The organism is Paenibacillus sp. GQ49 (assembly GCF_059759055.1).
In genome coordinates, this window is the sequence record NZ_JCAXEL010000016.1 from 1 (window position 1) to 115,343 (window position 115,343).

Sequence of the window (115,343 nt, forward strand, 5' to 3'; positions counted from 1 at the left end):
CTCTGTAATCGGAACACCTTCCGAAGAGATCGGGAACACTTGGCCTTCCTTGGTCATTACAGTGATCTTACGTTGCTCTTTGCAATAAAACGCTCCAACAATACGGCTACCATTCGGTTTCACACGTTTGCCTTCTTTGAACTCGAATGTGGCAAGCCCCTTGCCTCCACGGCTCTGTATAGCATAATCCAGCAGTAATGATCGTTTACCATATCCCAGATCGGACAACACGGCAACTTCACCTTCATCTCCTTCTACCCATAGAGCCGATACAACTTCATCTGTATCTCTTAACTGAATACCACGAACACCACCGGATACACGTCCCATTGGATTGACCTCATCCTCTCGGAAACGAATCGCCATGGCTTCTTTTGTAATCAACATAATATCTTGACCACCTGTACTCAGATGTACAGATAACACTTCATCGTCCTTGCCCACTTTACAAGCCGCAACTGCACCGGAACGTTTGGTAACGTAATCCTTCAGTTCCGTTCGTTTCACCTGTCCTCTTCGTGTGACAAAGACCAGACTGTGATTCGGCTCTTCAAAGGATTTCACAGCAAGCACACTTGCAATACGGTCATCTTTCGCAAGGGGAATCACGTTCACAATGGCTGTGCCCGGGTCTTTCCACTTGAATTCAGGTACCTGATGAACAGGTAACAGGAAATACTGACCTTTCCTCGTAAAGACAAGCAGATTCTCAAGTGTATTTACTTCCAGAACCTGAGCGATATAATCGCCGTCTTTTACTCCACTTCCGCTTCGTTCACCACCAGAACGTGTAAAGGACTGCATGCCTGTACGTTTAACGTATCCCTCTTTGGATAACGTAACAAATACATCTTCCGCATTCACAAGTACTTCGAGATTTACCTTGAGTTCTTCCACTTCACCCTGGATCGTAGAACGACGGTCTATGCCGTACTTCTCACGAATCTCCATCAATTCTTTGCGGATGACTCCGATGAGCTTGCGGTCACTATCCAGAATGGATTGTAGTTGTGCAATCTTTTTCATCAAATCACCGAGTTCCTTCTCCAGAGAATTAATCTCCAGATTCGTCAAACGGTACAATTGCAAAGTAAGGATGGAATCTGCTTGGCGTTCCGTGAATCCAAACATCCACATCAGGTTATTTTGAGCATCTTGACGGTTCTTCGAAGCTTTGATCGCTGCAATGACCTCGTCAAGGATGTTAAGTGCTTTTACCAAGCCCTCGAGCACATGTGCACGGTCTTGCGCCTTCTCCAGCTCAAACCGGGTACGGAATGTTACAACTTCCCGCTGATGGGCAATGTAAGCCTCGAGGATCGACTTCAATCCTAATTGGTGAGGTGCTTTATTCACAATCGCCACCATATTGAAGTTATAGGTGACCTGCAAGTCGGTTTTCTTCAGCAAATAAGCCAAAATACCTTGTGCGTCCGCTTCTTTTTTCAGCTCAACCACGATTCGCAGACCTTCACGTCCACTCTCATCACGCACTTCAGCGATACCTTCAACCTTCTTCTCAAGTCGGATGTTCTCCATTGCTGTAACGAGACGAGACTTCACGACCTGATAAGGGATCTCGGTAATGACGATCTGCTGTTTGCCACCGCGCATGTTTTCAATCTCGGTTTTGGACCGGATATAGATCCGTCCCTTACCTGTGCGATAGGCATCCAGAATGCCGTCACCGCCCATAATCAATCCGCCTGTTGGAAAGTCAGGACCCTTCATAAACATCATGATCTCGTCCAGCTCAATCGACGGTTTCTCCATCACAGCGATCGAAGCATCAATGACTTCACGCAAATTGTGTGGAGGAATCTCCGTTGCAAATCCGGAGGAAATGCCGCTGACGCCATTAACCAGCAAGTTCGGATAACGGGATGGCAATACAACCGGTTCTTTGGCCGTATTATCAAAATTATCCTTAAACAGAACCGTCCGTTTCTCGATATCGCGAAGCATCTCCATCGCGATGGGCGACAAACGGGCCTCCGTATACCGCATTGCCGCTGCCGGGTCATCATCCTGTGATCCCCAGTTACCATGACCGTCCACGAGCATATGGCCCATTTTCCATGGCTGAGCCATCCGCACCATGCCCTCATAGATGGATGAGTCACCATGTGGATGATAATTACCCATTACGTCCCCAACGGTTTTGGCAGACTTGCGGTAAGTCTTGTCAGGCGTATTACCTGAATCGTACATGGCGTACAGAATACGCCGTTGTACTGGCTTCAACCCATCCCGGACATCCGGAATGGCTCGATCCTGAATAATATATTTGGAGTAGCGACCGAAACGGTCCCCAACGACCTCTTCGAGAAAGGCCGGCATAAATTGTTCTGATGGACTCATTCCAAGCACCTTCTATTCTTCGTACTCTGTAAAGTCGACGTTCTCTACAATCCAGCGTTTCCGCGGATCAACCTTATCACCCATGAGTGTAGATACACGACGTTCTGCTTTTGCTGCATCAACAATCTGTACCTTCAGCATCGCACGAGTTTCCGGATTCATTGTGGTCTCCCACAGTTGATCCGGGTTCATTTCACCTAGTCCTTTATAACGTTGAAGCTCAACATTATTACCGAATTCCTTCATATAATTAGCCAGCTCTTCATCCGTCCATGCATATCGAACTGTCGCAAGCTTACCAGACTTACGAGTAAGTTTGTATAATGGCGGCTGAGCAATATATACTTTGCCTGCATCAATTAATGGCTTCATATAACGATAAAAGAAGGTCAACAGCAGCACCTGAATATGTGCGCCGTCCGTATCTGCATCGGTCATAATGATAATTTTGGAATAATTGCTGTCTTCAACTGCAAATTCGGTTCCAATGCCCGCCCCGATCGCCGCTGTAATAGCGCGGTATTCTTCATTTTTGAGAATATCAGCCAGCTTCGATTTTTCCGGATTGAGCGGTTTTCCCTTGAGCGGCAGAATAGCCTGAATCTTCGAGTCACGTCCCTGTTTGGCAGAACCACCTGCGGAATCACCTTCAACAATAAACAACTCATTTCGGGTAAAATCCTTTGATTGCGCCGGCGTTAGTTTGCCGTTCAGGTTGGAACTCTCACTGCGCTTTTTCCCTGTGCGCATATCATCACGTGCTTTGCGAGCTGCTTCTCTGGCTCTGGAGGCTTGAACCGCTTTGCGAATTAACGTTTGAGCTACCTGCGGGTTTTCTTCCAGAAACCTTTGAATATTTTCGGACACGACCGAATCCACTGCACTTCGAGCGGAAGCGCTGCCGAGCTGATCCTTGGTCTGACCTACGAACTCAACATCTGACATTTTGACACTGATGACGGCCATCATACCTTCACGCAGGTCATTACCTTCGAGGTTTTTGTCTTTTTCCTTAATCATGCTGGTACGCCGTGCGTAATCATTCATTACACGGGTATACGCAGCCCTGAATCCGGTCTCATGAGTACCGCCGCCCCGAGTAGGGATCGAGTTCACGAACGAAGCCAGTGTTTCCGTATAACCCGCGTTATATTGGATTGCCACTTCGACTTCAATGTCATCCTTCTCCGCATAGAAGTGAATAACATCATGCAACACATCTTTATTTTCGTTAAGAAAAGCAACAAACTGGCTTGCTCCGCCTTCATACATGTATTCATCCTGATTGCCCGAACGTTCATCCTTGAGCACAATTCTCAGACCCGAATTCAGAAAAGCAATCTCCTGAAGACGCTCTGCCAATGTATCATAATTGAATTGAATGCCGCTCTGGAACACCCGAATATCCGGTTTAAATGTAACTTTTGTTCCTGTCCGATTGGTATTGCCCATCACTTCGAGACCGGAGACCGGTTCACCGACATGTTCAATCCCTTTTTTGTCCTTCCAATACTCGAATCGCTGACGATGAATCTTGCCATCACGGAAAATCTCGACTTCAAGCCACTCAGACAATGCGTTTGTAACTGACGCACCTACACCGTGCAAACCGCCTGATTTTTTGTATCCTGATCCACCGAACTTTCCGCCTGCGTGCAAAATCGTAAACACGACCTGGGGAGTAGGAATCCCTGTTTTATGTATACCTGTCGGAATTCCCCTTCCGTTATCCTGAACCGTAATAGAACCGTCCTTATGCAGCGTGATATCGATTTTGGAGCAGAATTTGGCGAGATGTTCGTCGACAGCGTTATCGACAATTTCCCATACCAAATGATGTAAACCTGAAGTGCTGGTGCTGCCGATGTACATCCCCGGCCGTTTCCGTACCGCTACCAACCCTTCAAGTACTTGAATGTCGTCCGCGTCGTAGCCTGAAGACCCCTGTCCTCCGCCTGTCGAACCTGCCGACATATCGATTTGCTCGACCATTCATGCTCCCCCTTCTTAACTTGCAACTAAAAAAATGCCTAAAATGCAAACAGATGTTTTCTTATCCTTGTCCATTTTAATTCAAGATATCCCGTTTCGTAAAGACAAGGAATGACACAATGAGTGAAGCAATGCCCCAAACACTAAGCACAATAAGGGAAAAACCTAAATTCATACCCTCGATTGGAGGTAATCCGCCAGACAAATAATTCGGAAGTTCGAGGTTAACCATGAACAGATACTTCGCTGTCTGCCAAGATGCTGCCATACTGGTCAAGATTGTTCCTGCAATCAGCGCGGCCATCATGATAACGATACTTGCAGCAGTACTGCGCACAAGCACGGATACCATAAATGCAAGCATAGCCACAATTACACTCACAAACCAGATCAGCCCTGCCTGCATAAGCATATACAGCCACTGGTCTACAGCATGCACTGCCGACATATCGACATCTGTTCCCACAACTTTGAATCCTGTGAAGATTGGCATGTTGAAGCCTTTATAACCAAAGACCGCACCCGATATGACATAACATATAATGTAGGCTGATACCACTATGATTGAAACAAACATAATCAGCGTAATTAATTTACTCAGAAGCACTTTCCAGCGTCTAACCGGACGCGTTAAAAGCATTTTAATCGTACCTGTCGTACGTTCACCGGAAACAAGATCTGAAGCAATAGCCATAATTAACAGTGGAATAAACAATCCAACTGCGTTGTTCATGAACTCCCGCGTAAAGGTAACACCGCCCGGTTCTTTGGGATTGATGTCATTCTCAAGATAATACTGCATCTGCTGGATATATACTGTTCTATATTTTTTGTATTCTTCAGGCACCCGATCGCTACCAAGCGAGTTTTGATTGTCTGTGATGGCCTGTTGCAGTTCAAGACGCCAATCGCCGCCAAACTTGTCACGATTATTCTCCGCAGATTTCATCTGGGCATACGTAAACATCGGTACGAGGACCGCAAGTACAATAAATATAATATAAAGCCGTTTTTTCTTCACCATCTTAATCGTTTCATTGCGAATCAGCGGCATGATATTATTCAATGGATTCACCTTCTGTCATTTTTAAGAATAGTTGTTCAAGCGTAGGCTGAATCCGCTGTACCCCTTCAACCTGTATACCAGCTTGAACCATCTGCTGCACCAGATCAGGAATTCGATCTTCATGCATCTCGGCAACCACAGCGTTGGGACCAAGGCCCGCAACAATGGTATCATCCATCACATCCGCAGGTCTACCTACCAGAGTAATGCCTGCATCCAGTAACATCTTTTTGCCTTGCTCCAGTGGTGAAACGTGCCATATGGCCAACTTGGAATGATCTTCAATCAGTTCGCTTACACCTCCAACGGCAAGCACACGCCCAGCACTGATAATGGCTACTCTGTCACAGAGAAGCTGGATCTCACTTAACAAGTGACTGCTGACAAATACAGCCATACCTTCGCTGGCAAGTTGCTTAATAAAGACACGAAGTTCCTTAATGCCTTTTGGATCAAGGCCATTCGTCGGTTCATCCAGAATGAGCAGACGCGGTCGCCCAAGCAGCGCTTGTGCAATACCGAGCCGTTGACGCATACCCAATGAGTATGTTCTGACTTTATCGTGAATCCGTTGATCCAGACGCACAATATCCACAACTTCCTGAATGCGCTCGTTGTCCACACCTGGTTGCATGCGGGCAAAATGCTCCAGGTTCTCCCACCCTGTCAGATATGTATATACCTCCGGATTTTCAACAATGGAGCCTACATACTTCAAAGCACGCTCAGGGTCCCGATTCACATCATAACCACAGACTTTAATTTTCCCTTCTGTCGGTTTGATCAGATCCACCAGCATCCGTATCGTTGTTGTTTTTCCGGCACCGTTGGGACCGAGAAATCCAAAAATTTCACCCGGTTTCACGTCAAATGTAACGTCCTTAATGATCCACTTGCGTCCAATCCGCTTCTTCAGATGCTGTACAGACAAGACGGAATCATACTGTTGCTCTTCCATTTAATTTCCGCTCCCTTCTGCCGATATATCTGCCTGGAATTCCTGTGCAATCCGAACTGCAATCTGCTCATAACCTTGTCCGTTGGGATGGAAATGATCTGACGAGAGATACTCCCCCAGATGATTTTCAAATAAATCGAATGTAGGGACCAGTGTCATCTTGTCCTCATTGTTCAAAATAGCCAGTGCAGCATCGTTCCATGCAGCAACCACTGCATTACCCGGCTTCTCGAGTTCCTTCACATCTCCAAATGGATTGTACAGCCCTATGTACGCAATCTGTGCATCGGGATTAATTTCTTTGACTTTCTTCAATATCTCTTGAAGGCGCTTTGACGTTTCCGGCAAAGCCGCTGCCAGCTGCTCTGCTGTTGGCGGATCTTCCCCCTGTAGAACTTGTCCTCCCTGGAACAAATCATTTGCACCGATCGAGAGCAAAATAAAATTGGACTGCTGCAGAACGTAACGTACACCTTGCTCATCGAGTTTTTCCAATAAAGCATCTGTTCTCAAACCGTTTACACCCAGATTATTAAGAACCTGAACGTCATATCCTTTATCTTTAAGCAGGTTGCCTGCACGTCTCACAAAACCGAGTCCTTCATCATCCCCCGTGCCTCTTGCCAGGGAATCACCGATGACGGCCATCCGAATCTTGCCATCGTCCACGACAGCCGTTTGCCCATCGTTATTCTTAGGTGGTACAGTTGTCTCCTGGCCTGTAGTCAATGCGGAATCTCCCTCGGGAAAAATCACGTCTTTTATGGCGTATCCAAATCCAAACAACAACAACAAAGTTGCCAAGATGGATACTGTACTGACAGTTCTCCAGATCCAGGGTGCTGAATCCAGGCTTTTTTTCTTTTTCATCATCACATCTCCGCTCATGTACACCAGTCCGGGTGCTTTATCATTTATAATGACTTTACATTAAGGCGTGTCTGGAAATCCGCTTACTTCGGAGTTTTCAGACACGCCCTAATGATGCTATTCCTAAATAACATAAATGTTCTGTCGTTAATTTGCAAACTTTGGCGCTGCATTCGCAGAATTCATTTTTTATATGTCATTTTACGGAAAAAAGGTTATACCATACACAGATTTGAACTGTGTACTGGCATAACCTTGTGGAAAAGAAAATCATACTTTCTTTATTATAAATCGATTACTTACCGATAAACTCTTGTGCCCAGTATCCGTTGTAGAAACCTACACCGATATGCGTAAAGTTTTTGCTCAAAATATTGGCACGGTGACCTTCACTATTCATCCAAGCTGTAACCACTTCCTGTGGTGTTTTTTGTCCTTTGGCAATGTTCTCACCTGCATAGCTGTAAGTTACTCCGAATTGTTTCATCATGTCAAACGGAGAACCATACGTAGGTGACTGGTGATCAAAATAGTTATTGTTACTCATATCTTTTACTTTGGCAACAGCTACTTTGTCCAGAAGTGCATCTGAAGTCAGAGCGTTCAGACCTGCTTTAGCACGCTCAGCGTTCACAAGTTTTACAACTTGAGTAGCAAAGTCAGATTGTGTGCTTTCGCTACCATTATTACTTGTATTGTTACCTGTGTTTGAAGGATCTTTTGCCGGTGTAGTTGCCGGTTTTTCTTCTTGAGCTGGTTGTGCTGGTTTAGTCGGTTGCTCCGGCTTAGTTGTAGGCTCAACAGGTTTTGTTGTTGGTTGAGTTGGTTTTGTTGTCGGCTCAGCAGGTTTCGTCGTTTGATCAGGCTGCGTAGCAGGCTTCTCTACAATTTGCCCCTCGGATACGGTGTATCCATTTTGTTTGAGCCATTTCTCAATATAAGCTTTCAAGCTGTCTGTGCTTGTAATTTTGTACGTTGTGATAGTCTTATATGTTGAATCTGCAGCAGACGCGGAAGCAGGAAGCATTACCCCTACGGCCAGTACGGCTGTCAGACTACTCGTTACGACAGTTTTCATCCATTTCTTTTTCAAATTCATTCATCTCCTTAAGATTAGTTATTACAACTTTGTAATTAATACTCTAGCAGTATATCAATTCAACAGGAGATTGTGAACCTATAAAATATGGAAAAGTAACTTTTTTGTCATTTTTTAGAATGTATCAGATTTAACAAAACCATAAAAAAAAGACATTCGGACTAAAAAAGCTAGTCGAATGTCGCTTCACCATCTATTTATCATTCACCACACCAGAATGTGCAGATCAGGATATCATGAGAATTTCCATGCAATAGAAGAAACTTTATTTATACTATAGAAGAACTTTACTGAACCGATAACCTCTCTTCTGAAAACCAATGTGCTCATAAAAAGAGTACGCTGTTGAAGTCACTTCACGGTTTGCACCCGTGACAAACAGTTGTTTACCACCTTGCTGTCTGCCCCAATCTTCGGCACGAGCCATCAGACGACGGGCAATCCCACCACCACGATGTTCTTGACCTACAATCAGGGAAGTAATTTGTGCGGCAGGTTCTGGATAGGCATGACTTTGCACACATTGCAAGCCAATCACACCAATAATTTGTTCATCCACTTCGGCAACAAGCATGCATGCGTTTGGATTGGTTTCCAAACATTCAATACGTTCTTTCATGACATTGGTTGTTGTCGGATAGCTGACCTCTCGCATCAGTCCCGTTACCGCTTCAGCATCTCGTAGCTCACACTCTCGGATCATCAGTACAGGGGCCTCAACATTATTGGACATGATTTACCTCCACTTTCAGCATATTAGCGGCTTGCACCGCTGTTTTACGAGCTTCTTCCACATCTTGGCCAGCACTTAAGGCTACAGCCATTCGGCGTCCTACTTTGGTCTCAGGTTTGCCAAATACAAGAATCTGAGTACGAGGAAGAGCCAGTGCTTCTTCAATCCCGCCTACAGTAAAGTCAGATGTTTCATCATTAGCCTTCAGCGTTGCTGAAGCTCCCGGTGTCAACAGATGTACACCTGTGACCGGAAAACCAAGAATTGCACGTACATGCAGCGCAAACTCGGAACTGTCTTGCGTCACCATTGTAACCATACCTGTGTCATGTGGACGAGGAGATACCTCGCTGAACACAACACCATCCGATGTGAGGAACAATTCCACTCCAAACAGTCCATACCCGCCAAGTTCATCCGTGACGGATTTGGCAATATGACAAGCTTGCTGCCATTGCTCAGGAGTCATTGCATGAGGCTGCCAGGATTCGACATAATCCCCATCCTTCTGAATATGACCAATCGGAGGACAAAATACGGTGCCTGATACAGACCTAACGGTGAGTAATGTAATCTCACTGTCAAATTGCACAAAGCTCTCCACGATAACACGAACGGATTTGCCACGAGCCCCCAAAAGAGCAATGTTCCAGCAATCCTCCACGTCGTCCGGTGTTCGGCATACACTCTGCCCTTTGCCGGAAGAACTCATCAATGGTTTAATGACACAAGGTGTGCCAAGCTTACGTACGGCTTCCTGAAGTTGTTCCAGGTTGTCCGCAAAAAGGTAATCAGCTGTCGGAAGTTTCAATTGTTCGGCTGCAAGGCGACGGATGCCTTCGCGATCCATCGTTAAACGTGCAGCTCGGGCAGTAGGTACTACACAAAATCCCTCTTCCTCAAGCTCCAGTAAAGCTTCTGTTGCAATAGCTTCAATCTCAGGTACGATGTAATGAGGTTTTTCTTTACGGATCAATTGTTTCAAAGCTTCGGCATCCAGCATGTCGATGCAGTAAGACCGGTGCGCAACCTGCATCGCAGGTGCGTTCTCATAACGATCAACAGCGATCGTTTCTACTCCCAGTCGTTGGGCCTCAATAACGACCTCTTTTCCCAATTCTCCACTGCCTAGTAGCAGCATTTTTTTGGCTTGAGCCGTAAAAGGAGCACCCCACATGTTCTTTCCAATCCTCCCAAAGAGAAATCTTCTATATCTGTCTCTCTATTTTCGGGGTTTTGGTTAAAGATTGCAAGAGTGCTCCCTATTTTTCTTGTGAATTTTACAAGATTTTTTGTGTTTTTTCGATCAAATTTTACAATTACTGCTCACAGATTCGATACTCCTTCCATTCCTCCCATAATTAAGGAAATGTTAAAAGAACAGATTTTAATACTCCAACGAATCGAAATACGCAAACAAATCCCAAGTTTAAAGACTTGGGATTTGTCGATTTTTTTCTCTGAAGATTTCATTATGGGAAGAAACATAAGCCATCTTTGGTGCGTTTGGCGTCATATATTGTTTCGCGCTATTTACAGCTAAAATCGCATCGTTGAAGGCTCCGGCAATAAGTCTGACTTTGCTATCGTGAGTTGCACAATCCCCTGCAGCAAAAACACCCGGCAGACTCGTCTGTGCATGGTGACTCATTAGAACCATTCCATCGTCCATTTCTAAGCCACAACTGGCAAGATCACTTAAATTGCTTTTATATCCATGACTAACTACGACTTCATCCACATCTAACAATACATTTTCCTGACTCTCCATATGCGTAATTACAACCTGATGGATACGTTCACCATGATTATGAAGCCGTGTGATGGTATATGGTGTTCTGACATCCGTTACATTGTTCATCTCGCTAACATTGCGTTCCATTGCACGAAACTCATTTTTTCGGTGGACGACCACTACGCTCCGTGCAAGTTGAGCAAGTTCAATTGCCCAATCTACTGCACTGTTGCCTCCTCCTGAAATGAGCACACGCTTCCCGGAAAAATGTTCTGGATTTTGCACGGTGTAATGAAGATTTTCATACTCACATTGAATCGGCTCCTGAAGCTCCAATTTCTGAATTTCTGCGATACCGCGGCCCACTGCAACAATGATTGTACGCGTATAGTGTATGTCGCCTTCAGCAGTATACAGAGCCAAAATCTCGTTGTCCAGTCGAGCGAACCGATCTACTTTGCAATTCAATTCAACCGTTGGATTAAAGGTATTCGCCTGCTGAACCAGATACTCAATCAACTTTGAACACTTCATTGGTGGCAGGCCACCCACATCCCAAATAGTCTTTTCGGAATAGGTATGCAGAAAACCACCAAGTTGGTCTTTGCCGTCAATGATCTTAACTCTCATATCACGCATCCCGGCATAAAAGGCCGCATATAATCCCGCCGGTCCGCCTCCGACGATGGTTACATCATAGATATCTTCTTCATTCATTTTAAAACACACCTTGTTAATTTAGTTATGAATTCGAGATACATGTAACTTTACCCGTTTGCTTTATTTGTTTTTTGCTTCAAAAGCAGCAACAATATCATCAATGACATATTCATCGGCAAGTGGAGACATTCCCAGATTGAACCATTCCTTGCCACCCACCATATAGACGTGGTCCTGCTTGACTGCTTTCAGATTTTTCCATAACGATGAAGATAACATATCTTCAAATTTCTTTTTAATTTCCGGATTAGTCTCATCATCCAGCTGAACGATCAGATGATCTGCGTCGTATTCAGGCAGTACTTCCAAGGATACGGACATGGCAGTTTGATCTTTCGGGAAATTAGGAAGTGGATTCATTCCCAATCGTTTGTGGACAAAGTTTCCTCGGTCAAGGTTCTCCCCATGAAGGACGATTTCTTTTTCCATCACTCTAATGTAGAGAACAGTCTCCTCACCAATCAGCTTATCCAATTTGGCAGCAGCTACCTTCTCCTTATCCACCAAATCCTGAATCACCTTTTCTGCCTGTTCTTCTTTGTCCAAAATTTTGGCCATATCCCGCAGTTCATCGCGCCAATCATCACGCTGTGGCAAAAGTACGGTAGGTGCAATCAGAGTAAGCTGATCATAGTCCTTTTTGGACCACCAGTCAGGAGCGATAATTAAATCCGGATCTGCCTCCATGAGGGCTTCAAAGTTAGGCGTTCTTCCTATTCCCATTTTCATCGTGTTTGCGAATGGCTCTTGCAAGTAAGAAGGAAAATCCTCATGGTAGTTCTGTACAGCAATGGGTACGATGCCAAGAGAATATAAAAATTCTGGATATACAACGGACAAACCAACTATTTTTTGTGGGTTCACCGGAATTTCAACTTCTCCCATTTCCGTGTTCACTTTTTTCACCTGACTGGCTTCTGTTGTTGAAGAATTGGCGGTACCCGCTTCTTGACCCTCGCTCGAGGATGCTTCGTTGCCTGCTGCACCGCAAGCCGAAATAATGAGCACCAACATCATGGTGCATAGTACCGTTAACCATCTGAATCTCATTCTTTATGTACCCCCTATATGGCATTTAGTTATGACAACGTCTAATTAATAATAATTATCATTATCATTACGATATAGGAGTAGTATAATAAAATATGTTCAGGCATGATATTGACTATTCAGACTTTTTGCTATGGACGATCTTGCCATAACTTTAATATTTCATCCAACATAAGCTCATGGGTAAACGCAGTGTAGTCCAGCAGGACGCTCGACAACAGGATATCCATTCTGCCATTCTGTACCGCTAACAACGCAAGCCATTCTTCAGACTTACGTACAGCAGACCATGTCTGCCTGGATGTCTCATCATCACCCACAATCAGTAATATTCTTTCAACGTTGAGAACAGACAACTCCCTAATGGTTACTGTGCCACGTTCCCAATAAGTCTCAACTCCTTCAGGACCCTCCATTTGCATATCAACGTAAAAAACGGAAGCAATGCTCCTTGGGCCTAACATCTGCAACGCTTCACCATGAACTTTGAGTACAACTAATCTGTCTTTTCGTATGAAATCCTCAAGCTGATTCTTTATGGTCGTTGCCTTCTCTTCATATCTTTGAAGCCATACCTCTGCAATATCCGACCTGTCCAAAAAGCTTGCAACATATCTCAAATGCTCTCTCCAATCTCCTTTTTCCCACGGGAGGTCACACACCGGAGCAATGGATTGAAGCTGTCTTTGCAAATCCTCAGACTCCGTCCCAACAGTAATAATATAATCAGGTTTAACTAATCGAAGCTGTTCCAGCCAGGTGGTCTCACTCTCTGCGAGTGGCATAACTTTGTCCGTTTCATATTTACGTCGGTAATAGTATGTCCACGGATGACTTGCCGGCGCGGCACAGGGAATGATCTGCAATGCAAGCAGTATACCAATGCTCACAGAATGAACTGCAGCAATTTTTTGTTTGCTATTACGTATAAACGCTGCTGGTGGAATGCCAGAGATTTGCTTGAATTTACGCCGGAAATACGTCTCATCCTGATAACCCACGTACGATGCCACATCCTTGAGTCGATAACTGTGATCATTTCTCATTAAGATCTGGGCTTGTTTAATTCGGTATAGAGTCAAATAGTCAACAGGACTGTACCCATACCTTTTCTTGAATAAACGCATGAAATGTCGAGGGCTCATTCGTGCCACATTTGCTAAATCCTCAATGGTTAATCTCTTCGAATAATTCTGCTCCATGTAACCTTTGACATGTTCAATTGGTGAAGCCGGATCCGTCTTTTCGGCACAGGCCACGTCGTAAAACATGGTATACAACAGTTCCTGAAAACGAATCTGACCATAGTACCTTTGCAAACCATCCTTCTTCAACGTGTGGTGGTAAATCATCTGACAGATCACGCCAACAGCAATGGGTGAAGATGAGCTGACCTCGCCATTCACTTCATTACGTAAAAGTTGCTTCATCATTTCAAGGGCTGTTCCACCCTCCTGCTCCAGTGCGTACATGACATCAAAACTCATGTGATACACGCCTCTTTCATCCAACGAATGCACATTTGCCTCAACCAGTTGCCCCGGGAAGCCTACATACAGTCCGCCCGCCTTCAATTCGATGAAACTGCCATCTATCTTTAACCACCCTTGCCCACTGGCTACAAATAATAACATGTATGTTTCAATGAAGTGTTTCCTCAGAAGCCACTCCGTCGCAGGATCACTCGTATAATTCACGTGAAGGAGCCTAAAATTCATATGATCCAGGTGATCCAAATGCTTTGAATTTATTTCGTTGTTGTCCATCTGCATTGATCTCCCTCCAGCCATGAACGATTGTATTGATTTCAGTCTTCAAAAATATAACATACCACACTAACGAATAAAAAAAACACTCCGGCTATCCTCTAACCTGTCTTCAATGAATAAGATGCACTTATTATTGAAGGATCAGGCTATAGAACACCAGAGTGTTATAAATTCATAGGTGTTCAGACGCTTCACAAGCATCCGAAGTTTTCATTTTCATCACAAAAATCTGTATTGAGCTTCTATTAATCCATTATAGACGCCTTGTTTTTGGATCAGCTGCTCATGGTTACCCTCTTCTTTAATTTCACCATGATCCAGGACGATAATGTTATCTGCATTCCGGATAGTTGAGAGACGGTGAGCGACCATAAAGGACGTTCTTCCCTGCAACAGCACCTTCAACGCTTCCTGGATTTTAAGCTCTGTCTCCGTATCAATACTGGCTGTAGCTTCATCCAGAATCAGTATGCGTGGATCAGCAAGCAGCGCACGGGCAAAGGATAACAGTTGTCGCTGTCCCATGGATAATACGTTCCCGCGTTCCTCGACTTCAGTATCATATCCGCCAGGCAGCTTCATGATGAACTCATGTGCATTGACTGCTTTGGCTGCGTCCTCCACCTCTTCATTCGTTGCATCCAGTCGTCCAAATCGAATATTGTCACGAATTGTACCCGAGAAGATGAAGGTATCCTGTAATACAATGCTGATCTGGCTGCGTAAACTCTCTACCGTTACATCCCGCACATCCTGTCCGTCAATGGTGAGACGTCCGCCGGATATATCATAGAAACGACTGATCAGATTGATGATTGTACTTTTACCCGAGCCCGTATGACCAACAAGTGCAATCGATTGTCCCGCAGCCGCCGAGAAGCTGATCCCTTTCAGCGCCTGTCTGCCCTTCTCGTATTCAAACACCACATTTTCGAATGCGATATCTCCTTTAATAGAAGGAAGTGGCTTGGCACCTGGTTTATCCGCAATACTTGGTTTTTCATCCATGAATTCGAAGATACGCTCCGATGATGCCATCGCAACCAGCAACTGATTGTACATCTGTCCCAGACGGTTGATTGGGTCCCAGAAGTTGCCGACATAGTTGGCAAAAGCAACAAGTAATCCCACAGTCAACTGACCTTCCTGAATCAGATAAGCACCAAACCAGAAAAGGATTAATGTACCGAATCCACCGGTAATCTCAATCAGCGGTCCAAAGCCCTGGTTCATCGCTGATGCTCTATCCCATGACTTTTTGCTGGACAGATTCATGTTGTCAAAATACTTCATGTTCTCTTTTTCCTGTGTGTAAGCCTGAGTCACTCGAATCCCCTGAATGGATTCATTCAAGTGGGAGTTAATCCGAGAGTTCTTCATACGCACATCCTGCCAAGCCCGACGGATCAGCACCCGCAGTTTGGTCGAGATGATGAACATGATTGGCACCGTAATGATCACGGCAAGACCCAGTTTCCAGTTAATCAACAGCAAGATCACAATGATCCCGAGCAACTGTACGCAGTCGATCATGACGTTAACTGCACCATTGGTGAACAGATCCTGAAGGGAGTTAATATCATTCGTAACACGAACCAGTACCGAACCTGCCGGTCTTTTGTCAAAAAAGTTAAAGGACAGCTTCTGGATATGCTTGAACAGATCCGAGCGAAGATCATAAATAACGCGCTGTCCGATAATGTTCGTCAGTTTGATCCGGTACGTATTGGCTGCCCATTGAATCAGATACAACACAAATATGGAGCCTGCGATAAGATAAAGCATAGTCATGCTTGGCAACCCCGTTGCCGGTGCGATGGCCCGGTCAATCGCCAGACTGATCAGAAAAGGTACGGACAATTTCGTAATGGTACCCAAGATCATCATTAGAATAACGAGTGGTAACAGTTGTTTTGCATAAGGTTTCATGTATGCAAATAAACGTCCGAACTCTTTCCAGTTAAACGGTTTTTCAATAATTTCATCATCCTGATACACAAATCGTTCATTCAGTTTCTTCTCAGAGGCCACTTTTGCCTCGCGCCTGTCTGCTATCGTTTCGGCACTCATGAATTCACCTGCTCCCCAGCCTCCCGCTTACCGCGGGCAATATAATCTGCATATTGAATTTTATAAACATCCTGGTATGGTCCAGGCACTTCAATGAGTTCGGTATGTTTGCCACGTTGTACCACGCGACCTTCATCGAGCACCAGAATCTCATCTGCATGTCGTAGTGAAGATATCCGGTGTGCAATAATAAATGTCGTTCTGCCGCGCATAACTTCCTGGAAACCGGACTGAATTTCGTGTTCTGTCTCCATGTCCACGGCGCTGGTTGCATCATCTAGTACCAGAATTTTCGGATTTTTCAGCAAAGCCCTTGCGATCGCAATCCGCTGTTTCTGTCCACCCGATAAACCCATACCGCGCTCACCAACCACCGTGTCATATCCATCCGGGAACTCCATAATGAAGTCATGAGCCTTGGCCAGCTTGGCTGCACGGATGATCTCATCCATGGTGACATTCTTAAGCCCGTAGGAAATGTTATTGCGAATGCTGGATGAGAACAGGAATGTTTCCTGGAAGACAGAAGCGATCTGACTCCGCAAACTGCGAATACCTATATCTTTAATGTTTTTGCCATCCAGCTTGATCGTTCCCGAGTTGACGTTATAGGCACGCATCAGAAGCTGAATGATGGTCGATTTACCTGACCCTGTACCCCCGAGGAAACCGATTACAGAACCGGGGGCAGCGTCAAAATTAATATCGGTTACCGCTGGCATTTTGTTGCCGTAGGCAAAGGTAACGGATTCAAATGTCACATGGCCGTTCACCTGGTCTGCCTCCACAATGACCGGATCTTCCGTTTCTTCCACATCCACTGGCGTATTAAGCAGTTCGAGCACCCGTTCACCTGAAGCTTTGGATTGCGTATAGTTGTTGATATGGAACCCAAGGTTCCACATTGGACCGATTATGTACCAGATCAAACTGAAAAAGGCAACGAGTTCACCGAGTGTCAGCGTCTTCTGTATAACCATTCTTCCACCGATTATCAGCAACAGCACGATACTCACCGAAGCAAGAATCTCCATGATCGGAAAATAACGACTCCACAATGTTGCGGCATGAATCTGATTTGTCTTGTAACGTTCATTACGTGTAGAGAATTTCTCTACTTCATAAGGCTCACGTGCAAAGGATTTTACCGTACGTACACCAGTGATATTCTCCTGTACCGCTGTCGTCAATGAGCTGAGCGCCAGCCGCATCTCCTGAAACGCAGGGTGAATTTTGGATTCGAATCTCAGCGCAACGAAGGCAAGTAATGGGATGCATATGAGCGTGAACAGCGTAAGCTGCCAACTCATGGTCATCATCATGATTGCGCCGAATACGACCATCAAAACCATGTTGAGAATCTGGGCGAAACCAAATCCGATAAAGTTACGGATGGCTTCCAAATCTCCCGTGAGGCGGGACATCAGATCACCTGTCTTGGCCGTATCATAATAACGGAAGGATAAAAATTGAAGCTTTTCGTAACATGCGTTACGAAGTCTGTACGCCAGGAAGTTACCCAAGCGTCCTCCAAAAAAGCCGTGTAAAAACTGCATTCCCGCTTTCAAAATAACTACACCTAACACAGTCAAAGCAATGATGGGAACGTCTTCAAAAGTTCGCGGAACAATAATATCATCAATCAGTATCCTCAGCATGTACGGATACACCAACCCAAGTGCGGTCGCTAAGGCGAGGAACAAGATTGATACAAATAAATACGTTCTCTTTTCCCAAAAAAAGGTTTGCAGTTGCCTAAGAACATCCATGTTTCTCCTCCTCTTATGTCGTTCAAAAATACTATGAACATTTATGAAGTTTATCACCGTACCCCATTCGCGGCAAAGCGAATAACAGACCATATTCTGCCTGCTTTCAGCTTATTGACGCATTAACGAAGGTAAATACCCACCTTTCAATCAAATGTTTGAATATTCTCTTTATTTCAGGTTGTTCGTACCAAAAAAAGGCTCCCTATATGCCTTTTCGGCAGGGGCCTTTTTGGGTTGATTTTCGCAACATTTTCAATGTGTTGCTGTATCATTCATTTTGTTTTACAAAGACTTCCAGAGAATACGCGTTATGCCGTGATTTTAACTGCGTTCAATCTGTTCCAGTTGGTTAGACAAGCTGGTCCATTGCTCCGCCGGAATTCCGCTCTCCAGTGTATCTTGAATTCCACTTACCGCCTCGTCCAGACGTTCTTCCAACTGACGAGATTGGTGTTGCAAAGATTGAAGAAGCTGGTTGTCATAAAACTGAATCAGCTTGTCTTGTGCAGCAGGGAGAACTTCAATGATCATCTGTTTGAGGACAGGATCAAGTGCCTCCTGTAACCGCTGACGTCCATCCCCTTCGAAGAACTGTTTCGGATTGCGGAAATAATTCAAATAGTTTTTCCATCCGGACGGTTCTTCCAGACGAACTTCTTCAAGCACAGGTGTACTCCAGCGTTCGTTCAGTGGCAGTGACACATCCACGCCTCCAGATAACTGTCTCACCTCGTCTATACAATCCGTAACTTGCTTCATCAGCCAGGTCTGACCTGCCTGTTCAAGTCTGAGGGTGGTAGCAAGCAGTTCCTGCTCCAGTTCAATGGCAATCATGCGTAACAGTTCACGTCCACAGGCTGCAAAAGCCATCTTCAGATTGCCTCGATCCTCCCTAAGTACGGATGGATGGAATGCTTCTGCCATGAATAGACCAAGGCGATAGGCAAGCCGCTGCCGCACATGGAAGAGTAATTCTGCTGTTTCCTGTGACAGTTCTTCCTTCATGGATCGCTCTGCAAGTCGCTGTATGCGCTGGCGTGACTGTCCCTGGATCGTCTCCAGTTCATCCCGCCGCTGCTGCAATACTTCCTCACCCTGAGCTGCATCCTCGGCACGCTTCTTCAACCGCTGAATGACACGTGCCATCTCTTCGGAAGCTCCACCTACAGCAAGATCGGCTAATTCTCTGCCTGCAAATTGGTTGAACTCTTCCTCAAAACGGATAAAACCGGATTGCTCAAGTAGCTTCGAATCCCCTGCCATCTTGCCTTCCATCGCCAGTATACTGGATACCGGGAAGAGTCGTGGTGCCCGAATTCCATTACTGCGCAGTTGGGTGCTCACATGATCGAGAACCTGCTCCAGTTCTTCCTCAGAGGAAGACAAGTCACTGGCATTCACAACAAAGAACATCTGATCCATGGCAGAACTATCTTTAACACGTCCCAACTGATTCAGGAACTGGCGATCTCCTTGGGAGAAAGCATGGTTGTAATACGTTACAAAAATGAGTGCATCCGCATTCTTCATATAATTGAAGGTTACACCCGTATGACGAGCATTCACGGAGTCTGCTCCTGGTGTGTCTACCAATACAATGCCTTGTTCAGTCACATCGCAACTGTAGTAGAGATCGATACTGTCTACAAAACAGGACTTTTTCTCGTTTGCGACAAAGTTACGATAACCGTCCAGATCCACCAGCACATCCTGACCTAACTGGTCCGCTGTTTCTTCCCAGCCGGCTGCTGCGGCCTGCAAAAAGCTGTAATGCGGGCGCCCAGCGGGGTGTACATCCTGTGGTGAGAGGGAGCGTACTCGCTTCTGCCACTCCGCTCCAGGCTCACCGAGTCCGAGCAATCGGAAGGAATAGGCGAGGTCTTCCTGGAAGGCGTCCCGGGTCTTCATGCGGACCCGGGCTGTTCCATGCTCCGCGCCACCGGCAGGAGCCATGATTCGGTTAATCGCCGCTGTCGTTGGATGCGGCGAGACCGGTAGTACAGCTTCGCCCAGCAACGCGTTGGCGAAGGAGGATTTGCCGGCGCTGAATGCTCCGAACAGCGCCAAAGTGAACGTGCCACCCGCAAGCGAAGCCGCGCGTGCACGCAGATCCCGTACCGCCGACCCCATGGCGGGGTACGGCTCCACCAGCGCAGCAGCGGCTTCGAGTCGTGCCGCTGCTGCGTCCAGGCGTCGGCGGCGTTCAGCGCCAGCCGCCGACGATGGCCCAGGCACCGCCGCTGCGGATGTGCGCTGCGCTGGCGGTGCCTCAGGCGTCTGTGGCTGCGCAGCCACAGACGTTGACGTGCCCGCATGCGAACCGGGAGCTTCGCCCGGTTCTGGCACCGCGGGCACGTGCGGGCCCTTCACCTCCGGCAATAGCCCGGAGGGGAGGTGGCCCGCATCGGGCAGCAGGCTGCGCAGCCCTGCTGCCTCTGCGGCGGCGCTGCGCTGGAGCGCTGTATAGCGCGCCGCCGCCGCGGATTGCGCCAGCAGCGCTGCGCGGCTGGCGTCCAGCGCCTGGAGCGCGGCTTCGCCTTGCGCTGCCAGCGCCTCCAGCATGCGGTCGGCCAGCATCATGGCCGACCTGCGATAGCGGGCCTCAATCTCGCCCCGCACATCTTTACTGAACTGAATCACATACTCTGGAGATACCTCTGCACTGGCACTGCGTTTCATCTCCAATAGTGCTTCATCTACAGCAGGCAGCTCCGTATTAAGCGCCTGCTCCCACTCTGCTCCCCATAGCTGATGGGATTCACCCAGCTGTCTAAGCATCGTACGAATATGTACCTCAACTTGCCCGGAAGCCTGATCCTGTAACAAACTTACCAGCTCAGAAGCACGGCGTTGTTTCTCCTGCTCGGTTTTGCCACCTGAGAACAATAAACCTACCCTGAAACCTGGTTTGCGGCTCTCCAAATAGGCAGCAGCAGACGCACGAATATCCGCAGGAGTAATATTTGCATTCGCCAGAAGAGGTTCAAGCTCCGCCCGGAACTTCTCACGCACTCGCGAAGGCCCGGTACGAATGTCTGCTGCTTGTTGATCAAGAAGCTCCAACTCTCGTTCCAAACGTTCAATTCCTTCCTTGCCACCAATCTCATCCAGCAGGGAATTCTCTTCGTCTTCACGTTTCTCCGCTTCTCTCGTCAGATGTTGCTCCGTTACATGACTGGCCGAACTTGCCAAACTGTGCGTAATTAACGCTTCCTTCTCTTGCATCATGTGTCCAATGAGTTCCGGAAGCACATCCCACTGGTTGTAGCGATGCTGCTTGTCGCGGAGGGAAGTAAACAACAGTCCGTCATATCTGACTTCCCAGGCCGCAAATATAGCTTCGACACCTTCGGTATATTGGTCAAAAGAGAGCTCACGCTCCCGATGCTTGTCGATCTGGTTCACGATCAAAAACAACGGTTTGCCCCAATCCGACAGACTCTTGGCAAATGAAAGGTTTGTCTCGGACTGGACATGATTATAGTCCATGACATAGAACACCACATCCGCCAGATGGAGCGCTGAATGGGTTGCGAGACTATGTCCGCGATCTGTTGAATCCACACCTGGTGTATCCAGCAGGACAGCATCATCTTTCAGCAGAGGAATATCATCCCATACCTCAATTGAGCTGTAAGCTCCACCATTTTTGCAATACGCCTCCAATTCCTCTGGAGAAACTTCAAGTGTTCCTGCTCCATTGTCAGCGCTTACGTTTGGCGTAGTATAAATAAGCGCTCTTGGCTTACCATTACGTATGGATACCACATTTGCACTTGTTGGCACGGGACTTGAAGGCAGGACCCGTTTACCGCATAAACTGTTGATGAGACTCGATTTGCCTGCAGAGAAATGACCACAGAACGCAATCGTCAGATGTTTCATTTCCGCCTTGCTGATTAAATCCGTTATAGCCTGTACAGCCGTATGGTCCCCTGTCTGCTCCATCGCTTCACGCAGCGGAAGCAGAGGTTTGGCCATTTCTTTTGGGTAATCTGTTCTGGACATGACTGGCCTTCCCCCTGGCTCCTCTAATTTGACATCCGTTTCGACGTCTATCTCTTTTACAACATTTATTTTAACATTATCAAGTTTGAATTTGAACGGTTGGAATTGAATATACATAAAAGAACGTATAAGTTCCACAATCTAAAAAAAATAAAACCGAACAAGTCGGTTTTATCTGTAATACGTTTTATACTCGGTATTTAGCAAATGCTTACGCCAAGTGTCTGTTGCATGAATGCGATGCGATCACCGTAACCACAACGATCCTCATGACATTAATACAACAGAAACAATAGTGTAATCACTTCTTATGAAACTGCGTTCTCCATGGAAGGCAGCAAGATTTCAAATACTTGTCCATGTTGCAGAATTGTAATGTCTCTGCCTTTGTCTCTCATAACAACAACTTCTGGTTTAACGGACATACGCTCCAGATAATGTTCAGGCACGTCGCCAGAGTGGCTTACTGTGATGCCTTCTACTTCTTTTTCTTCATTTTCAGCCATTTCCTGTTCAACGATTTGTTCAAAAATATCGGAGAAGGCCTCAAAATTGTCAGTGTACACGGAAATGCATTTCATGATTATTCATCCTTTTCTGCTCATTAATTTATTTTTCGTTTTCGGGTGGTGACACGTTCCTTATCTTTCCTGATTTGGGACGTTTTCATACGTTTTTTCCCTTCCCTGCATATGTCCAGCAATGGACAGATATGACACGCAGGGTTCTGTGCCTTGCAATGGTAGCGTCCAAAAAATATAAACCGGTGGTGAGTTAAAGTCCACTCGTCCCGGGGTACGCGCTTCATTAGTTTCTTTTCGACTTCAAGTACGGAGTCATCCCAACCTGCAAGCGCCAGCCGCTTGGATACACGTTCAACATGAGTATCTACCGCAATTGCCGGTACTCCAAACGCATTGGAAACAACTACATTCGCGGTTTTCCGCCCGACACCTGGTAGCGTCACAAGCTGATCATGTTCCTGCGGTACATCACCGCCATACTGCTCTATTAAAATTCGGCACATGTTCTGAATATGCTTGGCCTTGTTCCGGTACAAACCGATTCGCCGAATATCCTGTTCCAACTCTTCGAGAGGAACCGCCAGATAATCTGCTGGGCTTCTGTACTTCTGGAACAAATCTGCGGTTACCTTGTTCACCGTTTCATCCGTGCACTGGGCAGACAAAAGGACAGCTACCGTCAATTCAAATGCATTGCTGTGATTTAATTCGCAATGTGCATCAGGAAACATTGCTTCCATAGTTTCGAGTATATGTCTAACCGTCGCTGCATTCATGAAGAGCTACCTCCCACAAAATGACCCCACTCTGCGGAGCCTTACTTCGAAGCTTCATCCAAGTACTTTGCGGGGATCTCAAAAAGCTTGCAAAAAAAACGTCTTGATGCGGGAAAGATCCCGTATCAAGACGGTCATTCTTTTGATCCTCGAAAAGAAACGATTACTGTTTTTGAATCTCCAAAATAACATTGTTCAGGAGATACAATACAATATTATCATTATCTCTGAGAGATTGCACGCTTAAAGTATTGTCACCCTGGTGAACAAATACACTTGATCCGAGTGCAAAACGATAGTTCGTGTCTGTTGTTGTTTCCCGTTTAACCAAAATCTGGTTACCTACACCATCATAAGACCAGAATTGTTTACTCATGACAGTCAGCACTCTGAAGCGTGTTGAATTATCCGTATCTTTTGTCATTTCAACACGATCTCCGACCGTAAGACTCGTCAGTGAAGTTAATGTGGAGCCAGATTTTACGACTTTAACAGAACCGCTAACAGGCACGGTTTCAGTCTGGCCGTTAAACTGTTTGAGCGTTACAGATGAAGCATCCACCGCTGTAACTTCAGCCAGCGTACGCTTCACGACTTGAACCGCTTTTGGCGTAGCTCCTTCAAACGTTACATTAATCAGGTTGCCTGCTGTCAGTTGTGAAGGCGTGATCGTCTGACCACTCTCTCCTGTCAATACGGCTTGATCCACGTAGAACTGACTTGTCAACAGATCGGATTTTACTCGAATACGACTATTTGCTTCCAAGGCAACCACTTCGAATTGAGCCACAGTGTTCAGTGCAACCTTCTGCACAACATCCTGATTTGCTCCAAGCGTTACGGTCACTTTGTCACCAATCTTCAAATCTCCCAGACTTGCGCCCGATTTGTTATAGATCTCAACCGTAGGTGCGGTAGTATAAGGCACTGTAATCGTCTGATTACCAGACAAGACACTGATTTTCTTGCCAGAAGTATCAATGTTGCTGATTGTACCTTCATACTTGTAAATCACTTTAATGGACAATGCACGTGTTCCCACATAGGTCAGATCCAATTTGCGGCCATCATTTAAGAATGACTCCAGACCAGCCAGTGTAGGTTTGGTCGTATTGTAGTCCAGTTTGGTTTTTTCGTCCAATGTAAATACAAACGGTTTTTTGTTGTTGTCCAACACGGTAAGTACCTTTGTTTTGCTGTTGTAAGACACAACCGTTACTCCGTTCATAGGTTCCATTTGACGTCCAATCACCTGAATACGCGTTACCTGGTCGTCAGAGTTCAACGTCAACTCCACCTGATCCCCGTTCGTTGCATCTGTGATGAGATCATTCAGCGTTGCATCCTGAATACCATTGATAATGACTTCTGGCTTTTCAGTCAGCAGTTTCGCCTCAAGGGAACCCCCTTCACGTTTGAACGTTAACGTGGACTGGTTGCCACCGATCTCAACCAATGTTCCGCGCACAGATTGCTCCACACCTTGAGACAATGTGATAGTTTGCAGAACACTGTCCTTTACGGTGTATTTCACAGCACTGCCGGCTTTAAGATCAGCCACTGACATGATACGGTTTTGATATGTGATAAGCAGATTGTCATTGTAGGCAAACTGTTCTGTAGCACCCGCTGCATTGACAAGTTTGATCGTTTTGCCAGAAGTAGACACTTCAGCGATTACGCCATTGTCACTCTTGTTAACAATGCCGGATTTCACACGAATAGCAACTGTTTTTTTGTCAGCCGAGAACGTCTCACGCTGTACTTCGATGATGCTATCTGCCGTAATATCGGACAGTTTGATTGCATTACCATTCTGATCGATGAATGCAGTTGCCTCGTCATAACTGTACGTTTCGTAATTCTCGCCCACAAAGATACCAATCTTATTACCAGACAATGAACGTGCAAATGTACCTTCAACACTTTCCACCTGCGGTGTAGCATCCACAACTTCCACATAGGAAGCCCCAGCTGCCGAACCTACAACCATTACTTTCGTATATAGTTTCACATCTGTGGCAGAAGCACGAGTTTCACTGTCTTTCGTAAAGTAAGGTGTACTGCTGTTCACTGCGAAGTTAACGGCTTTGCCGTCCACAACCAGCGTGATCTGCCCATCTTTCAATCCTGTCACATAACCCGTGGATGTGTTCGGGTACGTTGTATCCGTTAACGATTCACCACGACTGAAGAAGGTAGCCAGTTGAGCACGGGTTACGGAACCGGTTGGATTGAATTTGTTGCCTTCCACACCTTTGGCCAGATCCAGGCTAACAGCCAGATTGACATAACCTTTACCACTTTCGGAGATACTTGCATTATCAGCAAATCCGGTAGATTGATTATTTTGTGCCTTCGCTTCAGCATCCTTGTCCAATGAACGGATTAACAATTTCGTAATCCATTCCCGTGAAGCCGGCTTTTGACCCCAGGAGGTCTTGGATACATCCACCGTTGATTCTTCCGTTTTGTCAATCAGTCCCAGTTGAAGTGCCAGCGCGACATATGGCTTGAAATAATTTCCCACTTCCATGTTTGTCGGTAATGCCGCAGCCGTGTCGGTATTCAACTGGCCCTCTTGATTCATAAAACGGATTGCCATCGTTACAGCTTCTTGCTGTGTTACCGCATCTCCTGGACGGAACAGGCCGTTGTTACCGAGAAGAATACCTTGATATGCCAGTTTGTAGACATGTTTTTCAGCCCAGTATCCGACCTTGATGTCACTGAACAAACCAGTTGGTGCAGCCGTATTTGTTATTGCAGCAGTCTGACCCTGCCCCATTTCTGTTGATTCTGCTGCCATGGCAGCTCCGCCGGCGCTAAGGGCCATCATGCCTGCAAGCACGGCTGATACTACTTTTTTAGAGTGTGATGGATTGTTATATTTAAAAGTCACCTATGATTCCCCTCTCTCATGTAAAACGACCCATATTCCGTGGATTCACGGTACAACAGTATGCTGTACAGCCTATTCGGATCTTGTCATTGGATGTTCAAGATCCACATGGCCCATCAGACTCTCCGTCTGCTGACCATCCACCAGTAAATCAAGTGATTTTACTTCATCAAACTGGAAGAACGTTTGTTTTAGAGCATCCAGCGCATAAGACTCTCCACCTGCTCCAAGACGTGCCGTATCTGGCATATGAATATCCAGCGTAAGAGCTCCATCCTTGAACTGAACAGACTTCAATTCAATTTCTTTAGACCACAGTGGAACAAGTTTAGCGTCTTTGCTCTGTTGCAGTGATTCAAAGGCAGCTTTATATTTGGCATCATCTGATGCGTATGAAATCTCAGCCGAAGCTTTGTGCAACTCCAGTTCTTCTTCATCCGTATAGAATACAGTGATCGTTTTCTTTTCATTACTTTCCGAAGTTGCTGGTGTTTCAGTAGACGTTCCGCTAGGCGGAGTGGTCACTTCCTCTGAGCTGCCTTCCTCCGTGGATTCTGTAGGCGTTGTATTCTCTTCAGGCTCAGCAGTTACCGGTTCGGTAATTGTTTCGCCTTCAACCTCGGTCACATTGGTTTCAGTTCCTGCGCCTTGCGTCTGATTCGGAGCAGCTGTTGGCTTGCTTCCACATCCAGCAGCAACTGCCATAACCGTTACCAGCAAGGCTGCAATCCATATTTTCTTGTTCATTCTAACTCCGCCTCCTCAACATAAGGGCTTGTCCCTTATTGAATTCCCAGATACTCCTTGATTCCTGCAACAATCCCTTTGGCAACACTGTTCTGGAAACTCTCCGTGAACAGGGCTGCTTCGTCGCTCTTATTGCTAAGGAATCCACCTTCCAGCAGAACTGCTGGCATTGTCGTTTCACGGGTCACATGGAGACTTGCCGTTTTCACTCCACGATCTTTCAGTCCGGAAGACTGTAAAAGATACTTGTGCATCACTGTAGCAAGTGCTTTGCTGTTGGAGCGTGTATAGAATGTCTCTACACCGTTCGCAGCAGCAGGGCCACTGTTAGCATGAATGGAGATGAAGATATCCGCTTTTATGTCTTGTGCAATCTTCACACGTTCTTTCAATGCCAAAAATGTATCATCGCTGCGCGTTAACACAACGTCAATTTTGGATTCTTTTTTCAACAAGGCTTCCACTTTCAGAGCCATTGCCAGATTGAAGTCTTTTTCACGTTTACCAGTTACACCGATTGCCCCAGGATCCTGATCTCCGTGACCTGCATCGATAACGACAACTTTTTTGCCATTATTACCAACTGGAGGAGCAGGTGTACCACTTTGATTGTCGAGGTTAATCATAACCAGTCCGGAATCATTTTGCACACTGTACCCTTTTGAACTGGACAGATCGATTACAAAACGAATTGTAGATGGACTGTTGCTGTATAACGAGTAACGAATCTTCGACACATCCGGATAGCCGCTAACGACGAGTTGTCCATTCTGGTTGCTGTCTAGAGCCTGTCCTTCACTGAACGAATCAGCAAATGCGGTATTCGGCAAGTCTATAACGATTCGATCTGGTCCTGTCATCGTGAAGACGTTCGGCTTCGTACTTCCGCTTGTTGCAATCATGAAGCGGTTGTCGCTGAAGCTGATGCCGTTCACCAGTACAAGACCTTCCTGATCCGATCCTCCGCCTTCATTGCCATAGTTTGGAGGTGTGGTTGTCCCGTTTCCGGAACCTGAATTCTGGGTAACTAATGTTACCGTCTTCGTGGTATTGTTCCAACCCACCTTAAGACCCATTTCCTCACCAATAAATCGGAGAGGTACGAGCGTAGTACCATTTTTCACGAGTGGCGGGGCATCCAGGTTTACGTTACTGCCGTTCACCGTTGCCGTCTTCTGTCCAACAATCATCTGCATGGCAGTGTTGTCTTTGCTAATAGTCACTGTTTGCGTTTGCTGCTTCCACTCCACGCTATACCCAAGATTTTCAGACACAACCCGGATCGGAACCATCACCTTGCTGTTGATAATTTCCGCTTTTGTATCCGATGGCTGTACGATTTCTTTTCCGTCTAGGATAATTTTCGTGTCTGTTGCTGCGTGACTATAGCCCGGGAATACGAGCCCAAAGACAAATAACAGTACCAAAAAACCGAACTTCTTCATCCTTCACCCCTACCATTCTCATATTTTTTTGCCGCATGTTGTCATTTTCCAACTCCGACTGACCGCTTGGGCATTACCAGACACCTATTAGACGCCCTTCGCTCTCAAAAGTTGCGAATATATTCCAACATAACAGAAAAAAAACGTTGTCAGATCAAGCTTTTTTTACATTTTAATGTCTTCTTTTTTCCTTATTTATCAAGTATACATCTCCAAACAACGTAATACCCTAACCTTCATATTTGCGCACAATTCAATTTACAGTCCCAAAAATTCAACAATTCCGTCCACAATCGCCTGTGCACATTTGTCCTGATATTCTTCCGTGAGCATAACTGCTTCATCGGTAGGGTTACTTAAAAAACCAAGTTCAAGTAACACAGCAGGCATGGTTGTTTCACGCGTCACATTCAGACTAGCCGTTTTAACCCCACGATCCTTAAGTCCTGTTACCGGCAACACATATTTGTGAAGAGTATCAGCCAATGTCTTGCTTTCTTTACGACTGTAGAGCGTTTCAATGCCGTTTGGTACCGGTGTAGTGAATTTGTTTCCATGAATGGATACAAAAACATCTGCCTGATTCAATTCTGCAATATCCACACGCTGTTTGAGCGAAAGTTCTGTATCATCCTGGCGTGTAATGACTGTTTGAATATTTGGGTATTGTTGAAGAATTGCCTGTACCTTCAGCCCTACAGCCAGATTGAAATCCTTCTCATAAGCTCCTGACAAACTCACTGCACCCGATTGACGACCACCATGTCCCGGATCAATGACCACAATCGTTTTGCCATCATTGGTAGGTACTGCCGGTTGGCTTGTCGGTTCTCCAATCGTGGCTGTCAGGTCAACGAGCAAGACATTGTTGTCTCCAACAGACCATTTGGCTGTAGCCGTCTGATTCAGATCCAGAACGACACGCACGGTAGAAGGCGATTTACTGAACATGGCATACCGGACTTTGGAGACTATGGATGAATCCGTAACGAGAATCTGTCCACTGCCATCCGGGTTAGAGGCTTGTCCCTGAATGAATTCCTCAGAAAATGTCGCTGAAGGCAGATCAACAATAATTCGGTCTGGCCCACCAATACTGGATACTTTGGGGCTAATATTACCGTTGGTTGCTACAACTAAGCGATCTCCGCTGAAGCTGATGCCTTGAAGTTCTGTCAAACCATCCGGGACTGGTGCCTCGACGGGGTCACTGTCACCTTCCGTTTCAACTACGGGAGGAATACTAAATAGGCTTACTGTCTTGGTTCCATTGTCCCAGCCAACACGCAGACCCATGCCTTCCCCAACAAAGCGTAACGGAACAAGCGTAGTTCCCTGTTTGATTAGTGGGGGCGAATCCAGGTTCACCACATTTCCATTCACTGTTGCTGCATCTTTGCCAGCCGTCATTTGAATCATGCTGTTTCCTTTTTGAACCAGGACTGACTGAGTTTCCTTCTCCCACTTCACCTTATAACCCAGGTTCTCGGATACAATTCGAATTGGAACCATGACCGTTTTCCCGATATTCTCTGCAGGTGCACCCGTCTGCTGGTTAATGATTACACCGTCAAGTACAATCGATGGAGTGGTGTCTGCATGGGCCATGATTGGGAATAAACATAGGAACAGAAGAAAAACGACTGCTGCCGACCATTTTTTCATACCTCATCCACCATTCTTTTTGTCTTTTGAACATCCGACCTGATTCTCTGCAGCGTAACATCAATGACAATATGTAACCTTCCATAATCTACTAATCAGTTTATCAGATATTGTCTGATCATCCGGTTACAACGTTGTCATATTTAGTCGGAAACTGAGTGGCAAAAAGGTTACTTTCTCCATTCGTCCAGTACCCGAAATCATATGGAAATTACATTTCTCATCCATTTTTGCTATGCTGAGTTCAAATACTTGAATACAGGAGACTGAGCCTTGATGCCTAAAATACTGATCGTGGACGATGAAGCAGATCTTCGAAAGCTACTGACTGATTATTTTGAAATTAACGGTTATTCCGTCATGACGGCCAAGGACAGCCGTGAAGCGCTGCGGAAAGTGGAAAAACAACCCGATCTCGTTTTGTTAGATATCAACATGCCTGAACAGAACGGCCTTCAATTATGTGAAAAAATTCGCGACTTTGTCTCTTGCCCGATCTTATTCTTAACGGCTCGAATCGAAGATGCTGATAAAATAGCAGGATTTCGTGCCGGAGGCGATGACTATATCCTGAAACCTTTCAGCATTCGCGAGTTGGGCGCCAGGGTCGAAGCACATATACGCAGGGAACAACGAATCCAAACTAAATCTTCGGTAAGGTTTAACAATGAATTGGTCATTGATTATACGGCCAGGGAGCTCTACTACCTGGATAAGCGAATTTCACTGCCCAAAAAAGAGTTTGATATTGTCGAATTGCTGTCCACGCATCCTGATATGGTGTTTGGAAAGGAACGCATATACGAAAAGATTTGGGGCATGGACGAGCAAGGTGACAGTAACGTCATCGCAGAGCATATCCGGCGAATTCGTTACAAATTAAAGGAATACGGCTGTGATAATCAAATCGAGACCGTTTGGGGAGTAGGCTACAAATGGCCAAGTTCATGACTAGACTCCTGTTTTTAAAGCGATTGTCCTTACTGCACTCTTTTATGCTGTTGTGTGTGGTCACACTCATTGCCGTGCTGGCCGTTATAACCATGGAGTTTGCTTGGGCGGAGAACCTGCGGCTGCGTTTCGGAGATACGGATTGGGTGATGCCCTCCCTCGTCACGGCGGTTCTGCTCACCGTAGCGACTGGTATTGTCACCATGGCCGTTCTATTTTACAGATGGAAGCTAAAACGTCCGCTGGAGCTATTAAAACGAGCATCCGAGAACATTTCAGCCAACGATCTAGACTTCCGCATTTCCTATGACAGCCAGGATGAGATGGGCGAGCTGATCACGCTATTTGAAAACATGCGCTCACAATTGGAAAAAAACCTTAAGACACTTTGGCGTTCGGTTGAAGAGCGCAAGCAGATCAATGCTATTTTTGCCCATGATCTGAGAACACCCCTGTCCGTGTTAAAAGGAAACGCCGAGCTTCTTGCCACCTATCTTCCCGAGAAGAAGTTGTCGGAAGAAAAGGTGCTGGACTTGATCCATACTATGAACCTTCACATCTTGCGTCTGGAGAGTTATGCAGAGGCCATGAACTCCATTCAGAGGCTGGAGGATGTGCCGTTGAACATCCAATCGATGGATACGATCTCATTGACGGCTTTGCTGGATGGCAGCGCTGAACAAATCGCGAAACAGTTCAGTATACGTTTCGTCTCATCCGTGGAATATGATAATGCCTCAGTACATGTAGATCCCTATCTCGTCATGCAGATTTTTGAGAATATAGTGGCTAATGGGGCGAGATACGCAGCCAGTCAAGTGAACGTCCACTATGACGTTCAGGGAGGCATTATGAAGATTACCGTCTCAGAGGACGGTCCTGGTTTCTCTGACGAAGCACTGAGTAAGGCTATACTCCCTTTTTACCGAGGCGAAGTATGGGATGCGAGCGAACATCGCGGGCTGGGCCTTTACGTTTGCAAGGTGTTTTGCGAAAAACATGAAGGTAGTCTTCGGATTGCAAACGGTCCTTACGGAGGTGGAAGCGTCACGGCAAGTATTGGGACCCAAGTTGATAAATAGTTGAAAATGATCTGATAACATCTCCTTATCTTGAATTCAAGGAGTGTTATCATGCTAAAACTGAAAAAAAGAATGTATATCACAATTAGCTGTTTGTTGTTATGTACCGCGTGGGCGTCCCCCTTATCCGCCAATGAAGCCAGAGACAGGACAGAAGTTCTGCAGGAGATCGACGAATATATGAATCGGAGCATGAAGACCAATCACATTAAGGCTGCTTCACTGGCGATTGCCAATAACGATGAGGTCTTTTACGCAAAAGGCTACGGGACATTTGCGGATGGCCAGAAGGTTACGGGCAACACCCCTTTTCCCATTGCTTCACTAAGCAAGTCCTTTACTGCATTGGCTGTTCTGCAGCTAGTGGACAAGAGTCGGATCAACTTGGATGCTACTTATGCTTCCTATTTTCCCGAGCTTTCTCCACAGGACCCCCGCGTTCTTGATATCACGGTTCGTCATTTACTGAATCAGACGAGTGGTCTCAATGACAAGATAAATCCCGATATGACAAAGACTCCGCAATTCCAATCGCTGGCTGAAGCGAACCAATTATTAAACACGGTTCAACTTGCTCATATCCCCGGAACAGCCTACAGCTATCATAATCCCAATTACGTGCTGCTGGCGAACCTCGTGGAAAGTGTTAGCGGAGAGCGCTTTTCGGATTATCTGAAAAAACATATTTTTGAACCACTAGGAATGAATCATACCTTCAGTGTCAGTACAACGCAGCAATTCTATGAGAATAATACTATCCCGCTAGGACATTACCTGAGTTTGGGACGCGCTATAAGTCAATCCGAACCGCTTTGGTTCATTGAGGGCCCCGCCGGCATCGTTTCAACCGCAGAGGATATGTCCCTTTGGATGCTTTCCCAATATAATGGCCGCCTCGTTTCCCCTGTGCTGATGAAACAATATCATGCCGCAGGAGCGATCGGTCCTTACGGCATGGGCTGGCTTGCAAACCAAGATGCGTCTAGCGGCCAAACGATCTCCCACAGCGGCATTTTCTGGACCTACAAATCAGAAGAACTGGTTTATTTGAACGAGCAAATGGGCATTGCCGTAATGTTTAATTCTGGTATAAACGCATATGTGAATTACTCGGCATTTATTGATGGAATAGCGGATATCATGAGGGGGCAGGAACCCCAAACCTCGTTTGTAAACGGTCGGAATATGGAAATGATCATGATTGCGCTGATCATCGCTACAGTTGCATGGGGCATCTACGGCTATTTTCGCATACTTCGGAAAAACCACCGCCTAACGATCAGCAAATTGATTATGATCACGGTGGGTAGACTGATCCCGGTTCTAATTCTCTTGTCTCTGTTCCCATTAGTTACATTTATCGGCGGAGGACGTGTGTTGCCTTGGTTTGGCATCTGGACTACCCTATCAACTCCAATCATATGGCTTATGGTATGGTCACTTGTGAACTTCGTGCATTTGGCTTGTTATATCTATTTCTATTTTCAGAATACAAAAAACGACCCTTTGGAGTTACCTCAGTAATCGATTTTTAGAGTCCTCTATTTAGGCAGCTGTTATTGTATCTGTTGAAGTATTCGGTTAAGAAAAATCAGGAGTTCTATGTATAGCTGACTTAAAAAGCTAATTTAGCTTCTAAAATTACAAAAAGCTTCTGTCTCACCAATGGGAACAGGTCCCTTTGGCGAGGCAGAAGCTTTCTGTTATACGATACTTTAACGATTAACCGAACAGTTTTGCCGCGTGGCGTTGTTCGTAAGCAGCGATTTCATCATCATGTTGAAGAGTCAGACCGATATCGTCCAATCCTTGCAACAGGAATTGACGACGGTGCTCATCCAGATCAAAATCGATATGCAGTCCATATGCATCAGTAATCGTTTTGTTTTCCAGATTTACATTCATCTCATAGCCTTCATGTGTCGCTGTACGTTGGAACAAGTCTTCAACTTGCTCTTCTGACAACTTGATTGGCAAGATTCCGTTCTTAAAGCAGTTATTATAGAAGATGTCTGCATAAGATGGAGCGATGACACAACGGAATCCATAGTCCAAAATCGCCCATGGCGCATGCTCACGGGAAGATCCACAGCCAAAGTTGGCACGTGAGATCAGGATGGATGCCCCTTCATAACGAGGTTTATTCATTTCGAAGGAAGCATTATTGTTGCCCTCTTCATCAAAACGCCATTCATAGAACAAAAATTGTCCAAATCCGGTACGTTCAATCCGTTTCAGAAACTGTTTTGGAATGATTGCGTCTGTATCTACATTGACCCGGTCTACCGGTGCAACGATGCCTTGTAATGTTTTGAATTCTTCCATATTAAACGTTCTCCCTTCTGTCTGTTATAAATTAGATCGCTGCTTCTGTTTTGAAATTCCAGTCCCGTACGTCCACAAAGTGACCTTTAACCGCTGCTGCTGCTGCCATTGCCGGAGATACCAGGTGCGTACGTCCTCCGCGTCCTTGGCGTCCTTCAAAGTTACGGTTGGACGTCGAAGCACAACGTTGACCTGGCTTCAATACATCCGGGTTCATCGCCAGACACATACTGCATCCCGCATCACGCCATTCAAATCCAGCTTCCGTAAAGATTTTATCCAAACCTTCTTGTTCAGCCTGAATTTTAACACGTCCTGAGCCTGGTACAACAATTGCTGTAACCTGACTGGATACCGTGTGACCTTTAGCCACTTGTGCTGCTGCACGCAGATCTTCGATCCGTCCGTTGGTGCAAGAACCGATAAATACATAATCAATTGGAATCTCGGCGATTGGTGTTCCCGGTTCAAGTCCCATATATTCAAGCGCTTTTTCAGCCGCTTTACGTTCGTTTTCAGTAGGCAGTTCAGCCGGAACAGGAACTTTCGACGAAATGTCGGTTCCCATACCTGGGCTTGTTCCCCAAGTTACTTGCGGAATCAATGTCTCCACATCGATTTCAACAACATGGTCGAACTCGGCACCTTCATCTGTTACAAGTTGTTTCCAACCTGCTACAGCTTCATCAAACTTCGCATCCGCTGGTACGTATTCACGTCCACGCAGATATTCAAATGTTGTTTCATCCGGAGCGATCAATCCTGCTCTTGCTCCACCTTCGATGGACATGTTGCAGACCGTCATACGCTCTTCCATGCTCAACTCACGAATGGATTCGCCTGTGTACTCAATAACATAACCTGTTGCAAAGTCTGTACCGTATTTGGCGATGACTGCGAGGATCATATCTTTCGCGGTTACACCCGGGTTACGTTTGCCGACAAAACGAACTTCCATCGTTTTGGCTTTTGCTTGTTGCAAACATTGAGTTGCCATAACGTGCTCAACTTCACTTGTTCCGATTCCGAATGCCAGTGCGCCAAACGCACCGTGTGTGGACGTATGACTGTCACCACATACAATCGTTTTACCCGGGTGAGTCAGACCCAGTTCAGGTCCCATAACGTGCACAACGCCTTGATCAATCGTGTCCAGATCATACAATTTCACGCCGAAATCACGGCAGTTTTGCGAAAGTGTATCAATTTGTTGTTTGGAGATAGGATCTGTAATGTTGAAACGGTCTTTCGTTGGAACGTTGTGGTCCATTGTTGCAAATGTCAGTTCAGGGCGACGAACTTTACGTCCGCTGAGACGAAGACCTTCAAATGCCTGTGGAGAAGTTACTTCGTGCACCAGATGCAGATCGATATACAGAATGCTTGGTTTGCCTTCTTCTTGATGAATTACGTGATTTTCCCAAATTTTCTCAAACATCGTTTTTTTACTCATCATTTTCACCTCATTATAAGTTCGGTCCTTGGAAGAGCCTCTGTTTTCTTTAAAAAGTGAAGCTCTTGAATGACATAAATATATCACCCTGTCCTTCATTGTTCCAAGATATAATATCTATAGATGTAATAGGTTTAACCTATAATGAGAGAAAGACAAATAAACCACTGCTCATCGCAGAGGTCTTAATTGATAACAATTATCATTATCAGATAAGTCTTATACTACGTTTCCGTTGCTTCGCTGTCAATGCTTTTTATCTAGAACATAAAAAAACAGCCCTGAATCCAGAGCTGCTTTGCTAGTTTCTGTTATGAAATGAAAATGATCATATCAACGCCTTCTATAGAGAATACTTGTCCGACAAATGTATTACAAACCGTTGTTCGCAATCACATCTTTGTACCAATAGAAACTCTTCTTGCGTTTTCTCTCCAGTGTTCCATTGCCGTCATTATCCTGATCTACATAAATAAAGCCATATCGTTTCTCCATCTCTGAAGAAGAATAACTAATCAGATCAATCACTCCCCAACTGGTATAGCCGAGCAGTTCAACACCGTCCAGAATCGCTTCATGCATCTGTTCCATGTGAGAACGGAAATAATCAATACGATAATCATCCTGAATGCTACCATCAGCTTCAATCGTGTCTACCGCTCCAATACCATTCTCAACGATAAACAAAGGTACCTCGTAACGGCTATACAGTTCATTCAGTGAGATGCGCAGACCTACCGGGTCAATCTGCCAGCCCCAATCATTCGTTTGTAGATACGGGTTCTTCACCCCTCCAGTTGTATTGCCACTCACCTGCTCCAATCGGTCGCCATCCACACTTGATACGAGGGACATATAATAACTGAATGAGATAAAGTCCACAGTGTGTACTTTCAGAATCTCTTCATCCCCCTCAAGCATATCCAGGTTAATCCCTTTTTCGGCAAAAAATCTCTTCGTAAAGTACGGATACGCTCCCCGCACCTGTACGTCCGTAAACATAAGATTGAATTGATTATCCCGGGAAGCAACAAGTACGTCTTCGGGATTACATGTGTGAGCATACGTCGTCAGTTTGGTAAGCATACATCCGATCTGGGAACCGGGAATGATCTCATGACAGTATTTCACTGCGAGCGCACTCGCTACAAATTGATGGTGTAACCCCTGATATACGGCCTGCTCCACATTTTCGAAACGCTCCGGAACAATACCACCACTCGTAAACGGATGACGAACAATGCTGTCGATTTCGTTAAATGTAATCCAATACTTCACTTTGTCCTTATAACGGGTGAACACGGTTTTGCAAAAGTGAACAAAATACTCGACGACTTTCCGATCCGTCCATCCACCGTGGTGATTCACCAGATACATCGGCATCTCATAATGCGACAACGTAATCAATGGTTCAATCCCTTGTTTCAGCATGCCATCAATAACACGGTCATAAAACTGCAAACCAGCTTCATTCGGCTCAGTTTCGTTGCCATTCGGGAAAATTCGGGTCCATGCAATGGATAGTCGCAACGTTTTGAGTCCCATCTCCCCAAACAGAGCAAGATCTTCCTCGTAACGGTGGTAGAAATCAATGCCTCTGCGTTTCGGATATTCTCTGTCCGAGGTAGACTCCATCGCAGCCTTGATCTGCTCTTCATTGATCGCATTATGTTTTTTATACTCACTCTTGGCTACACCTTTGCGATAGATAGCAATGTCGGCTGTAGACAGACCTTTGCCATCCACATTCCACGCTCCTTCTGCCTGATTGGCAGCAATCGCTCCTCCCCATAGAAAATCTTTTGGAAACGTTCTTGTTGTATTGGTCATTGTGTATTCCTCCTTGGATTATCTCTGTGACTCTTTCATTCTTGCTCAATTGCGACTCATGACCCGATTGATATGAATAATCAAATACATCATCTCTTCATTGGAGATCGTATGTTCAAACCGGGCTTCAATATAATCCTTGATTAGCAGTACGCAGGCTTCTTCCTTGGGATATTTATTCGCGATCTGCTCAAAGAGCTCATGATCCTGTGTGTTTAATGTTTTATGCTCAAAAAGCCGTTGAATAAAAAACTGCAAATGGGTCAAAAAGCGTGAATAGTTGATGCTGTGTGTGTCCAGCTCCACTTGATAGTGAATTTTGATAATATTGAGTACATTCTTGACTGTACCCGTCATCAGCATGACCTGATTCATATTGTCATCATTCTGCTGCGCATTAACGAGATGAAAGGCAATATTCGCCGCTTCCTCTTCAGGCAGGGAGAGTCCAAGCTGTTTTTGAATGAGAGACAGACCATGCAACCCGATGCTGAACTCCTGCGGATAGAACTTTTTCACTTCCCACAACATTCGGTTCTGGATCGTCATATTGTCCTTGAATCGCTTCATGGCCATATACAGGTGATCTGTTAATGCGACATAGAGATGATCACTCAGATGGCGGGACAACGTATGTTTGGCATAGGAGATGATTTCGTCAGCCAGAATCAGATATTCTTTTGGCGTTTCCTTCATCAGAGCGGTGAGATCTGAAGAGATCGTTTCATTTTCAAGAACATAGATCTTCTCGATCTCATCCTCCCCCACGACATCTCCCGGTTTGCTCCTGTAGCCGATGCCCTTTCCCATCACAATAATTTCCTTATCATCCTCACCACGTCTGGCAAGAACAATGCTCGAATTCAATATTTTTATGACTTCCATATCAGGCTGCCTGCCTTTCATTCATATTTCAGCGAGTTATAACACCGTAATTAATGATTTCCCCGGTCCCGTCATCGCTGCAGATTCATTGCCCAGTACCTCCAGATAATCCGAGGAATTGGTCACAATTACAGGGGTCGTGGTGTCATAACCTGCGGCTTGTATAGCTTCAAGATCAAATTCGATCAGGAGCTGACCATGAGAGATCTGTTCTCCTTCGTTCACTTTTACATCAAAATGCTGGCCTTTCAGTTTCACCGTATCCAATCCGACATGAATCAGAAGTTCAACCCCTTCTACCGATCTCAGACCGATGGAATGTTTAGTGCGGAACACCGTCTCAACGGTACCGTCAAACGGTGCAAACACCTTGCCAACACTTGGCTGAATCGCCATACCTTGTCCCATGGCTTCTTGCGAGAATGCCTCGTCCTTCACCTCACTTAATGGCAGAACTTTACCTTCCAAAGGAGCAAAAACGATCTTTTTCGATTTGATCCCTGTAGATGGCTGGATTTCAGATTCACCTCTCGCTTGGTTTGTAGGACTGCCTTCCATCGACACTGCTGTTGGAACAACATCCTGAAATCCAATGACATATACGGCGACAAACGCGACAATGGCAGAGATCAGCATGGTAATGATCGCATAGATAATATTCATATGATCTTCACTGATAAACATAGGCATAGATGCAATCCCCGGACCCACGGCAGCATATGCCTTGAGATTCACAATACCTGCGAACAACCCAGCGACTCCGGCGCCAATCATGCAGGCAAACAGCGTTTTCTTGATCCTTAAATGTACACCGTACAGAGCAGGTTCCGTGATACCGAATACACCTGAAATTCCTGCAGACAAAGCGACTTGTTTCAGCTTGATGTCTTTGGTTTTGAATGATACCGCCAGTGCGCCTGCTCCCTGCGCCATATTGGATGCCAGCATCGCGACCAGCACCAGTGTTTCATATCCAGGTGAAGCCAAGGCTGCGAAAATAATGGGATAAAATACTTTATGCATACCGAACATGACAATCAGAGGCATCAGTATAGCCATAATGACAACGGTCAACCATCCAATCTTATCCTGAATCCAATAGATCAGGTTGGACATTCCCGTTCCGAGATACATCCCCAGAGGTCCAAGTACAATCAGCGCAACTGGAGCAACAATGAGAATAACAATCAAAGGTTTAAGGAAAATTTTGACCGGTCCTGGTGAGATCTTGTCCGCGAACTTTTCAATGTAAGACATGAACCAGACCGTTAAAATAATCGGTACCACGGATGTCGCATATTGAACGGATGCAACAGGTATGCCAATAAAGGACACCGGATCTTCACCGCCAAGCAGACCAATCATATTCGGGTGTAACATGATTCCACCAAACAGAACGGCAACAAAGGGGTTCGTTTTAAATCTATTTGCACTGGAATAGGCCAGTAGAATCGGAAGAAAGTAAAAGGCAGCATCAGACATGATACTCAAAACGGTATATGTCTGGCTCTCTTTAGACATCAGGCCGGTCACGGTCGCCAGTAGCAACAGTGCCTTAAGCATGCCCGAGGCAGCAATGGCTGGGATAATAGGTTGGAAAATGCCTGCAATGACACTGGCAAAAGTATTAAACAGTCCTTTGGGGCTATAATCCGCTTTTTGTTTCTCCTGAATTTCGTTTGATTGCCGAGTATCCATCCTCTTGACCAGTTCATTGTAGACGTACGCGACGTCATTACCGATAATAACCTGATATTGCCCGCCGCTATTCACTGCGCCAATAACACCATCAAGGCTCTTAATTTCTTGGGTCTTCGCCATATCCGGATTCTTCAGGGTAAGTCTGAGCCTGGTAGAGCAATGAATTAACGTGTTGATATTATCATTGCCACCGACCAACTCCATAATCGATTGGGCTAATTGTTTGTGATTCATAACGACACCTCCGCCATTTCTTCTTGATGGGAACAAAAAAAGACCTAAAAAGGGTAGGAAAAAGAAATTCTTCCCACCCAATCTAGGTCTTGCCTGCCGAACAGTAACACGCCATCGTTGGATGAATGTTATTCAATTATATAAACGAAAAAGAATATGAACATTTGAAATGGTTCCGTACTAACACTTGAAACTGGCACACATGAAAACGTTGATTTTGTTTTACCCGGGTAAGTGGTTCTTATTAAGCGTTTTCAAAATCAGTATATCAACTCTTCTGATGGAGTGCAAGCGGTTAAGCGAAATTAATGATTTCTTCATCTGTAATGATATAATGGTGGCATAACGAAAGGAATGACCAATGACGATGGAATTCAGACAACTTCAATATACGCTGCAAATTGCGGCCGAACGAAATTTCTCCCGGGCAGCAGAGAAGCTGCATATTGCCCAGCCTTCATTAAGCCAGCAATTATCCAAATTGGAAAAAGAATTGGGTGTCCTGCTGTTTCAGCGTAATACAAGTACCGTGGAGTTAACCCATGCGGGTGTTACGTTTGTCGAGCAAGCCCAAAAGATCGTAGATGCTGTGGAGCTATTACGTCAGGAAATGTCCGATATCTCCCAGCTTCGCAAAGGTAAAGTCGTTGTAGGCAGCATGCCGATCACGGGCTCACACTTGCTCCCACATGTGCTTCCTGCGTTCCAACAAGCTTATCCCGAGATTGAGGTTACCTTGTTGGAAGACTCCGGGCTTACGCTTGAGAAATTGACAGCAAGTGGCAAAGCAGATCTCAGCCTTCTATCTCTTCCTTTACAAGAGCCAAGCTTGTCTTATGTAACCATTGGAGAAGAACGGATTGATCTGGCAGTTCCCCCGAATCACCCTTTGGCACGCAGGGCAGATCCGGAACATCCGCTTCCTGTGCGAATTGAAGAGCTTCGGGATGAACCCTTTGTTGTACTGAAAAAAGGACAGGGCTTCCGCAAACTTACATTTGATCTCTGTGAGCAGGCTGGTTTTGATCCCCAAGTTGTGTTTGAGAGCACCAATATTGAAACCGTCCAGTCGCTGGTCGCCACTGGTATGGGCATTACACTGGTTCCACGCTTTATCGCCCGTGCGCCGCGCAGTGAGTTCGTGCCTGTGTATGTGCCACTTGCTGAGCCTACTCCTAGCCGAACACTTGTTGTGGCTTATCGTCAAGGAAGAGTGTTGTCGAAGGCAGCCGAAGCATTCATCCATACGTTTCAACAAACCGTGACCGAACTGTCAAAGGGAGACTAAAAAATTTCTCCTATGGGTATGGGTACATTTCATACTGAAACAAAACAAAGGCTTGACCCTTATGGGCCAAGCCTTTGTCATATACTCGTTTCCCGCATCCGCAGGATAGAGTTCTTACATTGCAATCACAGTAACTGGTTACAGTACAATGTTGCTTGTTAAGTTGTTTAGCTACAATGCTAATTTATAATGTTAACGTAGAAACGTACATAAGAAAACTTCATGTCTGGCGGTTTATTTACGCAAATTACGATCGCTTGTCAGCCTGTTTTGCTGATTCATTACACGGCCTTCGTCCTGAACAGTTGAATCAGGGGGTGATAGCCCTCCTGCTCCATTCTCTAAGAATGCCCTTAAGTGATCTTCCCTTGTGTTATCCTGTTCCAGTCTCCTGAGCGTATCTTTCACATGGTTGTCCATTGATTGATCATCCTCCTTGGTGACGGGATAGTTATCATTACCCGCGTCCTGGAAGAATAAACACTTTTTCTGAAGAATTTTATTTCAGTTTTTATTTTCCGCCAAAATAAACGCCAGGTCGACGGTCTTCAAATACGGGAATACGTCCGCGAACCTCATCTACCAGAGATGGACGAATAATTCCGGTCACGATCTCTTCCCCTTCGCCACCTTCAGCCACAATCTCACCCCAAGGATCAATGATGAGGGAATGTCCGAAAAATTCGGTCTCTCCCCCTTTACCTACACGGTTACATGCGATCACATACATCTGATTCTCAATCGCTCGTGCGGTAAGCAACGTACGCCAGTGGTGCAGACGAGGTTTCGGCCATTCGGCGGGTACAATCAATGCCTTGGCACCATTCAAAGCAAGGGTGCGGGCAAGTTCCGGAAACCGGATGTCATAACAGATCGAAGCACCCGCTGTAAGACCGTTCTGCAATTCAAAAATTTCAGGTTCTGCACCTGGCTGTAGATATTTCTCCTCATCCATTAGACGAAACAAATGTAATTTATCGTATCGTGTTACCTGTTTTCCTTCACGATCATAAGCGTACATTGTATTGTATATTTGACCATCCCGTTTCTCGGCAATTGAACCGCCAACGATGGAAATTTGATGTTTTTGAGCAAAAGCAGACAGCCATTCCCGAGATTTCTGGCCATCCAGGTCAGCGAGTTCATGAATTTGAGTCAAAGCGTATCCGGTATTCCACATCTCAGGTAACACAGCCAGCCCCAGATCCGGATATTGTTCTACCGCACGCTCAAGCAACATCTGCATATGTTTATGATTGGCCTCAGGGTCTCCGAGTTGAATATCGCCCTGAATCAGGGCTACACGCATTTCTCCCTGTTGTTTTTCTGTCATGACAAGCACTCCTCTGAACCGTAATACCTGCTATCATAGCTTGATCCTCTTGAGGACTGCAAGCCTGTTTTTATTATGAACTTGCACACAACAACTCAGGGAGCAGGGTCAACAATCGATCACTCGTGAGTGCATCACCCACATTCCAAGTTGACTCCTCCACAGGGTATACCCGTCCATTCTGCACAGCCGGAAGGGCTTGCCAACTGGGACTTTTCATCAGCATCTCCGTAGCCTGTCTTGCCACAACTTCCTCAGGCAGCATAACAAACACATGATCTCCCGCGTACTGACGTATCGCTTCAGCCGAAATTTCCTTATAGGCTCTGCCTGCCGCAAGTGCTTCCTTCACTTTGGTCACTGGCCTGAATCCCATTGGATGATATAACATAGGCGCCAGACCGATATTGCCCATAACAAATAATCGTGCACCCCGATGGTACGTAAATACGGATGCCGTTTCCCCCTCTTCAATCACAGTATGGATCTTCGCCCACATCTGCTCAGTACGCTCCGCATAGGAGGTTAGCCATTGTTCAACCTGCGGTTGTCTGCCAAACCAGCTGCCCAATCTGCGCATTCGTTCTTCCAACGTGGCATGTGAATTGTAAGCAAGCGTCGGTGCAATCCGGTAAAGTTGTTCATACTGTTGTTCATTGCTGCTATCAAAAACAATCAAGTCCGGCTTCATGATAACAGCGGCTTCCACATTAACCGGGGCGACCGCGTCATATGTCCGATCTTCCAGCAACTGAATGCCCAGCATCAACAGATCCCCAGCAGAATCTCCATAATACATCATTCGCTTTGGGTTTACTGGAATATTCACATCATGACCCAACCAATCTTGTACTAACGTCTGCTGCTGAATCGATCTGTCATATTGACGAGGAGATAATCCCGTCATTTGGCGAAAACGCCTGCTGAAATAATACTCATCCTTAAACCCCACGCGGCTCGCTATATCCCGAAGTGGTTCATCTGATTTGCGAAGCCAGTCCTTGGCATGTTTGATGCGAACATGATTCACATAATCGAGTGGCTTGTGACCCGTGAGTTGTCTGAAAAGGGTCGTATATTGTACAGGTCTGATCTCCGCAAGACGTGCCAGTTTCTGTACAGTGATTTCTTCAGCATAATGGTCGTCCACATACTGAATCGTACTGTGTAGTCTTGCCTCCATACTCTGTTCCGTCTTTGGAGAAGTGTACCGGGTAATGATCATCTCCATCCATTTTTGGAACTGTGCATTCAGATGACTGTATTCGGCATCCGTTTTATAATTCCGAATGACATACATTTGCTCCAGCAGCCCACTTAACGGAGCATAGGGATAACCATTCAATTGGTTTCTGTGCTCAAATACAGCGCGGGTAAAGAGTTCGGGATCACCCGTCAACACATGAATAACATCAAAAGCCATTATGATATATTTCAATTCCGAGTTATTACGATGTTCAATCTGGTACCCCTCTCCCGGAGAAAGCGGATAAACACATCCCGTAGTAAACGGAAAATGTTCATGTCCAATATATAAATGCCCATCCCCTTCTTCACAGATCAGGAAGGTATGTTTCTCGCAAGCAACTTCCAGCATCACCTGTTCAGGTGGTTCAATTCGACGTACCAGATGATCCAGCCGAAACATGAATGCTGAAAAGAACAACGCTCCCCCATCGGCATCCAAAGCCTGCATGTCGGTTCACCTCGTTTTTCTGAAATGAGAATAATTATCAATCATTCTGTATGGTCTGATTATAAGCGAGCGATGGTCAATAATCCAGATATGAGTTTAATCAGCAAAAAAGAGCGTTCAACGAAATGTTGAAGGCCCCTTTCACTTTTTTTATAACTGCATTACTCAAAGGTGTTACTGCTGCCTCACTAGCTCGTCACCATTATTGGATCATCTGTTTTGGCAGCTCTTGTAACAGCCACTCCCTCGAAAGAGCATCACTAGAAGCTTTTACGATATTAAAACGATATACTTTTCCTTCTTTCACCGCAGGCAGGTTCTTCCAGATTGTACTATCCAGCAATTCCTTGGTGGATTGTTTCGCATCGTCGGTCACAGGATCCAGAATAAATATCCGATCACCGGCAAATTCAGATAATTTTTCAGTTGAAATCTCTACAAATCCCATGTCTTCATCCAATACTTTCTGGATTTCCGCGGTTGGCTTCAGCCCGTCTTTTCCGTATAACAACTGTGGCAATCCTGCACCCGCCATGACAAACAGACGATTCCCGGGATACATGGTGAATACCGAAGCAGTCTCCCCTTCTTTTAATCCGTTCTCATGAAGTTGCGTCCACATCTCTTCCGTCGCTTTTTGATGAGCCGTAATCCAATCCTCTGCCTCTTGTTTCTTATTCAACAAATCGCCAAGGATACGCATGCGATCTTCTATTAAACCAAACGAATCAAATGTAACCGTGGGTGCAACCTTTGCGATCTGATCATATTGAGCCTCGTCACTGTTGGAGAAAATAATCAGATCGGGATTCAGGTCTAACGCCTTTTCCACACTGATCGGAAATCCTACATCTTCTGACTGAGCAACCTGATCATCAAATACGGTTCCCTCTTGACGAAGTATGCCGACAGGAACTACACCAAGCGCGAGCAGATCCCCTGTAACTTCTCCATGATAGATAACTCGCTTCGGATTTACAGGAATCTCAACTTCATGGCCAGTCCAGTCTTTGAATATCCGGGTCTCGCCCTCGTTCGTCTCTTTCGTTGCAGTTTGGGTCTCTGTGGTTTCTGTGGCTGCTTTGGAATCATCTGCGCCAGCAGCAGGTGTTGCAGCCTGATTTCCACAAGCCAGTAGCAGGATGGATAACCATGTGATCGTTAATAATACTCCCGTATTTCGTATGCCTTTTTTCATTTCTATTTCTCCCCCTGTATCATGTGCGTTGTGCTAGAAATTAATGATATTGATTATCATTATCGGATATTATCATAAAACATGGTTTCTCTCAGCTCAATGGACAAAACTAAATGAGCACTTTCAGTTTTGTACAATACTCCGCTCTTTGCTCCTATGTACTGTATATTCAAGTGCATTTCCCTCTATACAGCTCGGGATTGGCGTGATAAATTAATGAGAACTATTTGCCATTTTTAATAAACCGGAGTGATGAATCTAATGACCCATTCAGACCATACATCTGCTCGTTCAGCTTTTAAGATACCGACTTCTGATGTGATGACACAGCTGCCAACGCAATTTTTTGCTACCCTTGTTCAAAATGTAAATCGTGAAATCGCAAGTGGACATGACGTGATCAATCTGGGTCAGGGGAACCCGGATACACCTACACCACCTCATATTGTGAAAACACTGCAAGAGTCGGCTGAGAATCCCCTCTACCACAAATACTCCCCTTTTAGAGGGCACTCTTTCCTGAAGGAAGCTGTCGCCAAACGTTATAAGGAAGATTACAACGTTGATCTGGACCCCGAGACTGAAGTAGCCATTCTGTTCGGAGGCAAAACAGGTCTGGTTCAGTTACCACAGGTACTGCTTAACCCCGGCGACACCGTTCTCGTTCCAGATCCCGGCTACCCGGATTACTGGTCTGGTGTTGCGCTCGCCAAAGCAAACATGTCATTTATGCCTTTGCTCGAGTCCAACGCATTCCTGCCGGATTATGAAGCTGTTACAGCCGAAGATCGGGAAAAGGCCAAGCTGATGTTCCTGAACTACCCCAACAACCCAACGTCAGCAACGGCCCCCCTTTCGTTCTACGAAGATACGGTAGAATTCGCCATTCAAAATCAAATCGTAGTAGCCAGCGACTTTGCTTACGGTGCAATTGGATTCGACGGACATCGTCCAGTCAGTTTCCTGCAAGCCCCTGGTGCCAAAGAAGTCGGTATTGAGTTCTATACGTTATCCAAAACATACAATATGGCTGGATGGCGTGTTGGATTCGCACTCGGTAACGCAGAGATTGTCTCTAAAATCAATCTGCTTCAGGATCATATCTATGTCAGTCTTTTTGGTGGGATTCAAGCTGCCGCAACGGAAGCACTTACTGGCTCCCAGGAATGTGTTGCCTCGCTGGTTTCACGTTACGAATCGCGTCGCAATACGTTTTATGACGCTCTTTCCTCGATTGGCTGGCAAGCTACGAAACCCGCAGGTTCATTCTTCAGCTGGTTGCCTGTACCTGCCGGTCATACCTCCGCTTCATTTGCAGACTTGTTACTGCGAGAAGCCAAGGTGGCCGTAGCCCCAGGTATTGGTTTTGGTTCACATGGTGAAGGCTATGTGCGCGCAGGACTGCTAAGTGATGAAAACCGATTACGCGAAGCTGTGGAGCGGATTGGCAAGCTGAATTTATTCAAGTAATTTACAGGACAATAACCCCTTTGCATATGCCAACTTTCCATGGTATGTTATAAGAAATATTGAACGAAACGTGATGACGGGACCAGTAAGAGAATATCAGTCGCGCCCAGAGAGTAAATTCCACCCTGCTGAAAGAATTTACCGCGACTCTTCTCTGAAACCTACCCCTGAGCGGCCTGTTACGTACAGGACAGTGCCTTCTGTTACAGGGCATGAAGCCGGATGATCTAATCATCAATAAAGGTGGTACCGCGGAAGTAACGAACTTTCGTCCTTTTTAACTAAAGGGCGGGAGTTTTTTTTGTACCCGCTAAAACCTGCTCCAGAAGCACTTATTAATCATGTTTAAGGAAGTGAAACCATGACTTCACGTATTGTAGTTAAGATTGGAAGCAGCTCGCTTACAACGGAAGAAGGCGGTCTGGATCGCAGTTCGATCACTTTTTTTGCCGGAGAAATTGCAGCATTGGCTGATCAGGGCCATGAAGTGCTTTTGGTCACCTCTGGAGCGGTAGCGGCCGGATTCCGGGAGATCGGTTATCCTCAGCGCCCCAAACTGCTACATGAGAAACAAGCCGCAGCGGCCGTTGGGCAGGCATTACTGATGCAGGCATATCAACAGGCTTTTGCAGCGCACCGCGTTACTACGGCGCAAATTCTGTTAACTCGTACAGACTTTCACAGTCGTAAACGCATGGGTAATGCAGGCATGACCGTAGAAGAGCTGCTCAAACAGCGAGTGATTCCGATTTTTAATGAGAATGATACGGTTTCGGTGGATGAATTGAAGTTTGGTGATAACGATCTGTTGTCCGCATTGGTTGCGAACCTGGTGAAGGCACAGCATCTGATCATTCTTACCGATACCAACGGACTGTACACCGCAGATCCGCGTAAAGATCCTTCTGCCGTTCGTTACGACCGTATCCCCGAGATAACGGCTGAGATCTACGCTTTTGCCGGCGGTTCAGGATCAACGGTTGGTACAGGCGGAATGCGATCCAAAGTTGATGCAGCCAAGGTTGCTACACGTGGAGGCGTACCTGTATTCGTGGGAAGTGTGAAAGAACCCGGAGATATGCAGAAGGCGGTTGATGGCACGGGCAAAGGAACTTACTTTGAGACACGACTCGCTTCACTATCTCGTAAAAAGCAGTGGCTCGGCTTCATGTCTACTCCGCTGGGAACCGTCGTTGTGGATGATGGTGCTGAAGAAGCACTTGTCCATGGGGGCCATAGTCTTCTGCCTGTAGGGGTCAAGCGAGTACTGGGAACATTCCATGCCGGAGACGTCGTAGAGGTCATTGGAATGGATGAAACCTTGCTCGGTCGCGGTATTGTCAATTATGATGATGACCAGCTTCGACTCATTGCCGGACTTCCCAGTGGAGATGTGATGAAACGACTTGCCAGCATCCACAGACTTGAAGTTATTCATAGAGACGAATGGATTACCTTAAAATAAACATGAAGCAATATTAAGTTAAACTAATCATTAAAATCTGGGGATAACAGCGATTGGAAGGTTATTCTGTCATCGTAGTGTCTGAGTGAATAATCTTTAGTTCAACATGTAGTTGAAATACTTAACTTTATATATATGAGGAGGAATTAAGATGAGTGAAGTGAGAGAAAAAGCCAGCAAAGCCCAAGCAACGGTTCCACAGCTGAACCGATTGAATACAGAACAGAAAAATACGGCCCTGCGTGTCATGGCAGATGCTTTGATTAAGGAAACGGATTCCATCATTACGGCAAACGCCGAAGATCTGGAACGCGGCAGAGAACAAGGTACGCCGGAATCCATGCTGGATCGACTCGCACTTAATCCAGAGCGGATCGCAGGCATTGCTGAAGGATTACGTCAGATTGCGGATCTCCCTGATCCAGTCGGTGAAGTATTGGAGACATTTACCCGTCCTAACGGATTGCATGTTGAAAAACTTAGAGTGCCGATTGGCCTGATTGGCATCATCTACGAAGCTCGACCTAATGTAACCGTGGACGCAGCCGGATTATGTCTCAAAACAGGTAATGCGGTGCTTCTGCGCGGCGGCTCCTCTGCCCTGTCCTCCAACCGCAAAATTGTAGAGGTGCTGCACCAGGCACTCACAACGACAGACATGCCTGCTGATGCGCTGCAACTGGTTGAGGATGCAGATCGTGCTTCCGTGGATGAGATGCTCAAGTTGAACGGATTACTGGACGTTATTATTCCACGCGGAGGGGCTTCGCTCATTCGTAATGTGGTTGCCAATGCAACCGTACCTGTCATCGAAACTGGGGCTGGCATCTGCCATACCTATGTGGATGAATCAGCCGATCCGGTCATGGCAGCCGAAATTGCCATCAATGCCAAGGCACAACGTCCTTCTGTATGTAACTCCATGGAAACGTTACTCCTACATGCCGCATACGCGGAAGAGCACCTGCCTGCTCTTGCCGAACAATTCCGTGTGGCGAATGTGATTTTGAAAGGTTGCGACACGGTACGCCGTCTTGTCCCTTCCGCTCTTGAGGCAACCGAGGAAGACTATGCGACCGAGTACAACGACTATATTTTAAATATCCGTGTGGTCAAGAATCTGGATGAAGCGATGCAGCACATCGCACATTACGGAACCAAACATTCCGAGTGTATCGTAACCCGGGATACAGCCCATGCAGAGCGTTTTATGCATGATGTGGATGCAGCAGCCGTCTATCACAATGCGTCCACACGTTTCACTGACGGATTTGAATTTGGCTATGGAGCCGAAATCGGGATCAGTACCCAGAAATTGCATGCACGTGGACCGATGGGACTGCCAGCACTGACGTCAACCAAATATCGGATTACAGGCAATGGACAGATTCGTCAATAATATCTCAGCACCAGTTATATAGGAGGAACGATAAATATGAGTCAAGAGCAACAGACGTTACTACAACAGAAGATTACTTTCCACGGAGCAGGCGCGATGGCTGAAGCCATCGTGCGCGGACTGATCTCCCGCCTGGTCGTTCGTCCTCAGGATATTACGATGCTGAACCGCAGCAACCAGAAACGTCAGGAGGAGCTCAGCACCCGTTATGCTGTACATACCGGAACGGCCTCGCAATCCTTGGATCACCTTGCCTCCACTCCGGTCATTGTACTCTGTATGAAACCCAAAGATGCTGCCGCAGCACTGCGCGAACTGGGTCCACTGTTATCACCTGATCAACTGATCGTATCTGTCATTGCCGGATTATCAATCCGCACTATGCAGTCCTTGCTCGGTCGTAAACAGCCGATCGCCAGAACCATGCCAAATACATCCAGTACCATTGGACTTGGGGCAACCGGTCTTGCCTTCTCTGCGGAGATTACGGATGATCAGCGCAGTACGGTAATGACCATGTTTGAAGCCGTTGGAATCGTGACCATTGTGCCTGAAGATAAACTCGAAGTGCTCACAGGGATTTCCGGAAGCGGCCCTGCTTATGTATACTATTTAATGGAGGCCATGATTGCCGCAGGTATTCGTGGTGGCTTATCCAGCCAGCAATCTCGTGATCTCACTGTTCAGACGGTGCTTGGCGCGTCACGTATGGTACAACAAACCGGTTTGGAACCAATGAAGCTTCGTAGTGATGTGACATCCCCGGGAGGGGCAACCCAGGCAGCACTGAAAACGCTGGACGAAGGAGATTTCTTTGAAAATGTAATCGCAGCCGTCAACCGCTGTGCAGAGCGCTCACGGGAGATGGGAGCTGCTTTGGAAGGGGATCTAAAATGAATAACATGTGCACAGCCACATATCGTCTGCATGATGATCATGCAGACTTTCGCAAGAAAGCTCAGTCCATCGCGATTGGCATGACCGTGGGTAGCTGGACGGAGTTGCCACAAGCCCAGCGTGAAGCGATGCAGAAGCATCTGGGCGAAGTCATCAGCGTAGAAGTCTATGAAGCTGAAGGAATGGCTGCGGGTGAGCGTTACGCTGATATTACCATTGGATATCCTGATGTTAACTTCAGCCGTGATATACCTGCTTTGCTCGTGACGGTCTTTGGCAAAATCTCAATGGATGGCCGGATCAAACTAACAAAGCTTGGTTTCTCGGATGGCTTCCTCAGTGCATTCCCTGGACCCAAGTTTGGACTGAATGGTGTTCGTGATCTGCTTGGTGTGCATGATCGTCCACTGTTAATGAGTATCTTTAAGTCAGTTATTGGGCTAAATGCAGACGAACTGCGTGAACAATTTATTCGTCAGGCTCTTGGCGGCGTTGATTTGATCAAGGACGATGAGATTCTGTTCGAGAATAAATTGACACCCATCGAAAAAAGAGTCGAGGTCTGCATGAAAGCTGCCGAACAGGCACGTCAGGAGACCGGCAAGAAACTTCTGTATGCAACCAATCTTACAGGACCAACATCTCGTCTGAAACAGCAAGCTGAACGCGCTATTGGTGCAGGAGCCAATGCACTCCTATTCAACGTATTGTCCTACGGATATGATGTCCTGCATGAACTCAGTAGTGATCCAGATATTAATGTGCCGATTATGGCGCACCCTGCTCTTGCAGGTGCACTGTATCCTTCACCACATTACGGCATGTCGGCTTCGGTTGTACTAGGCCAGTTGATGCGTCTAGCGGGTGCCGATCTGGTGCTCTTCCCTTCTCCTTATGGTTCGGTTACGATGCCGAAGGAAGAAAATATGGCGATCACGGAGCAATTACTGACAGCTGATCTGCCTGTACGAACCAGTATGCCCGTACCTTCAGCCGGCATCCATCCAGGCCTTGTACCACTCATTTTGCGCGACTTTGGTACAGATGTCATCGTTAATGCTGGTGGCGGTATACATGGACATCCTATGGGCACTGAGGCAGGCGGACGTGCATTCCTGCAAGCCATTGAGGCAGCTCAGCGTTCCATTCCACTCGCGCAATATGCAACCGAGCATCCGGAGCTGAAAAGCGCATTGGACCTGTGGGGTGGCGAACGATGAGAAGTGATAAAAAAACAGTCATTTTCTGTGACTTTGACGGTACGATTACGCTCTCGGACAACATCGTAGCGATCATGAAACATTTCAAACCTGAGGGCATTGAAGCGATTATGAAAGATACGATTGAGCAAAAAATCTCGCTTCGTGAAGGTGTTGGAGCCATGTTTGCTCTGTTGCCTGCACCGCAGAAAGATGAAATTGTGGAATTTGTGCTTGGACAAGCGGACATCCGTGAAGGATTCAGCGAGTTTCTTGACTACGTTCGCAGCGAAGGGATCGAATTCAATGTAACCAGCGGGGGTATGGACTTTTTCATTGAACCGTTACTCGCACCATTTCATATCCCGCAGGATCATGTCTATTGCAATGGAGCTGACTTCTCGGGTGAAACCATTAAGATTGAATGGCCGAATCCCTGCCAGCCTCCTTGTGAGAATGGCTGCGGCATGTGCAAAACAACAGTGATTCGTACCTTCCCGGAAGAACAATACAATCGAATTCTTATTGGAGACAGTCTGACAGATTTTGAAGGTGCCAAAATTGCCGATCTCGTCTACTCCCGCTCCATTTTAACGGACAAATGTATTGAACTTGGTGTGGACCATGTGCCATTCGTTACTTTTTACGATATCATCGAAGATATGAAACAGAAGCAAACACAAGGAGTGCTGTAAACGATGGGCTTTGAAAAGATTACATTGGAACACAAACGTCAGGTCCTGGAAGAACTGGCTGATATTAAAGCGTTGTTCGCCAGTCGTAACTGGTTCCCCGGAACAAGTGGCAATCTGTCGATGCGTGTAGGAGACTTTGATCCGGAGCAATTTTATTTTGCGGTTACCGCCTCAGGCAAAGACAAATCTCTTCGCACACCGGAAGACTTCCTTTTTGTGGACAAACACGGCAAAGCGATTGAGACAACAACGTTGAAACCAAGTGCCGAAACGTTGATTCACTGTGAAATCTATCGTTTGACCGGTTGTGGTGCTGTATTCCACGTGCATACCGTGTTTAACAACCTGATTAGCGAATTCTTTGGAGCAGATGGACACGTACCGATTCAAGGAATTGAATTGATCAAGGCTTTCAACATCTGGGAAGAAAATGCGGAGATTCGTGTACCCGTCCTGCCTAACTTTGCAGATATTCCATCTATCGCTGAATTGGTGCCAGGTGTACTTGATGCCAACGTACCAGGGATCTTACTTCGGAACCACGGCATATATGCGTGGGGTAAAGATGCTTTTGAAGCGAAACGTCATCTGGAAGCGTTCGAGTTCCTGTTCGAAGTGATGTACCGTCAACTTCTGCTGAAGGGCGCTACGAAATAGCAATCATTTATTCGAAATCAAAGCTGGATAACAAAAAACACGCCAGAGGCTGATATACATAGCCCTTGGCGTGTTTTTATGTTAAGGGATAACAGCGATTAGAAGGTTGCTCTGTCATCGTAGTGTCAGTGTAAATAATCTTTAGGTCACTCTACAGTCGATCATCCCGATCCTTGAATAAAAAGAGACTGTCTGCTCCCTCATCATTTCGATGAGCAGCACTATGGATCCCCGTCCCCCTCTGCTTGCCAAACAGCAGCTTCAAGCCGCCAAAAATGAGCAGCAAAGATACAATGACGGTGTTCAGATAGGAACGGATCTCATACGTCATGAATGCATTAGGGAAGAGCTCATTCAGCTGTGGAATGACAAGACGGATCGCCAGGTAATATAGACCCAGCGCGGCAATCCCGAATCCAATCAGACGCTGATGACGGGCCCAGTCCTTGAAGATCGGTTGATCAACCAAAGGCTCGCGTCCATAGCGACTGGAACACTGTAGCCCGTCAAAGAAGCTGTAGAACCAGATCAACGGAATCATGAACAGGAACACCGATAAATGAAGCAGGTCCAGAATATAGATGCTTGCAAGGAACAGGAACATTAATTGCATGCCTCTTTTTTGCAATCCCAGATAGAGATGACCCGCACCTGGAAAAGCGGAAAGCAGCGTTGCAAGCACTTTGCTACGTCGTCCGGCTACTCTGCCCATCTCCAATTCTTCGAATAATGTCCGATCCTGCAGTATCTCACCAGCTTGCTTACGGTGGACATGCTGCACCGCATCAAACATGCAGTATACCCAAATTACTGGCAGAATGAGTAAGAACATTAGAAACACCGATTCATTGGTGATCGAAGCCACAAAAACCATCATGGCAAATGAACCAAAGAACGCCATCAGGAACGACAACCCACGATGCAACAAACCCAGATGAAGATGGCCCAATCCCGGAACAAATGAGAGCAAAATGGTGAAGAATCGTTCACCCTCACTGCCTTTTTGGTACATGGGTTGACCATAGGGCCCTTCAGGATGGCCATATTCACCACCTGGATGTTGATGTAGCTCATCTTCATTCATCTGCTCCATAGGCCCTTGCTGACCCATGTATGCTCCCTGGTAGGGTGCTCCTTGGTGTGGAGGAGCTCCATAAGGCGCACCGTATCCCCTATAATGAGCATCTCGTGCAGAAGGCGCACGGAGCAGAACAATAATCATGTCCAGCATACTGATCCCCCAGAAAAAAGCAGCACCGAGGGCACCGATAATCATTAAATCTTGATCATTAGTGACCATTGCTAGCATGAATGAGCCAACAGCTGTTCCGAAGAAAAGCAATGGATAAATCACAGCCCTTGCGGCCCGTCCCCAATACATGAAACCAAGACCGGGTATCAGGTTTAATAGAAATGCGAGTAATTTGTTACGATCTGAGTGCACAGTCGTCATCCTTTCTTTTCAGGCAATGCGAAACCATTTATGGTTTAGGCTTGAAGTTATCCAGCCATGAAGTGGCTGTCTCCGTCCATTTCTCGGTGAAAGACCCTCTGTGGTCGCCATCCTGGAACTTGTGATAAGGGGCTACCTTGTCAAAAAGTCCAGATGAGAGGAAGATCAATGTCAGACAGGCTGCTACCGCATAATGAAACACTTTATGTTCAAGCCAGCGCCGGTTTCGTCCAGCGCGGGATTTACGTTGAGACTTAGAGGATTGAATGCCCTCAATCCGATGCATGACTGAATCCGCAAACCCTGCCGGGTCAGGCAACGGAGGCAATTCCCCATGGATACCGAGCGCTTCCAAATAGATGTCCATCGCATCCGGATCTTCCAGCAGAAGCTGTTCCATTCGGTTCGCTTGAGTTTCACTCATATGGCCTTCAATATAATCAGTCCATTGCGCAGCGGTATACTTCTCCTGTTTACTCACGCCATTCATCCTCCTTCCAATGTTTTCGAATCCACTGCCGGGCACGATACAAGCGGGATTCCACAGTCTTCACAGCCACCTGTGCATCACTGGCAATCTGCTCATAATTTTTTTCGCTTAGATAATACGCAGTGATAATGTCACGATGCTGAGCAGGCAACTGATTAATTCGTTCACGAAGTTTATCCTGACGTTCTTCACGAACGAGACGGGTAAGAACGTCTTCATCCCGTCCGGGCATATTGATTATTTTTTCTTCTCCACCCGGATCCTCAGCAGCTCGTCTGCCCAGCTTGCGTTTGGCATCAATCGCTTTGTGAAAGGCAATTCGGGTTAACCACGTTTTGAAACCTTCAGAACGGTAGTCGGGGAGAGACTTATACATCTGTATGAACGCCTCCTGAGCTGCATCCTGTGCTTCCTGATCGTTCCTGAGTACGGAATAGGCCACATGGTATACATGTTGGCTATACTTATCGATCAGAGTACGCATCTGAGATGTATCTCCTTGTCGGATTTGTTCGATTACGCGCGCTTCATCAATAACTCTCCCCTCCTCTCCAATACTATAGACGACAGCTTGTGTGTTAACCCCTGCGTGATCTATCAAATTTTTGTAAAACAAAATGAATTCATTGCCTGAAAGGTTGATGTTGCTGATCACTCATCCAATCTATAATCCAAAAAAAACAGGCACAGAATGACTTCTGGCCTGTTTCTTGTCCCTGCCTACGCTGGAATTAACGTCCACCATTACGAAACCGCTGTGTGTACGCCTTCGCGTCTTGAACGGTCTTGACACGATTGCGACTCCACTCAAGCAGGATTCGATCGATATACCGGAAATGTACTTTGCCTGCAAAAACCGCTTCCTTCAGAGCCATTAGAATCAATTCCTCTTGATAACGGTCCTGATCCAACCAGCCGGATATCGTCTCACACTCCATTGGCGAGAGCGGACGTCCGAATTCTTTTTCGAAAATGGAGAACATGTTCCGTTCTTCCTCTTCTTTTTGAACACTGTTCGAATCTTGACGTGCTGTATTGCTGCGCTGCTGCTCCGCACGGAATGCGGCTACTTCTTCAGCAGTACATGCTGCAAGCTTGGCATATAATCCATGTAAATCATATCGCTCGTACTGGATGTCCCGTTCTTCGTCACGGTGCTCGTCAATAGCAATATACCTATCCCTCATCAGACGTTGCAACATTCTGGCAATGCCTTCAGGTGCAAGTCCCATGCGCGCCGCAAGCTCTTCAAGCGTCGGAAACTCATTGAACTCCGCCTGACGGAACCCTAGCAGTTGAATCAGAAGAAGAACTTCTGCATCTGATAGGCCAAGCTGGTGATAATAACGTAACAAGGCATACGGCAGATGGGCTGTACCCGAAGTCATGCCATAAGCTGCTCCATCCAACCATGCTTTGGATGTGGTGTCTTCCATAGACGCTCCCCGGTTAAGCATTAAGGGTACAGACGATAGAGCATACGTGGGAATGCGATTGTTTCACGTACATGATCCAATCCACAGATCCATGCTACCGTCCGCTCCAATCCCAGACCGAAACCGGAGTGAGGAACCGATCCGTATTTACGCAAATCCAGATACCATTGGTAAGCTTCATCCGAGAGATTGTGCTCCTCAAAACGTTGTTGCATCAATTCCGGATCATCGATACGCTGCGAACCGCCAATAATCTCTCCGTAGCCTTCTGGTGCAATCATATCCGCACAGAGGACAACTTCAGGACGATTCGGATCTGGTTTCATATAAAATGCCTTGATTCCAGCAGGGTAATGTGTGATAAAGACCGGTGTGTTGTACTTCTCAGCAATTGCTGTTTCGTGCGGTGCACCAAAGTCTTCTCCCCAAGGAATATCAAAGCCTTGTCCATGCAGGAATTCAATCGCTTCATCATACGTAATACGCGGAAATGGCGCTACGATGCCTTCGAGTTTGGATACGTCACGACCGATAGATTCCAGTTCTGCACGGCAGTTTTTCACCACGGATTGAACGACATGAGCGATAAATTTCTCTTGTACACGCAGACTTTCCTCGTGATCTACAAATGCCATTTCCGGCTCAATCATCCAGAACTCAATCAAGTGACGACGTGTTTTGGACTTCTCTGCGCGGAATGTTGGACCGAAGGAATATACCTTGCCCAGCGCCATGGCTGCAGCTTCCATATACAATTGACCACTTTGTGTCAGATAAGCATCTTCATCAAAGTATTTGATGTGGAACAGGTTCGTTGTTCCTTCCGCGGACGATGGTGTCAAAATCGGAGGATCAACTTGTGTGAATCCGTTACCATCAAAGAACTGCTGAACAGCGCGAATAATCTCTGCACGAATCACCATAACAGCACGCTGCTTCGTGGAACGAAGCCACAGATGACGATGATCCATCAAGAAATCAACACCATGCTCTTTAGGCGTAATTGGATAGTTTTCAGTCAGGTGAATGATCTCAACCCCTGTAACAGTCATCTCGTAACCGGACGCACTGCGAGGTTCTTCACGAATAATACCTGTAACATACAAAGAGCTTTCTTGGGTCAGGCTTTTTGCATTGTTCCAGATCTCTTCACTAACTTCACTTTTTACAACAACCCCTTGGATATATCCGGTTCCATCACGCAGCTGCAAAAACTGAATTTTACCGCTGGAACGTTTGTTGTTAATCCAGGCACCGATTGTTACGGTTTCACCCACATGCTCGTTCACATTACGAATTACACAATTCGTATTCATGCCCATATCTCCCCTTGATTCCTGAATTTGAAAATGCAGCGGGCAGGCTTATGCCTGTCCTCTGCACTTCCTTGTCATTCTATATTTACTTTACAGTTAGATTACTGAGAATTCAATACGATTCGGTGTGTATCACGTGCAATGACCAATTCTTCGTTTGTTGGCACAACGAGAACTTCCACTTTGGAATTCGCTGTTGTGATCCGGCGCGGTTCGCCGGAACGAATGGCATTCAGCGCTTCATCCAGTTCAACACCCAGATAAGTGAGCTGCTCACATACTTTTTGGCGAAGTACAACAGAGTTCTCACCTACACCAGCCGTAAAGACGATCACGTCTACACCGTTCATTGCAGCTGCATATGAGCCGATGTATTTACGCAGACGGTATTCGTACATTTCAAAAGCAAGCGTGGAGTTGGCATCGCCATTCTCCATACCTTCCGTAATCTCACGCATGTCACTGCTGATTCCGGAGATCGCAAGCAATCCACTGTGTTTGTTCAACATGGAGTTTACTTCGCTTACGCTCAGTTCTTCCTTATTCATTACATAAGGTACGATGGCTGGATCAAGGTCACCACTACGTGTTCCCATCATCAGTCCCTCAAGTGGAGTCATACCCATCGAAGTATCCACGGATACGCCACCTTTAACTGCTGTTACACTGCCACCGTTACCAACGTGACAAGTGATGATTTTCAGATCTTCCAATGGACGATCCAGATACTCAGCAGCAGCCTTGCTTACGAAATCATGGGAAGTACCATGTGCGCCGTAACGACGTACTTTATATTTTTTGTAAAGCACACGCGGAATAGCATACAGATAAGCTTTTTCCGGCATCGTCTGATGGAACGCTGTATCAAAGACCATAACCTGTGGAACACCAGGCATATTGGCTTCAGCCGCACGAATACCCATCATTGCTGCAGGGTTATGAAGTGGAGCCAAGTCGAACAAACGACGAATTTCAGCTTTGGCAGCATCATCTACCAATGCAGATTCTTTAAATGCTTCACCACCGTGAACAACACGGTGTCCAACAGCTTGAATTTCACTTACAGAATCCAGTACACCATTTTCTTTGTGAGTCAAAATATCAATGACTTTACGGATCGCTGTTGTGTGTTCCAAAATTTCACTAACTTCTGTAACATCCTCACGGCCTGTCGGTTTGTGTGTCAGAATGGAGGAATCCATTCCGATCCGCTCTACCAGACCTTTAGCCAGTACAGATTCGTCAGTCATATTATACAGTTGATATTTGAGCGAGGAACTCCCCGCATTAATTACGAGTACTTTCACAGTCGGTCACCATCCTTGTCGTACTTGAAGAATCCTTCGCCTGTTTTGGCACCCAGGTGTCCTGCACGCACCATTTTCTTCAGGACTGTAGAAGGACGATATTTCAATTCTCCGAATTCACGGAACATTCTTTCGAGTGCAGCTTCAACAGAATCCAATCCGAAACGGTCAGCCATTTCGAGTGGTCCATGTTGGAAGTTATATCCGATGCGCATTGCGTCATCGATATCTTCAGCAGATGCAACACCTTCTTGCAATACATGCAACGCTTCGTTAATTAGCAGGCAGATCAAGCGGGAAGTTACGAATCCAGGTGATTCATAGATCATGACTCCTTTTTTGTCCGCTACTTCTTCAACAAAACGTCTGGTCTCTTCGAATGTTGTATCCGAAGTTTTCAGTCCACGAATAATCTCTACAAGATCAACCCGGGATACCGGGTGAATAAAGTGCATACCAATAACACGCTCTGGGTATTTGGTCGAGCTTGCAAGCTCGGTCAAACTCAGCGTGGATGTATTACTTGCCAGAATGACATTGCTTGGGCAAACTTGGTCCAGTTGGCTGAATACTGCTTTTTTCGCATCCAGATCTTCTGAAATTGTCTCAATGACCATGTCGCAAGTTCCAAGTTCAGCTAAATGAGCTACCTTGGTTATACGGGAAAGAATCAATTTCTTCTCCGCTTTTGTAATCGCCCATTTCTCCAGTTGTTTATCCAGATTGGTTTCGATCATGTTATATGCATGATCCAGTTTTTGTGTTGTATGCTCCACGAGAAGCACATCAAGTCCTTTGGCTGCGAGCATCTGGGAAATACCTTGCCCCATCGTACCGCCGCCGACAACTCCTATTTTTTTGAAAAACATGGTTCTGCTCCATCCTTTCGGTTCTCTATTTCTCTATTGTACCCTGTTCGCCGAAAATTACAAATTTCGACCCAACATATAATAATATCTTAGCACGAGTGAAATGTAAAAAAAAATAACCAGCATAAATAAATTATGCTGGTAGAAGGGCACTGTCACGAAATTGACAACGAAATTGTTCGCCAGACAAAACTTCCTCACGAATCAAGATGTCGAGTGAATTGTCGAAAATTGTCCGTTGTTCTTCAAGCAACCGCTTTGTCTGTTCCATCAGTTCTTGCAGAATTAATTTATTCTCTCTCATCAGTTCCTCGGTTGTCACCATATCCATGTTCACAATCCCAAGTGAAGTCAATCCGGAAGCCATCATCGTCTGCACAACATTGGTTGCCTGATCGAAGTCATTGCGTGAACCTGTGGAACGACCACCGTAGTACATTTCCTCCGCAGCTGCTCCTCCGAGTGCAATCATGATCTGCTCTTCCAGGAAGCGCTTCGTATATAGGAACTGTTCCTGTTGCGGGTTATGACGGACATATCCCAGCGCCTGACCACGCGGACTGAGTGCCACCTGACTAACACTGCCTGGACGAACAAGTTCAGCCATAATGGCATGTCCCAACTCATGAATGGCGACCCTTTTCTTCTCTTCCACACTGGACTCACGGTCTGTCTTTTCACCCATCATGACTTTATCAATAGCCAGAGACAAGTGCCGCTGTTCGATGTTCAACAGCCCATCCCGCATGGCGTATATTGCCGCTTCGTTCATCACACTTTCGAGTTGTGCACCAGAGAAACCATATGATTCTTCCGCTGTCTTCTCCAGATTAACTTCCTTCAACAGAGGTTTGTTCACCGCATGCAGTTCCAGAATATGCTTTCTGCCCTTTTTGTCAGGCAAGTCCACTTGAATGTGACGGTCAAAACGTCCCGGTCGCGTCAGGGCGCTATCCAGCATCTCTTTACGGTTCGTTGCAGCGATAACCAGAATTCTTGGCGTATCGGAAGAATAGATTCCATCCATTTCCGTCAGGAGCTGATTCAGGGTCTGATCATATTCACGCTGTTGACCACCCTCACGTTTCCCCCCGATGACATCGATTTCATCGATAAAGATAATAGCGTTTTCCTTATTTTCCTTGGTGGCACGGGTTCTCGCGTCCTTGAACAAATCCCGAATTCTGCTGGCACCCACACCAACATACATTTCCACGAACTCACTACCCGATGCTGCTACAAAAATAGAATCGGTGTAATGGGCAGCAGCCTTGGCCATCAACGTTTTCCCTGTCCCTGGAGGGCCCGTCAGCAAGATCCCTTTTAACGGGCGAATCCCAAACTTCCGGATTTCTTCATGTTTGATCAGAAAGTCAAGCGCTTCACGCAATTCCTGCTTGGCACTGTCCTGTCCGCCAATTTCTTCAAAAGTAAGCTTGGAAGGTCCTTTTTTCTTCCGTTTACGTTCCTGTGCAGCGCCTACTGTAATCCCGCCACGCATTTGCATCATGAACAGCAAAGCTCCGACAAGCACTGCTGCAATCAAGATCGGAACAATATTAACACCAGTAAATGCAAGGAAAATAATCAATACGGGAAAAAATCCGATGGCAACTTCTTTTGTCCACTTAGGCATTAGGCCACACTCCTATCTGACCGGGCACACGCGGCAGAATAATAAACTTGCTGGCATCTCCGTCTCTGAGACTGACATATACATTGTTGTCATCCATCGCTGTATTTACCTTCATTCCATTCGTCGCCATCTTTGACAACGTTGGTGTAATCTCAGTGTATTGCTTGTTCTCCATCGCCTGAGCTACGGTAAACATCGCATCCCCCCACCAGCTCTCCAGTGCTTCACTGGAATGATCCACAACATCCAACTTTAGTGAACGTGTTCCAATCAGGGTCTGTCCTTCTTTGTGAATATATTGTACCAGTCTGCCCAAATCAACATCAGGTTGCAGATCAAGTTTCAATTGTACGTCATTGCGGTTAATAGTTAATTGAACGTCATTTACTCCATCGTACTGGGTAACCATCTTTTCAATCGGATTCTGCACGGCCACCTGACGATATACAAACCAACCTCCAAACAACACAACGGCTGAAATGACGGCAGTTATAGCAATAGGCAATACTTTTAGCTTCAAGTGAATTACCCCTCCCAGATTTTGGCCTAACCTACTGGCTTATTGGTATATACGAATATGTGCACATTGACTCCTGCGAGAATTTCGACAGGATTATTTGTTTTGAATGTAACTTTGAGTACATATCTGAGTATATCACATCGTATATACAATTTCGAAGGCGAAAATATGAATAAATTATTAATTTTAACTATTTAAATCAAATATGTTTACAGGCAACACAAAGAACCGGTTCAGTCGGATATCCGTCTGCCGGTTCTTTCATTTCTTTAAATTCTCTAGTTATGTCACTCTATTTGTTCTAGCTGTTCGGGAGTGTGTAGACCAGGTCCACCTGTTCTCCGTTGCTAAAACGATAAAAGCGATAGTGGTTATGCGTACCGTCTTTATAATACACTTGCCACACATATATTCCATTCACAACTCCGGGCATGATTCGTTTAATCTCACCGGCAGGAACTTCAGAACTAAAGCGATTGCGTATCTGCGCTTCGGACATACCATTTTGCAGCAGCTCACTGTGTACAGCGTTTGCACCCTTAGCCGGTTGATTGTTTGCATCGAATTTAACCCAGACCATAACATCCTGGTTATCCTTATTTTTGCCGATCAGGGTCCAGTAGATGTTGTCAGAGCCTTCTTTGTCTCCCCAGATGTACTTGCGCAATTCATCATAGGATGTAATGCCCAGTTGCTTCTGTGCTGCCTCTATAGCGAGCGCTTCTTCCTTGCGCTGGTCCTGCGTGACATAGACGTAATAACGCTGAAGTCCAAACAGAATCAGAACCAGTGCAAGCAGCGAAATCCATATCCACTTCTTTTTTTTCTTCAAAAGCCGAACTTCCTTTCCCTATGATGCTGTCCTGCAATTAACGAGCAAGCAGACCATCAAATGCCAATTGAGACTCACGCAAAATGCGTTCTTCATCCAGCGTCAGACATTCGCCATGTTTCACCACTTGTTTTCCATCCACCCATACGTGCTCAACATCTTTGGCAGAAGCCGAGTAGATCGTATGTGAGATCAGGTCTGTATGTGGATAGAAATGTGCCTGTTCAATATCAAGGGCGATAAAATCAGCCTTCATGCCGACCTGAAGCGCTCCGGTATTGTTCAAGAAGATGGATTTGGCACCATATGACGTTCCGAGTAGTAACGCTTCGCCTGCTGGTACTGCTGTCGGGTCACCAGATACACCTTTGTGGATCAATGCAGCCAGTCTCATTTCCTCGAACATATCCAGGTTGTTGTTACTTGCTGGTCCGTCTGTTCCGAGTGACACGGTAACTCCTGCTTTCAGCAATGCAGGTACCCGCGCAACACCGGAAGCGAGTTTCAGGTTACTTCCCGGGTTATGGGATACAGCCACATCATGACGGGCCAAAATTTCAATCTCTTCGTCATTCAGATGCACCGCATGTGCAACCAGAGATGGACGGGAGAAAAATCCCAGTTTCTCGAGATGTGCCACAGGACGCAGTCCATAATCAGCCACGTTCTGCTCCACTTCACGAAGCGTTTCAGACATATGTGTATGAAGAGGAAGGTTTAGGTCATTCGCGACCTGTACAAGCTTCTCTATGTAGTCAGGAGGGCATGTATATGGGGCGTGTGGCGAGATTACGGTTGTAATGCGACCATCTGCCTGTCCATTCCACTCACGTGCAAACGCTGCCGACTCCTCCAGCTTCCGCAATTGCTCTTCTTCCGAGCACAGCCCGATTACACCACGTGCCAGTGCTGCTCTAACGCCGGATTGCTCCACAACTTTGGCCACTTGATCCATGTGATCATACATGTCCAGGAAAGCTGTAGTTCCGCCTTTCAACATTTCAAGCACAGATAGCGAAGTTCCCCAATATACGTCTTGTGAAGTCATTTTTGCTTCCATCGGCCACATTTTTTCCTGCAACCATACTTGCAACGCAAGATCGTCTCCGTGCCCTCTGAGCAACGACATTGCTGCATGACCATGCGTATTGATCAGACCCGGCAGGAAGAACAATCCTTTTCCATCCACTTTGGTACAATTTTTGTCTTCATCAGGCAATGTCTCACCAATATGCACAATCTTGTCATTCTCAACAACCATGTATCCGTGAACCACGTTCCATGTTGTGCCTTCATTAACGGCAAATTTGCCGTTGTGGATTACCCATCTATTTGTTGTCATCTTCCTCGTCGTCCTTTCCAGTCTCCAAGTAATAGGCCAAACTAAGCAGATCCGTTGTAAAGTCAGCATGGTGAATGCGGATATGCGGCGGTGTTTTTAGAATTGTTGGTGCAAAATTAAGGATCGCTTCGATTCCGGATTCAATAAGCTGATCGGCTACATTTTGGGCTTCCGTATCCGGAACCGTGATAATTCCGATGCGGATGTTATCCGTTTTAACCGCTTCCGTCAATTCATCCATTGGTTTTACCGTCAAACTGTTGATTTGACTACCTATCTTCGGTCCATATGCATCAAATACAGCAACAATCTTCATGTTGTCTTTCAGATATGCGTTGTAGTTGGACAAGGCTTGACCTAGATTACCCGCGCCTACCAGAGCTACATTAATTTGCTGATCAATCTTGAGAATGTGACGAATTTTCTCGATCAAATAGGATACATCATACCCGATCCCTTTACGACCAAAATCACCGAAGTAAGCCAGGTCTTTACGAATTTGCGCCGGATTCAGATCCAGCCTCTGTCCAAGCTCTTGAGAAGAAACAGTAGCCACCTCACGCTGATGCAACTCGTTCAAATAACGCAAGTATACAGGCAGACGTCGTACCACCGCTTCCGAAATTTTATCCGATTTCATTCTTGCTCCCCCTTACCAAGGCCACGATAAAATAATAAATGAAAAGATGAGCATTCTGTATAAACTCAAAGATAAACGTGACATTTTATACAGAATGCTCCTTGTAATTTAGGTTATAAGTTCTTGCGTGCAACTACTTAAATCGGATCTGGGAATATCTAATAAAGTTTAACTCCAAACAATAGTGTCATGCAATGATATAACGAACAAAAAACCATTATTTTTGTTCATTAGCAGGTTTTTCCAACCACTCGGTAATTCGTGGAACCATCTGCTCCGTGAGCATATGCTCCATTTTGGGACCAGGTAATGAATATAAAAAGAATTTACCATAATACGCTTCAATCACCCGTGTATCATATACAATCACAATGCCTCTATCCTTTGCTGTACGCACCAATCGGCCAAATCCCTGCTTGAAACGAATGACCGCTTGAGGCACGGACAGTTTCATAAACGGATTTTTCTTCTGTTCCTGAAGCAACTCACTCTTGGCTTCCACCAACGGATGATTCGGTGGCTGGAACGGCAATCTTACAATAGCGAGACAGGTCAGCGCATCACCCGGGATATCTACACCCTCCCAGAAGCTGCTTGTGCCCAGAAGTACCGTAGCTTTGGCATCTTGGAACCTGCGAGTCAATTTGGAACGACTTCCACTATCAACGCCTTGACCAAGCAACGAGATGTCGTTGCCAGACAGCGCCTCCTTCAGCGGATCATAGACCTGTCGCAACATCTTGTATGAAGTAAACAGAACCATCATGCGTCCACGCGTAGCAATTGCCGTCTCTGCAAGTGATTGCACCAGCATATTAACAAAGTGCGCATCACCCACACTTCCCTTCACACTTGGGAAATCACGCGGAATCACCAGAAGTGCCTGATCGCGATAGTTGAAAGGTGATGGCAGCATTGATGTTAACAGCCGATTATTCTCGGAAGCTTCCTGCAAGCCAAGCTGCTCAATCATGAACTGGAATGACTTATCTACCGAGAGCGTAGCCGATGTAAGCACAACACTTTTCTTTTTGTCAAAAAACAAATCCTTAAGTTGTGCACTCACATCTACAGGTACGGCATACAGCTGGAGAGATTTACTGCGGAACTGGCCGCTGGCTTCCATCCAGTACACCGTTTTGGCGTCATCCATTCGCATGAAGAAACGTAGATTCTCCTTCAATGTGGTCAGATCTTTCAGCAGTCCTGTAATGTCCGTGATCAGACTATCCGATTGATAATCATCCTGATCTTCTTTCACCTCAAGCAGCAATTTGTCCCCTTTGCGAACCAAATCGCCCAGAGTCACATAGATCTGGTTCTCCAGATCCTGCAACTCCTGCCATTTTGCAGGTTTCTGAGATGCTTTCAGACGCAGTGAAAATTGCCCCGTCTCTCCCGGTGAAGCATCACTTCGTTCAGGCAACAGACCAAACAAGGCATCGCTCATACGATCCCACAGCTCCTTAACTTCAAGAGCGAGCGGGAACATCTGATCCACCATGGAGCCCCATTGCACCGAATTTTCATGCCCGGATAACTGCGAACGAAGCATAGGCAGCTGTCCATTACGACTGTCTTTAAACAGACGGGTCAGCGTATGAACCAAGGTGAAATATTTCATATGCATTCCAAGATGTTTACCAGCGACATCCTCCAGATGATGTGCCTCGTCAATCACAAGACTCTCATAGGCTGGCAGCAGCTGATGCGCGGCTTTCACATCCGTAAATAATTTGGAGTGATTGGTGATTACGATATCAGACAACCCTGCTTCATGTTTGGCACGATGGTAGAAACATTTGCGGAACCATGGACATGATCTTCCCAGACAAGACTCTGATTCGCTCTGTACCGTCTCCCAGAAGTCCCCTCCGCGTCCGCTAAGGTTAAGTTCCTCATCATCTCCGGTTTCGGTCTGTGTAAGCCAGACAATCATCTGAGCCGCTGTGAAATAATCCTCTTTGGGTGTAGCGAATTCACGTTTATTGATTTTGTGTTCAAATTTGCGCAGGCACAGGTAATGTCCACGTCCTTTGAATACAGCAGCCTTAAACGGGAACGGAACCACTTGGGTCAGCATCGGAATGTCTCGCTCTCTCAATTGCTCCTGCAGATTGATCGTATGCGTGCTGACCATAACTTTCTGTTCTTGCTTCACACTTTCGTATATAGCAGGCAACAGATACCCTAGAGATTTACCGGTACCCGTTCCTGCTTCGATCAAGAGATGTTTCTCTTCATCCAGGGCTTGCCTTACACTGCTGAACATCTGAGTCTGCGCTTCACGCTCTTCGTAATGATCCAGCGTATCCTTCAGGTTCTCCCGAACCTGGTCCATAAACTGTTCGAAGCTTACACCATCGAGGGGGTTAGCCTCCCGCTCATCGCGTGGTGCACCAATATCAGTCCAATCACTTACATTAAGAGCAAGCTGACGATAATAGGTATGTCCGTCCAGATCCTGAATCGGCTCTGCTTCCTTCTCACTGCGCATTCCGTCCAAAAACCAACCCAAGTCACTGTCTTCTGGTGAAAACAGGTCACTGAGGCGCTGAATCGTTATGAGCGGTAATTCCTTTAACTCATCCAGACACTTGAGCAACACATAGGCTGTCGCCAGTGCATCACTGTCTGCCTGGTGAGGGCGATCATGTTGAAATCCAAATTCGGAAGACACATAACCGAGTTGATAAGAACCCAGTGATGGGAATGTAATCTTCAGAAAATCAATCGTGTCCAGAATGCGGCCAGTGAACGGCAAATAACCGCAACGGTCGAGAGCATTCTGCAAAAAGTGAAAATCAAAAGCGACGTTGTGTCCAACAAGCACCACATCATTAAGCAGCGGAACCATCTCCATCATCATCTCTTCGAGTGAAGGAGCGTCCGCCACATCTTCATCGGTAATACCCGTCAACCCCGAAATAAACGGGGGAATCGGTACACCAGGGTTCACATAAGAACTATATATTTGAGTTATGCTGTAGTCATGATCTATGATGGCAAGTCCGGCCTGTATAATCTCACCGTCGGACTGCGTGCCGGTTGTTTCGAAATCCAATACGGCAAATTTCATTGCAATGTACGGTCCCTTCCATTCCAGTCTATGTTACAGCATAGCAAAAAAAAGGGGATTTGAAAATTAACTGACAAAAAAGCGGTGTCCCCGCCGCTATGCCAAAGGAGGGAACACCGTTTTTTGTCGCCGAATTCCCGCTTAATGAAGGGTCGTCAGCTGATTAGCATATTGCAATTTTCCCCTGTTCAACCTGCAAGCTTCCATGTTGTACAGTGGTTCGGTCAATGTCGGGTCATACTGAAGGGCCTGTGCAAAGAGTGAACATGCAGCTTCGGGATTCGCAAGCTTGGCTTGAATACAGCCCAGGGCGTTACATACAAGCCCTTTCAAGCGAGGTGAACCCTTAAGGTACATGATCTGCTGCAAATGTGTCCCGGCTTCCGCCATTTGTTCCAGATTCAGATAGGCGAGCGCCAGGTAAAAACGAGTCAATGCACTCTCCGGATGGTCGGTCACAACCCGGGAGAACTGCATGATCGCCTGCGGATACATCTGTAATTTGAAATAACCCTGACCTCGACTGAAACATTCCAGATGGAGTTCAGGCAGAGCGGTAACAGCTTCCTGTTCCGGTTCAAGGGAAGCAGGCTTATCTATCTCCCGCTCCCTCACCTGGCTCATCTTTTCTTCAAACATCAGCCATTCATCAAGCATTCCGTCACTCATCCGCTTAAGCAAATTCCACTTTTGCAGCAATTCTTGTTTGTTCAGGCCTTCAGCGGAAGGATAGCTCTTGATAATTTCATCTAACATGTCGTTCATTTCTGCGAAAACATGCTGGAACATCGATGCATCCCCACCCTTGAAAAAATGGATTAGTGCAGTGACCTGTACTCATTTTTTGCTTCAAGGGCCGATTTCATTCTCCTTACCAGTCGATTACATAATTGTTGCGTGGACTTCCTGTTTCATCGTTTGTACAGGTTTATTCTGTCCATCTACAAACACAACGGTTGGTTTGTGAGTATTTGCCTCTTCCTGCGACATCATGGCGTAAGAAATGATAATGACGTTATCTCCAGGCTGCACCAGACGTGCAGCTGCGCCGTTAAGACATATGACCCCGCTTCCGCGTGGTCCTGGAATCACATAAGTTTCCAGACGTGCACCATTGTTGTTGTTCACAATTTGCACTTTCTCGTTTTCCATCAAGTCGGATGTTTCCATCAAGTCTTCATCTATGGTAATGCTACCCACATAGTTCAAGTTGGCTTCCGTTACCGTAGCCCGGTGAATTTTGGATTTCATCAGTGTTCTAAACATGGGACAGTACCTCCGATTTTTGCAACCTTATATTGTCAATCAATCTTGTTTTTCCGAATTTCACCGCAAGTGCGATGAGCAGATCGTCACGTCCTTGAACTTCTTCCTGATCTGCGAGCGGCTCCAGACTTGGAAAAGCCTGAATCTCGGCGTAGTCGATAACGGCAAGCGGTGAGCTTGCGATCTGCTCGCGCAGAATACGACGGATATCTGCGGCATTTATAGCTACACCTGTATCTGCCGCTTCTTGAGCTGCACGCAGTGCCTTCGACAGAACTAAAGCCTGATTACGCTGTTCAGCGCTAAGATAGACATTACGTGAACTGAGGGCAAGACCATCCTCTTCGCGAACAATCGGACAAGGTACAATTTCTACAGGCATATTCAAATCATTCACCATCTGTTGAATGACCGCAACCTGCTGAGCATCTTTCATTCCAAAAAATGCACGCTGTGGCTGTACAATGTTAAACAGTTTGGAGACTACGGTCGTTACCCCGTCAAAATGCCCCGGACGGGAAGCGCCACATAGGCGCTCCGTCAGTTTGGAGACAGATACCGTCGTTTGCGTTGCCTGTGGATACATCTCTTCAACAGAGGGAATAAATACGATATCCACTCCTTGTGAACGTGCTGTTTCCACATCTCTGGCTTCATCCCGCGGATAGCTGTCAAAATCTTCATTAGGTCCAAATTGAATTGGATTAACAAATATGCTTAATACCACAATATCGCTCTGTTGTCTGGCTGCCTGCATCAAGCTTGCGTGACCTTGATGAAGATACCCCATTGTTGGTACCAGACCTACAACGGATGCACTGGACCTAATCGCTTGACGCTTCAAGTTTAGCTCCTGTCTTAACTCTGCGATTGTCCGTAATACTTTCATGAGTTACTCCCCACCTTTTCCTTGCGTTGTCCGCCGTACAGTTGATCCAGAACACCATCCGCAGCATTGAATACATGCTCTTCGGCCGGGAACGAACGATCTTTCACTTCTTTCACGTAAGCTTCGATGCTGGTTCTGATTAGTGTACCCACATCTCCATAGGTTTTGACAAAACGTTTGGGCGTATACGGAGAGGCGTATTGAACCACATCATGGAATACCAGTACCTGACCATCACAGCCTCGTCCTGCTCCAATTCCGATGGTAGGGATGGACAGTTCCTCCGAGATCGCCCGTGCAACTTCTTCCGTAACCAGTTCAAGCACAATGCCAAACGCGCCTGCAGCTTCCAAGGCTTTGGCTTCGTCCATCAGACGTTTCGCATCCGCTGCATCCTTGCCCTGAATGCGGTAACCACCAATCTGATTAACCGATTGAGGTGTCAGTCCGATATGTCCAAGAACAGGCACGCCTGCTTGCACGACTGCTCTGACGGTGTCCGCTATCTCAACTCCGCCTTCCATTTTAACCGCATGGGCATGCCCCTCTTGCATCAGTCGACGTACACCTTTAAGCGTCTCATCCACGCTGCCATGATAAGTCATAAAAGGCATATCAGCCACAATAAATGTCTTCTCAGCACCGCGCACTACGGAACGTGTGTGGTACACCATGTCGTCGATGGTCACCGGAAGCGTCGAATTATAACCCAGTACAACATTGCCAAGTGAATCGCCAACCAGGATCAGATCGATACCTGCTTCCTCTGCGAGGAGCGCTGTTGGATAATCGTAAGCCGTGATCATGGTAAGTGGCACGCCATCCTGCTTATATTTTTTCATTTTCACAATATTCAACGCTTGTTTGTTCGCCATTTTCTCTCATGGCTCCTTTCTTCTTTTCAAATAAACGCAACAAAAAAACCTTTTAGTTTTCCACTAAAAAGTCCCGAAAAGTCAAAAAAGAGTCACTTGCGATCGTCCCTTCTGTCTCGGTCCTCTTCGGCTCAGAGCAGAATCCAACAACTCACTTAAACGTATTTCATTCTTGCACTGCGTTCCCTTGTATAAAACACATCAAAGCAGAACAAAGGTTACTGTTACGGGAGTGCAATTCGGTCTGCATTAGCCGATATCGCCTCACGAACACAGTATACCAAAGTTCTGCTCAAACTTCACGTCTTATGTTCATTTTACCAGTGAAAATTCGACAAATTGTTTACGATTTCCAGGAAATCTCACCAGAGATGATTAGTGTATGTTCTCCATCGTGCTTCTCCACGATAAGTGCTCCAGAAGGGTCAAGACCGATTGCCTTCCCTTCAATGACACCATGAGGATTCGTCACTGTAATCTCTCGATTCATCGATACGGACAGGGCCTCCCATAAAGCTGAGATCACGCCGAATCCTTCTTTTTGATACAAAAAATACAATTGTTCAAGCTCCGTCAAAATGGCAGCCGTTAGTTTGGTACGATCAACGGATTGACCCGTCTCCATTTTGAGCGAAGTAGCGATTGTGGTCAGATCTTCCGGATAATCCTCTGGATCAAAGTTCACGTCAACACCTATACCTGCAATACAGTATCTGACTTCATGATCTTCCACCGTGGATTCAAGTAATATGCCACATACCTTGCGTCCGTCAATCAACACATCATTTGGCCATTTGATGCCTGCATCAGCTCCTGAACAAGCTCGAACGGCACGACATACAGCCACTCCTGTTAATAAAGTTAGCTGCGGCGTGTGTTGAAGTGGTAGATCAGGGCGCAACAGGACACTCATCCAGATTCCTTTACCTGGAGGAGAGAACCACTGTCGACCGAAACGTCCTCTTCCTCCTGTTTGTTCTTCCGCAATGACCACAGCACCTTCTGTCTGCCCTTGCTCAGCTAGCTTCAGAACATCCCCCTGCGTAGACAGGGTCGAGGTCAACAGAACAGCCTTACGGCCAAAAACGGTTGTATCCAGAGCCAATTGGAGGCCAGTAGCGTCAATGCTATCCGGCTTCGTTACCAGACGGTATCCTTTGCGGGATACCGCTTCAAACTCATAACCCATGTCTCGCAACTTGTTCACATGTTTCCACACAGCGGTCCGACTGATGGACAGATTACGGCTGATCTCTTCACCCGATACGAATCGTCCTTCTGCATTTAATAACATATGTAACAGATCTTCATGTTTGGTCATCTTGAACCACCCGCTTCACTTCGGCACTTAGTGCTTCATGCTGATTCGCTATCGTTCCAATCGCTGTTTCTCGTAACAAATGTTTCATCAGTTGACCCAGCCAAGGCCCACCTTTGCGCTGCACCATTTGTAACACTTGTTCCCCTGTGATATCCAGCTCTTTCAAGTCATGCACAGGGATCGATTGACTCCATTCGGCTGCAAGCTCTTGAACCAAAACAACCTGCATTTCTGCCTGTTCGGACTGATTCCGCCATCCTGCTGGCAGTGCAGACTGTATTCGAAGCCAATCATCCGCCGCCTGAACGCCACAAGCCAGAACAGTAACGATCCAATCGGAACGGAGACTGACCGTATCCTTCGGCTCCTGAACGGAAGTATGAATCAACTGTTCCACCTGAAGGACCCCTGTTATACGAGAACGATGTTCATTGGAGAATGTCCACTGACGTAATAATACATCTGCTTCATCCTTGCTATAACCGCCAGCAATCAGGATGAGTGACCAACGAAGCAACACATGCTGACCTGACAATTGTTCCAGATTGGATAACAACGTCTTGTTAAAACGCGCCGAGCTAACGGGCGCTTTGATATGCGCAAGGGAATCACTTCTGTATAACAGCTCCAACCCTCTTAAAGGATGCGGTCCCGACATCATTTTTACCATCTCGGTGCGTACCCGTTCCATCGCTATATGTTGAAGCAGGTCTTTCTGCCTTACAAGACCTTTCCACGTGTTATGGGCAATTTTGAAATCAAATACGGAAGCAAACCGGACACAGCGGAGCATCCGCAGTGCATCTTCACCAAATCGTTCCATCGCAGAACCCACACATCTGACTCGCTCTTCCTTGATATCTGCCTGTCCACCGAAAGGGTCAACGATTGTCCCAGTGACGTCCATGGCAAGAGCGTTCATCGTGAAATCACGCCGCTGTAAGTCTTCCTTGATATCTTGAACAAATTGAACCGCAGCAGGTCTGCGATTATCCTGATATTCGGATTCTGTTCGAAATGTGGTCACTTCAAAGTAATAACCGCCTGAACGAACGGTAACCGTACCGTGTTGCAAACCTGTAGGAATACAATCGTCAAACAGTTCCATGACTTGCTCAGGAGAAGCAGATGTCGTGATATCCATATCGTCTACAACTCGTCCCAGCAATTCGTCACGAACGCAACCACCTACCCAATATGCCTTGTGGCCATGTTTGTTTAATGTTGTGAGTACATTCTCACTTTGCATTGCCATTTCACGATCTACCTGTGTCCATTGAACCACCACATATCACCTCTTCTCTTGCCTGTTGTGGTATGCACAGTATGATTTAATCAAAGAAATGATTAACCGCAAACCGGCTTCAGATTCGGAACTTCCCTTCCCAACACCCGGTAATATATCTGTTCATATTCATGCCGAATAGCATCATTGCAAAAGTCGTGATGCGCGCGCTGAAGACATGCTTCCCTGAACTCAGCAGCCAAACGATCGTCCGTCAATAAACGGATGGTGTTCTCGGCCATGGATTGTGTATCCCCGATCGCGGATAAATAACCCGTCTTACCATGTAAGACCAGTTCCGGAATTCCTCCGGCCTGTGAACCGATCGTGGGTACGCCACAAGCCATTGCTTCGAGCGCCACAAGTCCGAAACTTTCCTTCTCCGATGGAAGCATCAACACGTCCGCCATGGAAATGACCTGAGCAATGTCATCCTGTTTACCAAGGAAATGAACTTTATCATTCAAGCCGAGATCATTAATCTTCCATTGCATCTTCGGCAAATCAGGTCCTTCACCAACAAATAACAGTTTGGCAGGAACCTGCTCCTGTACCTGACGGAAGACCTCTACCACATCCTGAGTTCTTTTCACCGGTCGGAAATTGGAGATGTGCATTAATATTTTTTCGTCAGGCGTAGCAAAGTCTCTTCGCAGACTGGCAGCATCCCGCGGATAATATATTCGTTTGTCAATAAAATTATAGGTTAGATCGATTGGACGCTGAATATCCAGCAATTCGACCGTTTCTCGAATCAAATCTTGTGATACGGCAGTAACCGCGTCACTTTCATTAATGGCTAGACGGATCAGATCCTTCAGAGATTCATCCTGAGCCAGAACCGTAATATCCGTTCCATGTAACGTGGTAACCACTTTAAGGCCGTCCCCTACCATTTGTTTCGCCAGAAAGGCACATACTGCGTGTGGCACGGCATAATGAACATGCAGCAGATCCAGCTGCTGTGACTTAGCCACCTGAGCCATCTTTGTTGCCAGTGACAGGTCATAAGGAGGGTAACGGAAAACATAATAATCATTTACTTCAACTTCGTGATAAAAAATATTCTTCTGGAACGTACCCAGTCTGAACGGGATACTGTTGGCAATAAAATGAACCTGATGCCCCTGTTCGGCAAGTAATTTGCCCAGTTCCGTTGCGACAACGCCAGACCCGCCGAGGGACGGATAACAGGTGATGCCGATTTTTAGCTTTTTATCCATCCTGTGGACGCTCCTTTGATCTCCCGCTTAATGCAGGTTGATATAATGCAATGGAATAATGAAACCCTTCGTTTCATTAAACGTAAAATGTGAAATCGTTTATTGGGCACCCGAGCCAAATTGATGAACCACGTAAGGTGTAATTGTAGCAAAACCTTCTGCAAACGGGATGAGACTGCGCTGTCCGAGCAAGGAATCACGGGCTCTTACACGTTCAATATACCCTTGATTCAATGGCGTCGAGACCGCTCCGTCTCCCAGTTCGAATTGGGAACGATAAGAGAGCAATGAAGCTTCTTTTTGCTCATAGTGTTCCGTAATATCAACAATCAAATCCGTAGGCCCGATGTCATTAATAAAGTAAAAATAAAGTTCCTTCACCTGCACGGCAGGCATATCCGGCATGTAGTTGCGAAGCTTGGCGTTAAATACAGCCTCCTGCACAAGCTTACTGCAATTGACATGATCCGGATGACGATCTTCCCAATACGGAGCAAACACCATCCGAGGGGCATGACGCCGTATCTCAGCCGTCACCGCCTGTACATGTTCAGGCGTAAGATATAAGCCACGATCAGGAAGCCCCAGATTCGTTCGACACGAAAGACCGAGGACGCGGGAGGCTTGCTCCGCTTCCTCGGTTCTGCGCTCTACTGTTCCGTTGGAAGACATCTCAGCACGAGTCAGATCACACACGCCTACTTTCAAGCCGGCAGCGGTATGTGTGGCAATCGTTCCACCCATACCAATCTCCGCATCGTCTGCATGTGCTCCAAAGATGAGAATATCCAGACTCATTCGGAATCACCTGAATTCAATCCAGCCTCCGGCTTGTACTTATGTACCAGCTCTCTCCAGGCAAAATCGCCACGATCCAGAGCCTTAACCAGAATCTCAGCGGTCGCGATATTGGTGGCAAGTGGAATTCCCTGCACATCACAAAGACGCAGCAACGCATTAATATCCGGCTCGTGAGGTTGTGCCATCAATGGATCGCGCAAGAAAATAATCAGATCCATCTCATTTTGCGCAACCAAAGCTCCAATCTGCTGATCTCCGCCCAATGGGCCTGATTCGAATCGATGAATCTTCAGCGACGTTCCTTCCATAATACGAAGGCCTGTTGTTCCTGTAGAATATAATTGATGGTCCGTAAAAACAGGCTCATATGCCGTCACGAAGTTAACCATCTCTTCTTTTTTACGATCATGGGCGATAAATGCTATTTTCAACATGACAATCTCCTTTAGTCGATAAAGTGGTCAAATCCGTAGATCATTCCTGTATACTCCATAACCTTTTGCACACCAATCTTAACACCAGGCATATAACCTGCGCGCTCGTAGGAGTCATGGCGAATTTTGAGTGACTGTCCATAATCTCCGAAAACAACTTCCTGCTGCGCGAATACGCCAGGCAATCGTACACTGTGAATTCGGAAGCCGTTGTAATAACCGCCGCGTGATCCTTCAATCGTTTCTTCCTCATTCGGATTACCCTGACGAAGTTCTTCCCGATTGGCAGCAATCAGTTCGGCAGTTTTGATCGCAGTTCCGGAAGGAGCATCCAGCTTCTGATCCCCGTGATATTCGATAATCTCCACATTTGGCATATGTTTGGCAGCCTGTGCTGCGAATCGCATCATCAGAATGGCACCAATCGAGAAGTTAGGGGCAATAAGCCCTCCAATTCCTTTGTCCTGGCATTGCTTGTCCAACTGTTCGATCTGCTCCGGCGTGAAGCCGGTAACACCCATGACAGGTCTGACTCCATGACGGATCGCGATCTCAGTATGTGCAAACGCAAATTGTGGTACTGTAAAATCAACCATAACCTGAGGTTTTGTTTCGGCAAAAGCCATTTCGATATCATCAGTCACCAGCACCCCACACTCTGGCAAACCAACAAGGGTTCCTGCATCCGTGCCTGCTCCGGAGCGGTTGACAGCCGCTGCAAGCTCCAATTCCGGGTCCTGAAGTACCAATTTCACAACTTCACGGCCCATACGGCCAGCCGCTCCGATCACGGCAACTCTGATTACTTCACTCATATTGACTGCATCTCCTCACTATGTTGGATCATATCGTAGAATCCATTTCAACTCGAAAGAAATCTTTGCAGAATGAATTCTTATTGAATGGATTTCATACGTTGCTTGATTTCCTGTAACATCTGATGCAGTTGCCCATTCTGCGGGTCCAGCAAAATTGCCTCACGCAGCGCCTGAATTGCATAGTCAAATTCATTCAAATCACTGTAAGCCAGCGCAAGCATAACATGAGCCTCCACTGAGAGCGGATCAAGTTTGACCGCTTCTTGCAGAAGCGTAGACGCTTCCACATAGCGCTCCTGTGTTGCAATACCCGCCTGCTCCAACAGCAACTTCGCTCTGGAGGTCAATTGTTTCGCTTCTAACGTCTGCAGATGCAAAATATATTCTTCTGTTCCTGGCGACAATTCGACTGCTTTGCGCGCGAATTCAAGCGCTGGAACCAAATGCTTGCTGCGGGCGTGTGTAATGGAACAGCGGTAATATAACTCCGCATGTTTTGGATGAGCGTGAATGGCTGACTCGAACCAACGAATCGCCTGTTCAAAATCATTTTGCAATATACAGCGGTAAGCCTGCTGCATATATTCTTCCGGTTTCATCATTAAGCTGACCCTCCCCGATCGGGTGATGGTACAGCATATGTAATCTACGCCTAATCGGTGTTTTTGGGAGTCCACCGATTGGCATCGCGGGTGTTAAATTTATGCATGACTTTATCGTGCGCCTCAGCCAGATCAATTCCCAGTGAGTTCGCAAAACAAATCGTGATAAATAAAATATCTCCAAGCTCAAGTTCAATGGAATTGGCTGCTTCGGAAGATTTCTTCGGCTTCTCGCCGAATTCATGATTCACTTCCCTGGCGAGCTCCCCAACCTCTTCAGACATCCGGGCCAACATGGCCAGAGGACTGAAATACCCCTCCTTGAACTGGGAGATATACTGATCAACCTCACGCTGCATTTCTGTGATGCTTTTCTCCATGAGAACGGATTCTCCTTTGAAATGATGTCGTATTTGTTCCTAATAATATCAGTTATTTAGATTCACTTCCACCATCATCAGCGACAAATCATTTTTAAAGAATCAATAAACAGGTATACTAGATGGGAATGATTAGTTCTTCATTCTAATTTATCTACAGCGAGGGATCTTATGAGCACTGCCAAAACCTGGGTTCAAGTTAAACTGGTTCTTCCCATCGTACTGGGGACAGCCTTATATGCCTTTGGGCTCCTCTATTTCATTATCCCCAACCAGCTTATGGAAGGTGGCCTCACCGGGGTTACGGTGCTGATCAATTACGCTTTTGGCATCTCACCTTCACTTACAACCTTGATTCTGAATGTTCCCCTCTTTCTGATTGGGCTCAAAATTTTGGGCGGCAGACAGATGATCTATACGGGTATCGGAATTGGGGCACTGACCGTTTTTCTATGGTTGTTTGAGAAGTTGATTCACTTGGGCTGGATTGAACCATTACATACCGAGAATGACCTCCTGTTAGCAGCACTATATGCAGGTGTTACCCTTGGAGCCGGTCTTGGCATCGTATTTCGTTGGGGTGGAACGACGGGCGGTTCAGACATCATTGCTCGTATTCTCAATCGGAAGTACGGGTGGAGTATGGGACGAGTATTACTGGGCATCGATTTTGTGATTATCGGGCTCTCTCTCATCTACATCCCCAAAGAAAAAATTCTGTATACGCTTGTAGCTGTATTCATCGCCTCCAAAGTCATTGATTTTATTCAGGAAGGTGCATATTCTGCCCGGGCATTTATGATCATTAGTGACCATGCACCCGAGATTGCGGACCAGATCACACGGGATATGGATCGTGGCGTCACCCTCATTCCAGCCATTGGCGCGTACTCTAAACAGGCCAAACACATGGCCTACTGCGTGATCTCCAGGCAAGAGTTCAGGCGTCTGCAGACCATTGTACGTTCCATTGACCCCAGAGCATTTGTCATCATCAGCGATGTTCACGATGTACATGGCGAAGGTTTCAAAGAAAGCTGATATAACACAGAAACTACAAGAAAACCTCTTTTTACATGAAGAGCCGTTAGCGTGGCTATTCATGCGGAAAGAGGTCTTTTTTTATATACCATTTATAGACTAGGATCAAGTTCATATCCGATTAGCGCCGAAAAGGAAAAATCCCCTGCTGCTGCGCACGATATTTACGATATCCGGCGTAACTTAACGTCGCCACAATGACCGAACTAATGAGCAGCCCGGCTGCCCTGCGATCAGGACCCTGTACAAACGGTACAAAGGCACTCTCGTCCTTCTCGCGACCAAACAACTGGTTCACCAGTTCCTCCCCATGGCCCACCATGCTCTTTAACTGAGCCAGATCTGGCTGCTTTGCATTGGTAAGCCCTTTGGTATGAGATAACCAAGCGTCCATCTGAGCAATTTCATACGGTTCACGGCGAATCAGTGCGGCAGGACGAATCGTCTCATAATGCTCCTCCAGAACGGTGTAGCGGTTTGCCAGTACGGCGGCAGTTTGCCCTTGATTTGTAGCAGCGGATAAAGCGTCCAGATCGTTTTTCACGATTTTATAATACTGAAGCCATAAAGGCTTGGTTGGATTCGCGAGACTATCTGCTGCAAGTCTGAGCTTGGCAGAGGACTGTTGAAGAGAAGCGTCGTCATTTTTCACCTTCACAACGGCTTGTTTCACTTCAACTATGGTTTCGGACAAGGCGTGAATGCCCTCGACTGTTGTTTGTCCCTCAAAGGAGATATGCTCCAAACTTTTACTGATACGCAGAATGCTTCCTCGCACTTCTTCAATATTATTCTCGAGCGCCTGACGATACAATATGGCTGCTTCCTCATTCAGTTGTGCAATTGAATTGCTTGTGGACACTTGCTGATCTGAATTCGAATTTAATGCTTCACTTTGCGCGGATACACGATATGCTAAGTTCGTCCAAAGCAGCAGAGCCATGAACGATACCACCAATAAGCCAGTTTTGACCCCAAACGTTCTCTTCATGGACATCCCTCCCACCACCAATGTATGGCGGGAAACAGTTCGTTAGAACAAGCTCAAGATCGGATATCAGGTTCGTTTCGCTTGTCTTAAGGCCAGCCACGCGCACAGAATGCTCACCAGTGTCAGTCCGAATGTGAAATTACGCACACCATCTACATGATCATAGAGGGAAGCGGGTAACCAAGGGTAAATATCATATGTATAATCCATCGTATCGTTCAACAGCGTCCAGAGACCTGCAACGACAAGGGCAGCCCAGCGGAAGCCGAAAAACCGTACATAAATAAGAGCTTCAATGGCCATCGCACTATGCGAAGCAATCAACATCCAGTCTTGCCAGTGCTGTGTACCACCTTGCATCCAGCCAGCGAAAATAATGGATACGGCCCACACGCCATATTTCACAGATGTGACCACGGCAAGCGCCTGAATCACATGTCCGATCCGTTTGATAATGATGGACCGTGGCGGATACAAGATCCATAACAACGCTAAAGTAAAAAACAAACTCGCTGTTGGACTATCTGGCACAAATACGATCTGCCACATCGGCTGCTCAGCCAGCGTCAATTTCATTTGCTCTCCGTACCAGATGTATCCGTATACCGTTCCTACCGCATTACACCAAAATAATAGCCACAGGAAATAACGATTGGTTAGAAATTCCCTACTCCAGAAATACGATAAAGCCACATTCCCTGCCCCTTCCTTCATCAATATTGTGCACGATACAGTGCTGTCCAAAAAAACACTTCAAAAAAACCTGACCGCATAAACGATCAGGTTTCATTGGTTATTTCGATTTTACTGTTCTGCTTTCTGTTTCGCAAGCCATTCGGTCAGATGAGTGATCTCTTCATCCGTGACACCTTGAGCGATGGCGTTATTGTACTGAGGAGGCATCTCGTTATAACCATCTTTAATGATGGTCAGAATCTCTTCCTGGCTGTGCTTGTCACCCACACCCCGAAGTGAAGGTCCACTTGCGCCCTTCATATCAGCCGCATGGCAGCCAATACATCCAGCCTTTTTGTACGTTTCCATTGCAGGATCATCCTGTTCCACGATCGCAACTTCTTCTTGCTGTCCAGGTGCATTGGAAACGGGTGGGAGCCCCTGTTCACGCCTCTCCAGCGCTTCTTCTTCACGTTGAATATGTTCAGGCTTCTGCCCACTTGCTTCCAACTCATGCTCGTAGTGCGTCCACGCTACATTTGTCAGGTAAAATACAGAAATGACCGACAAAATCATCAGTGATGAAGCAATTGGGCGTTTATAGAAACGCCGCTCCTTGCCTGTATCCAAGAATGGTGCCAGCAGTAAAGCTCCGAAAGCAACTCCACTGACCCCCAGTACCCCGAGCAGAACGTAATCGCCCGATGCATATGGATACTTCAAGTACTGATACAGAAAAAGGAAGTACCAGTCCGGCATAGGAATTACGGATGCGCTCGGATTGGCCGGATAGCCTAAAGGTGCAGGTTCTGAGATCGTAAGAACCAGAATCCCCACCAATACAACGACACCAACCATCCATTCTTTCAGCAGGAAGTTGGGAATAAAGGCTTCTGATTTGCCGGGATACGCCGTGTAATCAGGCGGGGTAATGAATCCCGCCCCTTTACGGACCCGTGAATCACCGACAAAGATAACCTTTTCCTCATCATCCTTCTTATGTCCGTGAGCCATTGCGATTCCTCCCTTCTCAGTTTATAGTGGTCCCGAAATGCCCTGTCTGCGGATCATGATAAAGTGTCCGACCAGAAGCACCAGAAGCACAGCGGGGAGGAAGAATACGTGCAGGGCAAAGAATCGGGTTAGTGTCTGTGCACCAACAATCGTACCGCCTTGCAGGAATTCTTTGATAATTGGTCCCAGCCAAGGAACCGTGTTGGCAATCTCCAGTGTTACTTTTGTTGCAAAATAGGCTTTGTTATCCCATGGTAGCAAGTACCCTGTGAGCCCCAGGCCCAACATGACGAAAAAGATCAGCATGCCAACAACCCAGTTCATTTCTCGCGGTGCCTTGTAAGAGCCTGTAAAGAACACACGCATCGTATGTAAGAACATCATTACGATAACCAGACTGGCTCCCCAGTGGTGCATGCCGCGAACAATTTGGCCGAAGGCTACTTTGGTCTGCAGATACTCCACACTTGCGTAGGCATTGATAATATCAGGTACATAATACATGGTCAGGAACATGCCTGACAGAATCTGAATAACAGTAATAAAGAACGTCAATCCACCAAAGCAGTACACGAATGCGGAAAAGTGATGAGCCGGATTTACATGCTCTGGAACTTCATGATCCGCAACGTCCCGCCAGATTGGCGTGATGTCAAGACGCTCGTCAATCCAGTCATAGACATTTTTAAACATCTGCGTTCACGCCTCCTAATTCACTCGGGTGTTCGGAACAATGTCGCCCAGATATACCCAACCCTGCTCTTCCTTGACTACGTACTCATCCAGCGGTTTGGGGGCTACGGCAAGATTCTTCCCTTCCTTGTCATAGTGCGCGCCATGGCAGGGGCAATGATACTCGTCAGGATAACTTTTGTCACTATTCCAGCCCACTGTACATCCCAGATGTTTACAGATAGGTGAGAGTGCATAAATTTTACCCTGCTCATCTTTGCGAATCCACGCCACTAACGATGCATTACTCAGATACCAACCATCTTGTTGTTTAAGTTCAAAGGTGAATTCTTGAGGCTCATTCGTAATTTTGCTGATTTCAGCTACTTTGACAGAGGTGCCTTCTCCCTTATGTTGCAAAATCGGGTCCACCGCAAAACGGACCATAGGAAGGATTGCACCGGCGGCCATGTAGGCTGTAGCTCCACCAAGCGTGTACGTCAAAAACTGCCTGCGTGACATCTCCATGCGGCTTGGCAATTTCAATGAAGCTTCGTGGTGGTCATGCTCACTGCTCATACTGTCTCCAACCCCCTTTTTCAGCCAACTCTCTCAAACGTTTTCATTTTCATAAATTCCACGACTTACTAGAACATACATAATCATATAGTAGCCCTAGAACACCGTCAAGAATTTGTCACACATTTTTAAGGTTCAATTGTAAGCGTTATTAAAAAATTGTTGTAAAATTGTCACATTTGTCGCCAAAAACTATTTTTTCCACAACTCTCGTATTTTCTCCCCTATAAATCTCGCAATCCCCTCTTCTCCGACCTCACGAGTTAACACGGACCGACTCAAAACCAGATCAGCAGCAGGAATTTCCACGCCATCTAAATGACCATCTGATGACATAATAACCACATATTTGAATCCTGAGGATTTAAGCTGTGCGGACAAGGAATTTAATGTCATTGACAATTCCGAATTAGCATAATGAAAGGCAGGATAAGTCATGATTCTCCCTTTGAAAGGAATTTCGACCAGATCCAGAAAATCTCTCAGCCGCTCCAATGCCTCGGTAGCTTCAACTGGCGACTGCTCACCGCTAAGAGCTGTGTATGGAATAAGGCATGTATCCAGATAGAGTTGCAGTTCAGCCCAGCTGTCTTGAGTCATCTCACTGAATTTCAATTCCCTATATCCCCTCTCTATCCATTTTATTCCCATATTATATATGACCATATCTTATAAATCCAGACATTCATTTTGGAATTACACATATCAAAAAAGGAAATACGCCTTTGCGCATTCCCTTTTATATCAGAAAGGAACTATTTTGCCTATCAGTTTATGGTCCTCAGTTCATCCGTCAGACTCCGGAAAGCTACTTCGTCTCCGGTAGCTAACGCTTTATCGATTTCCAAATAGAGCTTCTCGCTGCGCTGTTTGCGAAGCGCTTCGTCCCACACCATCTCAGCTGCCAGCCCCAACATGACTTCATACGTAACTTTCATTTTATCCAATAGGATGCACCTCCAAAACGGATTTAAGAGCTCCTATATTCTTTTCCTTTGGTAACATAACCCAGTGAAGTTCTGGACATCCGCTCCAGATCGGCATCAGTCAGCTCACGTATCACTTTGGCAGGTGTCCCCAAAGCAAGAGTATAGGGCGGAATTTTACTATTCTCAGTAACAACAGAACCGGCTCCAATCAGCGCATATTCGCCAATGTCGGCTCCATTCAGCAGAATGGCTCCCATGCCGATTAAAGATCCTGTTCCAATACAACAACCATGAATGATCGCTGTATGCCCTACTGAAACATCATCTCCCACAATCAAAGGTTGATCAGTATTGACATGTCCGACAACGTTATCTTGAATATTACAGCGCTTTCCAATGATAATAGGAGCCAAATCAGCCCGCAGGACTGCATTGAACCAGACGGAAGACTCTTCTCCCATTCTCAAATCACCGATCAGTTTTGCACCTTCAGCCATATATACGGAAGGGTGTAACTGAGGTTTTAGACCTTTGTATGGAATTATCATTATTATCACTCCTTAATTTGGGAGTGATTTTAGCAACTTGTCCTTCACTTGTCAAACATAATGGGTGTAATGTCTCCTGAGATGGAGCGACAGGATGCAGCAAGACGTGTGCCCCAGGCTGTCATTTGTATAGTCCGGCCTTCCTCATGTTCCCCAATACGGACCATGCCAAGATGCAACATCATTTTAACAATTCTGTTATCATAAATGGCCTCGGCCGTATCATAGTAAAACGGCTGAATGAACGGACCGATCTGACGAAACAGCGACTCGGCGGTTGACCATTCTTGGGCACATTCGCCTGTCCAATACACAATAGAGGACAGATTGGGAATAGCACCTTTATACAATCTTAACCAAAACCTAAATAGCTGTATCATTTCAGCGGTTTTCTCAGCCCCCAGCTTGTCTTCTCCAGCTGCTGATAGCTTCAGCGTGCCTTGCTCCTCATGAACCAGCCGATGGTGAAATGCATAGTCGTAGAGAAGTGCGAAACGATCCGGGTAATCCTTGAAGGAACGACCATATCCGAATCGCCATCCACCTTTGCCCACCAATTCCTCACTAATGTGCAAATGCTCCATAATCTGCTGTTGAGAGCGACGGTACATCATGCCTTCAGCGTTAAGGGCAATCTCATGCTGCTGAACAAACTGCAGGAACAACTTGAGATCATCCGCTAAGAGATGATACTCATCCCGATACATGGGCGGTTCTGTTGTTTTGGTAATCCCTGCTCGCAGATGTGTGGATAACACATCCCTGAATCTTAATTTCAGATCCTGAGGTACCTGATACAAATACCTGGTCTGCTGCGTTGTCCCATTGAACAACCATCCACTCTTATTGAAGCGAACGATGAGATCACGTGGACTCGCGCCAGCCTCACTCTCCTTTTTGTCCATCGATTGACGGGCTATGGCAATGAGTTCTTCCATACCATAATACTGGCGAGGGTCAAACAACAAGTTGTTCAAAAAACGCTGATCTGCTTGATTCAGTTGACGTACCTGCTGCTCAAAAAAGGGTCTGCTGCCCAATGTAGTGAGAATACTCTGGATGAGTTCATGTTTGGAATTGGGCTTGCATTCACATTGGTAATAGTCTGCTATTCGATTAAGCTGGCCAATATCGGCAAAAGTAAGCATATCCGCTAGATTCATGGGTCCATCGCCTCGCCCGTTAACTACTTCGACTGCTGATTCGGAGCCTGAAATAGTTTGGTTTTGTAAACATCGTTGACGGAATTCCCATAATCTAAACCTCTTTTTGGAAATCTTTTATGTTTTAAAACATACTATGCCTCAAGTTGGTCAATCAGAAGAAAAATGAGAGGTTTGAAATCATATAAAGTCTTTATTTCCCCATAAAACGCAAAAAAACAACCCAAGTTAGCTTACTCAGGTTGTTTCGCTGTGTCCAAAGACAGATGTCGTGTGCAATTATATAACAGCGGACTCCAGTCATCACGTTCCTTTTCCAGGATCGTCAGTGACAGGTTTCCAATCCGTTCTGTATACCGATCTTTAAACAAAGCTGTTAACAGGTTGGCCAAGAAAGCTCCGTGAGTGACAATGAGCACGTTTTGGTCCGGATAGGCAGACCATAGATCTTCCAGAAACGCCAGTGCACGAATCTGGATATCCGCTACCTGCTCCTGTCCCAAGTCCAATGTCTCCCAGGCTTGGCCCCAACGGGCAACCCGTTCTTCTGAAGTCAGACCTTCAATCTGACCAAAAGCCCTTTCTTTCAACCGTGCGTCCGGCTCAAGCAAAGGTACATTCAACAGCTTTGAGATAATCTCCCCTGTTTCCTGTGCCCGCGATAATCCACTTGTGATGATATAGTCCCATTGGTATTCTTCCGTCAGCAGACGTCTTCCCAGGCGCTCTGCCTGTTCACGACCTTCTCCATTCAGAGGAATATCCGTCTGACCCTGTATACGGCCCGCCGCATTCCAGTCTGTAAGACCGTGACGAATAAGCCCGATTCGCACTTACATCCCTCATTTCTCCACACGGCGAACGAAAGGTTATTACCTATGCACTCGCACCTTGTTTGCGTTTATTCGTTGTTCGATGCATACGTCCAAGAGAAAATAACGCCATTCCTATTGCAAGTAAAGAGAGGGCCATCCAATACTGCGGATAAGCAGGTCCCATGCTCACAACAAAAGGTTCTATGATACTTCCTCTGTCCGCTCCAGTCATGTTGTACTGATACATTCCAGAGGACGATGGTCCGCTTCCGGCAACCCCTGTCTCCAGAATACCCGTAGCAACAACCTTGGTTTGCTCAGCTTCTGATACGTCTGGCTTAAACATTGCCATATACAGAAAGCTGCATAAAAAAATAGCCAGGAACGCGGCGATCCACAAAGACATATGCTTGCGGATCACAGCAGAGAAACGATTAACCTTTACCTCTTCCGGCAGAAGCCATGGAGACTCCGCGTAGATCCGGTCCATAACGTTACGGTTCACTCTCTCTGCCTGTTGTTCTGTCACTGGAACCGGAATGCTGTGCAGCAAGATCTGAGCTTCTTCCCAGACCTCAAACTGCTCGGAGCACTCATCACAACCAGCGAGATGAGCATGAAATGCAATCCGCTGAGGATGAGTTTCCGGCAAGTCCCAGACCAGTGCAAACAGTTCCTGGGCTTCATTGCAATTCATCGGTTCTTCATCCCTTCATATGGCTCGTACACCGGTTCGAAGAAATAAGGTTCCAATTGAGTTTTTACGCTTGATCTTGCTCTGAATAATAGCGATTTCACAGAACTGACGCTCTGCCCAAGAATATTCGCAATCTCTTGGTAGTCTAGTTGATCATACTCACGGAGTATAATCGCAGAACGCTGCTTCTCCGGTAAATTGTTAATCGCATCCCTAACCAGCATCACCCGCTCGCTGCGTAGTACAGCATACTCCGGTGCATTCTCCGAAGGAGCAACGGGAACAATCCCGCTCTCTTCAAGTGGGACATTTCCGCTGCGCTGTTTGCGAAGCTCACTCAGCACCGTATTTCTCGCAATGGTATATAACCAGGTTGAGAATGAGGCATCCACCTCACGGAAAGAGTGCAGACTGCGGAACGCCTTATAGAAAGTCTCAGAACAGAGATCTTCCGCAAGCAGCTCCATATTGGAACTTTTCAACATATGATATACGAAAGCCAGTATTTTACGCTGATAACGACTCATCAGCTCGGAATATAACTCCAGGTTACCTTCCTTGATCTCTCGAATCAACTGGGAATCCGTCATTTGAGTGCGACCCCTCCTCGCCCATCCATGTGCTTCTCCCCGTTCGACTCTATCCATGTATTACCGAACAGGCACAAAAAAGTTGCGGTTCTCACCGCATATAAACAGCGTTCAGCGCCATAACTGGCCTTCCCGCCAAATTCCCCTATGTAATGGCAATTTCCCCAACGTTTCTACATTAACAGTATTTATTGTACAACGGTCTGCATCATCCTGGCAAATCCATTGGTATCCACAGAACCCGACCAGTCATTCATATGCGATCATTTTCAAGTTCATGACTTCATTTTGAGCCTTTTTGGTGAGCCTTACTTATATAGACGGACGACATACCGAAAAGGTTACAAAAATGTGATATTTATTTGATCTAAGGTATCCTAACAGATTAAGGAGGGAGATGTAAATAGAGGATGTAAGTTCAAGTGTAACTTTTAACATATAAATGCCTTCCCCTAACTTTTTGAGACAAAAAAAAGACCGCTTACATAAGCGGCCATTGCTCACGTGGAGCAATACAGTTATTGGATAGGAGTGGAGAGAAACCATACTGTACCCTTATTATATGTATACGTTTTCATTTTGTCAACACTTTCAGTAAAATTGTTTGAATTAATTATATCTTTCGGTAAATCAGGATAATACATCCTTTTTTTCTGTGACTGAAAATCAAATAACAACTCCCATATATCCTCACAAAAAAGAGGGCTTTCGCCCTCTTTCTCGTCTCATATCCACACTTGATAGCCTAAGGAATCCAATAACGTCTTGGCTCGTTCCATATCTTCTTCCTGACGGAAAGACAGACGCATAATGCCCGGCACATCCACCCGGTTTTCGATAATCTCCAAGTTGCTCAAGTTGATGTCATTCGCCCCAAGCTCAGTTGCGATCTTACCGATCATACCTGGTGCATCCTGGACATCAGTATATAGATCAAATAACGGCGAAATCATGCCTTTGCGTCGTTCTGGTAATATACTGCGGAACTCGCGGGCCTGACGGAATGCCTCCTCTATGCCTTCACCGTTCTTATGCTCCAGCATATCCGTAAAGGCCGTCATCTGGCTATTCCAGTCCTTAAGCAAGCCCAGCAGTACATCACGGTTGCTAAGCAAGATATCTCTCCACACAATCGCGTCACTGGACGCAATCCGGGTAATATCCCGAAAACCGCCTGCAGCCAGCATTTTATACAGTGGATTCGACTCATTATATTCACGTACCTGATTCACCAGCGCAACAGCAATAACATGTGGCAGATGACTAATCGCCCCCACGATGTCATCGTGCAGCAGAGGTTCCACACGCACGATCTGTGCCCGCGTATACGCAAGCAGCTCAGACAACCTGCTGTAGGCTTCCTCAGGTACATGTTCTGAAGGGGTTAAGACATAGTATGCATTCTCAAATAACACGGCTGAGGCCGCATCTACGCCTGCACGCTCCGACCCCGCCATAGGGTGACCACCAATGAAGTAAGCGTCAGTCAACCGCACATGCTCGGCACAAGCGGCAATGGAAGCTTTAGTGCTTCCAACGTCCGTGATGATACATCCTTTTTTCAATGGCAGCTTGGAGAGCTTTTCAAAATAGGATTCAAGCAAACCTACGGGAACGCACAAAAAAATAAAGTCGGCATCCTCTACCGCTTCTTCCAGAGAGAGCGTAGCATCATCCACTACACCGCTCGCTATGTACTTGTCCTTCAGTTCATCCAAGTGGGCGTAACCCATCACGGTTACACCTGGCTTGCCTTTGAAGCAGAGCGCCAGTGAACCGCCGATGAGTCCTACACCAATCATTGCAATTTTTAGTTTCATGGGTCCTCACTCTTTCATCGCCAGTATTAAGGGCGTGCTACCGCCTTCTCAGCCAGCGTGTTCTCCAGTGCCGTGACAAATGCACGGTTCTGTTCTGATGTTCCGACGGACACACGAATGTAAGTTGGGTATACGTGGAATCCTGAGCGAACGATAATGCCTTGTTTGAGCAAGGATTGGAACGCAATTGCCGAAGGCATATTCAGGTCAACCATAATGAAATTACCCTGTGAAGGGAAATACGACAATCCGAGCCGTGTAAATTCATTTTGCAGGTAATCCCGATCCGTTGCATTCCGCTTCGAGCACTCTTGAACAAAATCCTGATCCAGTAGTGCAGCGGTTGCCGCAACCTGTCCAAAACGGGAGGTGTTAAACGGTTCACGTACACGGTTAATCAAATCAATAATTTCGGGACGTGCAATACCATACCCGATCCGGAGCGAAGCCAAACCGTAAATTTTGGAGAATGTCCGCAGTATGACCAAGTTCGGATACCGTTCGATCAATGGTATACTTTGCGGGTATGCTTCATCGGTTACGAATTCATAATAAGCTTCGTCCAGTATAACCATCACATGAGCAGGCACACGGTCCATAAAGGCTGTAAGTTCCTGCTCGGAGATAATCGTACCTGTCGGATTATTTGGATTACACACCCATACTGCTTTGGTTTTGTCGTTAATTTGCGCGAGCATCGCGCTCAGATCATGCGTGCCATCTTTCAGAGGCACTTCGATGGACACGGCACCCTCAATATCTGCATTGCTTTTATATACAGAAAATGTCTGATCTGCCATGATGGTCTCGTCACCCGGCAAGAAGAAAGCTCTTGTGATCAAAGCAATAATCTCATCGGAACCACAACCAAATATTAAGTTGTTCCGTTCAACGCCAAGATGCTTGGCAAGAACTCCCGTCAGCTCAACCGAGCTACCATCTGGGTATATGCTTATATTCGTCATTTCTCTCGTAATGGCTTCCAGGGCGGCAGGAGAACTGCCGTACGGGTTTTCGTTGGAGGCCAGCTTGATGACTTGTTCAAGCCCCAGTTCACGTTTCACTTCTTCAATCGGTTTGCCCGGCTGGTACACAGGCAGATTGACAATCTGGGATTTCGGTTTCAACCCGACCGCCTCCTGTTATTGAAATAATGTTAGACACGAATCAGTGTGCACCTCATGTGTCCAAAAGATGTCCTTTCAGGACATCTCTATCCCTTTAATTGTGCCACAAAGTTGCGAATTTGCAACAGTCCCGCTGCACGCGTATCCGGATTTTCAAGCAGAGGAATCGAATCTTCCACCTGACGAACAATGGCACTACCTACAACAACGCCATCGCAGATGCGGGAGAAATGTGCCACCTGCTCATGACTGGAGATACCAAAACCTACCGCTACAGGGAGGTCTGTCAGACTTTTCACCATCTCAATGAAGCTTTCAACGCCATCAAAGAAAGAAGCTCTCTCTCCGGTTACCCCTAGGGATGATACACAATAGATAAAGCCACTCGCTCCCGTTACAATCCGCTCAATCCGGGCATTAGAGGTAGGTGCAACAAGCGGCACCAGATGCACACCCGCACGATTTGCCCGTTCACGCATCTCTTCCGCTTCCTCAATCGGCAGGTCCGGAATGATCATGCCACTAATATCGTGTTTGACCAATTCATCAAAGAATACATCCAGTCCTGTCTGCAATACCGGATTATAATAGGTGAACAGTACAAACGGCAGTTTCACACCTGCCTTACGAGCTTTTGCAGCAGTTTCCATAACAGTACGAATGGTAATCTGGCTTTTCAGCGCACGTTCGGAAGCACGCTGAATGACTGGGCCATCTGCAAGCGGATCGGAATAGGGAACACCTAGTTCCAAAATGTCCGCTCCAGCCTGTTCAAGCTCCTTGATGATATCAATCGTTGTATCCACATCCGGGTCTCCCACGGTTAAGAATGGAATAAGTGCCGTGCGATTCTGTTCCTTCAATTGCTGGAAGGTCTGGTCCATCAGATTCATCCCAAGTCACCTCCCGTGTATTTCATGATCGATTCAACATCCTTGTCTCCACGTCCCGACAGACAAATGACTACAATATCATCTGCTGTAAGTTCAGGCGCCAGTTTGACAACTTGGGCTACCGCATGTGCAGACTCCAGAGCAGGAATGATTCCCTCCGTCCGACATAGGAGTTGCAGGGCATCCAGTGCTTCCTGATCCGTGATCGGTACATATTTTGCCCGTTCAATATCCTTGAGATAGGAATGCTCCGGACCAACACCTGGATAATCAAGTCCGGCCGAGATGGAATGCGCTGGCTGAACCTGTCCATACTCATCCTGCAACAGGTAACTCATAGATCCCTGGAATACACCATGCGTACCTTTGGTCATCGTCGCAGCGTGATACTCGGTTTCAACCCCTTTGCCTGCGGCTTCAACACCAACAAGTTTCACATCCTGATCACCGATAAATGGATAGAACATACCGATCGCATTACTTCCTCCACCAACAGCTGCTACAATTACATCCGGCAAACGCCCTTCGATCTCCTGAATCTGACGACGGGTCTCATCACCAATCACACGTTGGAAATTCCGCACCATCATCGGATATGGATGAGGACCAACCACTGATCCGAGCACATAGAATGTATCCTCCACATTGCTGACCCAGTAGCGAAGTGCTTCATTACCAGCATCCTTCAGTGTCCGTGTTCCGGACGTCACCGGAATCACTTCTGCTCCGAGCAGCTTCATCCGAAATACGTTTAACTGTTGACGCTCTGTATCTTCTTCGCCCATAAATACTTTGCATTCCAATCCAAGCAATGCGGCTACGGTTGCCGTTGCAACGCCATGTTGACCTGCACCCGTTTCGGCAATAACTTTCTTTTTGCCCATCCGTTTGGCAAGCAAACCTTGTCCAATGGCGTTATTAATTTTGTGCGCGCCTGTATGATTGAGATCTTCACGTTTCAGATAAATTTTCGGTCCGCCCAATCGGCGTGACAATTGCTCTGCATGATACAATGGCGTTTCACGTCCAGAATACTCGCTTAGCAGATAATTCAGTTCCTTGTTAAATTCCTCATCTTCAGAGAAGTGGCTGTATGCCTCCTCCAACTCAATAAGTGCGTTCATTAGTGTCTCAGGTACAAAGCGGCCTCCGAAGTGACCGAAACGCCCGTGTTGATCCGGCAATTGATGTGTCATGCCTGCTTCACCCTTTCTACGAATGCTGTAATCTTGGCAATATCCTTCACACCTTCAGTCTCCACGCCGCTGGATACATCGACGCCGAAAGGTGCATATGTCTGTATTAGTTGTTGTACATTGTCCGGCTGCAAACCTCCTGCAACGAACAGAGCAATTTCGCGACTTTTTGCCCATTCAGCATAGGCAGGGATTCGCTCCCAGGCAAACGTTTTGCCGGAGCCCCCTCCATATAGAGGATCATGGGTATCGAGCAATATCGCATCCACGAATTTATCATAAGTATCAAGAGCCCTTATTGCTGCATCATCAGCTTCCGGTCCCGTTTCATCTTTGGGAAAAGAGAAAACTTTGAACACTTTGGCATTCCACCGCTGCTTCACCTGCTGGCAAAATTCCGCAGTCTCCTGTCCATGCAGTTGAATAACATCCAGCTGAGCAATGTCCATAATGTGTTCCAGTTCTTCGAGCGTAGGATTCACAAATACACCCGCAAGCTTCGGCCGATCATAAGTAGACCATTCGAACAACACCGTTCTTAATGCAGCAGCCTGCTCGGGTTCGATTCGGCGGCGTGATTTGGCAAAAACAACACCAATGTAATCCACAGGCAAGTTTATCATCGATTTTAGCACTTCAACGTCCTGAAGTCCACATATTTTTACGGCCGCTGGCAGCGGGTTTCTCAGTTCTGACATACTTTCGCCTGTGCCATCGTGTATGGAAGTATTCATCATTTGGGTCCCATCAGATCATATACAGCCGCCTCGACATCATCCTTGCGCATGAGATGCTCACCTACGAGAATACCATGAACACCGGCCTGGATCAGAGGTACTGTTGATTCTGGTCCGTCAATACCACTTTCGCTAATCAAGGTAACGCCACTTGGAATCAATTCCATCAAATCCAGTGTTGTGTTCAGACTGGTTTCGAATGTTTTCAAATTACGATTGTTGATGCCCACAAGTGTTGCCTGCGGAATCTCCAATACCTGCTCCAGTTCTGTTCGATCATGGACTTCAATCAAGGCATCCAGCCCCAAACTTTTGGCGAATTCCAGATATTGACGAATCTGTTCAGGTGTCAGAATACTGGCAATCAGCAATACCGCGTCCGCACCCAGCAATCTTGCCTCGGCAATCTGTCGTTCATCTATAATAAAATCCTTGCGCAATAGCGGAATGTTCACCGCTTGATGAATCGCCTGCAAGTACTCATTGCTCCCTTGAAAATACGACACATCTGTTAATACGGAGATGCAGTCTGCACCTGCTCGTTCATAAGCGGCAGCAATCTCTACCGGATGAAAATCCGGACGGATCAACCCTTTGGACGGCGAAGCCTTCTTCACTTCAGCAATAAGGCCGAGTTTGCGATTGCGTCCGCTTGATAATGCTCTTTCAAACCCCCGGGTTGCGGGTAGTTGTTCGATTTTTTGGATAGCTTCATCCATGCGAAATGTCTGTGCAAGAACTTCAACTTCTTTATGTTTGGTTGCAACGATTCGATCAAGATACATGACTGTACGCCTCCGTTGTATGAATTAACTGTTCAAGCTTCCCGGCAGCTTTGCCCGAATCTACCGCTTCTGCGGCAAGTGTCACCCCTTCAGCAATGCTATCTGCAAGACCGGATACATAGATGCACGCTCCGGCGTTCAACAGAACGACATCGCGATAGGCACTCTGCTCACCCTGGAAGATCCTCTTAATAATTTCGGCATTCTGTGCCGCATCTCCTCCAAGCACCGCTTCGAGCGGATGCAGAGACAAACCCATATCACGTGGATCAATATCGTAGGTGTGCACTTCACCATTGCGAAGTTCAGATACCTGAGTTGGTGCCGAGATACTGATTTCATCCAGACCATCATGGCTGGCCACAACCAACGCTCTTTTGAGACCAAGACGATTCAGTACTTCAGCAATCATCGGCGTCCGGGAACGATCATACAGGCCAAGCAATTGGCGATCTGCTCCCGCAGGATTCGTTAAAGGTCCGAGCATGTTGAAAATGGTACGAACACCCAGCTCTTTTCTTGGTCCTGCAGCATGTCGCATGGAAGGGTGATATACCTGGGCAAAACAGAAGCAGATTCCGATATCATCAAGACATTGTCTAGCCTGCTCCCCGTTCAGATGGATATTTACACCGAGTGCCTCTAATACATCTGCACTACCCGCTTTACCTGAAGCTGAACGGTTGCCATGTTTGGCGACCCGAACCGAGACGGCCGAAGCAATGATCGCGGATGCTGTGGAAATGTTGAATTTGTGAATACCCGATCCACCTGTTCCACACGTGTCCAGCAAGCCGCTGCCATCCGTTAGAATTCGTCCGCCCTGACCACGCATGGCTTCAGCAAAACCGGTGATCTCATCCACCGTTTCCCCCTTCATCCGCAGCGCCATCAGCAAACCTCCGATTTGAGCCGGCGTTGCCTCACCTCTCATAATCGAGTACATCAAATCTCTTGCTTCGGCTTGCTCCAGATGGCTGCCCTCTAGAATCTTCGCCAGGCCATTTTTCATGCCTTCCTCACGAGTAATCTCAGCAATGGGGGTTACAGGGTTCTCATTCATTATTGGGTTTATGTTCATCTCCGGTCTCTCCTCTCTCAGTTCTTAGCGGCCGCTGGTGTGACAAAGTAGTCTGCATTCGCCAGTCTCAACGTGCTGTCCTTTTCTTTGGCAGGAAACATTGCTTCTGCTGTTCGAATCGCTTTGAGCAACGCTTTAGCTTTGTTAACCGTTTCCTCATATTCATTCTCAGGTACAGAATCCCATACGATTCCCGCTCCGGCCTGTACATAAGCTTTTCCTTTTTTGAAAATAATCGTACGAATCGTAATACAGGAGTCCATGTTACCCGAGAATCCGAGGTATCCGATCGCTCCGGCATAAGCACCCCGTGCCTCTTTCTCCAGTTCCGCGATAATCTCCATTGCACGCAGTTTCGGTGCTCCAGATACAGTACCCGCTGGCAAGCATGAGAGAAACGCATCGAAGAAATCCTTGTCTTCTCTAAGCTCGCCCGTAACGTTGGATACCATGTGCATAACGTGAGAATACCGTTCAATCTCCATGAACATGTCACACTTCACACTGCCGAAGCTGGATACCCGGCCCAGATCGTTACGACCCAGATCAACCAGCATCAGATGCTCCGCGCGTTCCTTCTCATCCTGGAGCAGATCAGCAGCGAGTGCACGATCTTCCGCTTCTGTTGCCCCTCTTGGACGTGTGCCTGCAATAGGTCGTGTTTCCACACGATTTCCATCCACCTTGACCAAAGCTTCAGGCGAAGTACCAACAATAATCTCATCATCCATTTTGAGGTAGTACATATAAGGTGACGGATTCAGGGTCCGAAGCACACGATACACGTGAAGCGGAGAAACTTCCGTATCAATGTGGAAACGCTGGGATAATACCACTTGAAAAATATCACCTGCGCGAATGTAATCTTTGGCTTGCTCCACATTACCGATAAATTGTTCCTTCGTGAGGTTGGAACGAATATCCCCCAGTTCCACGTCTCCCGGAATGGAACGCGGATTCAGGTTCTCCCCTGGCCCTTGCTGCTGCAAACGTTCTGCGGCCTGCTCCAGTTTCTCCGAAGTCACTGCATACGCTTGACGTATCTCATCATCCGTTGCACCGTCCTTGACGTGTACATTTCCGACGAGCAGCATCTGCTGCTTCACATGGTCAAACACGATAATCTGGTCACAGAACATAAAGCGAATGTCATCCATATTCAGGTCATCCAGCGCGTGAGCTGGAAGCTTCTCATAATAGGACAGCAGATCATATCCAAAGAACCCAATTGCTCCACCTGTGAATGGTGGCAGTTCATCATCTTTTGGACTGCGATACTTACGTAGCAATGCTTTCAGTTCTTCAATCGGTTTGCCTGGCAATTCACGGGTTTTCCCTGCTTCTTCTACAACGATCCGACCCTTCTTGGCCGAAATCATCAGGAACGGATCTGTACCGATGAACGAGTATCTCGCCCATTGAATCCCCCCCTCTACACTTTCCAGCAGGAATGCACGGTCATTGTCAGCATAACGGCGGAATATTCGAATCGGAGTCTCCATATCTGCCAGAATCCGTTTGACTACCGGAATCAGATTATACTCATTCGACATTTTCAGTACTTGATTAACGTTTGGCGTTATCATCAGATCACGTCCTTTCAGATTTAGGTAAGTTCAACTAAAGATTGTTTACACTGAGCACTTCGATGACAGAACAACCTTCCGATCACTGTTATCCCCAGATTTTTTTGATTCCCTTTCAAAAGGGAAAATCCGGTGATAAATGTGAACGCTCCGCTTCTTCAGGTTATTTCTGTCCTCTCCGTTTTTGTGTAAAAGTTTAGTTGAACTTATAGGGGTAGAAGAAGCAATTCAATATACGAAAAAAACCTCTACCATCAGGTAGAGGTTTGGTTATAAGCTGTATTTAACAGGGTGATGCTTCATAAATAACAAGTCCCTATACTTCGCTGTCGGATTATTCACAGGTCGCTGAATTGATGCATTTCACATCATCCAAATCGGGAAAATACATCAGTTATAACACTTCAATTACTCATTCCAATATTTCGTAAAATATAGGAGAGTGCATTGATTGTGTTTATACCAAAACATATCAAAACAAGATGTCCTATGACACGTTTGTTTTCCCTGTTCCTGTTACCTATTCCGTAGCACGACGTACCGTGAATCAGTTGACCGGTTTCTGTTGCCCCGGTTACCACCCACTGGACTCTGCTATATACTCCACTAGCTCAGCTGCTCTCAGCTCAATCTCTACTCTACTCAACTGGTTCTCACTATACATCATTATGATCGGTTTGACAACCCACTACTTAAGAGCCAGAAGGTGTTGCCAAATCCGGACGTAATGCCTGTGCACCGTTCAGATACACATGGTTGATTTCATTCTGAGCTTTGTTTGTATTGACATGCACCATGAAACGAATGCACTGCGCCAAGGCACCTTTAACAGGAACCTCCAGTGCACACATCAGTGGTACGAGTTCCCAGCCATCCAGTTGGCGAATAGCTTTTGCCGGGAAAGCAGCATCTAGATCCCCAGTTAACGTAATCCACACACTGCAGATATCTTCCGGTTGGATCTCATTGCGATCCACGATCTCCTGCAACAATACAGCCGTTTCTTTCAAAATCTGTTCTTCGTTGTTCTGCGTGACTGTTGTAGCCCCGCGAATTCCCCGTGTGACCATTGCTGTCATTCTCCCTTCCTGAGCATTTCAATGACGTCCCGAACTGCCGACACAGGTACGTCCTTCACAATTCTTGCAGCCCCAATCCGATCAGGAATGATAAATACCATATGACCTTCACGGAACTTTTTGTCATGCATCATCGCTTCCATTAATGCATCCGTGTCGAGATGCGCAGGCATCGTTGTTGGAAGGCGAAGTGAACGCAACATGCGGACCGTATCTTCATAGAGCCCTGCTGGCGCACCAAGCTTCTCACCAAGCAATGCTGATCCAGCCATACCGATCGAGATCGCTTCTCCGTGCAGAAATTCTCCATAACCGGCAATCGCTTCAATGGCATGACCAATCGTATGTCCCAGGTTCAACAACGCACGTTCTCCATTTTCACGTTCGTCTCTGGATACAATCTCCGCCTTAATGCCACATCCACGTTCCAAGCCGTATCCAAGTGCTTCCGGATTAAGCGCAAGCAGTTCTTCCGCATGTTCCTCACACCAATGTGCAAAAGCCTCATCACGGATCAGCCCGTGCTTCAGCATCTCTGACAACCCTGCCGATACATCTCGTGGCGGCAAGGATTGAAGTGTGTCCACATCATAGAGCACTAGCTCGGGCTGATGGAATGCACCAATCATATTTTTGGCCAGCGGATGATTGACAGCCACCTTGCCGCCCACACTGCTGTCATGCGCCAAAATCGTTGTAGGTACTTGAACAAACTTGATTCCACGCATATATGTAGCGGCAACAAAACCAGCCAGATCACCTACGACACCACCACCTAAGGCCAGAATCGCAGAACTCCGATCCAGTTTGCCTTCGATCGCAACGGTCATCATATCCTGGTACACCGAAAGGGATTTCGATGTTTCACCAGAGGGTACAACCGCCGATACGACTGTATAACCAGCCGTACGCAGCGTTTGCTCCAAACCTGACAAGTATTTGGGAGCCACATTTTCATCTGTAATGATGAGTAACGGACTTTTTTTGGTCAACCCATATTGCTCAAAATATTGAGGAGCTTGTGCCAATAGACCGCTGCCAATCAGAATCGGATATGAGCGTTCCTCCAACTGTACCGTCAGCTGACGCATATTAGTAATTCTCCAGTTGAGCGTTATAACTAGCAACATTCGCACGGATCTCTTCCATGGAATCCCCGCCGAATTTCTCCAGGAATGCTTTGGCAATTTCCCACGCTACAACATGCTCCATAACTACACTCGCTGCTGGTACAGCACAAGCGTCCGAGCGCTCAACCTGAGCCGTAAATGCTTCTTTTGTATCAATATCGACACTTTGCAGTGGCTTATACAACGTTGGGATCGGCTTCATCACACCACGTACAACGACTGGCATACCGTTTGTCATACCACCTTCGAATCCACCCAGACGGTTGGTTGCCCGGTGGTAGCCGCGCTCGTCCGTATGCATGATTTCATCATGCACCTGTGATCCTCGAATGACTCCGGCTTCGAATCCGATACCAATCTCTACACCTTTGAATGCATTAATGGACATTACGCCTTGAGCGATTCGTGCATCCAGTTTGCGATCGTATTGAACATAACTACCAAGGCCAATAGGTACACCTTCAACGATACATTCCACTATTCCTCCGATGGAATCGCCTTCTTGTTTAATCTGGTCGATGTAAGCTTCCATCTTCTTCTCTGTCTCAGCATCCGTAACACGTACAGAGGAAGCTTCTGTTACTGCGATCAGTTCATCAATCGGAAGGTCCTGATACGGAGCTTCGATCTCTCCAATGCGAAGTACACGTCCAGCTACCTTGATTCCGAATTCAGCCAGGAATTGACGTGCAATAGCACCACATGCCACACGTACCGTTGTCTCACGTGCACTGGAGCGCTCCAGTACGTTACGCAAGTCTTTAAGATTATACTTGAGTCCACCGTTAAGATCAGCGTGTCCGGGACGAGGACGATGAACGCGACGTTTCTCTTCGTCACTGCCTTCAATCGGCTCAATATTCATAATATTCTGCCAATGTTTCCAGTCGTTATTTTGAACAACCAGCGCTACCGGAGCACCTGTTGTATATCCGTGACGGATACCACCAACAAAATTCGCCTGATCCTTCTCGATCTGCATCCGGCGTCCACGGCCATATCCTTTTTGGCGGCGGTGAAGCTGGAAATTCAGTTCTTCAAAATCAATCGTCAAATTACTTGGCAATCCTTCAATAATAGCGGTCAATTGGGGTCCGTGCGTCTCCCCTGCGGTTAAATAGCGTAAACTCATAATACGTTCCCCCTTTAAACTGTTAAACTTCACATTGCTAAAATCCCATAATTTCTTTGCTTATTATAGTATAGCTGACCGGCTTTGACAAGAAAGTCGGCGCTTTCTTGTACTTGGTATACAAATAACCGCCTGAACACATGTACATGTGCTTCAGACGGCTGAACAACCATTATCATTATTTCTTCCGATAGAAGAATGTCTCTGCTGTCTCCAGGCCATATTGTCCCGGGGAGAAGATCTGCTCCGTACTGCCCACAAACAAAATACCACCTGGACGCAAACTTGCTGCAAATTTGTGATACAACAGGTTTTTGGCTTCCTCGGTAAAATAGATCATGACATTTCGGCACACAATCAGATCGTACCCATCGTCAAAACGGTCCACCAGCAAATTTTGTTTCATGAACTTGATTGAATTTTTGAGTTGCTCATCAATACGGTATACCAAGCCATCCTGCTTGAAGTAACGGTTCGCCGTTTCCTTTGGCACATCCTTAAGCGAGCGTTCCATATAACGCCCTTCCTTGGCTTTGGCCAATGCACCTTCATCCAGATCACTTGCCGTAATGGAGCTGTCCTTCAAAATGCCCATCGTGTCCAGAATCATGGCAAGTGTATAAGGTTCTTCACCTGTTGAACAGGCCGCACTCCAAACTTTAGCACGACGCTTGGACCCCAGCAGCTCAGGCAGGATCTCGTCCCGCAGCACTTCCCAACGATTGGGATTACGCCAGAATTCCGACACGTTAATCGTCATACGATCAAGGAACTCGTAAAACAATGATTTATCTTTCTGCATAGCTTCAAAAAAGTTAGAAAATGTATGAAACCCGTTTTTGTTGCGAAGTGTGGTCAGCCTTCTTTTCATCTGGCCTTCCTTGTATTGAGCAAGATCAATGCCTGTGCTCTCTTTGATTTTACGAATGAATCCGGTGTAATCCGGGTCTAGTAGTTGTTCTTGCTCCAGCATCGTGTATCACCCTTTTGGCTAATAATTACAACCAGCCTGCGATGCTCTTGTCGTATACCACCAGTTCATCTGAAGCAAAGAAATTTGCTGCTTCACGGGAAGCACTTTCCGGTGAATCTGCCCCATGAATCAGATTATGTGGTGTGTGGCTGGCGAAGTCTCCGCGAATGGTACCCGGAGCTGCTTCCTTCACATTGGTTTTTCCGATGACGATGCGCGCAAGCGCCACAATATCGTCCCCTTCCCACACCATGGCAAATACAGGCCCAGATGTGATAAAACGAACCAGATCATCGAAAAACGGTTTGCCCTCATGTTCAGCATAATGGCGTTTTGCCTGATCCTCAGACATCTGCACCAATTTGCCTGCCACCAACTTAAATCCTTTGTCTTCCAGACGGCTAATAATTCGACCGATCAATCCACGCTGCACACCATCAGGCTTCACCATCAAAAATGTACGATCCATCAGCTCACTCCTCACTCACGGTTCAAAGTTAATAACTATGTAAACGCAATCCCTCTGATTGTAACATACATGTCCAAATCCTCCCAATGAGGAATCTCACAGTTCTGTTCATCTTTGGGTATGAGTAATCCGAGAGTTGAAGGTCATACATTGTTTAATGCGTACGTTTAACCACAAAATGAGCGATATCACGCAGGTTTTTGGTCGTCTTGATGTTAGGTAGCTGATCGAGAGCATCGAGCGCTTTCTTCATATATCGGTCAGCAAGGGCTTCAGCTTTAGCAATTCCTTGACTTTGGCGAATCATTCCAATTGCATCCGATGCACTTGCCCGTCCTTCTTCATGCTGGACACGGGAAATCTCCTTAAGCAAAGGTTCCCGCAGATCGGATTCTTCCAAGGCATAAAGTACAGGAAGCGTGATATTTCCTTGCTTCATGTCACTGCCAGGTGGCTTGCCAAGTTGTTTCTCAGTACCTACCAGATCAAGTACATCATCTTGAATCTGGAAAGCCATCCCCACATTGTATCCGTACGTATACAGCAGGGAAGATACATGCTCAGGCGCACGTGTAGCCAATGCCCCTAACTGACAGCTAACCGCAATCAGAAGTGCTGTTTTGCGGCGAATCCGCAGCAGATAGTTACGAACACTTTGTCCCGTATTGAAAAAGTCGCGAATTTGCTCCATCTCACCAATGGACATCTGTACCATAGCTTTGGCAAGGATACGATGAATAGCTGGATCGGATAATCCGGCAGTCATTTCAAGTGCCTTACCGTAGATATAGTCTCCAGTGTACATGGCAATCCGATTATCCCATTTTGACTTCACCGTAGGTTTGCCTCGGCGTGTCTCCGCATTATCAATCACATCATCGTGAACGAGGGATGCCGAATGAATGAGTTCCAGCGGAACCGCAACCAGCTTCAGACGTTCAATGTCGTATGTACCAAATTTCCCACCAAGTAACACAAAAACGGGCCGCAACCGTTTTCCTCCTGCTTTGAGCAAATGAAGTGACGTTTCACTCAGCAGCTTCTGTTCTCCTCGAACACTGCGATACAATTCTTTCTCAATGTAATCCATGTCCTTTTTTAACAACCCGAAAATATCCAATAGTTTCATTCGTTCACCCGTATCAGCGTATTGTCAGTCCATAAATTCATGCTTACCTTCCCCTCCAGCAAGTCGGGCCTGCAGGCATTACGAAAAACCCGGCTTACCGTTCTTGCTTGTGTTGTTCTATAAGGTAATCTAACGTGTTTTTCTTCTCCGAATGTCATAGCCGACACCCGGAAATTAAACTCTGCGACTTGTTCTGAAACAAAATACAGAAGTTGCCGGAGCATGGGTCAAGACTGTGGTTCATGAAGACTCACCATCAGTGCTCACCAATACCCCGGGATTCGGGGGACAAATAAACCGAGCAACACTTTGGCAAAAAACAGCCTTGTATCGAACTCAGTCGTTATCCCCGTTCATCCGGTTCTCCCCATCTTGTAAACAGTTGATGTGGGATGCGCAAGCTATCCAGCACTTTCCCAACCAAAAATAGAATCAACTCATCCATAGTTTGAGGTTTGTAATAAAAAGCAGGCATAGCCGGTATCATTCGTACACCAAGACGAGAAAGCTTCAGCATGTTTTCCAGATGGATTGCATGAAGAGGCGTCTCACGTGGTACGAGGATCAATGTTCTTCCCTCTTTCATCATAACATCGGCTGCGCGAGACATCAGATTATCCGACGATCCCTGCGCGATGGACGAAAGAGTTCCCATAGAACATGGCATGATAATCATGCCGTCGGCCAGATAAGAACCACTTGCAATGGAGGCCCCTATATCACTCACAGGATGATAGATCAGAGAACCGGCACGGTTGCCGAATTTTTCTTCCAGCACCGCGTCCCGATTCGTCACATCCCAGTCCAATTCTTCTTTCAGTACACGCCACCCTGCATTGGATATGACCAGATGAACGTTATATTCCAAATCAAGCAACGTTTCAATTAATCGAATGCCATATATGCTGCCACTCGCTCCGGTAATTCCGACAACCAGTCGTTTATTGTCCGGCTGCTGCACCATTTATTTCACCGCCAGATCAATTAGAGTGAACGTAAATACAATTAAACTAAGCAAACTGTTCATGGTAAAAAACGCCGTTTGAACACGGCTCATATCATTAGGCGATACAATATAGTGTTGGTAGAACAGAATTCCATACGTCACCAACATGCCTGCACCATACCACCAGCTCAGATCTGTCATCAACAATAACGCAAGAAAACCAATTGCAGTAATCACATGGAAGAACTTGGCGATCTGCAAGGATTTAACCAAGCCAAAACGGGAAGGTATGGAGTGAAGCCCCTCTCCCTGATCGAAATCCAGATCCTGACATGCATAGATAATATCAAAACCCGCTGTCCAGAACACAATCGTAACGTACAGCACAATCGCTGTCCAATCCATCGTTCCTGTTACAGCTACCCAGCCACCAAGTGGTGCCAAACCAATCGTCATTCCGAGAACAACGTGGCATAACCATGTGAATCGTTTGGTGTACGAATACAGTACCAACATAAACACAGCAATAGGCAACAGCTGCATCGATAATACATTAAGATTGGATGAGGCCCAGAATAACAATATAAATGAGATAATGACAAATATAACAACTTCCCCATTTTTCAACAGCCCTGCCGGGATGGCTCTCATCGCGGTACGCGGGTTTTTGCCATCAATCGCTTGGTCGATAATTCGGTTCAAACCAAAAGCCGCACTACGTGCGCCGACCATCGCAAGCAATACCCACATGATCTGCATCCAGCTTGGGAAGGTATCATTCACTACCATAGAACCGAGAATGGCCCCCATAAATGCAAAAGGTAAAGCAAAAAGCGTGTGTTCAATCTTGATCATTTCTAAAAAGATGCGAATTTTCCTAAACATGCTGATTCTCCTTGGTTCCAATATGCAGTGCCGCGATACCTCCGGTCAGAGGGTAGGCCTGCACTTGTTGTAATCCAGTTTCTGCAAAGATATCTGCCAGTTCCTGCCTTCCCGGAAAAATGGCCAGTGAGTCCGGTAGCCATTTGTACTGCTCAAAACTTTTAGCAAACACTTTCGCAAGATTCGGTAAAACCTTCTCAAAATAAAAATAATAAATGCCTTTGAACGGCTGCCATGTTGGCTTGGACAATTCCAGGCACACAACCATACCACCCGGTTTGACCACACGTTTCATTTCAGACAACACTTGTCTGAGATCAGGTACATTACGCAGCCCAAACCCGATCGTCACATAATCAAATGAATTGTCTTCAAAAGGAAGTGACATGGCATTTCCCTGTGTCAGGGTAATCTGCTTTTGACGTTGCACCGCATTGATCTTTGTCTGGCCGACCTCCAGCATGTTGCTACTGAAATCAAGTCCGTGCATGTGCCCCGTTTCACTTGCCTCTGCCATAGCAAGCGTCCAGTCACATGTGCCGCAGCACAAATCAAGACCGGTATCGCCTTTGGACATATTCATCTTTTTCATGGTGAATTTACGCCAAGCCTTATGCCTGCGGAAACTTAGAATATCATTCATGACATCATATTTTCCGGCTATACTCTGAAAAACCGAATGGACATATTCTTCTTTCGGTTTGGTCTCTCCGCTCCCCATTCGTCTGTCTCCCCCTCAATCTTCCCTTACTGCCGCATGTGAAGGCTGCAAATATGCCAGGTAAGGCTCTAGAATTGCATGTATCTCATGCAAGCCCATCCGCCCTTCCTCGTCTTGCAACAATAGTTGAATGCGGTGTGTACACTCGCGAAGCTTGTCCAGCAAAACCTCGCCAACCCTATGCTTCAGCACCATAGCGTTCCATGCACGTGCATCCGGTTCAGACTGACGCAACACATTGCGTTCATCGTCATTACCATGCTCGTATATGTGCCAGTATGCATAGCTATGAAGATATTGTTTTGCGTCATTCATCCGCTTCAGTTCTTCCACGATCGTTTCGCAGGAGCTGAATTCGGTCAACAGGCTGTTCCATAATGACTCTTCGTTATGTTGAATCATGCCTGTAAATGAAAGAAACAGCTGCATCCTCAGCTGTACCGTTTCACGCAAGTATTCATCAGCCGAAACGAGAAGCTTCTTCATCCGTTCATACAGCGTCATCTTGCGTGCGTTCACTCCGGATACAGCACCACTAAGTTTGCCAATCATTTCAATTCTGCCCGCTTGGGCAAGCAATTGATAAAAACGGCTACTTAAATAATCCCCGGCGAGTACATTCAACTGGCGTGAACGCATCTCCTGCTCTCTCCGCTCACCGGAAATGGTATCGATTCGATCATGCGTATCCATGGCCAACTGAACGAGCGAAGTTGCAAGAGCATATAACTCTTGATGCACCTTTTCGTCTGTGCGGCCCACAAATACCTGCAACAGACGTGCCCGGCTATCCGGAAATGATGGGATTTCCGTATGTTGTCGAATCATGTCGTAATCCGTATATTTCTTTGCTAGTTGGGGTACGCGATATGAATTCATTCTCAGCCTCCGAGCCTTAACATTGTTAAACCATTTCTGCACTACAATCTTATATATTATAGCATATGTTGAACGGGCACGCACTGAATCCTGCTATTCTATTACCCCTGACCTGTCATTTCGAATTGCTTCTTCCAGAGTTCGGTCTCCATCAAATGAAACCAGTCCTTCAATTCATCTGAAAAGGCCGCACTTTTCCAGTTCCGTAATGTTTCAATCGCATATAGAGGCCACTCTCCACGCCGAATATCAGCAGCAAGTAACAGATGTCGTTTATGCATCCATTCATCTTCTGCCATCACACGCAGCAGCACCTGATCCACGTTATCCAGGCTCCGAAAGCCCAGATCCGCCACAGCTGCCATGTTTTCATAGATTTCAGTGTAACTTGTACCCGTTCCTTTAACTTTGAGGTCCAGCGTCAAAATGGACTGTTTCCATTCCACTCTTGCAATGGGCGTTGATAGTTGCATGGAACTTAGCACATCAACCAGATTGTCATTCGTTAGCTGAACTGGATGATGTGATGCAGAGGCAGGCTGTACGTTGTCCCCGCCCCATGTACGCATATGTAAGGTTTGTATCGCAACAAGCAGAAAGACCGCCGCAACCGTTGCCAGCATTGAAGCAGTAACAATCATCCGCGGTTTCATATACGCCTCCCTGCCTTTACCTGTTAGTGTAGTCTGTCCGGTAAAGGCTCATACCTCATTGTACAATGAAAAAAAGCAGGCTATGCCTGCAATCTTCATTTGAATATATTCAATCTGTCCATTACTCCGATTCAATCTGTCCATGCTTGGTAATCAGCGTGGCTTTGCCCCGGATTTTAATAGCTGAAGTATGGGTGGTAAATTGGGCAAACATCACTTCACCCTTGTCCAATTTCTCGGTGTGGTGAAAACGTGTATCCTGACCTCGGGTTAATCCGATCACCTGGACACCATTTTCCTCTGCCTTAATTACAATATAATCATTGCCGGTTGGATGATCCATCACGCATGTCCCCTTCTTTCGTTCGATAGCGTTAATGATGATAAAGATTGTTTCATTTGTCAACCTGTGCCTTATACGAATGAACCGCAAAAATCATCGTTAAGGGCAAAAGAAAAGGCCGTGAACAAGTCACGGTCTTTTTGTCGACATATGGAATATGTAGAAATCTTATTTAATTCCGTCTTTGAGCGCTTTACCTGGTTTGAATGCAGGAATTTTGCTCGCAGGAATTTCGATTTCTTCACCTGTTTGCGGGTTGCGTCCTTTACGTGCAGAGCGCTCGCGAACTTCGAAGTTCCCAAAACCAACCAATTGTACTTTATCTCCGCTTTGAAGAGCCTCAGAGATTGCTTCGAATACGGCATCAACCGCTTTCGTTACATCTTTCTTGGACAATTCAGTTGCTTCAGATACGTGTGTAATCAAGTCTGATTTGTTCATTTGTTTTTCACCTCCTGTATCAATGTCCTGAATGTTATACTGTGTTTCCGTTTTATAGCGAAATATACGTTCATACGCAAAAAATCTACGTACATCTTGAGCGCTGAACACAAATCTCCGCCTGCGGTCAACAGTCATTTTCGGCAGAATGTCGTCTGAAACCACGGGCATTTCAGACGCCGAACAAATTTCATACTAATACAGACAGCCCACAATTTCAAGTCCGGTTGCGGTTTAAGACGTAAAATGTAACCGCCAGGGCAAGCACGAGAACCCCACCTTTTACAATATCATGTGTGAAATACTGTACGTTCATCATCGTTAAACCATTCACAAGTACACCAATCAGAACCGAACCAATGAAGGTTCCGATGACATTGGGTTTACCCGCACCAAACACAGAGAAACCGACAAATACTGCAGCTACGGATTCCATTAACAACGGTGATCCCGCATCAATTTGTCCAGACCCTACTTTGGAAGCATAGATGATCCCCCCGATTGCTGCAAACACTCCAGCGGCTACATAGGCGAGTGTACGCACCTTTTTCACCTTGATTCCAGACAACCGTGCAGCTTCCTCATTACCACCTGTAATGTACATCTGGCGACCATATTTCGTATACGTCAAAAAGATATGCACACCTATTACCGCAATAAGTAGCATGATTACCGATATCGGCATACCAAGCCATTTACCCTGCCCTATTAGCAGGAATGTCGGGTCCATCTCTCCCGCAGCTTTGCTCCCATCAGGGAACTGCATGTGATTGTAAATGGTATATCCCTGTGCATACGTTTTGTGAATACCTCCGATGATGTACATCGTGGCAAGGGTTGCGAGCAAATCCGGAATACGCAATTTTACAATGAGCAAAGCGTTAAGCAAACCAATAACTGCGCCAATGATTAGTGGCACAATAATTACAATTGCCAGTGGTTGTTGATACCAAATCATTAACGAAGCAGTAACGACGGTAGTTAATGAGACAGTCGCCCCAACCGAGAGATCAAATCCATCAACAATGAGAGATAACGTAACACCGATCGCTACAAACGTAACGATAGAGATCGAGCCCAAAATATCGGTCAAGTTACTGTACGTAAAGAAATAAGGCAATTTAATACCGAAAAATGCGATCACACCTATGATGACTATAATCGCTCCGTAACGGAACGCAAAATCCAATGATTTATCCTTCATGATTGCACCTCTTGTCCACCGCTTGCATAGTATAGCAGCTGTTCTTGATTTGTCTCGCCTCGTTTGAACTCTTTTACGATAACACCCTCGCACATGACAGCGATTCGGTCACCAATTCCCATGCCTTCATCCAGTTCACAGGTGAAATAGATGACACCCTTACCCGCCAAAGCCAGTTCATTAATGATGCGGAAAATGTCACTTTTCGCCCCAATGTCCACACCTTTGGTTGGCTCATCGAATATAAATACATCCGCATCCGCGTTAAGCCACTTACCAATGGCCACCTTCTGCTGATTACCACCGCTTAGATATTTCACTTCCTGTTTCACGGACGATGTTTTAATTCCAAGCTGTTTCACCAATGACTCTGCATTCAGACGTTCCCGCTTGCGGCTTACAAAACCTAATGTACTAAGACGACTTAGCAAAGGCAGACTTAAATTCCGTTCCACGTTCTCCTGAATCAGGATTCCTTGTTTACGTCGCTCCTCCGGTACAGAAACAATCCCCAGAGCCGCCGCATCCGCAGGCTGAGACAGGCGGAGATTACGGTTGTTAAGCCGGATCTCGCCTCCCTCCAGCCGATCTGCACCAATCAGCAAACGAGAGCTTTCCGTTTTACCCGCGCCTACCAGACCTACCACAGCTAGGACTTCACCTCGGCGTACAGAGAGGTCAACACCTTTGACTTTCACTCCACGACGAAGCCCACGAGCCTCCAATAACAGCTCTCCCACGGGTGCTTCCGTCTTCGGAAACTCTTCTTCGAACGGCTTGCCCAGCATCTGTGTGACCAAGTCGTTAATTGTCAGTCCTTTTGCTTCACCCGTAAATACATGTTGCCCATCTCTCATAACCGTAACGCGATCACAGTGACCCGTCACTTCAGCAAGACGATGGGTAATGAAAATACAGGCTACGCCCCGATCCTTCAGGAGATGAACAATTCGGAAAAATGCATCGGTTTCTTCTCGGCTCAGCGGCGCGGTCGGTTCATCAAAAATAATGACTTTGGCATCCTGTATCAGGATGCGTGCGAGTAGAATCATCTGTTTCTCCGCAAGGGTCAGGTCGGCTACCTTTTGGTGAACGGATATGTCCGCCCCTAATTGCTTCAGCGCTTCAGCAGCACGCTGTTGCAGCTTCCGTGGACTCTTCCACCAGCCGCCACCAGGCGATGCCAGTTGATCCAACATGATGTTCTCCGCAGCCGTCAGCTGTGGCACCAGTGCCGCATCCACTTCCTGATAGACACAGTGAATCCCACTTGCCTTCGCGTCTCCCGGAGAACTTAAATGAAGCGCTCGTCCACTCAACTGAATCGTACCCTGATCCAATGGATAGGCACCGGACAGAATTTTCATTAACGTGCTCTTACCGGCACCATTTGCCCCCAACAGCGCATGAATCTCCCCACCTTTTACAGAGAAATTCACATCCTTCAGTGCAGGAATACCTGAAAACTGCTTGTGGATATGTTCCATTTGAAGCAGAATCGGTGCAGTGCTCATGATGTTAACCTCCAATCGTTCCCTTCCGGGAGCATCCCTTTTTTTCATCCAGACCACACATATCTTCATTTATGTTTGAAAAAGCGCGCCTTGCGGCGCGCTTCCCTTACGCTGCTTATTTAGCAGTAATTCCGTATTCGCTCATCCAGTCCTTGATTCCTTGTGTGCTGCCACCCCAACCTTCAACGAACTCTGACAGCTCCGAAGTGGAGATTTGTTTATCTGGTAGAGCTTCACGTTGAACATACACAGGGTTAAGAACAACTGCATCTTCCGTCTCGTCCCCGTTCAGTTTTTGATAAGCATAACGTACCTGGACGCGTCCAATATCCGTTGGATCAACAGCAGCAGAAGCAACCCAAGGATTTTTCGGGTCCTGGATCATTTGCAGGTCCTCGTCACTCATATCGATACCATACACTTTGATCTCATCACGTCCAGCTTGTTGAATCGCACGCGCTGCACCTTTGGCGAACTCATCCCATGCAGTCCATACAGCTGTAATCTCACCTTTTGGATACTGCTTGAGAATAGCTTCCATTTTGGCTTGAGTATCCAGCGCAGGGTTCTGTGCAGAACCGAATGTCGCTATTTCCTTGATGTCCGGATTTGCTTTCATGAATTCACCGTATGCGATTTGACGGCGTTCCATCGGTGCGAAACCAGCTACCCATACTTTGACAATATTGCCTTGTCCATTGATATCTTTTTTCATTTGCTCCAGCGTCAGTTCAGCCATCTTCTGGTCATCCTGCGACAGGACTGTGGCTCCTGGAACACTGATAGCTGCGTCAAACACGACCACTGGAATATTCTGTTCTACTGCCTTCTTCACGCCTGGCTCTAACAGGGAATCTCCATGATCCGTGAGAATGGCATCGAATTTCTGGTTAATAGCGCTATCAAGCAAGGATACCATCTTTGCTTTGTCATTATCGGCAACAAAGGTTGTCAGTTCTCCACCGAATTTTTCGATTTCTTCTTTTACACCCTGTACATATTGCTGTGAGAAAGTACCTGTATTAAATTCCATAATAAGTGCGATCCGTTTGCCACTTAGAGGGCCCGTGACTGCTTCCGTTTTTGGTGTATCATCTGATGTACCCGAAGCCGGAGTGGCTGCCGGTTCTTTTTTGATTCCGCAAGCGGACAGCGCCAATGTAAATACTAATAACACACTCAACCATACCCATTTTGTCTCTTTTCTTTTCATCTCTGTATCCCCCTGTCCACTCTCTGTGATCTCGATCACAATAGTTGAATATTAATATAACGGCTAATCCCCAGTATGTAAATGGGTTTTAGCAATTTAAAGCTAAAACTCGCTAAGTTTTTTTCGAAAGTACCATTCTTCCTATCCATTTCATCCAAAATAAAGAAATCACGTAAAAAAGACCGCGAGGGGATGCCCCCTTACGGTCTTTTGATGTTTCACAGAATGATGGCGATCAAGCCGCCCGAACCTTCGTTAATGATTCTTCCCAGCGTCTCTTGCAATTTGTATCTTGCATTATCCGGCATCATGGCAATCTTGCCCTGAATTCCTTCTCGCACGATGGAGTGTAGCGAACGACCAAACATGTCTGAATCCCATACCTTGATTGGGTCGTTCTCGAAGTCCTGCATCAGGTATCTCACCAGTTCCTCACTTTGTTTCTCCGTACCGATGATTGGAGCGAACTCCGATTCCACATCAACCCGGATCATGTGAATGGAAGGTGCCGTTGCTTTCAGACGTACGCCAAATTTGGTGCCCTGACGAATGAGCTCAGGTTCATCCAGAGCCATCTCGGCAAGAGATGGAGCGGCAATGCCGTATCCGGTCGTTTTGACCATCTCCAGCGCTTCTGCGAAGCGGTCATATTCTCTCTTCGCATGCGAGAATTCCTGCATCAATTGCAGCAGATGATCCTTACCGCGAATCTCGATGCCAACCACTTCCACGAGAATCTGATCATACAGCTCATCCGGTGCGTACAGGTCAATTTCGGCTACACCCTGCCCCATATTCATGCCACTCAGGCCTGCGCGATCAATGAATTCATATTCCATGAACTGAGCGACAACCCGATCCACATCACGAAGTCTGCGAATATCCTTGACGGTATCCCGTACGGAATTTTCGTAGTTGCTACGCAGCCAGTGAGTCTCATTGAGTACCATAACCCAGCTCGGCAAGTTTACATTCACTTCATGCACAGGGAACTCATAGAGCACTTCACGAAGTACACCCGTTACATCATCTTCCGTCATGGTCGCTGCACTGAGTGTCATCACCGGAATGTCGTATTTGGCAGCAAGCTCACTACGCAATTGCAGGGCTTCTTCACTGCGAGGACGAGTGGAGTTGATGACCAGGACAAACGGTTTACCCACTTCTTTTAATTCCGCAATGACCCGTTCTTCAGATTCCACATAGGAGCTGCGGGCAATTTCGGCGATTGTGCCGTCTGTTGTTACCACAACACCCAGTGTAGAATGCTCCTGAATAACTTTGCGAGTACCAATCTCGGCGGCTTCCTGGAACGGAATTGGTTCCTCGAACCAAGGCGTGGAGATCATGCGTGGACCATTCTCATCCTCGTATCCCTTGGCTCCTTCCACCGCGTAACCTACACAATCCACAAGGCGCACATTGACATCAAGTCCTTCTGCCACCTTGATCTGGACTGCGTTATTTGGTACAAATTTTGGTTCGGTAGTCATGATGGTTTTACCTGCTGCACTCTGTGGAAGTTCATCCACCGCTCGACCACGGTCAGCCTCGTTAGTGATGTTTGGCAACACGATGGTTTCCATGAATCGTTTAATAAATGTTGATTTTCCCGTCCGGACTGCGCCGACAACCCCGAGATAAATATCCCCTCCGGTCCGCTCAGCTATGTCCTTAAAAATGTCCACTTTCTCCAATGAAATCCCCTCCCTAAATTACTCCGAAGGAAAAATGCTAAAGAGCATCCGCTTCGTTTTTTCAATCAGAAGACTGAAATCCCTGCAACGGTAGAGCCGCCTTTGTGAGTGCCCGGAAGTCGTCCGCCGCCGAACGTTGCATTCTGATGAAACCGGCGAGAGCGGCGTTAACTCGTACATGCAATTGGACTAGTATCATCTTATGTATCCGTATGCGGCAATATGACGCGTATTTTTGTTTTTTTATCTTAAGGTGATGACATTAGGAGAATCCCCCGATCTCGGACTGCGCGTCTTTATTTCAATCTACTTTATGTGATCCGTGAAGCTTTTATGACGGTTATTACTCATACTGACAAAAGAAAAAAGAGATACTCCTTATTTGGAATATCTCTTTTTGAACCATTAGAGGCATGGTGGTCATACAGCTAAATCATTTGAATTGCAATCATGCTTATTTTATTGGCTGGGCAACCGGCGCATTATTTTGCCATGCGTAGGGAACAGATTTAACGGGTACGAAGTAGGAGTGTTCCACCAGCAAATCCCGAACATCTTCAGTGTCTGTTGGAGACACGTCAGACTTTTCCACCGCCTGCATAATGTCAAAAGCATAATCCACATAAACCTTGCCTTCGTCATTCATCATAAAAGGTAACGCCTGACCTGAATATACACTATTCAGCGTAATGGAAGGAGTACCTGCCTGAGCAGCCTGCTCCATATCCACAGCATATAACCCCGGATACAGTTCTTCCCCGCTTGGTAGCTTATTGTTATGTACGGACTTATATTGATTAACCATTCGTTGCACATCGTTTACTTTCTGTATGGTCAGAAGATCCATCACTTTAACAGTCGGATTCACTTCTTCGTCCTGAATAAGGAAGTAAGCGCTCCCACCACTTTCAAAAGCAGTCCCTGGTATTTCATCCAGATACCCCAGTTGTTTCAACTTGGGCAGATCCACTCTGAACTTTTCATATTTTGGCGTTTCCATATCTGCATTGATGATTGGCAAAATCCCCTCATCTTGCTGGAATGCCTCGACCGCACTCTGGATACGGCTCACGCTTTCCCGATAGGCTATCTTAGGATCCGAATTACTCTGGGATGGATACATACAACCACTTGCTGTAAAAGCAAACAACAGGAATAACAG

Annotated in this window: 104 protein-coding genes and 1 other annotated feature (1 of these 105 running past the window's edge); of the genes, 12 read left to right on the forward strand and 92 right to left on the reverse strand. The window is 46.4% G+C overall.

The annotated features are described in order from the left end of the window. The 20 genes from gyrA to AC6CIF_RS23035 form a co-directional block, all read right to left on the reverse strand. On the reverse strand, positions 1–2,361 hold a 2,361-nt coding region (gene gyrA, locus AC6CIF_RS22940; RefSeq protein WP_498201683.1), incomplete at its 3' end, for a DNA gyrase subunit A. 12 nt (positions 2,362–2,373) lie between these two features. After that, on the reverse strand, positions 2,374–4,353 hold the full coding sequence (parE, locus tag AC6CIF_RS22945) for a DNA topoisomerase IV subunit B (protein ID WP_076209976.1): 1,980 nt from the start codon (positions 4,351–4,353) through the stop codon (positions 2,374–2,376). A 76-nt stretch (positions 4,354–4,429) separates the two neighbouring features. Continuing rightward, the gene (locus AC6CIF_RS22950) at positions 4,430–5,419 is read right to left on the reverse strand and encodes an ABC transporter permease (RefSeq protein WP_215076064.1); all 990 of its coding nucleotides are present in this window, start codon (positions 5,417–5,419) and stop codon (positions 4,430–4,432) included. After that, a complete protein-coding gene (locus AC6CIF_RS22955) occupies positions 5,412–6,377 on the reverse strand; it encodes an ABC transporter ATP-binding protein (RefSeq protein ID WP_498201684.1) in 966 nt (321 codons plus the stop codon). The genes AC6CIF_RS22950 and AC6CIF_RS22955 overlap by 8 nt, the downstream gene beginning before the upstream one ends. Continuing rightward, positions 6,378–7,247, reverse strand: a complete 870-nt coding sequence (locus AC6CIF_RS22960; protein WP_498201685.1) for a GDSL-type esterase/lipase family protein — start codon at positions 7,245–7,247, stop codon at positions 6,378–6,380. Between the two features lie 295 nt (positions 7,248–7,542). After that, entirely contained in the window at positions 7,543–8,340 is a 798-nt protein-coding gene (locus AC6CIF_RS22965) for a CAP domain-containing protein (RefSeq protein WP_498201686.1), read from the reverse strand. A gap of 280 nt (positions 8,341–8,620) precedes the next feature. Beyond that, entirely contained in the window at positions 8,621–9,079 is a 459-nt protein-coding gene (locus AC6CIF_RS22970) for a GNAT family N-acetyltransferase (RefSeq protein WP_076209972.1), read from the reverse strand. Continuing rightward, positions 9,069–10,256, reverse strand: coding sequence for a formate-dependent phosphoribosylglycinamide formyltransferase (gene purT, locus AC6CIF_RS22975; RefSeq protein ID WP_498201687.1), 1,188 nt, complete (start codon positions 10,254–10,256; stop codon positions 9,069–9,071). The genes AC6CIF_RS22970 and purT overlap by 11 nt, the downstream gene beginning before the upstream one ends. 252 nt (positions 10,257–10,508) lie before the next feature. Beyond that, positions 10,509–11,531 carry an NAD(P)/FAD-dependent oxidoreductase gene (locus AC6CIF_RS22980; protein WP_498201688.1) on the reverse strand — a complete coding sequence of 341 codons (1,023 nt, stop codon included), beginning with the start codon at positions 11,529–11,531 and terminating at the stop codon, positions 10,509–10,511. Positions 11,532–11,594: 63 nt separating this feature from the next. Then, on the reverse strand, positions 11,595–12,584 hold the full coding sequence (locus AC6CIF_RS22985; RefSeq protein WP_338706412.1) for an ABC transporter substrate-binding protein: 990 nt from the start codon (positions 12,582–12,584) through the stop codon (positions 11,595–11,597). Between the two features lie 131 nt (positions 12,585–12,715). Beyond that, positions 12,716–14,356 (reverse strand): AraC family transcriptional regulator, encoded by a 1,641-nt coding sequence (locus AC6CIF_RS22990; protein WP_076209968.1) that lies wholly within the window; start codon positions 14,354–14,356, stop codon positions 12,716–12,718. A 216-nt stretch (positions 14,357–14,572) separates the two neighbouring features. Beyond that, entirely contained in the window at positions 14,573–16,423 is a 1,851-nt protein-coding gene (locus tag AC6CIF_RS22995) for an ABC transporter ATP-binding protein (RefSeq protein ID WP_036613270.1), read from the reverse strand. Continuing rightward, positions 16,420–18,192: an ABC transporter ATP-binding protein gene (locus tag AC6CIF_RS23000; protein WP_076209967.1), complete on the reverse strand. Its 1,773-nt coding sequence runs from the start codon at positions 18,190–18,192 to the stop codon at positions 16,420–16,422. Before AC6CIF_RS23000 ends, AC6CIF_RS22995 begins: the two co-directional genes overlap by 4 nt. 324 nt (positions 18,193–18,516) lie before the next feature. After that, positions 18,517–22,203, reverse strand: a complete 3,687-nt coding sequence (locus tag AC6CIF_RS23005) for a dynamin family protein (protein WP_498201689.1) — start codon at positions 22,201–22,203, stop codon at positions 18,517–18,519. A gap of 308 nt (positions 22,204–22,511) precedes the next feature. Further along, entirely contained in the window at positions 22,512–22,784 is a 273-nt protein-coding gene (locus AC6CIF_RS23010) for a hypothetical protein (protein ID WP_017687779.1), read from the reverse strand. Between the two features lie 23 nt (positions 22,785–22,807). Continuing rightward, positions 22,808–23,503, reverse strand: a complete 696-nt coding sequence (gene nth / locus AC6CIF_RS23015; RefSeq protein WP_036607558.1) for an endonuclease III — start codon at positions 23,501–23,503, stop codon at positions 22,808–22,810. Positions 23,504–23,666: 163 nt separating this feature from the next. Beyond that, positions 23,667–26,405 (reverse strand): S-layer homology domain-containing protein, encoded by a 2,739-nt coding sequence (locus AC6CIF_RS23020; protein ID WP_498201690.1) that lies wholly within the window; start codon positions 26,403–26,405, stop codon positions 23,667–23,669. 72 nt (positions 26,406–26,477) lie between these two features. Beyond that, positions 26,478–27,152: a GerMN domain-containing protein gene (locus AC6CIF_RS23025; RefSeq protein ID WP_498201691.1), complete on the reverse strand. Its 675-nt coding sequence runs from the start codon at positions 27,150–27,152 to the stop codon at positions 26,478–26,480. Positions 27,153–27,187: 35 nt separating this feature from the next. Beyond that, on the reverse strand, positions 27,188–28,597 hold the full coding sequence (locus AC6CIF_RS23030) for an N-acetylmuramoyl-L-alanine amidase family protein (protein WP_498201692.1): 1,410 nt from the start codon (positions 28,595–28,597) through the stop codon (positions 27,188–27,190). A 258-nt stretch (positions 28,598–28,855) separates the two neighbouring features. Then, on the reverse strand, positions 28,856–30,262 hold the full coding sequence (locus AC6CIF_RS23035) for an N-acetylmuramoyl-L-alanine amidase family protein (RefSeq protein ID WP_498201693.1): 1,407 nt from the start codon (positions 30,260–30,262) through the stop codon (positions 28,856–28,858). 276 nt (positions 30,263–30,538) lie between these two features. Between AC6CIF_RS23035 and AC6CIF_RS23040 the strand changes: the two genes are divergently transcribed. The 3 genes from AC6CIF_RS23040 to AC6CIF_RS23050 are packed head-to-tail and all read left to right on the forward strand — an operon-like array spanning position 30,539 to position 33,819. Next, positions 30,539–31,213: a response regulator transcription factor gene (locus tag AC6CIF_RS23040; RefSeq protein WP_036607568.1), complete on the forward strand. Its 675-nt coding sequence runs from the start codon at positions 30,539–30,541 to the stop codon at positions 31,211–31,213. Continuing rightward, entirely contained in the window at positions 31,210–32,295 is a 1,086-nt protein-coding gene (locus AC6CIF_RS23045) for a HAMP domain-containing sensor histidine kinase (protein ID WP_498201694.1), read from the forward strand. Before AC6CIF_RS23040 ends, AC6CIF_RS23045 begins: the two co-directional genes overlap by 4 nt. A 51-nt stretch (positions 32,296–32,346) precedes the next feature. Continuing rightward, on the forward strand, positions 32,347–33,819 hold the full coding sequence (locus tag AC6CIF_RS23050) for a serine hydrolase domain-containing protein (protein WP_498201695.1): 1,473 nt from the start codon (positions 32,347–32,349) through the stop codon (positions 33,817–33,819). Between the two features lie 198 nt (positions 33,820–34,017). Here the strand turns inward: AC6CIF_RS23050 and leuD are convergent, their stop codons facing one another. The 5 genes from leuD to AC6CIF_RS23075 form a co-directional block, all read right to left on the reverse strand. After that, positions 34,018–34,620, reverse strand: a complete 603-nt coding sequence (gene leuD, locus AC6CIF_RS23055; protein WP_036607574.1) for a 3-isopropylmalate dehydratase small subunit — start codon at positions 34,618–34,620, stop codon at positions 34,018–34,020. 31 nt (positions 34,621–34,651) lie between these two features. Next, positions 34,652–36,073, reverse strand: coding sequence for a 3-isopropylmalate dehydratase large subunit (leuC, locus tag AC6CIF_RS23060; protein WP_264928807.1), 1,422 nt, complete (start codon positions 36,071–36,073; stop codon positions 34,652–34,654). A gap of 372 nt (positions 36,074–36,445) precedes the next feature. Continuing rightward, positions 36,446–37,903 (reverse strand): glycoside hydrolase family 1 protein, encoded by a 1,458-nt coding sequence (locus AC6CIF_RS23065; RefSeq protein ID WP_498201696.1) that lies wholly within the window; start codon positions 37,901–37,903, stop codon positions 36,446–36,448. A gap of 45 nt (positions 37,904–37,948) precedes the next feature. Then, entirely contained in the window at positions 37,949–38,788 is an 840-nt protein-coding gene (gene licT / locus AC6CIF_RS23070) for a BglG family transcription antiterminator LicT (RefSeq protein ID WP_498201697.1), read from the reverse strand. A 36-nt stretch (positions 38,789–38,824) separates the two neighbouring features. Continuing rightward, positions 38,825–40,723 (reverse strand): beta-glucoside-specific PTS transporter subunit IIABC, encoded by a 1,899-nt coding sequence (locus AC6CIF_RS23075; protein ID WP_498201698.1) that lies wholly within the window; start codon positions 40,721–40,723, stop codon positions 38,825–38,827. Between the two features lie 367 nt (positions 40,724–41,090). On the opposite strand from AC6CIF_RS23075, the gene AC6CIF_RS23080 reads away from it, so the two are divergent. Beyond that, positions 41,091–42,011 (forward strand): LysR family transcriptional regulator, encoded by a 921-nt coding sequence (locus AC6CIF_RS23080; RefSeq protein ID WP_498201699.1) that lies wholly within the window; start codon positions 41,091–41,093, stop codon positions 42,009–42,011. A gap of 234 nt (positions 42,012–42,245) precedes the next feature. On the opposite strand, the gene AC6CIF_RS23085 is transcribed toward AC6CIF_RS23080, so the two are convergent. The 4 genes from AC6CIF_RS23085 to AC6CIF_RS23100 form a co-directional block, all read right to left on the reverse strand. Then, complete coding sequence (locus AC6CIF_RS23085; RefSeq protein WP_017687767.1) at positions 42,246–42,431, reverse strand: hypothetical protein; 186 nt, start codon at positions 42,429–42,431, stop codon at positions 42,246–42,248. 91 nt (positions 42,432–42,522) lie between these two features. Then, positions 42,523–43,344, reverse strand: coding sequence for a carbon-nitrogen family hydrolase (locus AC6CIF_RS23090; protein ID WP_498201700.1), 822 nt, complete (start codon positions 43,342–43,344; stop codon positions 42,523–42,525). Between the two features lie 73 nt (positions 43,345–43,417). Continuing rightward, positions 43,418–45,040: an ABC transporter substrate-binding protein gene (locus tag AC6CIF_RS23095; RefSeq protein ID WP_498201701.1), complete on the reverse strand. Its 1,623-nt coding sequence runs from the start codon at positions 45,038–45,040 to the stop codon at positions 43,418–43,420. 202 nt (positions 45,041–45,242) lie between these two features. Next, complete coding sequence (locus AC6CIF_RS23100) at positions 45,243–46,238, reverse strand: ABC transporter substrate-binding protein (protein WP_076209953.1); 996 nt, start codon at positions 46,236–46,238, stop codon at positions 45,243–45,245. Positions 46,239–46,499: 261 nt separating this feature from the next. On the opposite strand from AC6CIF_RS23100, the gene AC6CIF_RS23105 reads away from it, so the two are divergent. From AC6CIF_RS23105 to AC6CIF_RS23135, 7 genes are all read left to right on the forward strand, one after another. Further along, positions 46,500–47,708 carry a pyridoxal phosphate-dependent aminotransferase gene (locus tag AC6CIF_RS23105; RefSeq protein WP_076209952.1) on the forward strand — a complete coding sequence of 403 codons (1,209 nt, stop codon included), beginning with the start codon at positions 46,500–46,502 and terminating at the stop codon, positions 47,706–47,708. Between the two features lie 64 nt (positions 47,709–47,772). Next, positions 47,773–47,987, forward strand: a binding site (T-box leader). Between the two features lie 82 nt (positions 47,988–48,069). After that, positions 48,070–49,173 carry a glutamate 5-kinase gene (gene proB / locus AC6CIF_RS23110; protein ID WP_076209951.1) on the forward strand — a complete coding sequence of 368 codons (1,104 nt, stop codon included), beginning with the start codon at positions 48,070–48,072 and terminating at the stop codon, positions 49,171–49,173. 151 nt (positions 49,174–49,324) lie between these two features. After that, positions 49,325–50,572 (forward strand): glutamate-5-semialdehyde dehydrogenase, encoded by a 1,248-nt coding sequence (locus AC6CIF_RS23115; protein WP_498201702.1) that lies wholly within the window; start codon positions 49,325–49,327, stop codon positions 50,570–50,572. Positions 50,573–50,608: 36 nt separating this feature from the next. Further along, on the forward strand, positions 50,609–51,469 hold the full coding sequence (gene proC / locus AC6CIF_RS23120) for a pyrroline-5-carboxylate reductase (protein ID WP_036607595.1): 861 nt from the start codon (positions 50,609–50,611) through the stop codon (positions 51,467–51,469). Then, positions 51,466–52,689 (forward strand): 2,3-diketo-5-methylthiopentyl-1-phosphate enolase, encoded by a 1,224-nt coding sequence (locus AC6CIF_RS23125; protein ID WP_498201703.1) that lies wholly within the window; start codon positions 51,466–51,468, stop codon positions 52,687–52,689. The genes proC and AC6CIF_RS23125 overlap by 4 nt, the downstream gene beginning before the upstream one ends. Continuing rightward, complete coding sequence (locus AC6CIF_RS23130) at positions 52,686–53,363, forward strand: 2-hydroxy-3-keto-5-methylthiopentenyl-1-phosphate phosphatase (RefSeq protein ID WP_498201704.1); 678 nt, start codon at positions 52,686–52,688, stop codon at positions 53,361–53,363. The genes AC6CIF_RS23125 and AC6CIF_RS23130 overlap by 4 nt, the downstream gene beginning before the upstream one ends. A gap of 3 nt (positions 53,364–53,366) precedes the next feature. Beyond that, positions 53,367–54,020, forward strand: a complete 654-nt coding sequence (locus AC6CIF_RS23135; RefSeq protein ID WP_036607600.1) for a methylthioribulose 1-phosphate dehydratase — start codon at positions 53,367–53,369, stop codon at positions 54,018–54,020. A 151-nt stretch (positions 54,021–54,171) separates the two neighbouring features. Here AC6CIF_RS23135 and AC6CIF_RS23140 read toward each other — a convergent pair whose 3' ends face one another. The 25 genes from AC6CIF_RS23140 to AC6CIF_RS23260 all read right to left on the reverse strand — a co-directional run bounded on the left by AC6CIF_RS23140 (position 54,172) and on the right by AC6CIF_RS23260 (position 78,834). After that, positions 54,172–55,473, reverse strand: a complete 1,302-nt coding sequence (locus AC6CIF_RS23140; RefSeq protein ID WP_498201706.1) for a multi-tm2 domain protein — start codon at positions 55,471–55,473, stop codon at positions 54,172–54,174. Positions 55,474–55,501: 28 nt separating this feature from the next. Beyond that, positions 55,502–55,954, reverse strand: coding sequence for a hypothetical protein (locus AC6CIF_RS23145; protein WP_083656984.1), 453 nt, complete (start codon positions 55,952–55,954; stop codon positions 55,502–55,504). Beyond that, positions 55,947–56,447 (reverse strand): RNA polymerase sigma factor, encoded by a 501-nt coding sequence (locus tag AC6CIF_RS23150; RefSeq protein ID WP_256704174.1) that lies wholly within the window; start codon positions 56,445–56,447, stop codon positions 55,947–55,949. The genes AC6CIF_RS23145 and AC6CIF_RS23150 overlap by 8 nt, the downstream gene beginning before the upstream one ends. 247 nt (positions 56,448–56,694) lie before the next feature. Continuing rightward, the gene (locus AC6CIF_RS23155) at positions 56,695–57,399 is read right to left on the reverse strand and encodes a DnaD domain protein (protein WP_498201707.1); all 705 of its coding nucleotides are present in this window, start codon (positions 57,397–57,399) and stop codon (positions 56,695–56,697) included. A gap of 20 nt (positions 57,400–57,419) precedes the next feature. Next, positions 57,420–58,715 (reverse strand): asparagine--tRNA ligase, encoded by a 1,296-nt coding sequence (asnS, locus tag AC6CIF_RS23160; protein ID WP_017687752.1) that lies wholly within the window; start codon positions 58,713–58,715, stop codon positions 57,420–57,422. 101 nt (positions 58,716–58,816) lie between these two features. Beyond that, positions 58,817–60,022 carry an acetate/propionate family kinase gene (locus tag AC6CIF_RS23165; RefSeq protein WP_076209944.1) on the reverse strand — a complete coding sequence of 402 codons (1,206 nt, stop codon included), beginning with the start codon at positions 60,020–60,022 and terminating at the stop codon, positions 58,817–58,819. Further along, positions 60,019–60,891 carry a 3-hydroxyacyl-CoA dehydrogenase family protein gene (locus tag AC6CIF_RS23170; protein WP_339297279.1) on the reverse strand — a complete coding sequence of 291 codons (873 nt, stop codon included), beginning with the start codon at positions 60,889–60,891 and terminating at the stop codon, positions 60,019–60,021. The genes AC6CIF_RS23165 and AC6CIF_RS23170 overlap by 4 nt, the downstream gene beginning before the upstream one ends. Before the next feature lie 133 nt (positions 60,892–61,024). After that, positions 61,025–62,527 carry an AAA family ATPase gene (locus AC6CIF_RS23175; protein ID WP_047843540.1) on the reverse strand — a complete coding sequence of 501 codons (1,503 nt, stop codon included), beginning with the start codon at positions 62,525–62,527 and terminating at the stop codon, positions 61,025–61,027. Beyond that, a complete protein-coding gene (locus tag AC6CIF_RS23180; protein ID WP_100527246.1) occupies positions 62,520–63,047 on the reverse strand; it encodes a hypothetical protein in 528 nt (175 codons plus the stop codon). Before AC6CIF_RS23180 ends, AC6CIF_RS23175 begins: the two co-directional genes overlap by 8 nt. A gap of 301 nt (positions 63,048–63,348) precedes the next feature. Then, positions 63,349–63,879: a DUF5590 domain-containing protein gene (locus tag AC6CIF_RS23185; protein WP_076209941.1), complete on the reverse strand. Its 531-nt coding sequence runs from the start codon at positions 63,877–63,879 to the stop codon at positions 63,349–63,351. Between the two features lie 37 nt (positions 63,880–63,916). Further along, positions 63,917–65,221, reverse strand: a complete 1,305-nt coding sequence (locus AC6CIF_RS23190) for an amidohydrolase (RefSeq protein ID WP_076209940.1) — start codon at positions 65,219–65,221, stop codon at positions 63,917–63,919. Continuing rightward, on the reverse strand, positions 65,208–65,861 hold the full coding sequence (locus AC6CIF_RS23195) for a redox-sensing transcriptional repressor Rex (RefSeq protein ID WP_076209939.1): 654 nt from the start codon (positions 65,859–65,861) through the stop codon (positions 65,208–65,210). The genes AC6CIF_RS23190 and AC6CIF_RS23195 overlap by 14 nt, the downstream gene beginning before the upstream one ends. Before the next feature lie 217 nt (positions 65,862–66,078). Next, complete coding sequence (gene dinG / locus AC6CIF_RS23200) at positions 66,079–68,940, reverse strand: ATP-dependent DNA helicase DinG (protein ID WP_498201708.1); 2,862 nt, start codon at positions 68,938–68,940, stop codon at positions 66,079–66,081. Positions 68,941–69,081: 141 nt separating this feature from the next. Further along, positions 69,082–69,729, reverse strand: a complete 648-nt coding sequence (locus AC6CIF_RS23205) for a tetratricopeptide repeat protein (protein WP_498201709.1) — start codon at positions 69,727–69,729, stop codon at positions 69,082–69,084. 93 nt (positions 69,730–69,822) lie between these two features. Further along, positions 69,823–70,206, reverse strand: coding sequence for an aspartate 1-decarboxylase (gene panD, locus AC6CIF_RS23210; RefSeq protein WP_017687742.1), 384 nt, complete (start codon positions 70,204–70,206; stop codon positions 69,823–69,825). Beyond that, complete coding sequence (gene panC, locus AC6CIF_RS23215) at positions 70,199–71,095, reverse strand: pantoate--beta-alanine ligase (RefSeq protein WP_498201710.1); 897 nt, start codon at positions 71,093–71,095, stop codon at positions 70,199–70,201. Before panC ends, panD begins: the two co-directional genes overlap by 8 nt. Next, positions 71,092–71,970, reverse strand: coding sequence for a 3-methyl-2-oxobutanoate hydroxymethyltransferase (gene panB, locus AC6CIF_RS23220; RefSeq protein WP_036672039.1), 879 nt, complete (start codon positions 71,968–71,970; stop codon positions 71,092–71,094). Before panB ends, panC begins: the two co-directional genes overlap by 4 nt. 343 nt (positions 71,971–72,313) lie before the next feature. Continuing rightward, the gene (locus tag AC6CIF_RS23225) at positions 72,314–73,291 is read right to left on the reverse strand and encodes a biotin--[acetyl-CoA-carboxylase] ligase (RefSeq protein WP_498201711.1); all 978 of its coding nucleotides are present in this window, start codon (positions 73,289–73,291) and stop codon (positions 72,314–72,316) included. Beyond that, entirely contained in the window at positions 73,278–74,576 is a 1,299-nt protein-coding gene (locus AC6CIF_RS23230; RefSeq protein ID WP_498201712.1) for a CCA tRNA nucleotidyltransferase, read from the reverse strand. Before AC6CIF_RS23230 ends, AC6CIF_RS23225 begins: the two co-directional genes overlap by 14 nt. Before the next feature lie 62 nt (positions 74,577–74,638). After that, positions 74,639–75,799, reverse strand: a complete 1,161-nt coding sequence (bshA, locus tag AC6CIF_RS23235; protein WP_036672009.1) for an N-acetyl-alpha-D-glucosaminyl L-malate synthase BshA — start codon at positions 75,797–75,799, stop codon at positions 74,639–74,641. A gap of 99 nt (positions 75,800–75,898) precedes the next feature. Then, on the reverse strand, positions 75,899–76,597 hold the full coding sequence (gene bshB1 / locus AC6CIF_RS23240; RefSeq protein ID WP_498201713.1) for a bacillithiol biosynthesis deacetylase BshB1: 699 nt from the start codon (positions 76,595–76,597) through the stop codon (positions 75,899–75,901). Next, complete coding sequence (gene mgsA / locus AC6CIF_RS23245; RefSeq protein WP_017687735.1) at positions 76,594–77,034, reverse strand: methylglyoxal synthase; 441 nt, start codon at positions 77,032–77,034, stop codon at positions 76,594–76,596. The genes bshB1 and mgsA overlap by 4 nt, the downstream gene beginning before the upstream one ends. A gap of 11 nt (positions 77,035–77,045) precedes the next feature. Then, on the reverse strand, positions 77,046–77,849 hold the full coding sequence (dapB, locus tag AC6CIF_RS23250) for a 4-hydroxy-tetrahydrodipicolinate reductase (RefSeq protein ID WP_036607633.1): 804 nt from the start codon (positions 77,847–77,849) through the stop codon (positions 77,046–77,048). Between the two features lie 80 nt (positions 77,850–77,929). Beyond that, the gene (locus AC6CIF_RS23255) at positions 77,930–78,454 is read right to left on the reverse strand and encodes a tetratricopeptide repeat protein (protein ID WP_083656981.1); all 525 of its coding nucleotides are present in this window, start codon (positions 78,452–78,454) and stop codon (positions 77,930–77,932) included. 50 nt (positions 78,455–78,504) lie between these two features. Continuing rightward, positions 78,505–78,834 (reverse strand): nucleotide pyrophosphohydrolase, encoded by a 330-nt coding sequence (locus AC6CIF_RS23260; RefSeq protein WP_237174717.1) that lies wholly within the window; start codon positions 78,832–78,834, stop codon positions 78,505–78,507. A gap of 171 nt (positions 78,835–79,005) precedes the next feature. On the opposite strand from AC6CIF_RS23260, the gene AC6CIF_RS23265 reads away from it, so the two are divergent. After that, positions 79,006–79,875: a YitT family protein gene (locus AC6CIF_RS23265; protein ID WP_221820340.1), complete on the forward strand. Its 870-nt coding sequence runs from the start codon at positions 79,006–79,008 to the stop codon at positions 79,873–79,875. Between the two features lie 121 nt (positions 79,876–79,996). Here the strand turns inward: AC6CIF_RS23265 and AC6CIF_RS23270 are convergent, their stop codons facing one another. The 38 genes from AC6CIF_RS23270 to AC6CIF_RS23455 form a co-directional block, all read right to left on the reverse strand. Beyond that, a complete protein-coding gene (locus AC6CIF_RS23270; RefSeq protein WP_076209930.1) occupies positions 79,997–80,866 on the reverse strand; it encodes a sporulation protein YpjB in 870 nt (289 codons plus the stop codon). 66 nt (positions 80,867–80,932) lie between these two features. Beyond that, positions 80,933–81,559, reverse strand: a complete 627-nt coding sequence (locus AC6CIF_RS23275; RefSeq protein ID WP_237174716.1) for a DUF1405 domain-containing protein — start codon at positions 81,557–81,559, stop codon at positions 80,933–80,935. A gap of 111 nt (positions 81,560–81,670) precedes the next feature. Beyond that, entirely contained in the window at positions 81,671–82,555 is an 885-nt protein-coding gene (locus AC6CIF_RS23280) for a menaquinol-cytochrome c reductase cytochrome b/c subunit (RefSeq protein WP_237174715.1), read from the reverse strand. 21 nt (positions 82,556–82,576) lie between these two features. Further along, on the reverse strand, positions 82,577–83,248 hold the full coding sequence (gene qcrB, locus AC6CIF_RS23285) for a menaquinol-cytochrome c reductase cytochrome b subunit (protein WP_017687726.1): 672 nt from the start codon (positions 83,246–83,248) through the stop codon (positions 82,577–82,579). 15 nt (positions 83,249–83,263) lie between these two features. After that, positions 83,264–83,806: a QcrA and Rieske domain-containing protein gene (locus AC6CIF_RS23290; RefSeq protein WP_237174714.1), complete on the reverse strand. Its 543-nt coding sequence runs from the start codon at positions 83,804–83,806 to the stop codon at positions 83,264–83,266. Between the two features lie 192 nt (positions 83,807–83,998). Continuing rightward, on the reverse strand, positions 83,999–84,421 hold the full coding sequence (locus AC6CIF_RS23295; protein ID WP_237174713.1) for a DUF2487 family protein: 423 nt from the start codon (positions 84,419–84,421) through the stop codon (positions 83,999–84,001). A gap of 152 nt (positions 84,422–84,573) precedes the next feature. Further along, entirely contained in the window at positions 84,574–84,753 is a 180-nt protein-coding gene (locus AC6CIF_RS23300; protein ID WP_017687723.1) for an IDEAL domain-containing protein, read from the reverse strand. Between the two features lie 23 nt (positions 84,754–84,776). Beyond that, positions 84,777–85,283, reverse strand: coding sequence for a gamma carbonic anhydrase family protein (locus AC6CIF_RS23305; RefSeq protein WP_498201715.1), 507 nt, complete (start codon positions 85,281–85,283; stop codon positions 84,777–84,779). A 44-nt stretch (positions 85,284–85,327) separates the two neighbouring features. Then, complete coding sequence (locus tag AC6CIF_RS23310) at positions 85,328–86,446, reverse strand: hypothetical protein (protein ID WP_498201716.1); 1,119 nt, start codon at positions 86,444–86,446, stop codon at positions 85,328–85,330. 233 nt (positions 86,447–86,679) lie between these two features. Next, a complete protein-coding gene (locus AC6CIF_RS23315) occupies positions 86,680–87,279 on the reverse strand; it encodes a histidine phosphatase family protein (RefSeq protein ID WP_076209925.1) in 600 nt (199 codons plus the stop codon). Positions 87,280–87,322: 43 nt separating this feature from the next. Next, positions 87,323–87,958, reverse strand: coding sequence for an anti-sigma factor family protein (locus AC6CIF_RS23320; RefSeq protein WP_076209924.1), 636 nt, complete (start codon positions 87,956–87,958; stop codon positions 87,323–87,325). Beyond that, positions 87,955–88,548: an RNA polymerase sigma factor gene (locus AC6CIF_RS23325; RefSeq protein WP_062835180.1), complete on the reverse strand. Its 594-nt coding sequence runs from the start codon at positions 88,546–88,548 to the stop codon at positions 87,955–87,957. Before AC6CIF_RS23325 ends, AC6CIF_RS23320 begins: the two co-directional genes overlap by 4 nt. Positions 88,549–89,273: 725 nt before the next feature. Continuing rightward, positions 89,274–90,368 carry a prephenate dehydrogenase gene (locus AC6CIF_RS23330; protein ID WP_074095636.1) on the reverse strand — a complete coding sequence of 365 codons (1,095 nt, stop codon included), beginning with the start codon at positions 90,366–90,368 and terminating at the stop codon, positions 89,274–89,276. 26 nt (positions 90,369–90,394) lie between these two features. Continuing rightward, positions 90,395–91,495, reverse strand: coding sequence for a histidinol-phosphate transaminase (gene hisC / locus AC6CIF_RS23335; protein WP_036607664.1), 1,101 nt, complete (start codon positions 91,493–91,495; stop codon positions 90,395–90,397). 86 nt (positions 91,496–91,581) lie between these two features. Continuing rightward, positions 91,582–92,388, reverse strand: coding sequence for a tryptophan synthase subunit alpha (gene trpA / locus AC6CIF_RS23340; RefSeq protein ID WP_498201717.1), 807 nt, complete (start codon positions 92,386–92,388; stop codon positions 91,582–91,584). Beyond that, positions 92,385–93,584, reverse strand: a complete 1,200-nt coding sequence (trpB, locus tag AC6CIF_RS23345) for a tryptophan synthase subunit beta (protein ID WP_017687714.1) — start codon at positions 93,582–93,584, stop codon at positions 92,385–92,387. The genes trpA and trpB overlap by 4 nt, the downstream gene beginning before the upstream one ends. Then, on the reverse strand, positions 93,581–94,282 hold the full coding sequence (locus AC6CIF_RS23350; protein ID WP_076210319.1) for a phosphoribosylanthranilate isomerase: 702 nt from the start codon (positions 94,280–94,282) through the stop codon (positions 93,581–93,583). Before AC6CIF_RS23350 ends, trpB begins: the two co-directional genes overlap by 4 nt. 35 nt (positions 94,283–94,317) lie before the next feature. Next, positions 94,318–95,106: an indole-3-glycerol phosphate synthase TrpC gene (trpC, locus tag AC6CIF_RS23355; RefSeq protein WP_498201718.1), complete on the reverse strand. Its 789-nt coding sequence runs from the start codon at positions 95,104–95,106 to the stop codon at positions 94,318–94,320. After that, positions 95,096–96,136, reverse strand: coding sequence for an anthranilate phosphoribosyltransferase (gene trpD / locus AC6CIF_RS23360; protein ID WP_091034830.1), 1,041 nt, complete (start codon positions 96,134–96,136; stop codon positions 95,096–95,098). The genes trpC and trpD overlap by 11 nt, the downstream gene beginning before the upstream one ends. A gap of 68 nt (positions 96,137–96,204) precedes the next feature. Then, positions 96,205–97,773: an anthranilate synthase component I gene (gene trpE / locus AC6CIF_RS23365; protein ID WP_036607674.1), complete on the reverse strand. Its 1,569-nt coding sequence runs from the start codon at positions 97,771–97,773 to the stop codon at positions 96,205–96,207. A gap of 692 nt (positions 97,774–98,465) precedes the next feature. Further along, positions 98,466–98,843, reverse strand: coding sequence for a chorismate mutase (aroH, locus tag AC6CIF_RS23370; protein ID WP_036607677.1), 378 nt, complete (start codon positions 98,841–98,843; stop codon positions 98,466–98,468). Between the two features lie 5 nt (positions 98,844–98,848). Continuing rightward, on the reverse strand, positions 98,849–99,943 hold the full coding sequence (gene aroB / locus AC6CIF_RS23375; protein WP_036607679.1) for a 3-dehydroquinate synthase: 1,095 nt from the start codon (positions 99,941–99,943) through the stop codon (positions 98,849–98,851). 1 nt (position 99,944) lies between these two features. Continuing rightward, complete coding sequence (aroC, locus tag AC6CIF_RS23380) at positions 99,945–101,114, reverse strand: chorismate synthase (protein WP_017687707.1); 1,170 nt, start codon at positions 101,112–101,114, stop codon at positions 99,945–99,947. A gap of 178 nt (positions 101,115–101,292) precedes the next feature. Continuing rightward, complete coding sequence (locus tag AC6CIF_RS23385; RefSeq protein WP_047843560.1) at positions 101,293–102,087, reverse strand: CheR family methyltransferase; 795 nt, start codon at positions 102,085–102,087, stop codon at positions 101,293–101,295. 25 nt (positions 102,088–102,112) lie between these two features. Further along, positions 102,113–102,556 (reverse strand): nucleoside-diphosphate kinase, encoded by a 444-nt coding sequence (ndk, locus tag AC6CIF_RS23390; protein WP_498201719.1) that lies wholly within the window; start codon positions 102,554–102,556, stop codon positions 102,113–102,115. Positions 102,557–102,710: 154 nt separating this feature from the next. Beyond that, positions 102,711–103,685 (reverse strand): polyprenyl synthetase family protein, encoded by a 975-nt coding sequence (locus AC6CIF_RS23395; protein WP_017687703.1) that lies wholly within the window; start codon positions 103,683–103,685, stop codon positions 102,711–102,713. A 343-nt stretch (positions 103,686–104,028) separates the two neighbouring features. Continuing rightward, positions 104,029–104,649, reverse strand: a complete 621-nt coding sequence (locus tag AC6CIF_RS23400; protein ID WP_017687702.1) for a UbiX family flavin prenyltransferase — start codon at positions 104,647–104,649, stop codon at positions 104,029–104,031. Further along, the gene (locus tag AC6CIF_RS23405) at positions 104,650–105,516 is read right to left on the reverse strand and encodes a UbiA-like polyprenyltransferase (RefSeq protein WP_221820314.1); all 867 of its coding nucleotides are present in this window, start codon (positions 105,514–105,516) and stop codon (positions 104,650–104,652) included. Beyond that, entirely contained in the window at positions 105,509–106,237 is a 729-nt protein-coding gene (locus tag AC6CIF_RS23410) for a demethylmenaquinone methyltransferase (protein WP_036607690.1), read from the reverse strand. The genes AC6CIF_RS23405 and AC6CIF_RS23410 overlap by 8 nt, the downstream gene beginning before the upstream one ends. 15 nt (positions 106,238–106,252) lie before the next feature. Next, on the reverse strand, positions 106,253–107,116 hold the full coding sequence (locus AC6CIF_RS23415; protein ID WP_076209916.1) for a heptaprenyl diphosphate synthase component 1: 864 nt from the start codon (positions 107,114–107,116) through the stop codon (positions 106,253–106,255). 101 nt (positions 107,117–107,217) lie between these two features. Then, the gene (locus AC6CIF_RS23420; protein WP_498201720.1) at positions 107,218–107,769 is read right to left on the reverse strand and encodes a hypothetical protein; all 552 of its coding nucleotides are present in this window, start codon (positions 107,767–107,769) and stop codon (positions 107,218–107,220) included. Between the two features lie 121 nt (positions 107,770–107,890). Further along, the gene (mtrB, locus tag AC6CIF_RS23425) at positions 107,891–108,112 is read right to left on the reverse strand and encodes a trp RNA-binding attenuation protein MtrB (RefSeq protein WP_017687697.1); all 222 of its coding nucleotides are present in this window, start codon (positions 108,110–108,112) and stop codon (positions 107,891–107,893) included. Positions 108,113–108,280: 168 nt separating this feature from the next. Beyond that, the gene (hbs, locus tag AC6CIF_RS23430; RefSeq protein WP_024630670.1) at positions 108,281–108,553 is read right to left on the reverse strand and encodes a non-specific DNA-binding protein Hbs; all 273 of its coding nucleotides are present in this window, start codon (positions 108,551–108,553) and stop codon (positions 108,281–108,283) included. Between the two features lie 217 nt (positions 108,554–108,770). Next, the gene (locus AC6CIF_RS23435) at positions 108,771–109,757 is read right to left on the reverse strand and encodes an ABC transporter permease (RefSeq protein WP_017687695.1); all 987 of its coding nucleotides are present in this window, start codon (positions 109,755–109,757) and stop codon (positions 108,771–108,773) included. After that, a complete protein-coding gene (locus AC6CIF_RS23440) occupies positions 109,754–111,271 on the reverse strand; it encodes a sugar ABC transporter ATP-binding protein (protein ID WP_498201721.1) in 1,518 nt (505 codons plus the stop codon). Before AC6CIF_RS23440 ends, AC6CIF_RS23435 begins: the two co-directional genes overlap by 4 nt. Before the next feature lie 115 nt (positions 111,272–111,386). Continuing rightward, positions 111,387–112,484, reverse strand: a complete 1,098-nt coding sequence (locus tag AC6CIF_RS23445) for a sugar ABC transporter substrate-binding protein (protein ID WP_498201722.1) — start codon at positions 112,482–112,484, stop codon at positions 111,387–111,389. Positions 112,485–112,702: 218 nt separating this feature from the next. Beyond that, positions 112,703–114,181, reverse strand: a complete 1,479-nt coding sequence (gene spoIVA / locus AC6CIF_RS23450; RefSeq protein ID WP_036607700.1) for a stage IV sporulation protein A — start codon at positions 114,179–114,181, stop codon at positions 112,703–112,705. 454 nt (positions 114,182–114,635) lie between these two features. Beyond that, a protein-coding gene (locus AC6CIF_RS23455) for a YphF family lipoprotein (protein WP_498201723.1) crosses the window boundary here: on the reverse strand, positions 114,636–115,343 show its 3' portion. It continues 72 nt past the right edge of the window; 708 of the gene's 780 nt are visible here — the last part of the coding sequence; the start codon falls outside the window, past its right edge; its stop codon occupies positions 114,636–114,638.

Bases quoted from the DNA above. Each gene is read 5' to 3' on its own strand.
- mtrB (WP_017687697.1), bottom strand. From the start codon at position 108,112: ATGGATCATCCAACCGGCAATGATTATATTGTAATTAAGGCAGAGGAA.
- AC6CIF_RS23135 (WP_036607600.1), top strand. From the start codon at position 53,367: ATGGGCTTTGAAAAGATTACATTGGAACACAAACGTCAGGTCCTGGAA.
- proB (WP_076209951.1), top strand. From the start codon at position 48,070: ATGACTTCACGTATTGTAGTTAAGATTGGAAGCAGCTCGCTTACAACG.
- ndk (WP_498201719.1), bottom strand. From the start codon at position 102,556: ATGGATCGTACATTTTTGATGGTGAAGCCTGATGGTGTGCAGCGTGGA.
- mgsA (WP_017687735.1), bottom strand. From the start codon at position 77,034: ATGTTGAAAATAGCATTTATCGCCCATGATCGTAAAAAAGAAGAGATG.
- AC6CIF_RS23440 (WP_498201721.1), bottom strand. From the start codon at position 111,271: ATGAGCACTGCACCGATTCTGCTTCAAATGGAACATATCCACAAGCAG.
- dinG (WP_498201708.1), bottom strand. From the start codon at position 68,940: ATGAAATTTGCCGTATTGGATTTCGAAACAACCGGCACGCAGTCCGAC.
- AC6CIF_RS23000 (WP_076209967.1), bottom strand. From the start codon at position 18,192: ATGGATGTTCTTAGGCAACTGCAAACCTTTTTTTGGGAAAAGAGAACG.
- trpB (WP_017687714.1), bottom strand. From the start codon at position 93,584: ATGACACATCAATTGCCGGATCAACACGGGCGTTTCGGTCACTTCGGA.
- nth (WP_036607558.1), bottom strand. From the start codon at position 23,503: ATGAATGCAGCGACGGTTAGACATATACTCGAAACTATGGAAGCAATG.
- AC6CIF_RS23330 (WP_074095636.1), bottom strand. From the start codon at position 90,368: ATGAAACTAAAAATTGCAATGATTGGTGTAGGACTCATCGGCGGTTCA.
- AC6CIF_RS23255 (WP_083656981.1), bottom strand. From the start codon at position 78,454: ATGATGAAACCGGAAGAATATATGCAGCAGGCTTACCGCTGTATATTG.
- AC6CIF_RS23170 (WP_339297279.1), bottom strand. From the start codon at position 60,891: ATGTTTTTCAAAAAAATAGGAGTTGTCGGCGGCGGTACGATGGGGCAA.
- parE (WP_076209976.1), bottom strand. From the start codon at position 4,353: ATGGTCGAGCAAATCGATATGTCGGCAGGTTCGACAGGCGGAGGACAG.
- aroH (WP_036607677.1), bottom strand. From the start codon at position 98,843: ATGGTCACACGGGGAATTCGCGGGGCTACAACAGTCACGCAGAACAAC.
- qcrB (WP_017687726.1), bottom strand. From the start codon at position 83,248: ATGTTTAAAAATGTCTATGACTGGATTGACGAGCGTCTTGACATCACG.
- AC6CIF_RS23415 (WP_076209916.1), bottom strand. From the start codon at position 107,116: ATGAATTCATATCGCGTACCCCAACTAGCAAAGAAATATACGGATTAC.
- AC6CIF_RS23205 (WP_498201709.1), bottom strand. From the start codon at position 69,729: ATGTTCCAGCATGTTTTCGCAGAAATGAACGACATGTTAGATGAAATT.
- AC6CIF_RS23100 (WP_076209953.1), bottom strand. From the start codon at position 46,238: ATGAAAAAAGGCATACGAAATACGGGAGTATTATTAACGATCACATGG.
- AC6CIF_RS23130 (WP_498201704.1), top strand. From the start codon at position 52,686: ATGAGAAGTGATAAAAAAACAGTCATTTTCTGTGACTTTGACGGTACG.
- hbs (WP_024630670.1), bottom strand. From the start codon at position 108,553: ATGAACAAATCAGACTTGATTACACACGTATCTGAAGCAACTGAATTG.
- AC6CIF_RS22955 (WP_498201684.1), bottom strand. From the start codon at position 6,377: ATGGAAGAGCAACAGTATGATTCCGTCTTGTCTGTACAGCATCTGAAG.
- bshB1 (WP_498201713.1), bottom strand. From the start codon at position 76,597: ATGAGTCTGGATATTCTCATCTTTGGAGCACATGCAGACGATGCGGAG.
- dapB (WP_036607633.1), bottom strand. From the start codon at position 77,849: ATGAGTGAAGTAATCAGAGTTGCCGTGATCGGAGCGGCTGGCCGTATG.
- AC6CIF_RS23385 (WP_047843560.1), bottom strand. From the start codon at position 102,087: ATGCTGGAGCAAGAACAACTACTAGACCCGGATTACACCGGATTCATT.
- AC6CIF_RS23080 (WP_498201699.1), top strand. From the start codon at position 41,091: ATGGAATTCAGACAACTTCAATATACGCTGCAAATTGCGGCCGAACGA.
- AC6CIF_RS23085 (WP_017687767.1), bottom strand. From the start codon at position 42,431: ATGGACAACCATGTGAAAGATACGCTCAGGAGACTGGAACAGGATAAC.
- AC6CIF_RS23225 (WP_498201711.1), bottom strand. From the start codon at position 73,291: ATGACCAAACATGAAGATCTGTTACATATGTTATTAAATGCAGAAGGA.
- AC6CIF_RS23400 (WP_017687702.1), bottom strand. From the start codon at position 104,649: ATGGTGCAGCAGCCGGACAATAAACGACTGGTTGTCGGAATTACCGGA.
- AC6CIF_RS23190 (WP_076209940.1), bottom strand. From the start codon at position 65,221: ATGACAACAAATAGATGGGTAATCCACAACGGCAAATTTGCCGTTAAT.
- purT (WP_498201687.1), bottom strand. From the start codon at position 10,256: ATGTGGGGTGCTCCTTTTACGGCTCAAGCCAAAAAAATGCTGCTACTA.
- AC6CIF_RS23445 (WP_498201722.1), bottom strand. From the start codon at position 112,484: ATGAAAAGAAAAGAGACAAAATGGGTATGGTTGAGTGTGTTATTAGTA.
- leuC (WP_264928807.1), bottom strand. From the start codon at position 36,073: ATGAGTAAAAAAACGATGTTTGAGAAAATTTGGGAAAATCACGTAATT.
- AC6CIF_RS23195 (WP_076209939.1), bottom strand. From the start codon at position 65,861: ATGAAATCGGATAAAATTTCGGAAGCGGTGGTACGACGTCTGCCTGTA.
- AC6CIF_RS23410 (WP_036607690.1), bottom strand. From the start codon at position 106,237: ATGGGGAGCGGAGAGACCAAACCGAAAGAAGAATATGTCCATTCGGTT.
- panD (WP_017687742.1), bottom strand. From the start codon at position 70,206: ATGTTTAGAACACTGATGAAATCCAAAATTCACCGGGCTACGGTAACG.
- AC6CIF_RS23270 (WP_076209930.1), bottom strand. From the start codon at position 80,866: ATGAAGAGAACGTTTGGGGTCAAAACTGGCTTATTGGTGGTATCGTTC.
- AC6CIF_RS23305 (WP_498201715.1), bottom strand. From the start codon at position 85,283: ATGATAATTCCATACAAAGGTCTAAAACCTCAGTTACACCCTTCCGTA.
- AC6CIF_RS23350 (WP_076210319.1), bottom strand. From the start codon at position 94,282: ATGTCAGAACTGAGAAACCCGCTGCCAGCGGCCGTAAAAATATGTGGA.
- AC6CIF_RS23065 (WP_498201696.1), bottom strand. From the start codon at position 37,903: ATGACCAATACAACAAGAACGTTTCCAAAAGATTTTCTATGGGGAGGA.
- AC6CIF_RS23115 (WP_498201702.1), top strand. From the start codon at position 49,325: ATGAGTGAAGTGAGAGAAAAAGCCAGCAAAGCCCAAGCAACGGTTCCA.
- AC6CIF_RS23125 (WP_498201703.1), top strand. From the start codon at position 51,466: ATGAATAACATGTGCACAGCCACATATCGTCTGCATGATGATCATGCA.
- AC6CIF_RS23395 (WP_017687703.1), bottom strand. From the start codon at position 103,685: ATGAAACTATTGGATATTTTCGGGTTGTTAAAAAAGGACATGGATTAC.
- AC6CIF_RS23435 (WP_017687695.1), bottom strand. From the start codon at position 109,757: ATGAAGGATAAATCATTGGATTTTGCGTTCCGTTACGGAGCGATTATA.
- aroC (WP_017687707.1), bottom strand. From the start codon at position 101,114: ATGAGTTTACGCTATTTAACCGCAGGGGAGACGCACGGACCCCAATTG.
- trpA (WP_498201717.1), bottom strand. From the start codon at position 92,388: ATGAATCTGATGGACCAGACCTTCCAGCAATTGAAGGAACAGAATCGC.
- AC6CIF_RS23260 (WP_237174717.1), bottom strand. From the start codon at position 78,834: ATGGAGAAAAGCATCACAGAAATGCAGCGTGAGGTTGATCAGTATATC.
- AC6CIF_RS23280 (WP_237174715.1), bottom strand. From the start codon at position 82,555: ATGGCTCACGGACATAAGAAGGATGATGAGGAAAAGGTTATCTTTGTC.
- AC6CIF_RS23045 (WP_498201694.1), top strand. From the start codon at position 31,210: ATGACTAGACTCCTGTTTTTAAAGCGATTGTCCTTACTGCACTCTTTT.
- trpE (WP_036607674.1), bottom strand. From the start codon at position 97,773: ATGATAACGCCAAACGTTAATCAAGTACTGAAAATGTCGAATGAGTAT.
- AC6CIF_RS23090 (WP_498201700.1), bottom strand. From the start codon at position 43,344: ATGACAGAAAAACAACAGGGAGAAATGCGTGTAGCCCTGATTCAGGGC.
- panC (WP_498201710.1), bottom strand. From the start codon at position 71,095: ATGAAAGTATTACGGACAATCGCAGAGTTAAGACAGGAGCTAAACTTG.
- AC6CIF_RS23005 (WP_498201689.1), bottom strand. From the start codon at position 22,203: ATGTCCAGAACAGATTACCCAAAAGAAATGGCCAAACCTCTGCTTCCG.
- bshA (WP_036672009.1), bottom strand. From the start codon at position 75,799: ATGGATAAAAAGCTAAAAATCGGCATCACCTGTTATCCGTCCCTCGGC.
- AC6CIF_RS23035 (WP_498201693.1), bottom strand. From the start codon at position 30,262: ATGAAAAAATGGTCGGCAGCAGTCGTTTTTCTTCTGTTCCTATGTTTA.
- AC6CIF_RS23320 (WP_076209924.1), bottom strand. From the start codon at position 87,958: ATGAATTGCAATGAAGCCCAGGAACTGTTTGCACTGGTCTGGGACTTG.
- AC6CIF_RS22985 (WP_338706412.1), bottom strand. From the start codon at position 12,584: ATGAGATTCAGATGGTTAACGGTACTATGCACCATGATGTTGGTGCTC.
- AC6CIF_RS23405 (WP_221820314.1), bottom strand. From the start codon at position 105,516: ATGTTTAGGAAAATTCGCATCTTTTTAGAAATGATCAAGATTGAACAC.
- AC6CIF_RS23030 (WP_498201692.1), bottom strand. From the start codon at position 28,597: ATGAAGAAGTTCGGTTTTTTGGTACTGTTATTTGTCTTTGGGCTCGTA.
- AC6CIF_RS23325 (WP_062835180.1), bottom strand. From the start codon at position 88,548: ATGACGGATTCCCAGTTGATTCGAGAGATCAAGGAAGGTAACCTGGAG.
- AC6CIF_RS22980 (WP_498201688.1), bottom strand. From the start codon at position 11,531: ATGAATGAAGAAGATATCTATGATGTAACCATCGTCGGAGGCGGACCG.
- proC (WP_036607595.1), top strand. From the start codon at position 50,609: ATGAGTCAAGAGCAACAGACGTTACTACAACAGAAGATTACTTTCCAC.
- AC6CIF_RS23175 (WP_047843540.1), bottom strand. From the start codon at position 62,527: ATGCCTAAGTGGACAAAAGAAGTTGCCATCGGATTTTTTCCCGTATTG.
- AC6CIF_RS22990 (WP_076209968.1), bottom strand. From the start codon at position 14,356: ATGCAGATGGACAACAACGAAATAAATTCAAAGCATTTGGATCACCTG.
- aroB (WP_036607679.1), bottom strand. From the start codon at position 99,943: ATGCGTCAGCTGACGGTACAGTTGGAGGAACGCTCATATCCGATTCTG.
- AC6CIF_RS23265 (WP_221820340.1), top strand. From the start codon at position 79,006: ATGAGCACTGCCAAAACCTGGGTTCAAGTTAAACTGGTTCTTCCCATC.
- leuD (WP_036607574.1), bottom strand. From the start codon at position 34,620: ATGGAAGAATTCAAAACATTACAAGGCATCGTTGCACCGGTAGACCGG.
- AC6CIF_RS22970 (WP_076209972.1), bottom strand. From the start codon at position 9,079: ATGTCCAATAATGTTGAGGCCCCTGTACTGATGATCCGAGAGTGTGAG.
- AC6CIF_RS22960 (WP_498201685.1), bottom strand. From the start codon at position 7,247: ATGAAAAAGAAAAAAAGCCTGGATTCAGCACCCTGGATCTGGAGAACT.
- AC6CIF_RS23105 (WP_076209952.1), top strand. From the start codon at position 46,500: ATGACCCATTCAGACCATACATCTGCTCGTTCAGCTTTTAAGATACCG.
- AC6CIF_RS23310 (WP_498201716.1), bottom strand. From the start codon at position 86,446: ATGAATCTAGCGGATATGCTTACTTTTGCCGATATTGGCCAGCTTAAT.
- asnS (WP_017687752.1), bottom strand. From the start codon at position 58,715: ATGAATACGAATTGTGTAATTCGTAATGTGAACGAGCATGTGGGTGAA.
- AC6CIF_RS23095 (WP_498201701.1), bottom strand. From the start codon at position 45,040: ATGCAGGCTTTGGATGCCGATGGGGGAGCGTTGTTCTTTTCAGCATTC.
- AC6CIF_RS23040 (WP_036607568.1), top strand. From the start codon at position 30,539: ATGCCTAAAATACTGATCGTGGACGATGAAGCAGATCTTCGAAAGCTA.
- AC6CIF_RS23140 (WP_498201706.1), bottom strand. From the start codon at position 55,473: ATGACGACTGTGCACTCAGATCGTAACAAATTACTCGCATTTCTATTA.
- AC6CIF_RS23290 (WP_237174714.1), bottom strand. From the start codon at position 83,806: ATGAGCAGTGAGCATGACCACCACGAAGCTTCATTGAAATTGCCAAGC.
- AC6CIF_RS23420 (WP_498201720.1), bottom strand. From the start codon at position 107,769: ATGAAACCGCGGATGATTGTTACTGCTTCAATGCTGGCAACGGTTGCG.
- AC6CIF_RS22995 (WP_036613270.1), bottom strand. From the start codon at position 16,423: ATGAGTGCCGAAACGATAGCAGACAGGCGCGAGGCAAAAGTGGCCTCT.
- AC6CIF_RS23025 (WP_498201691.1), bottom strand. From the start codon at position 27,152: ATGAACAAGAAAATATGGATTGCAGCCTTGCTGGTAACGGTTATGGCA.
- AC6CIF_RS23010 (WP_017687779.1), bottom strand. From the start codon at position 22,784: ATGAAATGCATTTCCGTGTACACTGACAATTTTGAGGCCTTCTCCGAT.
- licT (WP_498201697.1), bottom strand. From the start codon at position 38,788: ATGGAAGTCATAAAAATATTGAATTCGAGCATTGTTCTTGCCAGACGT.
- AC6CIF_RS23050 (WP_498201695.1), top strand. From the start codon at position 32,347: ATGCTAAAACTGAAAAAAAGAATGTATATCACAATTAGCTGTTTGTTG.
- AC6CIF_RS23150 (WP_256704174.1), bottom strand. From the start codon at position 56,447: ATGCGTACTCTGATCGATAAGTATAGCCAACATGTATACCATGTGGCC.
- panB (WP_036672039.1), bottom strand. From the start codon at position 71,970: ATGGCGAACAAACAAGCGTTGAATATTGTGAAAATGAAAAAATATAAG.
- AC6CIF_RS23075 (WP_498201698.1), bottom strand. From the start codon at position 40,723: ATGAATCACAAACAATTAGCCCAATCGATTATGGAGTTGGTCGGTGGC.
- trpC (WP_498201718.1), bottom strand. From the start codon at position 95,106: ATGTATCTTGATCGAATCGTTGCAACCAAACATAAAGAAGTTGAAGTT.
- AC6CIF_RS23155 (WP_498201707.1), bottom strand. From the start codon at position 57,399: ATGGAAGACACCACATCCAAAGCATGGTTGGATGGAGCAGCTTATGGC.